103 protein-coding genes and 1 tRNA gene (2 of these 104 running past the window's edge) are annotated in these 115,343 nt (G+C 41.7%); 73 read left to right on the forward strand and 31 right to left on the reverse strand.

The features are described from left to right. The 3 genes in view from RYH73_RS05365 to RYH73_RS05375 are tightly spaced (at most 20 nt apart) and all read right to left on the reverse strand, a layout consistent with a single transcriptional unit that may run on beyond the window. On the reverse strand, window positions 1–1,568 hold the 5' portion of the coding sequence (locus RYH73_RS05365) for a helix-turn-helix domain-containing protein (RefSeq protein WP_335312370.1). The gene continues 697 nt to the left of window position 1, outside the view; only the first 1,568 of its 2,265 coding nucleotides appear in the window; it begins with the start codon at window positions 1,566–1,568; its stop codon lies beyond the left edge, outside the window. Between the two features lie 20 nt (window positions 1,569–1,588). Continuing rightward, window positions 1,589–2,953, reverse strand: coding sequence for a HAMP domain-containing sensor histidine kinase (locus RYH73_RS05370; protein WP_335312372.1), 1,365 nt, complete (start codon window positions 2,951–2,953; stop codon window positions 1,589–1,591). After that, on the reverse strand, window positions 2,950–3,636 hold the full coding sequence (locus RYH73_RS05375; RefSeq protein WP_335312374.1) for a response regulator transcription factor: 687 nt from the start codon (window positions 3,634–3,636) through the stop codon (window positions 2,950–2,952). Before RYH73_RS05375 ends, RYH73_RS05370 begins: the two co-directional genes overlap by 4 nt. Before the next feature lie 422 nt (window positions 3,637–4,058). Here RYH73_RS05375 and RYH73_RS05380 point away from each other — a divergent pair, with 422 nt between their 5' ends. The 8 genes from RYH73_RS05380 (at window position 4,059) to RYH73_RS05415 (ending at window position 15,339) form a co-directional block, all read left to right on the forward strand. Then, window positions 4,059–4,331 (forward strand): hypothetical protein, encoded by a 273-nt coding sequence (locus tag RYH73_RS05380; protein WP_335312376.1) that lies wholly within the window; start codon window positions 4,059–4,061, stop codon window positions 4,329–4,331. Window positions 4,332–4,623: 292 nt separating this feature from the next. Further along, the gene (locus RYH73_RS05385; RefSeq protein WP_335312377.1) at window positions 4,624–5,124 is read left to right on the forward strand and encodes a phosphoheptose isomerase; all 501 of its coding nucleotides are present in this window, start codon (window positions 4,624–4,626) and stop codon (window positions 5,122–5,124) included. A 117-nt stretch (window positions 5,125–5,241) separates the two neighbouring features. Continuing rightward, window positions 5,242–7,122, forward strand: coding sequence for a DNA topoisomerase IV subunit B (locus RYH73_RS05390; RefSeq protein WP_335312378.1), 1,881 nt, complete (start codon window positions 5,242–5,244; stop codon window positions 7,120–7,122). Between the two features lie 3 nt (window positions 7,123–7,125). Continuing rightward, entirely contained in the window at window positions 7,126–7,965 is an 840-nt protein-coding gene (gene purU, locus RYH73_RS05395) for a formyltetrahydrofolate deformylase (protein WP_335312379.1), read from the forward strand. A gap of 87 nt (window positions 7,966–8,052) precedes the next feature. Further along, window positions 8,053–8,718, forward strand: coding sequence for a GDSL-type esterase/lipase family protein (locus RYH73_RS05400; RefSeq protein ID WP_335312380.1), 666 nt, complete (start codon window positions 8,053–8,055; stop codon window positions 8,716–8,718). A 299-nt stretch (window positions 8,719–9,017) separates the two neighbouring features. Next, on the forward strand, window positions 9,018–12,278 hold the full coding sequence (locus RYH73_RS05405; protein WP_335312381.1) for a SusC/RagA family TonB-linked outer membrane protein: 3,261 nt from the start codon (window positions 9,018–9,020) through the stop codon (window positions 12,276–12,278). Between the two features lie 11 nt (window positions 12,279–12,289). Continuing rightward, on the forward strand, window positions 12,290–14,167 hold the full coding sequence (locus tag RYH73_RS05410; protein ID WP_335312382.1) for a RagB/SusD family nutrient uptake outer membrane protein: 1,878 nt from the start codon (window positions 12,290–12,292) through the stop codon (window positions 14,165–14,167). Window positions 14,168–14,349: 182 nt separating this feature from the next. Further along, a complete protein-coding gene (locus RYH73_RS05415; RefSeq protein WP_335312383.1) occupies window positions 14,350–15,339 on the forward strand; it encodes a potassium channel beta subunit family protein in 990 nt (329 codons plus the stop codon). 90 nt (window positions 15,340–15,429) lie between these two features. Here RYH73_RS05415 and RYH73_RS05420 read toward each other — a convergent pair whose 3' ends face one another. Next, window positions 15,430–17,073: a M28 family metallopeptidase gene (locus tag RYH73_RS05420; protein ID WP_335312384.1), complete on the reverse strand. Its 1,644-nt coding sequence runs from the start codon at window positions 17,071–17,073 to the stop codon at window positions 15,430–15,432. 384 nt (window positions 17,074–17,457) lie between these two features. Here RYH73_RS05420 and RYH73_RS05425 point away from each other — a divergent pair, with 384 nt between their 5' ends. The 3 genes from RYH73_RS05425 to msrA all read left to right on the forward strand — a co-directional run bounded on the left by RYH73_RS05425 (window position 17,458) and on the right by msrA (window position 21,659). Then, window positions 17,458–17,673, forward strand: coding sequence for a hypothetical protein (locus tag RYH73_RS05425; RefSeq protein WP_335312385.1), 216 nt, complete (start codon window positions 17,458–17,460; stop codon window positions 17,671–17,673). A 648-nt stretch (window positions 17,674–18,321) separates the two neighbouring features. Next, on the forward strand, window positions 18,322–21,036 hold the full coding sequence (locus tag RYH73_RS05430) for a DNA gyrase/topoisomerase IV subunit A (protein ID WP_335312386.1): 2,715 nt from the start codon (window positions 18,322–18,324) through the stop codon (window positions 21,034–21,036). Between the two features lie 104 nt (window positions 21,037–21,140). Continuing rightward, window positions 21,141–21,659: a peptide-methionine (S)-S-oxide reductase MsrA gene (msrA, locus tag RYH73_RS05435; protein WP_335312387.1), complete on the forward strand. Its 519-nt coding sequence runs from the start codon at window positions 21,141–21,143 to the stop codon at window positions 21,657–21,659. 481 nt (window positions 21,660–22,140) lie between these two features. On the opposite strand, the gene RYH73_RS05440 is transcribed toward msrA, so the two are convergent. The 12 genes from RYH73_RS05440 to RYH73_RS05495 form a co-directional block, all read right to left on the reverse strand. Continuing rightward, a complete protein-coding gene (locus RYH73_RS05440) occupies window positions 22,141–23,844 on the reverse strand; it encodes an FAD-dependent oxidoreductase (protein ID WP_335312388.1) in 1,704 nt (567 codons plus the stop codon). Between the two features lie 22 nt (window positions 23,845–23,866). Then, entirely contained in the window at window positions 23,867–25,579 is a 1,713-nt protein-coding gene (locus RYH73_RS05445; RefSeq protein WP_335312389.1) for a GMC family oxidoreductase, read from the reverse strand. Between the two features lie 77 nt (window positions 25,580–25,656). Continuing rightward, window positions 25,657–26,532, reverse strand: a complete 876-nt coding sequence (locus RYH73_RS05450) for a sugar phosphate isomerase/epimerase family protein (protein ID WP_335312390.1) — start codon at window positions 26,530–26,532, stop codon at window positions 25,657–25,659. Between the two features lie 91 nt (window positions 26,533–26,623). Further along, window positions 26,624–28,126, reverse strand: a complete 1,503-nt coding sequence (locus RYH73_RS05455; RefSeq protein WP_335312391.1) for a Gfo/Idh/MocA family protein — start codon at window positions 28,124–28,126, stop codon at window positions 26,624–26,626. Window position 28,127: 1 nt separating this feature from the next. Further along, on the reverse strand, window positions 28,128–29,795 hold the full coding sequence (locus RYH73_RS05460; RefSeq protein WP_335312392.1) for a RagB/SusD family nutrient uptake outer membrane protein: 1,668 nt from the start codon (window positions 29,793–29,795) through the stop codon (window positions 28,128–28,130). A 3-nt stretch (window positions 29,796–29,798) separates the two neighbouring features. Beyond that, window positions 29,799–33,230, reverse strand: a complete 3,432-nt coding sequence (locus RYH73_RS05465; protein ID WP_335312393.1) for a TonB-dependent receptor — start codon at window positions 33,228–33,230, stop codon at window positions 29,799–29,801. A gap of 169 nt (window positions 33,231–33,399) precedes the next feature. Next, window positions 33,400–34,395 carry a FecR family protein gene (locus RYH73_RS05470; protein ID WP_335312394.1) on the reverse strand — a complete coding sequence of 332 codons (996 nt, stop codon included), beginning with the start codon at window positions 34,393–34,395 and terminating at the stop codon, window positions 33,400–33,402. A 93-nt stretch (window positions 34,396–34,488) separates the two neighbouring features. Next, a complete protein-coding gene (locus RYH73_RS05475; RefSeq protein ID WP_335312395.1) occupies window positions 34,489–35,070 on the reverse strand; it encodes an RNA polymerase sigma factor in 582 nt (193 codons plus the stop codon). Window positions 35,071–35,553: 483 nt separating this feature from the next. Next, entirely contained in the window at window positions 35,554–36,201 is a 648-nt protein-coding gene (locus RYH73_RS05480) for a DUF6266 family protein (RefSeq protein WP_335312396.1), read from the reverse strand. 274 nt (window positions 36,202–36,475) lie between these two features. Continuing rightward, the gene (locus RYH73_RS05485) at window positions 36,476–37,369 is read right to left on the reverse strand and encodes a class I SAM-dependent methyltransferase (protein WP_335312397.1); all 894 of its coding nucleotides are present in this window, start codon (window positions 37,367–37,369) and stop codon (window positions 36,476–36,478) included. Between the two features lie 126 nt (window positions 37,370–37,495). Further along, the gene (locus RYH73_RS05490) at window positions 37,496–38,248 is read right to left on the reverse strand and encodes an ABC transporter ATP-binding protein (RefSeq protein WP_335312398.1); all 753 of its coding nucleotides are present in this window, start codon (window positions 38,246–38,248) and stop codon (window positions 37,496–37,498) included. A gap of 64 nt (window positions 38,249–38,312) precedes the next feature. Beyond that, window positions 38,313–39,047 (reverse strand): MlaE family ABC transporter permease, encoded by a 735-nt coding sequence (locus RYH73_RS05495; RefSeq protein WP_335312399.1) that lies wholly within the window; start codon window positions 39,045–39,047, stop codon window positions 38,313–38,315. A gap of 165 nt (window positions 39,048–39,212) precedes the next feature. Between RYH73_RS05495 and RYH73_RS05500 the strand changes: the two genes are divergently transcribed. From RYH73_RS05500 to RYH73_RS05545, 10 genes are all read left to right on the forward strand, one after another. Further along, window positions 39,213–39,920: an SDR family oxidoreductase gene (locus RYH73_RS05500; protein ID WP_335312400.1), complete on the forward strand. Its 708-nt coding sequence runs from the start codon at window positions 39,213–39,215 to the stop codon at window positions 39,918–39,920. A 67-nt stretch (window positions 39,921–39,987) separates the two neighbouring features. Continuing rightward, on the forward strand, window positions 39,988–40,545 hold the full coding sequence (locus RYH73_RS05505) for a PspC domain-containing protein (RefSeq protein WP_335312401.1): 558 nt from the start codon (window positions 39,988–39,990) through the stop codon (window positions 40,543–40,545). Between the two features lie 93 nt (window positions 40,546–40,638). Further along, window positions 40,639–41,592 carry a LiaF transmembrane domain-containing protein gene (locus tag RYH73_RS05510; RefSeq protein WP_335312402.1) on the forward strand — a complete coding sequence of 318 codons (954 nt, stop codon included), beginning with the start codon at window positions 40,639–40,641 and terminating at the stop codon, window positions 41,590–41,592. Between the two features lie 117 nt (window positions 41,593–41,709). Continuing rightward, on the forward strand, window positions 41,710–42,315 hold the full coding sequence (locus RYH73_RS05515) for an RDD family protein (RefSeq protein ID WP_335312403.1): 606 nt from the start codon (window positions 41,710–41,712) through the stop codon (window positions 42,313–42,315). Between the two features lie 298 nt (window positions 42,316–42,613). After that, the gene (locus tag RYH73_RS05520; RefSeq protein ID WP_335312404.1) at window positions 42,614–43,270 is read left to right on the forward strand and encodes a TetR/AcrR family transcriptional regulator; all 657 of its coding nucleotides are present in this window, start codon (window positions 42,614–42,616) and stop codon (window positions 43,268–43,270) included. Next, the gene (locus tag RYH73_RS05525) at window positions 43,263–44,603 is read left to right on the forward strand and encodes a TolC family protein (protein ID WP_335312405.1); all 1,341 of its coding nucleotides are present in this window, start codon (window positions 43,263–43,265) and stop codon (window positions 44,601–44,603) included. The genes RYH73_RS05520 and RYH73_RS05525 overlap by 8 nt, the downstream gene beginning before the upstream one ends. Before the next feature lie 39 nt (window positions 44,604–44,642). Further along, window positions 44,643–45,755 carry an HlyD family secretion protein gene (locus tag RYH73_RS05530; RefSeq protein ID WP_335312406.1) on the forward strand — a complete coding sequence of 371 codons (1,113 nt, stop codon included), beginning with the start codon at window positions 44,643–44,645 and terminating at the stop codon, window positions 45,753–45,755. A gap of 74 nt (window positions 45,756–45,829) precedes the next feature. Next, window positions 45,830–47,401 carry a DHA2 family efflux MFS transporter permease subunit gene (locus tag RYH73_RS05535; RefSeq protein ID WP_335312407.1) on the forward strand — a complete coding sequence of 524 codons (1,572 nt, stop codon included), beginning with the start codon at window positions 45,830–45,832 and terminating at the stop codon, window positions 47,399–47,401. A 369-nt stretch (window positions 47,402–47,770) separates the two neighbouring features. Beyond that, entirely contained in the window at window positions 47,771–48,379 is a 609-nt protein-coding gene (locus tag RYH73_RS05540; RefSeq protein WP_335312408.1) for an FKBP-type peptidyl-prolyl cis-trans isomerase, read from the forward strand. Window positions 48,380–48,414: 35 nt separating this feature from the next. Continuing rightward, window positions 48,415–49,350 carry an FKBP-type peptidyl-prolyl cis-trans isomerase gene (locus RYH73_RS05545; RefSeq protein ID WP_335312409.1) on the forward strand — a complete coding sequence of 312 codons (936 nt, stop codon included), beginning with the start codon at window positions 48,415–48,417 and terminating at the stop codon, window positions 49,348–49,350. On the opposite strand, the gene RYH73_RS05550 is transcribed toward RYH73_RS05545, so the two are convergent. The 3 genes from RYH73_RS05550 to RYH73_RS05560 are packed head-to-tail and all read right to left on the reverse strand — an operon-like array spanning window position 49,347 to window position 52,460. After that, window positions 49,347–50,660: a cryptochrome/photolyase family protein gene (locus tag RYH73_RS05550; protein WP_335312410.1), complete on the reverse strand. Its 1,314-nt coding sequence runs from the start codon at window positions 50,658–50,660 to the stop codon at window positions 49,347–49,349. The two genes, RYH73_RS05545 and RYH73_RS05550, sit on opposite strands and share 4 nt — an antisense overlap. Continuing rightward, window positions 50,653–51,576 carry a TIGR01777 family oxidoreductase gene (locus tag RYH73_RS05555; protein ID WP_335312411.1) on the reverse strand — a complete coding sequence of 308 codons (924 nt, stop codon included), beginning with the start codon at window positions 51,574–51,576 and terminating at the stop codon, window positions 50,653–50,655. The genes RYH73_RS05550 and RYH73_RS05555 overlap by 8 nt, the downstream gene beginning before the upstream one ends. A 17-nt stretch (window positions 51,577–51,593) precedes the next feature. Beyond that, window positions 51,594–52,460 carry a hypothetical protein gene (locus tag RYH73_RS05560; RefSeq protein WP_335312412.1) on the reverse strand — a complete coding sequence of 289 codons (867 nt, stop codon included), beginning with the start codon at window positions 52,458–52,460 and terminating at the stop codon, window positions 51,594–51,596. Between the two features lie 215 nt (window positions 52,461–52,675). Here RYH73_RS05560 and RYH73_RS05565 point away from each other — a divergent pair, with 215 nt between their 5' ends. The 4 genes from RYH73_RS05565 (at window position 52,676) to RYH73_RS05580 (ending at window position 59,685) form a co-directional block, all read left to right on the forward strand. Further along, window positions 52,676–53,977 carry a DASH family cryptochrome gene (locus tag RYH73_RS05565; protein ID WP_335312413.1) on the forward strand — a complete coding sequence of 434 codons (1,302 nt, stop codon included), beginning with the start codon at window positions 52,676–52,678 and terminating at the stop codon, window positions 53,975–53,977. A 154-nt stretch (window positions 53,978–54,131) separates the two neighbouring features. Continuing rightward, window positions 54,132–56,945, forward strand: a complete 2,814-nt coding sequence (locus tag RYH73_RS05570; RefSeq protein WP_335312414.1) for a 2-oxoglutarate dehydrogenase E1 component — start codon at window positions 54,132–54,134, stop codon at window positions 56,943–56,945. A gap of 11 nt (window positions 56,946–56,956) precedes the next feature. Beyond that, a complete protein-coding gene (odhB, locus tag RYH73_RS05575) occupies window positions 56,957–58,519 on the forward strand; it encodes a 2-oxoglutarate dehydrogenase complex dihydrolipoyllysine-residue succinyltransferase (protein ID WP_335312415.1) in 1,563 nt (520 codons plus the stop codon). Between the two features lie 170 nt (window positions 58,520–58,689). Beyond that, window positions 58,690–59,685: a hypothetical protein gene (locus RYH73_RS05580; RefSeq protein WP_335312416.1), complete on the forward strand. Its 996-nt coding sequence runs from the start codon at window positions 58,690–58,692 to the stop codon at window positions 59,683–59,685. A gap of 60 nt (window positions 59,686–59,745) precedes the next feature. Here RYH73_RS05580 and RYH73_RS05585 read toward each other — a convergent pair whose 3' ends face one another. Beyond that, a complete protein-coding gene (locus RYH73_RS05585; protein WP_335312417.1) occupies window positions 59,746–60,468 on the reverse strand; it encodes a head GIN domain-containing protein in 723 nt (240 codons plus the stop codon). A gap of 327 nt (window positions 60,469–60,795) precedes the next feature. Between RYH73_RS05585 and RYH73_RS05590 the strand changes: the two genes are divergently transcribed. From RYH73_RS05590 to RYH73_RS05610, 5 genes are all read left to right on the forward strand, one after another. Beyond that, window positions 60,796–61,965: a hypothetical protein gene (locus tag RYH73_RS05590; protein WP_335312418.1), complete on the forward strand. Its 1,170-nt coding sequence runs from the start codon at window positions 60,796–60,798 to the stop codon at window positions 61,963–61,965. A 153-nt stretch (window positions 61,966–62,118) separates the two neighbouring features. Next, a complete protein-coding gene (locus RYH73_RS05595; protein WP_335312419.1) occupies window positions 62,119–62,664 on the forward strand; it encodes a plastocyanin/azurin family copper-binding protein in 546 nt (181 codons plus the stop codon). A gap of 301 nt (window positions 62,665–62,965) precedes the next feature. Continuing rightward, window positions 62,966–64,369, forward strand: a complete 1,404-nt coding sequence (gene lpdA / locus RYH73_RS05600) for a dihydrolipoyl dehydrogenase (protein WP_335312420.1) — start codon at window positions 62,966–62,968, stop codon at window positions 64,367–64,369. Window positions 64,370–64,487: 118 nt separating this feature from the next. Further along, window positions 64,488–64,877 carry an acyl-CoA thioesterase gene (locus RYH73_RS05605; protein ID WP_335312421.1) on the forward strand — a complete coding sequence of 130 codons (390 nt, stop codon included), beginning with the start codon at window positions 64,488–64,490 and terminating at the stop codon, window positions 64,875–64,877. An 18-nt stretch (window positions 64,878–64,895) separates the two neighbouring features. Next, window positions 64,896–66,767 carry an LTA synthase family protein gene (locus RYH73_RS05610; RefSeq protein ID WP_335312422.1) on the forward strand — a complete coding sequence of 624 codons (1,872 nt, stop codon included), beginning with the start codon at window positions 64,896–64,898 and terminating at the stop codon, window positions 66,765–66,767. 27 nt (window positions 66,768–66,794) lie between these two features. On the opposite strand, the gene RYH73_RS05615 is transcribed toward RYH73_RS05610, so the two are convergent. The 7 genes from RYH73_RS05615 to RYH73_RS05645 form a co-directional block, all read right to left on the reverse strand. Next, the gene (locus RYH73_RS05615; protein WP_335312423.1) at window positions 66,795–68,729 is read right to left on the reverse strand and encodes an LTA synthase family protein; all 1,935 of its coding nucleotides are present in this window, start codon (window positions 68,727–68,729) and stop codon (window positions 66,795–66,797) included. A 19-nt stretch (window positions 68,730–68,748) separates the two neighbouring features. Next, entirely contained in the window at window positions 68,749–69,060 is a 312-nt protein-coding gene (locus RYH73_RS05620; RefSeq protein ID WP_335312424.1) for a DUF3817 domain-containing protein, read from the reverse strand. 167 nt (window positions 69,061–69,227) lie between these two features. Beyond that, the gene (locus RYH73_RS05625) at window positions 69,228–72,398 is read right to left on the reverse strand and encodes an efflux RND transporter permease subunit (protein WP_335312425.1); all 3,171 of its coding nucleotides are present in this window, start codon (window positions 72,396–72,398) and stop codon (window positions 69,228–69,230) included. Between the two features lie 171 nt (window positions 72,399–72,569). Continuing rightward, window positions 72,570–73,661, reverse strand: a complete 1,092-nt coding sequence (locus tag RYH73_RS05630) for an efflux RND transporter periplasmic adaptor subunit (protein WP_335312426.1) — start codon at window positions 73,659–73,661, stop codon at window positions 72,570–72,572. A 125-nt stretch (window positions 73,662–73,786) separates the two neighbouring features. Next, entirely contained in the window at window positions 73,787–75,139 is a 1,353-nt protein-coding gene (locus RYH73_RS05635; protein WP_335312427.1) for a TolC family protein, read from the reverse strand. Window positions 75,140–75,159: 20 nt separating this feature from the next. Continuing rightward, window positions 75,160–75,780 (reverse strand): TetR/AcrR family transcriptional regulator, encoded by a 621-nt coding sequence (locus RYH73_RS05640; RefSeq protein ID WP_335312428.1) that lies wholly within the window; start codon window positions 75,778–75,780, stop codon window positions 75,160–75,162. A 119-nt stretch (window positions 75,781–75,899) separates the two neighbouring features. Next, on the reverse strand, window positions 75,900–76,517 hold the full coding sequence (locus RYH73_RS05645; RefSeq protein WP_335312429.1) for a TetR/AcrR family transcriptional regulator: 618 nt from the start codon (window positions 76,515–76,517) through the stop codon (window positions 75,900–75,902). Window positions 76,518–76,736: 219 nt separating this feature from the next. On the opposite strand from RYH73_RS05645, the gene murB reads away from it, so the two are divergent. The 3 genes from murB to RYH73_RS05660 all read left to right on the forward strand — a co-directional run bounded on the left by murB (window position 76,737) and on the right by RYH73_RS05660 (window position 79,203). Next, window positions 76,737–77,756, forward strand: a complete 1,020-nt coding sequence (gene murB / locus RYH73_RS05650) for a UDP-N-acetylmuramate dehydrogenase (protein WP_335312430.1) — start codon at window positions 76,737–76,739, stop codon at window positions 77,754–77,756. 175 nt (window positions 77,757–77,931) lie between these two features. Then, on the forward strand, window positions 77,932–78,474 hold the full coding sequence (locus RYH73_RS05655; RefSeq protein ID WP_335312431.1) for an RNA polymerase sigma factor: 543 nt from the start codon (window positions 77,932–77,934) through the stop codon (window positions 78,472–78,474). A 498-nt stretch (window positions 78,475–78,972) separates the two neighbouring features. After that, window positions 78,973–79,203 (forward strand): cytochrome b5 domain-containing protein, encoded by a 231-nt coding sequence (locus RYH73_RS05660; protein ID WP_335312432.1) that lies wholly within the window; start codon window positions 78,973–78,975, stop codon window positions 79,201–79,203. Window positions 79,204–79,233: 30 nt separating this feature from the next. On the opposite strand, the gene RYH73_RS05665 is transcribed toward RYH73_RS05660, so the two are convergent. Both RYH73_RS05665 and RYH73_RS05670 read right to left on the reverse strand, forming a co-directional pair. Next, window positions 79,234–80,148 (reverse strand): PfkB family carbohydrate kinase, encoded by a 915-nt coding sequence (locus RYH73_RS05665; RefSeq protein WP_335312433.1) that lies wholly within the window; start codon window positions 80,146–80,148, stop codon window positions 79,234–79,236. 53 nt (window positions 80,149–80,201) lie between these two features. Continuing rightward, window positions 80,202–80,275, reverse strand: a tRNA-Asn gene (locus RYH73_RS05670). 531 nt (window positions 80,276–80,806) lie between these two features. Between RYH73_RS05670 and RYH73_RS05675 the strand changes: the two genes are divergently transcribed. Then, window positions 80,807–82,102: an NAD(P)/FAD-dependent oxidoreductase gene (locus RYH73_RS05675; RefSeq protein WP_335312434.1), complete on the forward strand. Its 1,296-nt coding sequence runs from the start codon at window positions 80,807–80,809 to the stop codon at window positions 82,100–82,102. A gap of 109 nt (window positions 82,103–82,211) precedes the next feature. On the opposite strand, the gene RYH73_RS05680 is transcribed toward RYH73_RS05675, so the two are convergent. Continuing rightward, on the reverse strand, window positions 82,212–83,678 hold the full coding sequence (locus RYH73_RS05680; protein WP_335312435.1) for a glycine--tRNA ligase: 1,467 nt from the start codon (window positions 83,676–83,678) through the stop codon (window positions 82,212–82,214). A gap of 757 nt (window positions 83,679–84,435) precedes the next feature. Here RYH73_RS05680 and RYH73_RS05685 point away from each other — a divergent pair. The 4 genes from RYH73_RS05685 (at window position 84,436) to gldG (ending at window position 89,286) form a co-directional block, all read left to right on the forward strand. Next, a complete protein-coding gene (locus RYH73_RS05685) occupies window positions 84,436–85,362 on the forward strand; it encodes a glycerophosphodiester phosphodiesterase family protein (protein WP_335312436.1) in 927 nt (308 codons plus the stop codon). 19 nt (window positions 85,363–85,381) lie between these two features. Then, on the forward strand, window positions 85,382–86,089 hold the full coding sequence (locus RYH73_RS05690; protein WP_335312437.1) for an ABC transporter ATP-binding protein: 708 nt from the start codon (window positions 85,382–85,384) through the stop codon (window positions 86,087–86,089). Between the two features lie 97 nt (window positions 86,090–86,186). Further along, window positions 86,187–86,774, forward strand: a complete 588-nt coding sequence (locus tag RYH73_RS05695) for a hypothetical protein (protein WP_335312438.1) — start codon at window positions 86,187–86,189, stop codon at window positions 86,772–86,774. Window positions 86,775–86,880: 106 nt separating this feature from the next. Next, the gene (gene gldG / locus RYH73_RS05700) at window positions 86,881–89,286 is read left to right on the forward strand and encodes a gliding motility-associated ABC transporter substrate-binding protein GldG (protein ID WP_335312439.1); all 2,406 of its coding nucleotides are present in this window, start codon (window positions 86,881–86,883) and stop codon (window positions 89,284–89,286) included. A gap of 23 nt (window positions 89,287–89,309) precedes the next feature. Here gldG and RYH73_RS05705 read toward each other — a convergent pair whose 3' ends face one another. Further along, window positions 89,310–90,806 (reverse strand): succinate CoA transferase, encoded by a 1,497-nt coding sequence (locus RYH73_RS05705; protein ID WP_335312440.1) that lies wholly within the window; start codon window positions 90,804–90,806, stop codon window positions 89,310–89,312. Between the two features lie 170 nt (window positions 90,807–90,976). Between RYH73_RS05705 and RYH73_RS05710 the strand changes: the two genes are divergently transcribed. The 35 genes from RYH73_RS05710 to RYH73_RS05880 form a co-directional block, all read left to right on the forward strand. Further along, window positions 90,977–91,792 (forward strand): helix-turn-helix transcriptional regulator, encoded by an 816-nt coding sequence (locus RYH73_RS05710; protein WP_335312441.1) that lies wholly within the window; start codon window positions 90,977–90,979, stop codon window positions 91,790–91,792. Between the two features lie 55 nt (window positions 91,793–91,847). Beyond that, the gene (dnaN, locus tag RYH73_RS05715) at window positions 91,848–92,972 is read left to right on the forward strand and encodes a DNA polymerase III subunit beta (protein WP_335312442.1); all 1,125 of its coding nucleotides are present in this window, start codon (window positions 91,848–91,850) and stop codon (window positions 92,970–92,972) included. 27 nt (window positions 92,973–92,999) lie between these two features. Next, window positions 93,000–93,662: a DedA family protein gene (locus RYH73_RS05720; protein WP_335312443.1), complete on the forward strand. Its 663-nt coding sequence runs from the start codon at window positions 93,000–93,002 to the stop codon at window positions 93,660–93,662. A gap of 194 nt (window positions 93,663–93,856) precedes the next feature. Beyond that, window positions 93,857–94,474, forward strand: coding sequence for a 50S ribosomal protein L3 (rplC, locus tag RYH73_RS05725; protein WP_335312444.1), 618 nt, complete (start codon window positions 93,857–93,859; stop codon window positions 94,472–94,474). Between the two features lie 4 nt (window positions 94,475–94,478). Then, window positions 94,479–95,108: a 50S ribosomal protein L4 gene (gene rplD, locus RYH73_RS05730; RefSeq protein ID WP_335312445.1), complete on the forward strand. Its 630-nt coding sequence runs from the start codon at window positions 94,479–94,481 to the stop codon at window positions 95,106–95,108. Window position 95,109: 1 nt separating this feature from the next. Continuing rightward, entirely contained in the window at window positions 95,110–95,400 is a 291-nt protein-coding gene (gene rplW, locus RYH73_RS05735; RefSeq protein WP_335312446.1) for a 50S ribosomal protein L23, read from the forward strand. A gap of 6 nt (window positions 95,401–95,406) precedes the next feature. Continuing rightward, window positions 95,407–96,231: a 50S ribosomal protein L2 gene (gene rplB, locus RYH73_RS05740; protein WP_335312447.1), complete on the forward strand. Its 825-nt coding sequence runs from the start codon at window positions 95,407–95,409 to the stop codon at window positions 96,229–96,231. Beyond that, a complete protein-coding gene (gene rpsS / locus RYH73_RS05745) occupies window positions 96,231–96,497 on the forward strand; it encodes a 30S ribosomal protein S19 (RefSeq protein ID WP_335312448.1) in 267 nt (88 codons plus the stop codon). Before rplB ends, rpsS begins: the two co-directional genes overlap by 1 nt. 6 nt (window positions 96,498–96,503) lie before the next feature. After that, window positions 96,504–96,938, forward strand: coding sequence for a 50S ribosomal protein L22 (gene rplV, locus RYH73_RS05750; protein ID WP_335312449.1), 435 nt, complete (start codon window positions 96,504–96,506; stop codon window positions 96,936–96,938). 9 nt (window positions 96,939–96,947) lie between these two features. After that, window positions 96,948–97,754 (forward strand): 30S ribosomal protein S3, encoded by an 807-nt coding sequence (gene rpsC / locus RYH73_RS05755; protein ID WP_335312450.1) that lies wholly within the window; start codon window positions 96,948–96,950, stop codon window positions 97,752–97,754. A gap of 53 nt (window positions 97,755–97,807) precedes the next feature. Further along, window positions 97,808–98,230: a 50S ribosomal protein L16 gene (gene rplP / locus RYH73_RS05760; RefSeq protein WP_335312451.1), complete on the forward strand. Its 423-nt coding sequence runs from the start codon at window positions 97,808–97,810 to the stop codon at window positions 98,228–98,230. Between the two features lie 161 nt (window positions 98,231–98,391). Continuing rightward, a complete protein-coding gene (gene rpmC / locus RYH73_RS05765) occupies window positions 98,392–98,622 on the forward strand; it encodes a 50S ribosomal protein L29 (protein ID WP_335312452.1) in 231 nt (76 codons plus the stop codon). A 12-nt stretch (window positions 98,623–98,634) separates the two neighbouring features. Beyond that, complete coding sequence (rpsQ, locus tag RYH73_RS05770) at window positions 98,635–98,889, forward strand: 30S ribosomal protein S17 (protein WP_013665010.1); 255 nt, start codon at window positions 98,635–98,637, stop codon at window positions 98,887–98,889. 1 nt (window position 98,890) lies between these two features. After that, window positions 98,891–99,259: a 50S ribosomal protein L14 gene (gene rplN, locus RYH73_RS05775; protein ID WP_093328119.1), complete on the forward strand. Its 369-nt coding sequence runs from the start codon at window positions 98,891–98,893 to the stop codon at window positions 99,257–99,259. Window position 99,260: 1 nt separating this feature from the next. Beyond that, a complete protein-coding gene (gene rplX, locus RYH73_RS05780) occupies window positions 99,261–99,587 on the forward strand; it encodes a 50S ribosomal protein L24 (protein WP_335312453.1) in 327 nt (108 codons plus the stop codon). Further along, window positions 99,587–100,153, forward strand: coding sequence for a 50S ribosomal protein L5 (gene rplE, locus RYH73_RS05785; protein ID WP_335312454.1), 567 nt, complete (start codon window positions 99,587–99,589; stop codon window positions 100,151–100,153). Before rplX ends, rplE begins: the two co-directional genes overlap by 1 nt. Next, entirely contained in the window at window positions 100,146–100,415 is a 270-nt protein-coding gene (gene rpsN / locus RYH73_RS05790; RefSeq protein ID WP_335312455.1) for a 30S ribosomal protein S14, read from the forward strand. The genes rplE and rpsN overlap by 8 nt, the downstream gene beginning before the upstream one ends. Before the next feature lie 136 nt (window positions 100,416–100,551). Further along, the gene (gene rpsH, locus RYH73_RS05795; protein WP_335312456.1) at window positions 100,552–100,950 is read left to right on the forward strand and encodes a 30S ribosomal protein S8; all 399 of its coding nucleotides are present in this window, start codon (window positions 100,552–100,554) and stop codon (window positions 100,948–100,950) included. 18 nt (window positions 100,951–100,968) lie between these two features. After that, the gene (gene rplF / locus RYH73_RS05800; protein ID WP_335312457.1) at window positions 100,969–101,523 is read left to right on the forward strand and encodes a 50S ribosomal protein L6; all 555 of its coding nucleotides are present in this window, start codon (window positions 100,969–100,971) and stop codon (window positions 101,521–101,523) included. A gap of 5 nt (window positions 101,524–101,528) precedes the next feature. Further along, entirely contained in the window at window positions 101,529–101,882 is a 354-nt protein-coding gene (gene rplR / locus RYH73_RS05805; protein WP_335312458.1) for a 50S ribosomal protein L18, read from the forward strand. Between the two features lie 13 nt (window positions 101,883–101,895). Next, window positions 101,896–102,414, forward strand: coding sequence for a 30S ribosomal protein S5 (rpsE, locus tag RYH73_RS05810; protein WP_134091316.1), 519 nt, complete (start codon window positions 101,896–101,898; stop codon window positions 102,412–102,414). A 4-nt stretch (window positions 102,415–102,418) separates the two neighbouring features. Then, entirely contained in the window at window positions 102,419–102,598 is a 180-nt protein-coding gene (rpmD, locus tag RYH73_RS05815; protein WP_335312599.1) for a 50S ribosomal protein L30, read from the forward strand. Window positions 102,599–102,735: 137 nt separating this feature from the next. After that, a complete protein-coding gene (rplO, locus tag RYH73_RS05820; protein ID WP_335312459.1) occupies window positions 102,736–103,182 on the forward strand; it encodes a 50S ribosomal protein L15 in 447 nt (148 codons plus the stop codon). A gap of 4 nt (window positions 103,183–103,186) precedes the next feature. After that, complete coding sequence (gene secY / locus RYH73_RS05825; protein WP_335312460.1) at window positions 103,187–104,518, forward strand: preprotein translocase subunit SecY; 1,332 nt, start codon at window positions 103,187–103,189, stop codon at window positions 104,516–104,518. Between the two features lie 8 nt (window positions 104,519–104,526). Further along, window positions 104,527–105,312, forward strand: a complete 786-nt coding sequence (gene map, locus RYH73_RS05830) for a type I methionyl aminopeptidase (protein WP_335312461.1) — start codon at window positions 104,527–104,529, stop codon at window positions 105,310–105,312. 74 nt (window positions 105,313–105,386) lie between these two features. After that, the gene (gene infA / locus RYH73_RS05835) at window positions 105,387–105,605 is read left to right on the forward strand and encodes a translation initiation factor IF-1 (RefSeq protein WP_013665023.1); all 219 of its coding nucleotides are present in this window, start codon (window positions 105,387–105,389) and stop codon (window positions 105,603–105,605) included. Between the two features lie 141 nt (window positions 105,606–105,746). Continuing rightward, window positions 105,747–105,863, forward strand: coding sequence for a type B 50S ribosomal protein L36 (gene ykgO, locus RYH73_RS05840; RefSeq protein WP_013665024.1), 117 nt, complete (start codon window positions 105,747–105,749; stop codon window positions 105,861–105,863). Between the two features lie 90 nt (window positions 105,864–105,953). Continuing rightward, window positions 105,954–106,331 carry a 30S ribosomal protein S13 gene (rpsM, locus tag RYH73_RS05845; protein WP_335312462.1) on the forward strand — a complete coding sequence of 126 codons (378 nt, stop codon included), beginning with the start codon at window positions 105,954–105,956 and terminating at the stop codon, window positions 106,329–106,331. Between the two features lie 16 nt (window positions 106,332–106,347). Next, window positions 106,348–106,737 (forward strand): 30S ribosomal protein S11, encoded by a 390-nt coding sequence (rpsK, locus tag RYH73_RS05850; RefSeq protein ID WP_093328087.1) that lies wholly within the window; start codon window positions 106,348–106,350, stop codon window positions 106,735–106,737. A gap of 66 nt (window positions 106,738–106,803) precedes the next feature. Next, a complete protein-coding gene (rpsD, locus tag RYH73_RS05855) occupies window positions 106,804–107,412 on the forward strand; it encodes a 30S ribosomal protein S4 (RefSeq protein WP_335312463.1) in 609 nt (202 codons plus the stop codon). Between the two features lie 83 nt (window positions 107,413–107,495). Further along, window positions 107,496–108,488: a DNA-directed RNA polymerase subunit alpha gene (locus RYH73_RS05860; RefSeq protein ID WP_335312464.1), complete on the forward strand. Its 993-nt coding sequence runs from the start codon at window positions 107,496–107,498 to the stop codon at window positions 108,486–108,488. Between the two features lie 187 nt (window positions 108,489–108,675). Then, window positions 108,676–109,494, forward strand: coding sequence for a 50S ribosomal protein L17 (rplQ, locus tag RYH73_RS26655; RefSeq protein WP_442946057.1), 819 nt, complete (start codon window positions 108,676–108,678; stop codon window positions 109,492–109,494). Between the two features lie 90 nt (window positions 109,495–109,584). After that, window positions 109,585–110,778, forward strand: a complete 1,194-nt coding sequence (locus RYH73_RS05870; RefSeq protein WP_335312465.1) for a class I SAM-dependent methyltransferase — start codon at window positions 109,585–109,587, stop codon at window positions 110,776–110,778. Window positions 110,779–110,904: 126 nt separating this feature from the next. Beyond that, window positions 110,905–112,821, forward strand: a complete 1,917-nt coding sequence (dnaK, locus tag RYH73_RS05875; RefSeq protein WP_335312466.1) for a molecular chaperone DnaK — start codon at window positions 110,905–110,907, stop codon at window positions 112,819–112,821. A gap of 602 nt (window positions 112,822–113,423) precedes the next feature. Further along, a protein-coding gene (locus RYH73_RS05880) for an alpha/beta hydrolase family protein (protein WP_335312467.1) crosses the window boundary here: on the forward strand, window positions 113,424–115,343 show its 5' portion. It continues 507 nt past the right edge of the window; the window shows 1,920 of its 2,427 coding nt (coding positions 1–1,920); it begins with the start codon at window positions 113,424–113,426; its stop codon lies beyond the right edge, outside the window.

Below are 115,343 nucleotides of genomic sequence, written 5' to 3' on the forward strand. Positions count from 1 at the left end.
CATGCATTGCAGATGAGATCGATTTTTTTATAGGCCAAAGACTTATCGGGAATGTTTTTGAGTAAAAGGTCATTTTTAAGGGTATTCGTTTCAATGGTTAAACCACCCCAAGCAAAGGCTTTGTTCAAATTATTTAGAAGGTAGGTTTTCTGTTCTTGCAATAATACCTCTGCAATCGCTTCTTCCGATAAAATGCGCTTGGAAAAGGCCACAACGTGTGGATCGGTATGAATACTGGTCAGTGAAATTTTTGATCGGAGTATCAAACCTTCTAAACGCGTTAAACGACTCAAGGCAACATATACTTGCCCCGCTGCAAAGCTGGATCCGGCATCGATGACGGCCTTGTCGAAAGTTAGGCCCTGACTTTTATGGATGGTTACGGCCCAGGCTAAGCGAATAGGGTATTGTTTAAAAGTTCCTAAGGTTTCTTCGCTGATTTTATCGCTCTGCTTGTCATAGTTATAACGCAGGTTCTTCCATTCCTCTTGTTCAACAGTAAATATTTCCTTTTCTCCCGGAAAGCGAACTTTTATTTCCCCGAGACGGGCGTCTATTTTCTCAACCACTCCGATCTTTCCATTAAAGTAGCGCCGTTCTTCTCCTTTGTCGTTTTTTATAAACATAATCTGTGCACCTTCTTTCAAGTATAACTGTCCTTCGGTAGGGAAAGAACTTGCTGAAAAATCACCTTTGATAGAAGCTTCAAAGCAGATCGGCTGTCCGGGCAATGCTTCCAACTCGCGTTGATTGATTTGCTCGGCGATATGATTATGTGAACTGAGCGTTATAAAAGGTTCAGTGGATGAAGGATTAAAATCAGGCTGATAATGGGTGTTTAATTGGGCTAGCTCTTCGCTTGTACAGCAATTGTTTCGAATGTTGTTAAGCAGGGAAATGAAATGGGTGTCTTTTTGCCGGTAAATTTTATTGAGTTCTAACAAAACCGGAGGGGCCTCTTGCATTACATGAGCATCAAAGAAGAAGGGGCTTTTATAGTATTGATATAATAGTGACTGCTCATGGTTTTTAACCACAGGAGGCAGCTGGTATAGGTCACCTATGAATAACATTTGTACCCCACCAAAGGGTGTGGCATTACGTCTGGCCCACCGTAAGATCGCATCAATAGCGTCTAAAGTGTCTGCGCGTAGCATGGATACTTCATCAATGATTAATAGATCAAGTTCCTGCAGAATAGCCCGTCGTTGTTTGGTTAGCTTTACTTTTCCAAAAAGCCGTTGTTTATTATAGATCAAATCGCTCGGATCATTCCAATCGAGTACGTAATCGGCTAAATACATACCGAATGGTAAGAAAAAAAGTGAATGAAGGGTTGTACCGCCCGCATTGATAGCTGCTACACCGGTGGGGGCTACCACCGCTAGTTTTTTATAAGTGTGTTCTTTTATATACCGAAGGAAGGTTGTTTTTCCCGTTCCTGCTTTCCCCGTTAAAAATACCGGTCGATTGGTATGATTGATAAACGAAACGGCCTGTGCGAAGGCGGTATTATGAACGTCAAAATTCGACATGCTTGGGTAAACGTTGATGAATGTGGCTTTCAAAATAAGGAAATTTTGCCAACTTACCTAAAAGTGGGAAATAATAAGGTGAATTCCGTGTAATCTCCGAGCACTGAACGCACTGAAATTTCGATATGATGTAGGTCGAGTATTTGCTTGCTTAAATGCAAGCCAATGCCGTGTCCAGGGATGCTCTGTTTTTTTGGACTGCGGTAAAATAAGGTAAAGATTTGCGTCAGTTCGCTTGGTTCTATTCCTGTTCCCTTATCTTTTATGATTAGCCGGAGCCGATTTTCATGCGCAGTCAGCAGGACAGAAACGGGTTGGTTGTCCGAAAATTTAAGTGCGTTGTCTATCAGATTGCCTAGCGAAATCATCAGCAAATCACGGTTACCTTTTGCTTCTAATAGATGGGGTTTTTGTTCGATTTGCTGTAGGTCGATTTGTATGAGCGCTTGCGGGTTGGTAATACTTGTTTTCTCGAGTAAATCCCATAAAAGTTCATCCACGCGGAGTGGGGCAAATGATATGTTGGAAGACGCTTCCAAACCCGATAAAGTCAGCAGGCCTTCCAAGATCGATTTGATATGAAGGGCGTCAATATGCAAAGAATGCATCTGTTCCTGATATTCCTTTTCTGTTCGCGGACGCGATAAGGTAATTTCTAAATTGCTGATAATTGCTGCCAACGGTGTTTTCAGCTCATGCGAAGCATGTTTTAAAAAATTACGTTGGCTATCGACCCCTTTTTCCAGTCGCACCAAGAAGAGATTAAAAGCTTCGGTCAGGGCCGTTAGCTCATCTTTTTCTTTGGTTGTCACAGCCAGTCGTGCATGCAGATTTTTAGCAGAAATAGAATTTACGTCACGAATCAGCTGGGAGAAGGGGCGAAAAGTTTGTTTTGCCAACAGTTGCGTGAGTAAGAAGCTCAAACAAACACCCAATAAGAGCGAGATTAGCAAATAGCGTTTTAATTTATCCAACTGAGCCAAACCAGCGGTATCTATGTCTGACGCAACCACCACATAATCACCCTCATTATCGCGATAGAAAATACCTGTAAATTGCCGTTCATGGTCTGTGAAATAGAGGACATTCCTTCGTCTTATTCGGTCGAGTACATCGCTCGGTACTTCATATCGGAGGGTATCATACTCGAATACCATGCGATTCTCTTTATTAAAAAATCGAATCGATTCCCGATGAATTTCACGATATCGCTGCTCAATTAATTCATATTTTTGCGCATTTAATTCATCCTTCTCCAAATGAAAAAAAGCGGCGGTAAATGCACGTGATTGTAGCTGTTGGAAAAAGGAGTGTCGGACATGCTGCTTAAATAGGAGAAAGGTACCCGTAAATGTGATTCCTAAAATAATAGTAACAATAAGGGTAGAGTTCCATGCCAATTTGAGCCTCAAAGTCATTCTTCTTTTTGTTTGAGCATGTAACCTCTCCCTTTTACGGTATGTATGAGCGCGGTGGCAAAGCCTTTGTCGATTTTGTTGCGCAGATAATTAATGTATACATCAACCACATTCGTATGCGTATTGAAATGTATATCCCATACCGCTTCCGCAATTTGTGTGCGGGAAACAACCCGTTCTCGGTTATTTAGTAAGAATAGCAACAATTTGTATTCGCGAGGTGATAATAAAATATTCTTCCCGGCACGTTTTGCCCCCTGCTCTGCAATATTTACTTCGAGATCCGCATACTTTTGTATATCAAGAATCCCTTTTTCAAAGGATTTTCGTCTTAATTGCGCATTGATCCGCGCCAAAAGTTCTTCGAAATGGAAGGGCTTCCCCAAATAGTCGTCCGCCCCCGCTTGCAGGCCTTTTACCTTTTCTTCCGGATTATCCAACGCACTTAAAATAATTAAAGGACTTGTGATCTTTCGCTCACGCAAAACGGTGCAGATCTGGAAGCCGGATATATCAGGAAGCATAATGTCAAGTATGATCAGGTCAAAGTCAATGTCTTGCGTCACAGCCAGGGCCTCATAACCATTCGAAACATTCGTTATGGAAAAAAGTTGTTCTTCCAATCCTTTGCGAATAAAACTAGCAAGACGATGATCGTCTTCTATCAGCAATATTTTTACCATGTACTCCCTTTTGTATTATGCAAAATAATCATATTGGGTGTTTAAATCAAATTAGATTATTCTAATGGGGATTAACTAGTTAAATGGTTAGGTGAAAATTCACTCTTTTAAACGATGAATGGTGAATTGGACGTGATGTGATAAAGTGAATAGCCTGTGAAGCTGATAGCCAATTGTACACCTGTCCAAAATAAATTTTGGGAACAAAAACGAGGAGGTTCACGGCTATAAGAAGCGCTATTTTTATTGGGAAAGCAAAAGTATCCCCAGGTGTTGGTATAAATTTAATAGGACTCTCGGCTTTCTGATCTAAAATAGGGGATCGATTTAACGCATAGATGAATTGTTTATATTGAAGGAAGGATTATTTTAGTCATATTTTTATTTTCTTTAATTTCATCTCACTTTACCTTCGATGCAAAGTGAAGCAACCGAGGAGTTTACGACGAGCTCATGAGCTCCTTCGAAAACAAACATTAGCGAATAAACATCAAGGCCGTGTAGGCTACCTTGCACCTGATGGCAAAGCATTCATGGCGCGTATCGGAGCCGTTTCACTTCCTCAATCCGCTTGCATATTGCCATATGAACAGACGTACAAATGCTTTACTGCTCGTTGCTTCAGTATTCTCCAAGGCCGTTTTGCCCACGCGCAGGGCTATATTAGGGCTGAAGATAATAATACGTCCGGTTAAAAGTAAAAACCCTACGTTCTGCTACAATGTCGCCTAGGAAATTTGCGGTTTGCACGTTGATGCATTACCGTTTAAAGCAAAGTTCCAAGCGACGAGTCTTTGGTTACTTTCTTCGGAAGAAAGTGACAAAATAATCGTTCTATTTTTTAAGTAAAACCGACCAACGGAGCTCCTATATTTCCTAATTATTATTTAACGTTTTGGACGTGATGTGATAAAGTGAATAGCCTGTGAAGCTGATAGCCAATTGCTATTCAAAAAAAACTCATTATCTTAGCAAAAAATAAAAACCATGACAGACATAGCTAAACAGGAAATTTTTGCCGAAATAGAAAAAACACTTAAAGAACAGGGCTTTAACATTGATAAACAAGATCAAACACGTCCATGGGGTGGGTTTTTCGTCATCGATGAAAGTCAAGCACAACAATTTGCCGATACATACTTTGACGGTCTGAATGTACAGGATTTAAAAATATCGGGGAAGTTAAGCCCAAAAATATTAGTAGTTGCACCGCAAAAACGTCTGTCGTGGCAATATCACCACCGTCGTGCAGAGATCTGGCAAGTAATTAAGGGCGATGTGGGCGTCGTCATTAGCGATACGGATGTTGAGAACGAGGTGAAAACCAAGCATCCCGGCGATGTTATTAAACTGGAAAAAGGTGAACGTCATCGCTTAGTTGGTTTAGATGGATGGGGCGTATTGGCGGAAATATGGCAGCATACCGATGTCGATAAGCCTTCAGATGAAGACGATATCGTGCGTGTGCAGGATGATTTTGGAAGATAGCATTTGGTTATCAGTTGTTCGTTTTCGTCATTGGTCTTTTAGAGAGCGAACAACTGAATCTATATACGGATAGTAAATAGGTGCGTTTGTCTATACAAATAACTAACAACGGAAAGAATGACAAATTACAACGAAGATAGTATACGGTCGCTCGACTGGAAAGAGCATATTCGGTTACGGCCGGGGATGTATATAGGGAAGCTGGGCGATGGTTCGGCGTACGACGATGGGATTTATGTGCTCTTGAAAGAAGTGGTCGATAACTCCATCGATGAGTTTGTAATGGGGGCGGGAAAAACCATTGATATCAGTGTCAGCGAGCTAAAAGTATCCGTACGTGATTACGGACGTGGTATTCCCATCGGAAGTGTTGTCGATGTGGTGTCCAAGATCAATACCGGCGGAAAATACGATAGCAAAGCCTTCCAAAAGTCGGTAGGACTGAACGGTGTGGGTACGAAGGCTGTCAATGCGCTTTCTTCTTCGTTTACGGTACAGTCTTATCGAGCAGGACGTACACGTATTGCTGAATTCAGTAAAGGGGAGCTTTTAAAAGACGAAGAGAAGGAAACTGCCCAACGAAATGGTACTGCCGTTACGTTTATTCCCGACGATAGTATTTTCAGAAATTATAAGTATAGACCCGAGTTCGTTGAAAATATGATTTGGAATTATGTATTCCTGAACACGGGGTTGACCGTCAATTTCAATGGGCAAAAGTTCGTTTCTGAGAATGGTTTGCGCGATTTATTGGAGCGCAACATCGATATAGAAGGGATGCGTTATCCTATTATTCACTTAAAAGGAGAAGATATCGAGATTGCCTTGACGCATGGACAACAATATGGAGAGGAATACTACTCCTTTGTCAATGGTCAGCATACAACACAGGGCGGGACACATCAGGCAGCCTTCCGAGAGGCAGTTGTAAAAACAGTACGCGAATTTTATAAGAAGGAATTTGATGCGTCCGATATACGCGCTTCTATTATTGGAGCAATTGCTATTAAAGTACAGGAACCTGTCTTCGAATCGCAAACAAAGACGAAACTAGGCTCACAAAGTATCGGACCTGATGGGCCGACGGTGCGTACTTTTATTAACGATTTTGTTAAGAAGTCTTTGGACGACTACCTGCATAAACATGGCGATACGGCTGATGCCTTATTGAAAAGGATTTTACAGTCAGAACGCGAACGCAAAGATATTGCCGGCATTAAAAAGTTGGCAAATGAACGGGCAAAGAAGGCTTCGCTGCACAATAGGAAGTTGCGCGACTGTAAAGTGCATTATGATGATAAAAACGAACGCAATCAAGAAACTACCTTGTTTATCACTGAAGGTGATTCGGCAAGCGGTTCAATCACTAAATCCAGGGATGTGCAAACACAAGCCGTATTTAGCTTAAAGGGCAAGCCTTTAAATGCGTTCGGTTTAACGAAAAAGGTAGTATACGAGAATGAAGAGTTCAATTTACTGCAACATGCACTCAATATCGAAGACGGATTAGACGGTCTTCGTTATAATAATATTGTGATTGCAACGGATGCAGATGTCGACGGCATGCACATACGACTCTTACTGATGACTTTCTTTTTGCAATTCTTTCCGGAACTGGTAAAGGCAGGGCACGTTTCTATTTTACAAACACCTTTATTCCGTGTTCGAAACAAGAAAGAAACGATTTATTGCTATAGTGATGAAGAGCGGCAGCGCGCAATTCTTAAATTAGGTGGAAAACCTGAAATTACGCGTTTTAAAGGTCTTGGTGAAATTTCACCGGATGAGTTTGGTCTGTTTATTGGCAAGGATATGCGTCTTGATCCTGTGATCTTATCCAAAGATCAGAAAATTCAACAATTACTCGAGTACTACATGGGTAAGAATACACCGGATAGACAAAAACATATCGTGAATAACCTCCGTGTTGAACAAGACGTCTTAGAAGAGGAAGCGGCCGCTGAAAGGGCTGCAGACGAATTGAAAGAGGCCGTTTAAGGAATGGAACAAACGCTGATACTTGTACATTGCGCAGATGCAGTCGGTTTGGTTTCTTCTATTGCACACGTTGTAGCGAAACAAGGTCTGAATATCATCACCATGCGCGAATATGTGGACGAGAGCACCAAACGTTTCTTTTCCCGTATCGTTTGTATGGGAAAATCTGTTGATCCCGAAAATTTAATGGAGGAGCTGCTCGTTATCCTTCCTAAAGGTGCTTCTGTAAAGGTAAATCCGCCGAAACAGAAACGTCTTGCCATATTGGTGACGAAAGAACCCCATTGCTTGGGCGATACCTTAGTTCGCTATTTTTTTAACACACTGGGTGCAGATGTATGTTGTGTCATTGGAAACTATGATCACTTAAGGTCTTTTACCGAGCGATTCAATGTACCTTATCATTATGTAAGTCATGAAGGGAAAACGAAAGATGAGTTTGAAAAGGAATTGCACAAATTGATCTATAGCTATAACCCCGATTATGTAGTGCTGGCTAAATTTATGCGTATTTTATCCCCGGTATTCATTGCCCATTATCACGGGAGGATCATCAACATTCATCATTCATTTCTACCAGCTTTTATTGGTGCGAACCCCTATCAGCAGGCATATACTCGAGGGGTGAAAATTATTGGTGCTACCGCGCACTTCGTAACAGATGATCTAGATGAGGGACCTATTATTGCACAAGATATTAAGCCGGTAAATCATACATATACAGCGGATGATATGCGGAAAGCTGGAAAAGAGATAGAAAAGGCCGTTTTAAGCAAAGCACTGTCGTTGATCATCGAAGATCGTGTCTTTGTAACAGGCAATAAAACCGTAGTTTTTGAATAGTCGTATTTTTGGTGAAGATATCAATAGGTACAGCTTATTTTTTGCCTGTTTAATCGCTACGATATTCAGTCTATAGCAAATAAAAAAATGAAAACCTTAAAATTTATAGCAAGTATTTTATTGATCGCATTTGCGATAAAAACACAGGCACAGGGAAAAGAAACCTATCCTTTTGAAAATGAAATCATTGCTTTTAAAAAGGCAGATTCGATACAGATGCCACCAAAGCATGGCATCCTGTTCATTGGGAGTTCCTCTATTCGCCTTTGGAGCGATTTAGAAGAGCGCTTCCCTGACAAGCCGATTATCAAAAGAGGAGTAGGGGGGTGTCAACTGGCACACTTTCCAGCCTATTATATGGATGCCATTGTCTATCCTTACGAAGCAGATAAAATCTTCATATATGCAGGTGAAAATGATATTGAACGTGGAAAAACGGCGGAAGAGGTTTTTACGAGTTTTAAAGAGCTCTGGAAACTGATCCGAGAAAAGCAACCGACTACACCCATTTATTTCCTATCCATTAAATATAGTAACAGTCGAACAAAGGGATTTTCTACGGTGAAAGCAGCTAATAAAAAAATAAAGAAATTTCTTAAGAAACAAAAGGAGGGTACCTATATAGATGTGGCCTCCACGGTATTAGGAGCAGATGGAAAACCGGACGATACCCTATTTAAAGAGGATCGGTTACACCTGAACGCAAAAGGATATGACCGTTGGCAGGAGGTATTAACGCCCTATCTAAACTAGAGATGACTTCCGTTAGAGAAAGCGATTCGTTTGGCGAATCGCTTTTTTTTTGCTCGATTTCGCTGCTGTTCACCCCCTGTAGGCAGAAGCACTTTTTTATTACTTATTGTAACTTATACACAATTTCTAATTTTTTCTTGCATCCTATAAGATCATTGTTTATGTTTACGGCAACCGAATTAGAACTTTATTAGAATTTACAAAAACCAAATAAACTACATATGATTCTATTAATTGCGCAAAATAATTGTGATTAATACAATTATAAACTTTTAACAATCATAAACAAACCAGCTATTATGAACTTAAGTCGAAGTGATTTTAAGCGTGTATTATGCGGGGCTCTCTTGGTGGCAGGATTTCATGCACCTGATGAAGCTTTTGCAAAAACCAATTGGCTAGCGAGGGAAGTGAAAGATAAGCTCTCGGCCGTTACACAACAATCAACAATCACCGGAAAGGTCAATTCCATGACAGGCAATGAGGGGATTCCGGGGGTAAGTGTCTTGGTGAAAGGCTCACAAAAGGGTACAACAACCGATGTTGATGGAAAATTTAGTCTAGATGGCGTTCCCGCCAATGCTACCTTAGTCTTCACGATGGTGGGGTATAAAACGCTAGAAGAACCTGTAAACAATCGCAAATCAGTTACGGTTACTTTACAAGATGATGTGGCCAACCTCGATGAGGTAGTTGTGGTAGGTTACGGAACGCAGAAAAAGGAAACTGTTACCGGTTCGGTGGTATCGGTGAAGAGCGAAGAATTGGTGAAGTCGCCTTCGCTCAATGTATCCAACTCATTGGCAGGTCGGATGCCGGGTGTAATTGCCACCCAAACTAGTGGCGAACCCGGGGGAGATGGCTCTAATATTAAAATTCGTGGAACCAATACCTTAGGAAATAGCAGCCCACTAATTGTTATTGATGGTATACCGGCCAGGCAGGGAGGGATCGAACGTCTGAATCCCGCTGATATTGACAATATTTCGGTATTGAAAGATGCGGCGGCGGCTATTTATGGAGCGCGCGCGGCCAACGGGGTTATCTTGGTCACGACCAAAAGAGGTAAGTCCGGTCGACCGTTATTATCCTATACCTACAACCAAGGTTTTGCGCAACCTACCGTTATTCCTGAATTGGCAGATGCAGCGCAATATGCGGAAATGCGGAATGAATTGGAGGTTTTTAAACTCCCTGTAAGTGAGTGGCAGGGGGCGAACACCGCCTTTAGGGAAACCGGTTCCTATACCCGAACGAATGGATCGGTTCTTACGGCCCCTTTTCTTCCGGCCGATTTTGAGAAATTTAGAGACGGATCTGACCCTTGGGGTCATCCAAATACTGATTGGTATGATGCTACTTTAAAAAATTGGTCACCTCAAGCACGGCATAATGTACAGTTGACGGGTGGATCCGAGAACTTCAAGTATTTAACATCAATCGGTTATCAAAATCAGGATGGCTATTATAAAAATTCAGCAACCGGATATAAGCAATACGATCTTCGGATCAATCTTGATGCAACGATCAGTAAATATGTAACAACGAAAATCGGCGTACTCGGACGTCAGGAAAACAGAAATTATCCGACCAAATCTGCGGGAACAATCTTTAGAATGCTTATGCGTGGTAACCCAACTATGCCTGCTTTTTGGCCCAATGGTATGCCTGGTCCGGATATTGAAAATGGAGAAAATCCAGTGGTCATCACAACTGATCAAACGGGTTACGACAATAATAAGCAGTACTTCTTTCAGACAAACGGCCAGGTTGATATTACTTTTCCCTGGGTTGAAGGGTTGAAATTCACCGGTACCGCCGCAATTGATAAATACATCAAGCAATCTAAAAAGTGGGAAACTCCTTGGGACCTCTACACTTGGCAAGGTGCTTATGAGCAAGATGGTGTAACACCACAACTCGTTCGCGGTAGACGGGGGCCGGCAGATCCTCGTCTCACACAGGGCAATGAAGATCAATTGAATATACTGCTTGGCGGAGTGTTAAATTACGATCGCTCTTTTGGTGATCATACCTTCAACGTAATGGCTGGGGTGAACCGAGAAACGATTGATAATGACAATTTCAATGCGTATAGACGCTATTTCATTTCCACCGCAATCGATCAGTTGATCGCGGGTGGCGAACGGGAGAAAAATAACAATGGTGGCGCTTGGAAACGAGCAAGACTTAATTATTTCGGACGGGTCGGTTATAACTATAAGGAAAAATATATTGCTGAATTTCTGTGGCGGTACGACGGTTCTTATATGTTCCCTGAAAACAGTCGCTTTGGCTTCTTCCCGGGCTTGCTTGCAGGTTGGCGGATTTCGGAAGAGAATTTCTGGAAAGAGAATGTCTCTTTTATCAATTATTTAAAGCTACGCGGATCATGGGGTCGGATGGGTAATGATAATATATACTTTAAAAACAATTACGCAGAAGGCCAATATTTAGAGGATGATGCTAAATTACAAGAGTATCAATATTACTCAACGTATGGCTATGGTACCTATATTGTAGATGGTTTATTGGTTAAATCACTTTATGAATCGCGGGTTCCGAACACCATGGTAACTTGGGAGGTTGCGGATAATTATAACTTAGGTTTGGATGGGCAACTCCTTGATGGAAAGATCAATTTTGAGTTCGATGTATTTATGAATAAACGTTCGAACATTTTGTGGCAACGAAACGCCTCCATACCACAAAGTACGGGTATGACTTTACCAGCAGAGAATATCGGAAAAGTGGATAACAAGGGTTGGGAATTCAACATTGGTTACAACGGTTCGGCAGGCGACTTTAAGTATAATATCAATGTGAATGGTGGCTATACCAAAAACAAAATCAAGTTTTGGGATGAAGCGCCAGGTGCGCCGGAATGGCAACGTACCACAGGAAGGGTGACGGATGCGCAGCTGTATTATATTTATGATGGTGTATTCCGGGATGAGGCCGATATTGCTGCCAATACCTTAGATTATAGCGCAATCACCAACAATTTACGTCCGGGAGATATGAAATACCAGGATTTTGATGGTGATGGGAAAATTACTCCGGATGATCGGGTTCGTCGTGATAAAAACAGACAGCCTACTTTCCAAGGCGGACTAAACATCGGCATGCAATATAAAAACTTTGATTTGACTATTCTGTTCCAAGGAGCGATGGGTGGTGAACTTCGTGTAGGTTCGGACGAATCGGGTGCCATTGGTAACTATTTATTGGAGTTTTACGAAAATAGATGGACGGTGGATAACCCAAGCAGTGAACACCCTCGTATTACGGATCGTAGTGATCAATACTATTCCTATAACAATACGTACTGGTTGCAAAGTACCAATTACATTCGTTTGAAGAATCTCGAGTTGGGGTATACACTTCCTACTACGATTGGTGAAAAAGTGGGTATCAGTAATTTAAGAATATATGTAAGCGGATTCAATTTACTGACCTTTAGTAAGATGAAAGCCTATGATCCCGAGTCGACCAATGTATTGGGACAGTATTATCCGCAATCACGCATTATTAATACAGGATTGGCGGTAACCTTTTAATGAAAGAAATTATGAAGAAGTCATATAGAATATTAGGTGTCATAGCCTTGTTTTTACTGGGAATAGTCTCCTGTAAAACCGATTTTTTGAATACCGATCCATTGACCGAAGTGCCGCAACAAGTGGTATGGAGTGATGCGGGTTTGGCCGAGGCTTTTATATTGGAAATGTATAATGGAATCGGGCAGGGTGGTTTTGAAGAAGAGATGCAATCATCCATGACAGATGAATCGATGTTTACCCACCCAGGTAGGGGAATCAATACCATTACGGAATCTCGCTCAAACCCTGCTGATCAGGGGATGATCAAGAAAACATATCTCTGGGACTCCTTGTATATGCGTATTCGGGCAACAAACATTGCCTTGAAAAATCTAGCAACGCCCCAATTTGAAAATACCAACAACTTAGTGGAACGTTTGAAAGGAGAGGCACACTTCTTAAGAGCCTACTATTATCAGCAAATGTTACGTTTTTATGGAGCGGTACCCCTCATTGATCGTCCTTACGAGCTAGGCGAGGCCGATTACACCCTTCCTCGTAATACTTATGAAGAATGCGTCAATTTTATTGTAGCCGATTGCGATACAGCGATTAATTTGTTAAATGGGCTTACAGCGAGCACTGGTAGAGCCACGAATGTGGCGGCGATGGCCCTGAAAGCGCGTGTGCTCGTCTATGCTGCCAGTGATTTGCACGATATACCAACAGCTTCCGGGAAGTCGCCCATTATCGCGGGTTATAGCAATAAGGAATACCTCGGGTACGTAAGCGGAAATCGAATGGAGCGCTGGCAGAAGGCGAAAGATGCTGCGAAGGCGGTCGTGGACCAGTCAGCTTTTGCCTATAAACTGGATTTAGCGGAACCTGCCAGTCCAGAAGAAGGAACAGAAAATTATACCATACTGTCTTTAGGTGGCGGTAGTAGAGCGGTTGCCAGTGATGGCGGGCGTGAAATATTGCTGGGACGATTTTTTGTCGATCTCAAAGATGAAGCAGGAAATTGGTTAGGTAGAAATAACGGTCCGAATGGCTACCATAACTGGGCAGGGAATACACCGATACAAAACTTGGTAGATGATTATGAGATGATTGATGGCTCACGATTCAGTTGGGATAATCCGGAACATAAGGCTGCGCCTTATCAGAATAGAGATCCGCGTATGTATGCAACTATTTTACACGATGGCTCTGATTGGAAACCACGTACAGACGATGTGAAAGGACGCGATCCAAACAATCAGATTCAAACAGGGCAATATCAGGTGGTCAATGCCTCTGGACAGGTTGTTACGCAGTATGGCTTAGATACACGGAACAGTCCTGTCGAGGATTGGAACGGAACCCATACCGGCTACTACTTTCATAAGTTTACTGACCCGGATCCAGCTGTGGTTGATCAGAATACGCGCCAGTTTGTTCCTTGGCCGGTGTTGAAATACACCGAGGCGGTGTTGAACTATGTAGAGGCTTGTATTGAGTTGGGAGAGGATGGTGAAGCGCGTAATTGGTTAAATAAAATCCGTTTCCGCGCGGGGATGCCGGCAGTCACGGAATCCGGTGACGCTTTAAGGCAGCGATACCGAAATGAAAGGCGAGTAGAACTGGCTTACGAAGAACATCGCTTCTTCGATACTAGAAGGTGGATGATTGCGCCTACGACATTGGGAAACAAAATTCGAATCATTCGCATCTTCGGAACCTTAAAAGAAGGCAAACAAGTACGCGTTTATAAGTACGATCCGGAAAATTACAATTATACCTATACACCGTCGGAACTCGATCCAGGCATCGAAAATCGTCAGTGGTTAGACAAAATGTATTTTATCAGCATCCATCGTGATGAAATGAATCGAAATGGAAAATTGGTGCAAAATCCGGGCTATTAACCTGAAATAATAACCGGTATTAAAAAAGGATCATCGGGTCACTAATTCGACCTGGTGATCCTTTTCTCTATTCAATGAATTGACTGATTTTCAGATTGGCGTATCCGCTAATTTCTTTCAATTTTCTTCAAACTTTCTTCATTGTTCGTTAGTTTTACATGAAATCAGTTAACAATTATCCTATGGAATATAGAAGAATGGGCCGTACTGGTCTACAGCTAAGCGCGCTATCCTTTGGCTCTTGGGTGACCTTTGCCCGACAGGTGGACGATGGTTCAAGTGATCGCCTGATGGGGATCGCTTATGAGGCGGGCATTAACTTTTTTGATAACGCAGAGGTTTATGCACGCGGCGAATCAGAAAAAATGATGGGACGGGTGTTAAAAGCAAAAAATTGGGAGCGCTCTTCGTATGTTGTTTCCAGTAAAGTTTTTTTCGGCTGGAAAGGTCCCGAAAAAAAGCCAAATCAATATGGGCTTAGTCGTAAACATATTGTCGAAGCGTGTCACGAAGCGCTGCAACGGTTGCAAGTTGAATACCTGGATTTATTTTATTGCCACCGCCCCGATAAAAATACCCCAATGGAAGAAGTGGTTCGTACAATGAATACCCTAATTCAACAGGGGAAGGTCCTTTATTGGGGAACCAGCGAATGGAGCGCAGCGGAAATCGTGGAAGCCCATGCCGTGGCAGCCAAATTGAATCTCGAACCGCCGGCCGTAGAGCAACCTGAGTACAATTTATTTCACCGACAAAAAGTGGAAGTTGATTACCTGCCTATTTTTCGTAACCTTGGTATGGGAACGACAATTTGGAGCCCCTTAGCTTCTGGTTTATTAACGGGAAAGTATAATGAGGGCATTCCGGAAGGATCTCGTTTGGCATTGGAAGGGTACGAATGGCTAAAAGATAAATCATATACCGATCAAAAACTTGAGACCGTTAAGAACCTGAAAAAAGTAGCCGATGAATTGAATGCAAGCTTAGCAACGCTTTCCATCGCCTGGACAATTGCCAATCCAAATGTGACAACCGCAATTCTAGGTGCTACAAAAGATACCCAGCTTCGGGAAAACCTAGAGGCCTTAGAAATCCTTCCGAAATTAACGCCGGAATTATTGATGCAAATAGATGATATCATGGGTACCGCGCCGTTATTACCCGAATATTAATAGGAAGTTGCCAGCTGTCGGTCACAAAATGCGACGTTTTTTAAATGATATTCAACACGCAATTGATAACCCACAACCGGCAACTCAAAACTATCGTTTCTCGCCGGCGGCTTTAAATTCCGACCCTTCTTTCCATTTCGGGAAGCTGCTTTCCTGACTTAATGTATAACCTACATCAAAGAACAAACGCAAGTCTTCTACCATGCCGTCCAGTTTCCACGAATCATCAAATTCATCAGCTGGTTGATGGTAACGTTTTTCATTGTAAGCATCTTTCTGGGCCAGGCCAACCTTCTCTCCTTGTCCCAGCACATCATCACCCGTACTTGGATATAAAGCAGGCACACCAACCTTCGCAAAATTGAAATGGTCTGAACGGAAAAAATGCCCGGCGGACGGATTGGAGTCGGGCTTGATCGTTCTTCCTTGTTTCTTCGCTGCGCGCGCTGCATAATCATCCATCTCCGATTGCCCCAACCCGGTTACGATCAGGTCTTTTGTACGACCAATGGGAGCTAAAGCATCCATATTGATGTTTGCTACCGTCTTCGCCAACGGATAAATCGGATGACTTGCATAAAATTCAGATCCTAACAGGCCTTCTTCCTCTCCCGTTAAAGCAATAAATAAAATCGAACGTTCAGGGGCCGTTTCGGCTGCCTTGAAGGCTTTGGCAATTTCAAATAAAGCAGCTACCCCTGTCGCATTATCAACTGCCCCATTATAGATGGAATCGCCTTCAATGGCTTCTCCAATACCTAAATGATCCCAATGCGCAGAATAAATAATGTATTCATCCGGACGTTTGCTTCCCGTTAATTTTGCTACCACATTGTTTGACATGGATTTTTTTGTTTCTTGCTTAATGGTGGTACCGGTACTTAGCTTTAGGTCAACTGCCTTGAATCCAGGTTTTTTAGCCTGTTCCAATACATCCAACGATACGCCGGCCAAATCAAAAAGCTTTTTGGTAGCATCGGCTGTTAACCAACCTTCAAAAGCGCATCTGGAAGCACCGTTGTCGGCTGTTTGCAAGTTGAGCTGTGGACCGCTCCAACCGCTTCTTACCACATTCCATCCATAGCTGGCTGCATCTGTATTATGAATAATCAGCACGCCCGTCGCCCCTTGTCGGGCTGCTTCTTCAAATTTATAGGTCCAACGACCATAGTAGGTCATGGTTTCCCCTTTGAAGAGCTCTTTATTATAGAATCCGGGATCATTGACCATCACCACCACTGTTTTCCCTTTTACATCCAGCCCTTCATAGTCATTCCAATTAAATTCAGGTGCTACAATACCAAACCCTGCAAATACCACATCCGAATTTTTAACGTCGATAAGAGGTTGAACCCTTCGGCTGCCTAACACAACATCGTCTAGTATTTTGAAGTCTACTTTTCCTTTAGTGCCTGCAAATGACAGCATTTCTTTCGGACTGGAGTTGATCTCTACCATCGGTACTTCTTGAAAAAAGCTATTGTTATTTCCAGGCTCAAGACCGATGTCTTCAAAGGCATGTTCAATGTATTGAATGGTTTTTTCTTCTCCTTTAGTAAAAGGTTTCCGGCCCTCAAGACTATCGCTTGATAGGTCCTTTACATATTGTGCCAGGCTTGTTTCCTCAATTTGCTTAAAGGCTGTTGAATCGCTTGCCACTGTTCCCTTTTCTCCGCTATTGCAGGCAAATAAATAAGGAATTGCGAGCGTTAATGCGTATACCGTTTTCTTCATGTTGTAAAAAATTAAGTTTAACCTGAATTCAGGTTTTAAATTTAGCCCATTCAGTTATAGGATACAAATAAAGGAATGCGATTGTTGGCTTTTTTCACTAAAACAGGCGTTTCGCTTTTAGCATCTACGATGGTGTTTGTATTAAAAACGTTTATTTTAGTCAATTTTATTTTACGTCACACCAAAATAAATTTTCTGGACAAAAAAGGAGGTTCTCGGCTATAAGAGGCTCTATTTTTATTGGGAAAGCAAAAGTATCCCTGGGTGTTGGTATAAATTTAATAGGACTATCGGCTTTCTGACCTAACAGGGATCAATTTAACACATAGATGAATTGTTTATATTAAAGGAACGATTATTTTATTCAACTTTTCTTGATAAAAGTTGAGCAAAATCAAGGCGTGTGTAGGCTACCTTGCATCTGATGGCAAAGCATTCATGGCGCGTATCGGAGCCGTTTCACTTCCTCAATCCGCTTGGGTAGTGCAACATGATCAGCGATGCAAATGCTTTGCTGCTCGTTGCTTCGGTATCCTCCAAGGCCGTTTTACCCACGCGCAGGGCTATATTAGGGCTAAAGATAATAATACGTCCGGTTAAAAGTAAAAGCCATACGTTCTAAAAAATGCCGCCTCCAAAATTTACAAATAGCACCGGGAGGCACGATCCGTTCCTGTAAATTTTAAAGCGGCGAGCTTTCTTTGCTTCTTTATTTCGCGGAGAAAGAAAGAAGTTAAAATAATCGTTCTATTTTTTAAGTAAAACCGACCAACGGAGCTCCCATATTTCCTAATTATTATTTAACGTTTTGGATTGTTATGACTTTATCAAATAAAATTTCAATTTTTTAAGGGGCCGGATGTGATGTTACGTCTGTCTGTAGCAAAGTTCCAAGCGATGAGTTTATTCACACATTGCTTATTTTCAAAGGTGTTCATGAGCTTCCTAAGGTCGGTTTTGGTTACTTTTTACGGACCTTGAAAAAGCTTGAGCTCCTTTAAAAAGAATTAATTAGCGAAAAAACCACGAAGTAGCATGAGTGCCTTTTAAAACAACCAATAACGAATAAAAGTAACTAAATAAAAGTTCCTTTTCAAATGCTAACCTGCTGCCCATAATTCCTATCCTAAAATACCAAAATGTTTAGTATTTTTACAGCGCTTAAGAATATAATGCGTTATTTTGAGAAGTTATACCTACTAAAAGATGCATTGAAAATAAAAAGCGAATACCTAAAGGCTGTAAAAAATGAGCGAAGAAATAGATAATAACGAACTTTCAGGAAATAATGACGAAGAATTGAGCCATAACCAAACCATTCCAATATCGGGCTTGTACGAAAGCTGGTTTTTGGACTATGCTTCTTATGTTATACTTGATCGTGCGGTGCCTCATATCAACGATGGCTTGAAGCCAGTGCAGCGCCGTATCCTCCATTCCTTAAAGGAGATGGATGATGGCCGTTTTAACAAGGCCGCCAATGTTATCGGTAACACTATGAAATACCATCCGCATGGCGATGCTTCCATCGGAGATGCGATGGTTCAGATCGGGCAGAAAAATCTGCTCATCGATTGTCAAGGTAACTGGGGCGATCCCATCACGGGAGATTCGGCGGCAGCACCGCGTTATATCGAAGGACGTTTAAGTAAATTTGCAAATGATGTCATCTTCAATCCGGATACAACAGAATGGCAATTGAGTTACGATGGCAGAAATCGCGAACCGGTTACCCTACCCGTCAAGTTTCCACTGCTATTGGCCCAAGGGGCGGAAGGTATTGCCGTTGGTCTGGCAACGAAAATAATGCCCCATAACTTTATAGAACTATTAGATGGGTCGATTGAAGTTCTCCGTGGCGGACGCCCCAACTTGGTGCCGGATTTTCCAACCGGTGGATTGGCTGATGTGTCCGCCTATAATGAAGGTTTACGAGGTGGAAAGGTGAAAGTAAGAGCGCGTATTGAAGAACGCGATAAAAAGACCTTAGCGATTACCGAAGTTCCTTTTGGAACCACAACGGGCGGCTTAATCGATAGTGTGATTGCCGCGAACGATAAGGGTAAAATTAAGATCAAAAAGATAGAAGATAATACGGCAGCAACGGTAGAAATTATTGTGCATTTAGCGCCGGGAATTTCACCGGATGTAACGATAGATGCACTCTATGCTTTTACGGATTGTGAAGTTTCCATCTCCCCTAATACCTGTGTTATACGCGATGATAAGCCGCACTTCATGAGTGTCAATGAGGTGCTGATCGAAAACACCAAGCAGACAAAAAGCTTACTGAAACAGGAACTGGAAATCCGCTTAAACGAGTTGCAAGAAAAGATATTCTTCAGTTCATTGCTTAAAATATTTATTCAGGAAGGGATGTATAAACATCCTGATTATGAGAACGCAGGCAATTTTGAGATTGTTGTAGATGTTTTAAATCGCTTGTTTACCCCATTCTTTGATCGTTTTTATCGTGAGATACTTCCGGAAGACTATAAAAGGTTGATCGATAAGCCGATGAGTAGCATCACTCGTTTTGATGTGAAAAAGGCAGATGAGCAGATGAAAACCTTAGAAGAAGAAATCAAAGAAGTTAAATATCACCTGAAGCATTTAACCGACTATGCAATTGCTTGGTTTCAAAAATTAAAGGATAAATACGCTAAAGGACGTGAACGGAAAACGGAGATTCGTATATTCGAGAAAGTCGAAGCGGCGCAGGTTGCGTTGGCCAATGTCAAATTATATGTAAATCGTAGCGACGGTTTTGTCGGAACGGGTTTAAAGAAAGATGAATATGTAGGTGATTGTTCCGATATCGATGATATTATTACGTTCTTGGAAAATGGTACTTGTCTGGTTACCAAAGTGCAGGATAAGGTATTTGTTGGTAAGGATATCATTCACGTCGGTGTCTTCAAAAAAGGAGATGAACGTACGGTGTATAATATGATCTATCGGGACGCAAAAACGGGTACATCCTATGTCAAACGTTTTTCAATATTGGGAGTAACGAGGGATAAAGAATATGATCTGACCAAAGGAAGTAAAGGATCAAAAGTACTTTACTTTACGGCGAATCCCAATGGTGAGGCCGAGATCGTTAACGTACAGCTGAAACCGCATTCAAAACTTAGAAAATTACAGTTTGACCTGGATTTTGCCGAAATAGCCATTAAAGGGAGGGGGTCTCAAGGTAATATCGTCAGTAAGTACCCCATCAAGAAGGTTCTCTTGAAATCAAAAGGTGTATCGACTTTGGCGGGACGTAAAATTTGGTTCGACGATGTGTTGAATCGCTTAAATGTAGATGGCAGAGGAAAATATTTAGGTGAGTTTGATGGAGAGGACCGTATTTTGATCGTTATGCCGGATGGTACCTATAGTTTAAGTAGTTTTGAATTGACTAACCATTTTGATCCGAAGATGTTGCGGATGGAAAAATATAATCCGGAGCAAATTTTTACGGCCATACATATTGATGGAAAAAGTGGTAATTACCTGGTTAAAAGGTTTGCATTTGAAAATACCCCCATTGGAAAAACAACCAGTATCATTAATGAGGACGCCGGTTCTAAATTATTGCTTCTTACCAATGGAAAGGAGCCTATGGTTCGATTGAATGTACTGAAGGGAAAAACACAGGTCCCTGAAACCATTGAGCAAGCACTAAACGAAATTGTTGATGTAAAAGGGATGAAGGCGCAAGGAAACCGTCTCAGTACACACGAGGTTAAGAAGGTAACCTTACTATCAGCGGAGGAGGAATATCGGGTCGAACAAAAAGAGGAGAAACCAGTAGTGGAAGACGCAACGAGTTCAATGGAGGAGACACAGGAAACGGTGTCGGAAACTGCCACTACATCTGCAGAAGCCGAAAAGCCAAAGCCAAAAATCGATTTGGAAATTACCAATCCGGAGGACATCGATTTAGATGACAGCGGACAACAATCGCTTTTTTAGTGTATATCTGTAAGTTTTAGGTCATAAGTTGTACCATGAAGCGTTCATCGCGTAGTTTGGTTTATAAATTGATATATAGATAGCAGGTTTAATTTTATGAGGATATGAAGGCAACATTTGGAGGAGGTTGCTTCTGGTGTACAGAAGTTATTTTTCAGCAGCTTGATGGTGTAAATTCGGTACTGCCGGGCTATATGGGTGGTCATAAAGACAATCCCACTTACAAAGAAGTTTGTACGGGTGAAACGGGCCATGCTGAAGTGGTACAGATTGATTATGATCCTGATAAGCTTTCGTATAAAAAACTATTAGGTATATTTTTTAAAACGCATGATCCAACCACGTTGAACCGACAGGGGAATGATATTGGAACACAGTATCGCTCGGCCGTATTTTATCACAGTCCGGAACAAAAATTCGATACAGAAACGCTGATCAATAAACTGACAGAGGAGAATGTTTATGATAAGCCGATTGTGACTGAAGTGACGGAGGCAACAACTTTTTATGAGGCAGAAGATTATCATCACGATTATTTTAATAACAACCCGGGTAATCCCTATTGCTCAGCAGTGATACAACCGAAATTGCAGAAATTCCTTAAAAGCTTGGAAAATGCTTAACTGACCGGTCAATCGGGTATTTACCATCGATATATATAAATTAATGCTGGTTTCAACTGTAGAAGTTGGAGTCAGCATTTTTTTTGGAGCTTGTTTAAAATTAGTTATGACCAGGCGTCTGCCCCATTTATTTTGAATGAATGCTATTGATAATGAAAAAGATACTAGATAAATCATTTTATTATTTGTACTTGTTCTAAATAAAGTTTATACTTGCATTATCAATAATCGTTCTAAATAAAAGGGTTGATCGTTTAAAGAAATAACATGGTTCATGTTAGGTTTGGTTGGTTAAAGTTTCCGGTTTCATCATACGATATAGAAACCGGATTCTTTTATTAAATAAAGTTTGCACCACTTAATATGATTGGTTTATTAAAGATATCTATATAGATTGTTTATATAGTTGTTTAGTTTAGTTAGTGTAAAGCGGCTGTCGTGAGATATCCGCTTTATTTTTACAGCAGTCGGCATCTATCTTTTAGTCGGGCCAGTCGGTTTCTATCCCGTTACTCCGAATAAAACCTTGAAAATCGGTTAATATTTTTTTGCTTTCTCTGACTTGATGAGGGGTTAATTTCTTTTGAATAGCATACGTGCTTAACAAACCAACGGCTTCTCCGATACTCCATTCCACGGGATGCAAACGATAACAACCATTCGTGATATGTGTCGTGCCAATGTTTTTATTGGCAGGGAGCAGGTTTTTCATGCGTACAGGCAGGAGTGCACCTAAAGGAATCTGAAAAGGCAATGAACCGAAATCGATGTAATTGTTGCCGCCGCTACTCGGATGGAGATCGATATGATAATAGCCTATACCCACGCTATCGAAAAAATCAGCGGCTTTTGTCGCGGTGGATTGCCCGGCAACCAAGCTTCTGTTTTCTTGACCTACATGTTCTTCTAAAACAGTAAAAACAGCTTTTATGCGTCTCGATTCCCGGATGTAAGGATATTTAGCCAAGCCATCATCACTTCCCAGCACATCACCGCGTAGACGCAACCCGGGCCATCCTTCACCCCCATCGGGCCTTGGGGCGGCAGTTTGTAGCCAGTAAAATAAAGATAAACTTAATTGCTTTGCAGCTTTCAGGTGTTGCGCGTATACAGTGGATGGCACATCGATCAAGTTGCCCAGAAAATAATCGTTTTGTGGCCAATTCATTATGCTGAGGTCACCGTCAAAAGTCCCGGGTAAAAAATTATGCCTGTTGATGATTTTTCGATAGTTCCAGAGGTTTAACGCTTTATTGGTCGCTTCACCTGTTGGATTAAAATCGAGTGTAGTGGCCTGCAATGTCCGAGGATTGGAATAGGAAAGACCTAGCAATTTGCCGGACCAAGAAGGGATCATCTTCGGTATGAAATCACGCCAAAAATCATATTGCTCCGGCTTATCAATCACGTGATGCTCTCCTTGTCGATAGTCCATAGCCAAACACATCGTAAAAGCCTGTTGGTTTTCAGGCTTGCCAACTTCCGGAGCATGCAGCTCTTTCGTTTCCTTTTTGGATTCTGTGCCTGTAACGTATTCCGTACCGGTTAATGGGAGCAGATCACCGAGCTCGGTAGCATCGATAAAATAATGACCATTTAAAGTAAGTTCATGGCCCTCATGCCGATGCCTGACAAGTACCGCTCTGACCTGATCTTGATGAACAGCGGCTTTTATAACTCGATAATCTGTAAGTAAGGTTAATTTACCAGAGCTTAAATAAGGCATTAACATCTCCAATAGAACGGCAACAGCCACTCTAGGCTCATGGCATAGGCGTGAAACGGAACCATCTCCCGGATTTAAATGAGTGCGCTGTTTTGCTTCGGGCGTTAATGGATAATTGCGTTTATAAAACGTTCGCACCCGGTCACGGAAAGCGCGGTATGAAGCGGGGGCACCATGGGTTTCAATCCATTGATGCTCGTCGGGAGGTACGCCTTGTTGACTGAGCTGACCTCCCAACCAATCGGTTTCTTCACTCAGTGTAACGCGGAATCCGTGGCGCAGCGCGGCTAAAGCTGCCGCGCATCCACCTAAGCCTCCGCCAATGACGACGATGTCGGACTCAAGCTCTTTCTGTTTGCGCCTTTCATGCGCATGAGCCGATGTCATTGATAGGTAAGGGATATTGGCTAAAAATGCGCTACCTATGGAAATACCCGCGATAAAATTTCTTCTATTCATAATTCGTTCTTCTTGCCGGTGGTCAAATAGTTCCGTTATTCTTTTGAAGTGCTTTCACCGCATAATCCACTGCCCTTGCTGTGAGTGCCATATAGGTAAGGGAGGGGTTCTGATTACCGGTTGAGGTCATACAGGCACCATCAGTAACAAATACATTTTTACATTGATGAAGTTGATTCCACTTATTCAACAGCGATGTTTTGGGGTCCTTTCCCATGCGTATCCCGCCCATTTCATGTATATCCAGTCCCGGTGCATCTTTACGGTCAATCCTTGCTGTTACCTTACAACCGGATTGTTCAAGCATAGAAGAGCCTTGTTCTAGAAAATCGTGCATAAGTTTTACGTCATTATCCGTATAGTCAACGGATGTTATCAATTGGGGAATGCCCCACGGATCTTTTTCGGTAGTACTTAAACGAACATGGTTTTCATATTGTGGTATAGTTTCTCCCTGCATCATCATAAAGACCTGCCAGGGGCCGGCATCGCTGAGCCGATCCTTATAGTCGCCACCAAGCCCTTCGGCCATCTGATTCCATCCTGCCCGCGTGGCACTGAAAGCAATCATATAGCCACGTAAAAAATCGGTCTCCTGTTTAAAGACATTTCTGAATGAAGGCATGAAAATGCTGGTTGGTCTTCGTCCGTAATAATAATACTCATTGAGGCCTTCAAAGGTGGCCGATAGATTGCCCCGATAATTATGAAAGGCAATGTAACGGCCAAGTAAGCCGTTGTCATTGCCCAGTCCTTGGGGGAAGCGGGCCGACTTCGAATTTAATAGGATAAGATTGGTGTTAAGAGCGGATGCGTTAACAAAGATAACGCGTGCATAAAACTCCTTTACAAGTTTTGTTTTGCTGTCTACAGTACGCACACCGATTGCCTTTCCTTTCTGCTCATCGTAAAGAATAGATTCCACCACCTGGTTTGTCGATAAAGTCAGATTACCGGTGGCCGCTGCCCAAGGTAAGGTGGTAGAATTACTGCTGAAGTAGGCACCGAAGGGGCATCCGCGATGACAAAGATGTCGAGCCATGCACTTTCCCCGTCCTTGTGCGACATGGATTTTTTGTGGCGAGGTAAGGTGGGCACAACGACCGATTATTACGTGTCGATCGGGATAAGTGGCTTTTATTCGCTCTTTAATATGTTTTTCCAAAACATTCATCTCAAAAGGAGGCAGAACTTCGGAGTCAGGTAGATTAGGAATTCGATCCTTCGTACCACTGATCCCTACGAACTTCTCTACATAGCTGTACCAAGGGGCAAGGTCCTTGTACCGTATTGGCCAATCTACCGCAAAACCATCGCGTGCCGGTGCTTCAAATTCATAGTCACTCCAGCGTTGCGTTTGTCGTGCCCAGAGCAGTGATTTTCCACCAACCTGATAACCTCGAATCCAGTCGAAAGGCTTCTCCTGTATATAAGGGTGTTCTTGGTCTTTTACAAAGAAGTGTTGTGTAGCCTCATCAAAAGCATAACAGCGGGAGACAATGGGATTATTGTTCGATATCGTTTTGCTTAATTCCCCCCGATGTGTAAATTGCCAAGGATCTTTCATCGCTGTTGGATAATCTTGCAGGTGCTGCACCATTCTTCCTCGTTCCAAAACCAATGTTTTTAATCCTTTTTCACAAAATTCTTTTGCCGCCCAACCGCCACTGATGCCTGAACCGATTACAATGACATCATAGGTATGCTGTGCTTTCGCTTTTCCCGATATATTCATACGTATCTTGGTCTTATAAATGATATGCGTAGCAATTTAGCTATTTTACTTTTACAACCGCTATAGGCTCGTAGCTTCTATGGATTGATTTCCTTTAGCGCTTGTTGATAATACGCCAGGTTTTTTTGTATATCCGGAACGGAATTATCCCAATTGTTTTCGTATTCTATTGCTAGCGTACCTTTGAAATGCTGTTTTTTTAAGGCGTACAACATGGCTTTTACATCAAGTATGCCCGTACCCCAAATGGTATCAGGCATCTCTTCGTGCTTCGAAGCCTTCGTAAGAGCGATGTCTTTAAAATGAAGTGATTGGATGCGCCCCTTCAGTTTTTCAAGACATTCCAACGAATTCAGACCTTCCCGCCTCCAGTGCCCTACATCCGCACAGGAGCCGATCCGTGGATCACGTTGTGCAATGGCGATCAATAAGTCCTTTGGATTCCAGTAAAGAGAAGGTTTGGGGTGATTATGTACAGCCAGTTTGATGTTGTATTTCTTCACAAGCTGTTCAATACGATCCCAGTCAGCTAAAGCAGGTTCCGCCGTTATGTATTCCATGCCCATTGCTTGGGCAAAAGAGAAATAGGACTCCCATTCGGAAGCGTCAGAAACGACTACAACACCCGTAGCGATGATTTTTATGCCCCGTTTGGCAGCTTCTTTATTTAATCTTTCTTGATTTTCTTTTGATAAACGTGGTAAAAAGGTGAGATCAGCAAATCCCGCTCCCAGGGGTTGCCCAGGATAAACCTCAAGGTAATGAATGCCCAAATTTTGTACTTTATCTAAGGTTTCCATCAAGGTAAACTTATGGAAGGTATATGACTGTATGGCGAGTTTCCAATCTGTCTTTACCGTTTCCAGGGATTGGGCTGCGGTATAGTAGAAATTGTATAGGATGAAGCAGATCGTAAAAAATGTGCTCATCAAGTTCTTTTCTAATCTTTTCATGATTAAATCTTCCTGTTTAAGGCCTGTACCGTCGACCGTATGATAGATCCACGGTACAGGCGATAACTTTTCAATAGGTTATTAAGCCCCCTTAGCCGACAGGCATGTCGGGCAGTTTGAATCCATTATGATAGGTATGTTTTATCCATTCCTCGGCAATTGACTTCGCACCGAACTCCGTAAAACGGCGATCGAACCGTGGGTCGCCATCTACCACTTTAAATTCATCTACTGAAACAATTTTGATTTTGTCTTGATCTCCTATATTGGTGAATGCCATGTTCTCACCATCCCACAGCAGGTCGCGGTGTAAACCCTGTAGCCGAACTGCCAGTACCCCCATGACCACCATCTCATTAAATGGTCCGGAGAACCCAAAATGCGAACCGGCTTCTGTGCGGTTTTCCGGTGATTCTTTGGCTGCGCGGATCCATTCTTGCTCATGAGCGTTCGTACTCCAGATGTCACCATTTCCACCTTTAACGCGTGGAATCCAAGGCTCAGGCTGGTCAAAATGTGCCATTTCACTTACTGGTAGAAGGGTTGGATTCATACCGTAGCATCCGGTCATGATCTTTCCTTTCTTGCCGATGAAGAGAATACCGCCATTCTCATCGCCGAGCATCATACCTGGACTGAGTTCGGCCGGTCTTTCAGGCATTAGCCCGCCATCATACCAGTAAACCTTTACTTCCGGCATTTTTACCTTTCTTTTTTTCGCTCGTTCCGGAAAAGTATACTGAACCATTTGTGCATGAGGTGGTGAATATAAGTTGCTTAGTGTTGAACTGCCATTGACTTTGATGGGATACTTTAAATCCAGAGCCCAATAAATGGGATCCATGATGTGACAGGCCATATCCCCCAAAGCCCCGGTGCCAAAATCCCACCAGCCTCTCCAATTCCAAGGCGTATAAACACTGTGATAGGGCCGTGTAGCAGCGGGTCCAAGGAAGAGATCCCAAGAAAGTGTTTCCGGAGCGGCCATCGTATCATGAGGTTGCATCAATCCTTGTGGCCAAATGGGACGATTGGTCCAACAGTGTACTTCTTCAACCTCCCCAATGGTATCGGATTGAATCCATTCGGCGATCTGACGGCACCAATCAAAGGAATTGCCTTGGTTACCCATCTGTGTGGCCACTTTATACTTTGCAGCAAGTTTGGTCAAAAGACGCGATTCATATACCGAATGGCTAAGGGGTTTTTGGGTATAGCAGTGTTTTCCCAAGGTGATGGCATGGGCAGTGATAACGGCATGGTTGTGATCGGGGGTTGCTACCATAACGGCGTCGATTGATTGCCCCATCTCGTCGAAGAGCTTCCGCCAATCTTTATATTGTTTCGCTTTGGGGTAATCTTGAAAGGTTTTTTGCGCATATTTCCAATCTACATCACAAAGGGCGACAATGTTTTCGGTGTTCATATTGGCCAAGTTGCGGCGCCCCATACCGCCAACACCTATACCGGCAATATTCAGTTTATCGCTAGGGGCAATGTGTCCCAAAGTTTTACCTAAAACATGACTGGATACAATGGTAAATCCTGCCAGGGCTGTACTCTCTTTTATAAATTTTCTTCTTGCTAAGTCCATATTAATAATTATTATTTTGTACCAATGCCCCATTAGAGCGATCAATTTCAATTTGAGGTATAGGGAAGGGCCAACTGTTTTCACTGGCATCACGACCTTTATCGGCAAAACCGTATTTTTCGTAAAAAGCCTTCATCGTGCTGGCATATTCTCCCCAACGTATCAGATCGTATAATCGGAATCCTTCTAAGGCTAATTCGAAACGGCGCTCCTGTTTAATGGCTCGTAAGATATCATCGGAAGCCTTTATCGCATAGTCACTTGTAAAGGTCTCTTCATCCATGGTTTTTAAACCCGCTGCGAAAAGACGATAAATAGCAGATTCATCCATTTTTGACGTTGTAACGTAAGCACGATGACGTACCTGATTCAGATAGTTTAAGGCATCTGTACGGCTGCCATTGGTCCGTATAATTGCTTCTGCATAAATGAGCAATACTTCTGAATATCGGATCCAATAGGGTTGCCAATTACTGCGCTGCAAATCGTTCTGCTGCCGATAGGCTTGCGGTACAAATGCCTTGCGATTCTGCTGTAAATTATAATCATTGAAATAGCCGCGGTAGTTATGCACTTCTTCGCCGCCACTGGTGGCTTTGAAAGTATCATTATGACTTATGATCGTAAACATCTTACGTGGATCGGCTGCATCAAATGCAGCGGCCAAATCGCGCGTGGGTGTATCGCCACCCCAGCCGCCGACATTATTCCTTCCTGCATTCATGATGGCAAAGGGATCACCCGTTAAATTAAAAGCAGGATCAAATTTTCGCAATACCCCAAAAATGCACTCCTTCGAGAATGGCCCTATTTGATAGTCGCCCCGAAAGAGATCTTGAAAGTCGGGTAGTAAACTGAGCTGCCCATGCTGAACGACCTCACCCGCCATTTCTTTTGCGATTAAATATTCTCCCTGGGCATCCCCTTCCATTTTACCTTGTTCCATTAATCCGGCAAAAAAGAGCGCGGCCCGGGCTTTAAGTGTATATGCCGCATCTTTGGTAGCTCGCCCGGTTTCACTTGTCGGGAGTTCGGAAGCTCTTGGGAAATTCGGTTCGGCAAGGGCCTCATCTAAATCGGTATACAACTGATTCCTGAGTTCCTCAATACGGGCTTTCCCTTTTCGCGTAGCTGGATCTTCAACGCTGGTAAGCAGGGGAACTTCCTTAAATACCGTGATCAAATCAAAATAATACCAAGCGCGTAGAAATTTTATCTCCGCAAAATAACGGGCGAGCGCTTCACTCGGAAGCGGTGCTCCGTTTTCGACTAAATTACCGCCTTCACGTTTGAGTGCGTCGAGTGCAATATTGCATTTTCCGATTCCGAGATAGCGATTACTCCAAGTTTCAAATAATAACGGATTGGAAGAGAGTGGACGACCGCGCCCTACTTCCGTTGTTTGCGGACGATCACCTGGGTCCGAACCACCGGCATCCGCATTATCAACACTTTCATCGCCAATCGCCACTTTATTGATGGTATAACCCCAGCCATCTAACATTGGCTGGTAGCAACCGGTCACCAACTTCAATCCGGCACCATCCGTCTTGAAATAATCCGTTTCATCTAGCACTCCATATGGGTCTCTTTCCAAAAAGTCGCGCTTACAGGCGGTAATAAAGCTTAAAACAGCTAGCATTACTAAATAAGTTATCGTTCTTGTCATTTTCTAGAAGTTTGCGTTGATTCCGAACATAAATGATTTTGCTTGTGGGTAGTAACCTTGATCTACCCCCATACTCAACGGAGAGCCGCTCCCGATCTCGGGATCGAGCCCCGAATAGGAAGTAAACGTGAAGAGATTATAGGCTCCTGCCCATACCCGGATCCGTTGAATCTTAGCTTTTGCGAGCCAGTCGGCCGGTAATGTATAGCCGAGTTGCACACTTTTTACCCGCAGATAGGATCCGTTTTCAACTAGCCAGTCAGATATTTGTAGGTTGTTCTGATTGGAGGCATTAATGGCAAATTGTGTATTGCTTGGGTTATTTGGCGACCAAGCTTCGGATAATAGCTCTTTTGGCGCATTATACCAACCAACCCCTGACTTCATGTCGATCTTGGCGATATTCATGATCTTATTGCCTAAGGTACCTTGCATGAGGAGTTGAAAATCGAAATGCTTATAATCTGCCCCCAAACGGAGGCCATAGGTCAGATCAGGAAAGGGATCGCCCAAGTTGGTGCGGTCTGCATTATTGATGATGCCATCACCGTTTACATCCACAAAGCGTAAATCTCCAGGACGGGCACCTTCTTGAATATAGTCGTCTGCTTCTTGTTGTGACTGGAAGATACCGTTTGTCTTGAAACCATAGAAATAACCAATCGGCATACCTTCTTCCGTTAGTGTGGTAGTGTAACTGATCCAACCCCCGCCTGTAATGGGTTCACCTCCGCCTAAACTGAGCACCTTGTTTTTAAACGTGGAGGCGTTTGCTGCAATGGAATAGCCGAAATCACCAATTTTATTATGGTAGGACAGATCGAGTTCTAAGCCACTATTTCGGACACCGCCTGCGTTGGACCAGGGACTATTCGGAAAGCCGAGGTAAGCTGGCAAAGGAACATTCAGTAACATACCATCGGTAGTTTTACGATAGGCATCTATTGTCAGGTTCAGCTTATTGTTCAAGAAAGCCAAATCCAAACCGATGTCCAGTTGTTCTGTTTGCTCCCATTTTATACCGGCATTTCCGATGTAATTACTCCCACCGATTAACTGTGGATTGCGTGGGCCGAATAGATAATAGCCCATATTGCCCGAAAAAGTGGTTAGATAAGCACCTCGACTGATGTTTTGGTTACCTATCTTTCCCCAACTTACCCGAAGCTTCCCTAAATTGAGCCACGACCATTGCTTGGCAAAATCCTCCTCCGCAAAGTTCCATCCCGCAGAAACAGAGGGAAAAGCACCCCACTTTTTGTCCTCTCCAAAATTGGAGGAACCATCGTAACGAAAATTCGCGGTGATCATATAACGATCTTTGTATGCGTAAAAGAGACGACTAAAGTATGAATTGAGTGCCATTTCCCATTTGGTACCGGATGCTTGCGGATTAATGGTGCCGGCATCAATGATCCACTGGCTGGGGTCATTCGATACCAATCCCTGTTTTGAAGCACTGGAAGATTCACTTTTCCATTGCTCGGCCGAGGTACCGACTAAGAAAGTTAAATGGTGATCGCCCAATTGTTTATCAAACGTGGCTGTGTTCTCCCATACATAGTAATCCGTTTTCGAATTGGATTTACTTACCGTCGCATCCACATTGAATTGATCACCATCTAAATAGTACTTCGGTGAAAAATAATCCGAACTTCCTCTGGTTAAGTCTACTCCGAAGTTGCTTCGGAGTTTCAGCCAACTAACAGGTTGTATGTCAATTGATCCACCTCCTTTGATGGCTGTTCCCTTCCATCGATTATTCTTGTATATTTCCGTCTGCACAACGGGATTCTCTTTGTTCGTCATTAAAATGGGACTGTAAAATGACCACGGATTGTTCTGATCAATACGATCAAGGAATAGGCCTGGTCGTAAAAAATCAGGAACATCCACTAGATTTGTACGGTATACGGGCGATATTGGATCAGCAACAAAAGCAATAAATGCCGTATTGAAGCCGGGACTGTTTTCAAGCACATTGCCCCTACCCTCATTGATAAGTCCAATGTTGCCTGAAAGCTTCAGCCAGCTGCGTAAATTATGATTAAAATTGGTTCGCCAAGACAAACGGTCATAGTCTGACCCATTGATAATACCCTCTTGATTCATGTAGCTTAAGCTGGTTCGATACGCTAAATCTTTAACACCACCGGATATAGCAATATCATGGTTTTGTACCAGGGCATTTTTATGATTGATCTCCTTCCACCAATTAGTGCCTTCTTCACTTCCGGTATTGGCGCGGAGAAACTGCAATACATCTGCTTTATTTTGTGCTGAAAAATAGGGGTCCAGGCCTGCATTGCTATTTGCCAGGTTTTTGTAATCCATAAACTCGGCAGCGTTCATCATATCGTACGTTTTTACCGGATTTTGTATACCGAGGTAACTATCCAATGAAATTTGACTGCTTAATTGATCACCTTCTTGATTACCCTTTGCGGTTGTAACCATGATAACACCATTGGCAGCTCTTGAGCCATAAATAGCCGTGGCGGAAGCATCTTTTAATACTTCAATGGAGACGATATCATTCGGATTAAGCCATCCAATATCGTTTTGTGGAAGGCCATCTACGACATAGAGCGGATTATTATCGTTTACTGTACCTATTCCACGAATACGTACAGCGGGAGGAGTACCTGGGCTGCCACCTGTGGAAGTGACTTGGACACCTGCCGTTTGACCTTGAATGGCCTCCGTTGCATTTCGAATCGGCATGCTACGAAGGTCGGTCCCACTTACCTGGCCAACAGCACCGGTTAAATCGCGCTTCCGCTGGGTACCATAGCCAACTACTACAACTTCGTCTAAGGCGGCTTCTGTTGATTGGAGCACAATGTGGAGGTCTTGCCCGGATTCGACCACCACCTCGCGTGATTCGTACCCGAGGTAGCTAATAGACAGAACAGCCTGAAGAGGCGCACCTATGCGAAAGGTTCCGTTTTCATCGGTACGTGTACTTATAGTCGTACCCTTCACTTTGATAGAGACACCGACTAAAGCTTGTTTTGCCTCATCAAGTACTTTTCCTTTGATTGGAATGCTTGGTTGATCATCGACCGACTTTGGTAAATTGTTTTGCCTTACTTTTAGTAGAATATAATCTCCCTGTTGCTGGTAGGATAGTTTAGTGCCTTTTAACAATAGATCCAAAATATCGGCAACTGAGCGTTTAGCGGGTGCTATCGATACCGACGAATAGGTTTTGACCTCTTTAGCTTTATAGGCAAATCGATAGTCGCTGAGCGATTCGATCTTTAGAAGAGCGCTTTCTAGGGAGCCTCGGTGTGAAAAGGAAATATAGTCCTTATAAATGGATTGGCCTTTCGTCTTTTCGGCGAGCAACAGGCCAAAAGAAAAAAGTATCAAAAAGGTTATAAGACTGGCTGTTCTCATAATAAAAATGAGATAGGTTGGTTTAAATTTCATAATTTCGCATCATTAAGCTTATCTCGTTAAGATTGGGTTTAATAAGGAAGGGATTGCTACAAGAATCCCTTTTATCAAGTGAAGTCATGTTGGTTGCCGCCAACGTGACTTCCGTTTTTTAGGGAGGGTATATTTTTTTCATCATTTTTTTCAATTTTGGTTATCCATTTTATTCACAACCATCGCCGTCGAAGTAAACGGTATCGTTTTTTATTTCATATTTAAAGTTGTTCAGGGCACTGATGACGTTTAACATTTCCCTCAGATTTTCTCCCTCATGGAAGGAGACGGTGAAATGACAGTCTCGGATTGCTTTATTACGGTAGATAAAAGTTTTATTGCTCCATCGTTCCAGTGTTTTTCCTGCATTTGCCATACTTACATTATCAAAACGTAATCGCTGATGAATCCAAGCGATGATTGCATGGGCTTTTACTTCATGTAGTTGCTTATCATTCGTGTGTATATTATATACCAATTGCTGGTTCTTCCTTAACAAAGAGATGGTTTCAGCTTGTTTTTGCACAGCTATTGATCCTTTTTGGACGGTAACGGCAATGTGCTCGGCATCGAAGGTGTTAATGTTGAAAGCTGTTCCCAATACTTTCGTAACAAGGGGACCGGTTTCTACCATGAATGGTTTTTGTTTGTCGGATTGAACGTCAAAATAAGCCTCACCGGTTAATAGCACGCGGCGATCACGCGCGTTATAGTCGCCCGCAATATGCAATTTGCTGCCGGCATTTAACCAAACGGATGTGCCGTCCGGCAATTCAATTTGTCGTTGTTCACCTAAAGGGGCAGTCCAGGTGGTCGCAAGCGTGCTTCTAAATGGTTTATGCTGCATAGACGGCCCGTAAAGGAGGAGGGTGCCGATTAACAACAGGGCAATGCAGGCTGCCGCCCAGCCTAAATAAGTCTTTTTTTGTTTACTTGATTCCTTAAATCGTTTATCTGAAGTAATCTTCTGATAACTTTTGTCTGCCTGCTCCTGGTCGTCGAGGTGTGGAGTGACCGGCAGCTCTTGAAATTGTTCCAGCATCGAATCCAATTCCTTGCCCCGCGCGTCAGTTCGAATGGCCTGCATGAGAATCGTTAGCTCCTCGGCTGTAATGCGATTATCTGCTAATTTTTCCAATAATTCCTGTAGGCGTGCTTGCTCCATAAATGGTGTTTTTAAAAGTCTTTCGAGGACTCTTTATAAATCAATACACCAAAATGGGAGCGAATAACTAGGTCTTGAAGAAATTTTTTTCGATTAATGGTGGAAAAGAATAAAAAAGTGGATCAAACCGTACCTTAACAAGTGTTTTCGAATTTTTTTGAGACTTTCGACCAAGTGATTATTGACGGTATTGGGGGAGATGTGTAACTGTTCGGCAATTTGGTCATGACTTAATCCTTCGTACCGACTGAGACAAAAGATGACTTTCTGTTGTGGGGAGAGATAGTTGAGGGCTTCTTTCGATTTTTCGTCAATTTCCTTTGCCACCATGATATCTTGGGAAAGCTGATCTAGTTCTTCTGTTTTTTTCGAAAGTTGCGCAATGGCTTTCTCTGATTTGGCAATTTTCCGCAATTCATTCAATACCAGTCGACGGGAAATCGTAAACAAAAGCGGTGCTGCAGTAAAGCTGTGATCCAATTTATCCCTTGCTTGCCAAAACCGGATGAAGGTTTCCTGCATGATTTCTTCCGCGTCTTCTTCATTTTTCAGAAATCGACAAGCAAAACTGACGATTTTTGTCCGATAGCGATCATAAATTTGTCGAAAAGCAATTTCATTTCCACCCTTAATAAGAAGAATTAAATCTTTTTCCTCTTCGTGTGAATGAATCATGGCATGCATTAGGTTTGTTCAAAACAATAGTAAGCATAAAAATGTAAAAACTAAAAAATACCTGGTTTTTCTATTGCTTGAGCACCCAATAGCCTAATATTAGCCAAATAATCCCTTTCAATAAGAAGAATAGAAAACCCCAGAAGCCGAGTCGCTTAAGCCAGATAATGAATTTGTTCTTTTTTGGGCTTTCGTTGTGTTCCATGATCATTAAGACGTATAAAAGGGAATCTTGTTACCATGAATAGTAACAAAAGAGAATCATCTGATCGAATAATGTTATCCGGTATCCTCCAAGGCCGTTCTTCCCACACACAGGGCTATAGCGCGAAGCTAATTAACACGTTCGGTTAAACGTAAAGACCCTCCGTTCTACCAAAAATGTTCTTTTTTAAAAGCGAAATCCCTCAATGGAAAGATTAAACCATGCTTACAGTAGACAGGGCTTTATCGCTATTGAAGAAAAAAATTAAACAGATGAAATTACGGAATTTCTATCACACCGGCATATACACTGTCTGAACTGTTGTTACTGCCGTCAGTAGCAAAAAATGATAAATAAAGATGAAATTTCGCACCGGCTCTAAGCTCAGAAGGTAGTTCGATCTCGTCATGCAGTTCAAACCTACAATTTCCAAATTGTTTTGCTTCTGTAGAAATGCGTATGTCTTCCGGATACAACAGCAGCATGGTCCGGTTCCGGTTAATTTTTGAATCTATCGATGTGTTCTTCCAGTTAATAGATAATTTTTTATCATTTACCTCTACCTGAACATTTTCAGGCGGAGGTAAAATGCCTTTGCTAAAGCAGAATCTTTCGTAATCCAGTTTATAACCATCCTCTGTTTCTAAAACAGCTTCTTTCAGGTTATATGACATAGCTGAGTTATGACCTGTCTTATTATTCGCATAGTTCATAAAACCGAGACGGACAAGCGGGACAATTGGCTTTAACCTTTCTTGCATGAAGCTGAATTTGCTGCGTTGTTTGGCTTGCGATTTGGTAGGCTTTCGATTTTTGTTGATGCGTGGCAATCCGCGGACATAGTCAATCCCCTTCCACTTGCAAAAAACCACACTACCTACTTTTCCTGAAATTGGACCATTGGCCCCATTGGTTACTCTCCCCATGGCAGGTCATAATTTAAAAGTTCATAAATGTGGTATCAATCGCTAGCGAATGCAGCTATACCATTTGTCTTTCTAAGATAGAGAATATTCTTTTAAAATTAGGAAAAAAATAGGATTTTGTTTTCTTTTATCCGAATAAAGTCCGAACAAGGTCCGAATAATCTCCTAATAAAACTCGAATGAATAGTATTATTAAGTATAAGTCAACGCCCTGACTAGTATAAGCCGCGTTAATTGTTAAAGAAAAAAGTTTATCAGGGGTCCACTTAGCTTATTAACTCCTGAATTTTCCGAATACGCCTAAGGGAAGCTTGTTCCCGGAGGTCGCTTGGAGAAATAGCTCCCCTGTTTCCAAATTTTTGACTGCGGGGAAAGCGCTTCTGATTAGGTTTTCTACAATAACGGAAGAAAAGCCTAAGGAGTAGGTATTTAGGATTAGAAAATGTTCTTTCGGGTCGAGTAGCTTGACCACATCCATCATCATCTCCGTAATATGGTCCTCCAGCTTCCATTTTTCTCCCTTCGGCCCATGACCATAAGCTGGTGGGTCTAAAATAACACCGTTGTATTTATTTCCTCTTTTCAATTCGCGCTTTACGAATTTTAGCGCGTCTTCTACTACCCAGCGAATATTATTTAATCCGGATAATTCCTGATTCTCATTTGCCCAAGTCACCACCTGTTTAATGGAATCGACATGCGTAGTATCTGCACCGGCTGCTTGCGCGATCAAAGAAGCACCGCCGGTATAGGCAAAGAGATTTAAAATTTTTGGTTTCGGTGTTTTGAAGGATTTGATTGTTGAAGAGATGTAGTCCCAATTCACAGCTTGTTCAGGAAATATGCCAACATGTTTGAAGGAAGTCAGTCCTAAACGGAATTTTATTTCCACATCTGGATTTTTATAAGAAATATGCCATCTGTCAGGCGTTTTAGGATTTTTTTTTAACCAGTCTCCCGTCGTTGCAGAGCGGCCTTTGAACCGAATGTGATGACGCCGGTTCCACTCATCTTCATTTAATGCTTTGGGCCAGACGGCCTGTGGTTCCGGACGAATCAAGATTAACTCGCCGAAACGTTCCAATTTTTCGAAATTTCCGGAATCGATCAATTCGTAATCTTTCCAATATTGGGGGGATAAAAGCTGAATGTTGGATGTTTTTGTCAAAGCGTCAAATTTTTGACAAAGATAGCGATTTTGTTAATTGCTTACGTGTTATTCGTTGTTCGTATTGGCTGTTGGCCGGCCGGGCTTATTCTACGGTTGGTTGATAACCGATAGGTGTCTTCTTTATTAAAACTTTTCTTTGGCTATTTTCATGAATGGACTGGCAAAAACAAAATCGTTCAGCTCCTCCACATCCGTGTGTGCGATTTCTTTATTAGATCCTTCCCATTTCTTTTCTCCTTGGTATAAGAAAAGAATATATTGGCCAATGCCCATGACGGAATTCATGTCATGTGTTACAACAACGGTTGTGGTATTGTATTCCTCGGTAATATCTTGAATCAACTCGTCAATCACAATAGAGGTACGTGGGTCCAGCCCTGAATTCGGCTCATCACAGAAAAGATATTTAGGTGTCATGGCAATGGCACGGGCAATACCAACTCTTTTTTTCATACCGCCGGAAAGTTCGGCCGGAAAGAGTTTGTTCCGTCCTTCCAGATTAACCCGTTCCAAACAGAAGTTGGCACGCTCGACTCGTTCTTTTCTACTCATATCGCTGAACATCTGCAAGGGGAAGGTGATGTTCTCTTCTACCGTCATGGAATCAAATAGGGCCGAATTCTGAAAAAGCATGCCGATTTCCTTACGGATCGGAATACGTTCTTCGAAATTCATCCGTGTAAAATCTTGATCCTGATAAAGCACTTTACCCTTATTTGGTTCGTGTAAACCAACCATGCATTTGAGTAAGGTGCTCTTTCCCGAACCGGAACCGCCGATGATTAAACTTATCTTACCAGGTTCAAAGTTGGCGGATATGCCCTTGAGCACATCGTTGCTACCAAATGACTTATATATATCTTGTACTTCGATCATGTCTTAGCTATTAACGATCAGTTTTTCGTTTACTGTTTTACGCCCAATATAAAGCCGATAGCCGTTAAAGCATCAATGCAGTAATTACATAATCGGTAACCAAGATCATGATACAACTGACAACCACACTTTTCGTACTTGCTTGCCCAACTTCCAATGCGCCTCCCTTTACGTAGAAACCGTGATAGGCGGCTACGGATGTAATAACAAAACCAAAAACAAATGCTTTCACAAGCGCTACGGTTACGGTATATCCATTAAAATCACCTGTAATACCCATAATATAATCCGCTGGTGTTACCGCACCGGATAGGGCTCCACCGATCAAGCCCCCGCTCAGGGCCAGAAAGATAGACAATATAACCAACATCGGCACCATCGTGATTCCTGCTAATATTTTGGGGAGAATGAGGTAACCGGGAGCGTTGATGCCCATAATTTCCAAGGCGTCTATCTGTTCGGTAACACGCATGGAACCGATTTGAGAAGAGATGGACGAGCCTACCTTCCCAGCTAACACAAGTGCTGAAATGGTGGGGCTTAACTCCAATATACTCGAGTCACGGTTAATTTGACCGATAATGGAATTCGGAATAAGATCGGACACCAATTGGAAGGCAATTTGCATGGTCATAACCGCTCCGATAAATGTAGAAATAATGGCGATGAGGCCCAGCGATCCTACACCGATGCTGTTCATCTCATGCATAATTTCTTTCCAGTAAATACTTGCTTTTTCAGGTTTTTTGAAAACTGATTTTAACAGTAAAAGATATTTGCCGAAGCTTGTAAAAAACATATATGCGTCTCAGAAATTATTATTATCACCAAACTTAGATAAAATTGCATTCATATGCAATTTAGCGATTCGGCTGGCTAAACAGAAATAGAAACAGCAATTTGATATATTTGTTTGGGCGAAATGCCTGTGGTTAACCATTAACATTAAAAATTCTTAACGATCATGAATAAATGCGCGCTTATCACCGGTGCTACTAAAGGAATCGGAAAGAGCATTGCTTATGCCTTGGCAAAGGAAGGTTATCATATGCTGCTAGCTGCTAGAACAGAAAGCGATCTGCTGAACCTGCAAGCAACGCTTCAATCCCAATATCCGAATCAAATGATTCATTACCGGGCGGCGGATTGCAAGGATCAAAAGCAAGTGCAAGCGCTGGCGCAACAGACGGATGCCCTTTTTCCTGATCTGGATGTATTGGTGAATAATGTCGGCTTATTTATCCCCGGAAGCTTTTTGGAGGAACCACCCGAAGCTTTAGCAGATCATTTGGCAGTGAATGTTTTATGCACCCATTATTTGTCCGTTTATTTTGGTAAGAAAATGTGTCAACGGAAGTCGGGACATCTTTTCAACCTGGGATCGGTGGCCGGTAAATCTCCATTCGTAAAAGCCGCTTCTTACAGTGTAACAAAATATGCCGTACATGGTCTAACAGCTATATTAAGGCAAGAGCTTGGAAGTTATGGAGTTAAGGTGACCGAAATTATTCCCGGCTCCACGTATACCGCATCCTGGGAGGGGGTAGATATCCCTCCTGAGAAGTTTGTAGCAGCTGAAGATATTGCGCAGGCCGTAATAAGCTGCTTAAGCATGAGCAAAGGAGCTAATGTGGATGAGATCTTCATTCGGCCGCTTGATTTGAATATTTAGTTGCTTGTTGAATAACGAATGTGATAATTAGTTAATGAAGGATAGCAACTAAAAACGCATTGCCGGAATGAAAGTAAAGCTTGTTACCATGGAAAAGGAACTTAGGAGAAATGAACAGGAGGGTATGCTTGGCGGTGTTTGTGCCGGCTTAGGGGAGTACTTGGGCATTGATAAAGCTTGGGTCCGGGTGATTTTCGTGCTTAGCCTATTGTTTAGTACCGCTGGAATTGGTTTGATAGGACCTATAGCCTATGTAATTATATGGATTGTTGTCCCTCGTAAACCCTATGTTTTTCCAGGATTTCAGGAACCCTATAATCGTCCGCATACCGAAAAAACTTATAACGTAGGTGGCGAAGATGTATTTCGACACATGGAACGGAGGAAACAACGGGAAAGGACATCGGTTGGCTTCGCATTGCTGCTTATTGGTTGCTTCTTTTTGCTGTTACAGCTGGATTTTATTACGTGGGAGGAACTGATTAAATACTGGCCGCTTATTCTTGTTGTGGGTGGACTTGTAACTATTTTTAGCTCGTTTAAGTTGAAAAAAGGGAATAGGTCAAGCGAAACACCTAATGAAGAAAGTGAGCCTGACGATACAGAGGCTGAAAAACCTTTGTAATTGTTTAATTATGGAGCAGGCCATGTGTGCATTTAATAATGAATCGGAGCAATGGGTCGTGCTCCTAGGTGTCGACCGTTAAGATATTTGAATATGAATAGAGAAAGATTAAATTGGGGATTGGTATTGCTGTTTGTCGGCGTCATGTGGCTTTTAAGCAATGCGGGAGTTATTTCATTTTATTGGTCGAGCTTGTGGCGTTTTTGGCCGGTTTTTTTGATCATCTTGGGCGTCAATCTTTTATTGCCGAAACATGGTGTTGGTAATGCCGTCTCAGTGGTCGCAACCATTGCCGTTTTGATTTTTATTGGTTTTCAGGTGTCCAAACCGAGTGAGACCTGGGGTGGGTACACCCGTTTTGAAGATCGGGGCGATTCGGAAGAGCATTTGGACGAAAAAGATCATAGCGGTGAAGTCAAAAATGCCGATTTCTCAAGCCCTTATAATGCAGGGATCCGACGTGCCCGTCTCGAAATTAAAGGTGGTGCGGTCGAATACAAAATGAATGGCGAGGCAGCGGAACTATTCAGCGCCCATGCGCGTGGCGTTTTTGCTGGCCATGTTCTTCAAACCACAACCAAGGACTCGGTGGCCGAACTTTTCTTTCGAATGAAAGATGTCAAAAAAAAGAACTGGAATATGGACGGCGACGGGGATAATGAGGTCAGCATGTCTCTTAATACTAACCCACTTTGGACAATTCGTGTCGACGTGGGAGCAGGAGCCGTCGATTTTGATTTAAGTCGTTATAAAATCGAACGTCTTACGCTAAAAGGAGGAGCTGCTTCCTTTGAGACAAAGCTGGGTATGCCGATTGGCGAGTCGATCATTGATGCGGAGTCAGGTGTAGCAAGCGTAGAAATAGAAATTCCCAAGGAAGCCGCTGCCCGGATTGATGTGAAGTCCGGATTATCTTCTAAGGAATTTCCCGGATTTATTAAACAGAACGATGGGTCTTATGTAACGGAAGGTTTTGAACAGGCAGGAAATAAATATTTGATTGATTTAAAGGGTGGACTTAGCTCATTTTCGGTAAAAAGATATTAGATTTAGTTGTTCGTTACTCGTTATTGGTTCTTCGTGTCAGTGGCTACTATTTTTACGCATTATGGATTATGATTACGTTGAGAAGGGTCTTTACGTTTTCAATTTTTACTTTTTACTTTGACGACATACTATATTATACAAAACGGTAAACCACTTGGTCCTTTTTCTTTAGCCGCATTAAAAGAGATGCACTTGGCAGGTACCGATTTTATCAAAGAAGAAGGCTGGGACGATTATAAGGAATTGCGCGAAATTCCAGACCTAAGTGCGACCTTAGGAGTCCGTTTTGAGCGAACACTACCGCAGTACTTCGCGACTCTTGACGTCCGCCTTTTAGCCGCCGCTATCGATTATTTTTTTTCTTTTCTGATTTACTGCTGCTTCGCTTTGGCGATTGTGATGAAAGCAGAGGATAAGCAGGAGCAGTGGACTTTTCTCCTCTTCGGATTACTGGTTGTTCCTCTATGCAAATTCATGATGTGCGTTGTGGGGGAGGGGTCTGCAAAAAATGCTTCACCGGGAAAACTCTTATTGCAAATTAAAGTGACTGATACCAAAGGCAACCCCATTGGCTTTGGAAGAGCATTGTGGAGAAACCTAGCGAAAATTACGGGCTTACTGACCTTAGGTCTGAGTTATTTATTCGGCTTTATGGATCGGAAGCAACAGTGTTTCCATGACAAATTAGCCCATACATTGGTCGTTAAAGGGCGATTGATCTAGGTCAGTGCAGATTGCCGATTGCGAGTTGCCGGTTGTGAGCCTTAGCTAATTATCGCATGAAGGAATCGTAACATGAATAAATCACTGCTCAACTATTTCAACACCTTAACAAGTTCTTTACTCAACACGTCCTCTACTCAATGGTTCAAAATCGTTTTACATAAAACAGACAATATGTAACGATCTGTTATTTAATCCATTATATTATTTTTTGATTAAATTTTTGTTATCATATGAGTTAAACGTTTGTTTGAATTAAACGTTTGTTTAACTTTGCGTCCGTTAATTCATTAATTGGATGATTGAATATAGTGAGAAGCAACTTTTGATCATGGATACGGCCCTTCAACTCTTTTCCGAGAAGGGATATGATAAAACCTCCATCCGTGATATTGCACATGCAGCGGAAGTAAATATAGCGATGGTATCCTATTACTTCGGATCGAAAGAAAAATTGCTGGAGGCCCTTTTTAAAAAACACTTTACGTTTATTACGGGCAAATTGGAGAGCATTCTTTATGAAAAAGATAGTACGGCTTTTGAAAAGGTAGAACAGATAATCGATGTGTTTATCAATACCCTATACAGTAGGCAACGATTCAATCGGCTAATGACCCGGGAGGCCAGCGTTCTACAGGAAGGACCGTTATTTGATATGATTTTTGAGATGAAAACCAAAAATAGAAAGCTAATGGAACGCGCGGTAAAAGCGGGACAACGGCTCGGGGTTTTCCGAAAAGATGTGAACGTATTCTTTTTATCCTCTGTACTCATAGGAAGTGTGAATCAAATGTTAGCTAATTGCCGCTATGAAGCACAAAATGCCAAGTTGGAAGGTGCCGAGGCGGAGAATTTTCAACAGAAAAAAATAGACATATTGAGAAGTCACCTCAAGCAAATGTTCATTGCTTACTTGACCCAACCGGAATTAATAGATAAGAGCAAAAATGGATAATATAATAAATAAAGTGAATAAACTTTTAGTAGGGTGTTGCTTGCTTGTTATAGGGAGCAATACGGTATTTGCACAGGAACAAAAAACACTCACTTTACAACAAGCAATTGATTTAAGCTTGGAAAATAGTAAAGAACTCAAAGTGAGCGATAGTAAGGTAAAACAAGCCTTGGCTTCCGTGCAAGAAGCAAAGGATAACCGTTTGCCTGATATTGATATTTCCGGGCAATACATGCGGGTCAATAAGCCGAATGTAGATTTCAAATTGCAGGGCGATTCGGAAGAGGGATCGGGTGGCAGTGAAATGCCGAACGTTAGTCAGGCCATGTTTGGGATGGCGACTGCCAGCTTACCGATTTTCGCGGGAGGAAAGGTTACCAACGGTATCGCTTCTGCGAAGTATTTGGAAAAAGCGACAGCGTTGGATGCTGAACGCAATAGGCAGGAGGTGATACAAAATACGATTGCTGCTTATTACAATTTATATAAAGCACAAGCAGCGGTTAAATTGGTGACCGAGAACCTGAACACTTCCAAACAGCGCGTAAAAGATTTTACCAATATGGAAGCAAATGGCTTGATCGCTCGGAACGATTTATTGAAAGTTCAATTACAGGAAAGCAATGTGGAATTGGCATTACTCAATGCGGAAAACAACGAGAAGATTACCAATTTTAATTTTGATTTGATGCTCGGTTTGGACGAAAGTACGAGGTTGGTGTTGGACACGACAGGCTTATCGGTTAAACCGGAAGTGAAGTCACTTGCCGACTGGGAAGGGTTGGCTTTGGATAGTCGTGCCGATTTTAAGGCACTTTCGAGCCGCCAAGATGCAGCGCATGCCAATGTTAAAGTTGCAAAAGGATCCTATTATCCTTCTTTCGCTGTGTCGGCTGGTTATGTAGGTGTGAATGTACCTCATGCCCTTACCATTACCAATGCCTTAAATGCCGGTGTCGGGTTAAGCTATAATTTGGCTTCGCTTTACAAAGCGGGAGCGAAAGTTAAACAGGCTAAAGCACAAGAAGAACAATTGGTGTGGAATCAGGAGCAATTGAAAGACGATATCCGGATTGAGATTCATAAAGCTTATCAGGATTATACACAAAGCCTGAAAAAAATTCAAGTATATGAAAAGGCCGTAGAGCAGGCGAACGAGAACTATCGCATTACAAAAAATAAATACGATAATAGTTTGGCAACTACCACCGATTTACTTGATGCTGATGTAGCTCGTTTGCAAGCAGGTATTGATTACGAATATGCAAAGGCCGATGCGGTTGTCGCTTATAACAAATTATATGAAAGCGCTGGTGTAAGCGTAGGAGAATAAACGAATAAAAGAGATTTTAAAAGGTATTAACAATAAAATATGGAAACCAATAATCAAACTACGGCAAAAGAACCCGAAAAAAAATCCGGGAATAAAGGTTTTGCAATTGTTTTTGTTCTTCTCATTCTTGTAGGAGGAACCTATGGTGTAATTAAGTATTTACACGGTCAAAAACATGAGGAAACGGACGACGCACAAATCGTGTCTACCATCAGTCCGGTTATTCCTCGGGTGTCCGGCTATATTAAAGAAGTTCGTGTAAGCGATAATCAAATTGTGCATAAAGGGGATACCTTAGTTATTCTGGACGACCGCGATTACCAAGTCAGTTTGGCCCAAGCAGAGGCGGCATTGACCAGTGCCCAAAGCAATGCACATGTAGCGGGTGCCGGCATTCAAGTAGCGCAAGCCAATATCAGTACTTCACAAGTAAACGTAAACACGGTGGAGGCACAGATTGAGTCGGCAAAAGTTAACCTTTGGCGAGCAGAGAACGATTTCAAACGTTACGAAAACCTGATTAAAGATCATAGCATCACGCAACAGCAGTATGAAGAAGCATTAGCTACCAAGCAGTTAGCGCAAAGACAACTGGATGTGTTGCAAACACAGAAGCAATCGGCTGCAAGGCAAGCCGCAGCGGTAGGTACACAGAAATCGGTCAGTGCAGGGCAAGCATCGGTTGCCGAAGCAACCATTAAACAACGGGAAGCGGAAGTAGAGGCCGCGCAGTTAAACGTTTCCTATACCGTAATTACCGCCGCAATTGATGGCCAAGTGGGGAAAGTGAATTTGCAGCCGGGACAATTCCTGGGAGCAGGACAATCGTTATTCAATGTTGTTCCAATAACCGAGAAGTGGGTAATCGCCAATTTTAAGGAAACACAACTTACTAAAATGAAGACAGGGCAGAAAGTATCTATAAAAGTAGATGCCTATCCTGATTCCACTTTAGAAGGAGTGATCGCTTCTTTTTCTCCTGCAACAGGTGCTGCACAATCATTGTTACCACCGGACAATGCCTCCGGTAACTTTGTGAAAGTGGTACAGCGCATTCCGGTAAGGATTGATTTTAATGAAGGGCAAAGTCCAGAGTTGATTCAAAAAATCCGTACGGGTATGAATGTGTTGGTAGACGTGCATCTGAATTAGGTAGTAGCTGTTCGTGGTTTTTAGCCATCAACGTACTAGTTACAAATACCTAACAGCTAAAAGCTTATAATTATATGGAACAAAATTCTTTAGTTGAATATGGTTGGCGACGGGCAATTATCACCATAACGGCCATTTTATGTGCGCTTTTGGAGATTGTGGATACAACAATCATCAACGTAGCGCTGAATGAAATGCGCGGTAATATGGGGGCTACCCTGAGTGAAATTGGTTGGGTGATCACGGCATATGCCATCGGTAATGTGATCGTGGTGCCTTTAACAAGTTTCTTTTCGCAACAATTCGGCCGGCGCAATTATTTTGCCGCCTCCGTGATTCTTTTTACCGTCTGTTCATTTCTCTGCGGAAATGCAACCGCCATGTGGGAACTTATTCTGTTTCGTTTTCTACAGGGTGTAGGTGGTGGTGCCTTGTTGGTAACCTCGCAGACCATTATTACGGAAGTTTATCCAATTGAAAAGAGAAGCATGGCGCAGGCTTTGTATGGTTTGGGAGTTATTGTAGGGCCTACCTTAGGGCCACCGCTTGGTGGGTATATTGTGGAGAACTACAGCTGGCCGTACATCTTTTATATTAACATCCCGATCGGTGTTATCGCTACCATGCTAACGCTCAAATTTGTAAAAAGTCCGAAGTATGGTGAAAAGCGATCAGCAAGTGAAATCGACTGGTGGGGTATCGTATTTCTGGCAGGGGCTGTCGGTTCATTGCAGTTTGTATTGGAGCGTGGGCAGGAAGAAGATTGGTTCAATAACAGCATGATACTGGCCTTCTCAGTACTTTGTGTAGCCTGTATTTATCTCTTTATCTGGCGTGAGCTGACGGCGAAAAACCCGATTGTCGAATTGCGGGTATTGAAAGACGCCAATTTACGGGTAGGTACCATCCTTTCCTTTATTATGGGATTTGGTTTATACGGATCAACGTTTATCATCCCCCTGTATACACAAAATAATTTGGGTTGGACAGCCTATCAAGCGGGTTTACTGATGGTGCCCTCTTCTTTGGTAACGGCCTTTATGATGCCTATTATCGGACAGGTTTTACAGCGTGGTGTCAAACAAAAATACCTGGCTGCAGCAGGTATGTTTCTTTTCTTCATGTTCTGCTTCTGGGGTTTCCGAATCCTAACACCGGATACAGGAGAAGGTAATTTCTTTTGGATGTTGATGCTACGCGGTTTGGCCATGAGTATGTTATTCATTCCGGTCAGTACCTTATCGCTTTCAACGCTGAAAGGTCCGCAAATTGGACAGGGTGCAGCCTTTACGGGTATGATGCGGCAGCTGGGCGGTTCTTTCGGTATTGCTTTGATTACGACGTTTATGACCCGACAGAATGCCTTGCACCGTAATAACTTGATTGAGCATATCAATCCGAACAATCCGCTGTTTCAACAGAAGTACCAGGGTATGGTGAATAATTTTCTGCACCATGGTATGGCGCCTAATCAAGCGAAGGCCGCCGCAATGAGCGCGATGGATGGCTCTTTGATGAACCAGGCCTCGGTACTTTCTTATATGGACGTATTCCTATATATTGGTATCATGTTCTTGATTTGTGTACCCTTTATCTTGATGTTGAAAAATGCAAAGGCTAAAATGGATATGTCGAATGTGCACTAAGAAATTAAAAAGTCAAAATTAAAAAATTAAAAGGCGGGTGTTGAATGGCGCTCGCCTTTTGCGGCAGGTGTTTCGCTTTTTAAAAAAAGAAACGTTTTTCTTAATCAACTTTTTTCATCATTAGTTAGTTTTAAAAGCATTCAAGCTTTCCCTAACGGGAAGGTCCGCGAAAGAAGAGAAGCAAAGAAAGAAGTTAAAATACATGTTCTTTCACTATAAACACCTTCATCTATAGGTTAAAAGTGAAGCCCTACCTGCTACCTAAAGCCGATCACCTAGAACTAATGCTTACATCAATGTTAAAAAATGTTAATACATGCATTTAACCAATTAATTCAATAACTTTGCAATTAGCATTGTATTGAATTTATGGGCAGACTCTACACCCTCATCTTCTTTATTCTAGTAGGGCTTATCACGGTTTCTTGTGATAAGGAAGATGTTTATGTGTACGATCAGCAACTGGTATTGGAGCGAGAAGCTCCTTTGATCGCCTCTTACATTACTGCTCATCATTTATCCGATTCTGCAAAACTTCATCAGGAGACGGGTATTTGGTATGTCCTCCGTGATTCGGGAAATACACAAGTTGATTACCTGGCCATTGATTCGGCAACGAATAAAGAACAGCTGAAAAACAAACTGATCCGGGTAAAATATACAGCACGTATGTTGGATAGTACTATTTTTGAAGAGAATACCAGTTTGGATTCAATTCCTTTTAGGCCGCTATTAACGTCGGAAACCGATACGGGGCGGATTCTGGCTTGGAAAATAGCCTTCTATCCGAAAAGTGTTGGCGGATTGTTGGAAGGTGGTTTACGTGTTGGTGCTAAAATCAGACTCATCACCCCTTCCGTTTATGCTTATCAAGACCGTCCCTATGGTATTGTCAAAGAGAATTCGCCACTGGATTATGAACTGGAGGTGTTGGATATCACCGATGCAGATAAGCCCAAAACAATGCAAAAGAATTGATTCACATATATTTAGATACAAGAGATAAAGCATAAATGAACCTTTCTATCAAAAGAATATCCCTTTTAAGTTTGTTGGGCATCAGCCTTTTTGCGGCCTGTAAGAAACAAGAGTATGAAAGTATTGAGGAACTGGATGCCGCTAGCATTGAAGCCTATATACAAGCGAATAACCTGTCTGTTCAGCCTTTGGGTAATACGGGTATGTATTATCAAATACTGGAAGAAGGAAAGGGAAATGATATTGACTATACCGGACAGTACGCCTTGGTATATACGGTACGTTCGTTGGATGGCGTTTACAGCGTAACGGATACTTTTGCTACTGCCAGCCGTTATTTTGATTATTTGGGATACTTCTTAGGAGCTTCACCCCAAGGATCTGCTATTGCCAGTAATCCAAATTACCAGGGACAGATAGAAAAAGAGGAGGGATTAAAGATGGCGATTCGAACCATGTTAAAGAAAACTGATGGTCAGATAAGGGTACTTATTCCTTCACGTTTACTGTCTTACGGACGTAACGGAAATACAGATTTAGGGATCCCACCCAATGCTTCCATGGATTATGTGATTCGAGTTATTGATAGTGCCAGCATGCCAGCTTACGAAGACTTGTCTATACGAAAGCAAATGGAAACAGCAGGATTAGACACCTCGGATTATGAGAGGACTGAAAGTGGCATATACTATAACATAAAGAAACAGGGAGAGGGCGACTCTATTTCGATTGATTCAATATCCACCTTTGTTTATTCGGCAAAACTTCTTAATGGTGCAACGGTAGACGAATCTGATTCGACAAATTATACATTGAAGAATTTAGTCAAGTCATGGCAGGAAATCATTCCTAAAATAAAAAAAGGTGGACAGGTTCATTTCTTCACACCTTCAAGTTCTGCATATGGACTTGCAGGAGGCTCGGTTCCATTTAGTTCCATGGAATTTGATGTTACTGTGAAGGATAACTAATCTCGTAAAGCATTTTTATATACTTCCAAAGCCCGCTCGCGGGCTTTTTTATGTTCTACGATGGGGCTCGGATACTTAAACGGATCATCCAATTCGGGTATCCAGCGTCTTGCATAAACGAGCTTGGGATCAAATTTTTTTAGCTGCAATTCGGGGTTAAATATCCGAAAATAGGGCGCTGCGTCGTTGCCCGACCCGGCGGCCCATTGCCAGTTGCCAATATTACTACTCTGCTCGTAATCCTGTAATTTCCGCGCAAAATAAGCCTCCCCCCAACGCCAGTCGATCAATAAATGTTTGCACAAAAAACTGGCCGCCACCATGCGAACCCGATTATGCATAAAGCCTGTTTCATTCAATTGCCGCATGCCGGCATCGACGAGCGGATAACCTGTTTTCCCTTGGCACCAAGCGTCAAATTCAGTTTCTTTATTTTGCCATTGAATCCGATCATAGGCCGGTTTAAAGGCCTTGCCCACCGTCTGTGGAAAGTGCCATAGGATCATCATGTAAAACTCACGCCAAATCAACTCATTCAACCACGTTTTTTCTTTTGCCTTGCGTGCTTCCTGTACGAGTGTACGGATGCTGACCGTGCCAAAGCGTAGATGCACGCTTAGGCGACTCGTACCTTGTTCATCCGAAGGGTTATCCCGTGTGTCGTGATAATCAGCGATTACTTTCTTATAACGCTTGCTCGGGAAAGGCTGTTTTGTAGCCGTAAAGCCCAGGTCTTGTAGACTAGGCATCGTTTGTTGGCATGTTGAAAGTGATTGTAAATGATCTTCGCTTGGGTAGTTTTTTAGAACGGATGATGCTAATTGCGCTAACCAACAATTTTTATAAGGGGTAAATACCGTATATGCTTCGTCATTATTTTTCAATATGTCTTCTTTTTCGAAGATGACCTGATCTTTGAAGCTATAAACCGCAACCTGACCTTGTTTAAGAAAATCACGGATTTCTTTGTCCCGCTTTCGTGCATAGGGTTCATAATCGTGATTGAAATAAACGGCTATCGGATTAAATGTTTTTACGATTTCCTTCCAAGCTTTGAGCGGCTCGTCATGATAAAAGGCAATAGCGGCCTGCTGTTGTCCCAGACGGAGATGGATACTTGACAATTCTTGATGAATAAAGGAAACACGGGCATCGTCCTTGTCTTCCAATTTCGATAAAATCGTGCGGTCAAAGATAAAGACAGGCTGAACGTGGTGACCGCTTCGCAGCGCCTCATAAAGCGCATGGTTATCCCGTAAACGTAGATCGCGTCTGAACCAGAAAATGCAGGTGCCTATTTGCTTATGCATCCTTTTGCTCTTTTTCAAAAATATTCGCTAAAGCTGTTTCGACTGTCGGATATGCAAAGTGAAAACCTGCATTGATGATCTTATCGGGCGAAACCTTGGTGCTGTCCAGTAATAGCTCACTCATTTTTCCCATGATGGACCGCAACACGAAAGCAGGAACAGGAGGCAGCCATAGTGGTTTACCCAATGTCTTTGCAAGCTGTCGATTTAATTGTTTATTGGTAACCGGCTCAGGCGCTACCATATTGTAAACCCCTTGTAAACCAGGGTGCTCCAATGCGTAAACATACATGTTGACGGCATCTTCGAGATGAATCCAGGGGATATACTGCTTTCCGTTTCCCAGGGTAGCACCCAATCCCAGTTTAATGGGTGCTGCCAATTTAGGTAAAGCACCACCTTCTTTGGCGAATATAACACCGCATCGTAAAGAGATGGTACGCAGCCCGAGTGACCGGCCTTTAGCAACAGCCATTTCCCATGCAAAACAAGTTTGACCCAAAAAATCGTCTGCAGGTACCCGGTCTTCATTCAATACTTCGTCTCGCTTGTTTCCGTAATATCCCGTTCCCGAGGCGGACACAACCTGTGTTATTTGATGATCGGCAGTTTGTAATAATTTATAAATAAGCGCGATACTGTCGGTTCGGCTCTTCAGAATTTTAGTTCGTATATGCTTGCTCCAAGGTTTTTTTCCTATATTTTCACCGGCAAGGTGAACAATAGCATCCACTTCTTCAATACAGGTTTTATCGATCGTACCCTTTTCTACATCCCAGGCAAAGTATTTTACTTGCTCGGTATCGGGGCGCAGCTTGCGGACAAGGGCGTTAACGGTATAACCCTTTTTTATAAGTGCTTCTGTTAAATGTTCACCGACCATCCCTGAGGCTCCGGTGATTAATATTCTCTTCATGTGTGTGGTGTTAAACGTTAAACAAGTGCTGATTTGAGCGCCTGTTCAAATGTTAGGCATTCATGAGGAAACAAATCATGGATGTGATTGTTTTCGCACAATAAATCTTCTGTAATATTCTCGCCAAAAGCACGTGCGGCAGAAACACTCACGCCTGTTGTAAGACTAATAAAAAAGGCTGATAAGCGATTATTAAAACCCGGTAAAGAGATAATGGGCTTATTGACATGTATCTGCTTCATGTAAACGCGTAACATATCTTTATAACTCAGAATATCAGGTCCGCCAATATCAAAGCTCTGATTAAAAGCGGCCGGATTTAGCACGATAAAGCTTAAGTAAGCCAATAAGTCCTGTAAGGCAATCGGCTGCGCTCGTAATTTAACCAAGCGTTTATTCGCAAAGATGACAAAACGCGAAGAAATTTTTTTCATCATCTCCATTAAAATGGATTCCTTGCCAATAATATTGCTGATTCTTACAATAGTGTAAGAAATATAGCTGTCCGTTAAAATCTGTTGTACTTCTTTGACAAAAGGTGTCCGCAAACGCGTAATATAAATCAATTGTTGACTGTTGCTTTTTCTTGCTTGCTTAATAAAATTGATCAAGGATAAGAGTTCCAGATTTTTATATTGTTCGCTCCATTCAGCAGAATCCTGACTAAGATAGATCGCTACATCTACTTGCTCAGCAATCGCCGGTGTATAACGTTCGCGTACCAAATCGCCGCGTATAACAGATAAATTCGGATGTCCTTCGGTCGTTTCCAGGAAATGTCTTTCATTCCGCACCAAGCAAGATGTGTTGTACCCCTCATCGGCAAGATGCCATGCCAGCCGCTTTCCCAAGTAATTGTTCAGTCCGGTAATTAGTGTATTCATTTCGCTAGGCCTATGTCACGTTTATAACTACAATTATATTGTTCTTTCTGTTTAGTTTAAAATGAAATAAGTATTTCATGAGGAAAGCATTAAAAAACACCGTGTTTAAACAAGGTTTGTTAACGGGGTGTAAAAGCTTGTGGAGAATTAGGCTATTTTTGTTTTATGAATTTAAAAACCAGTATATTTGAGATTAAAAGTTTCCTATATTAAGAATGAATAAAGATACAATCCTTGTTTGGTTTAGAAATGACTTACGCGTCCGCGATAATGAAATATTATGGCAAGCGCTTTCTAAGGCAGACAGGGTGGTGCCGGTTTACGTATTTGATCCCCGTCAGTATACTTCTTTAAAAAGCGGAATGTACAAAACGGGCGTTATCCGCGCAAAGTTTATTTTGGAAAGTGTACAGGACTTGCGACTTTCCCTACGTGCTTTAGGTGCCGATTTACTGGTTGTTTCCGGTTATCCTGAGGAAGTCCTGCCAACCTTGGCAGAACGCTATCAGGTAAAGGAGGTGTATCACCATCGGGAAGTCGCGAAAGAAGAAACTCACATTTCTACACTTGTGGAGGAGGCGCTGTGGAAGAAACGACTTAACCTTCGTCATTTCATCGGTCACACTTTATATCATAAAGAGGATCTCCCCTTTCCAATCAAGGATATTCCGGATGCCTTTGCAACGTTCAGGAAAAAAATAGAAAGAGAAACCACCATCCGACCTTCTGTAGAAACACCGGTGAAGGTGGAGGTTCCTACGGATTTAGAAACAAGTGAAATCCCTACGTTGGAATCATTCGGTTTTTCAGGAGACTTAGTTAGGCTAGCGGATCAATCTCCTTTTTTGGGTGGTGAAGCAGAAGGGTTAAGGCGCTTGGAGGCCTTGCTTGCCGGTGGCGATCGATCGTTAACTGAATCTTTCGGTTCGGAAGAAGGGACTATATTGTCACCATGGATAGCCCTGGGTTGCTTGTCGGTGCATACCGTTTACCATGCCGTTAAAAAGTACGAAGATAAAAGCTTACCGAAGAAGCAAGCGGCTTCGATTATTACCGGCTTACTATGGCGTGATTATTTTCGCTTTATGTTTAAAAAGCATGGCAATCGATTCTTCTTAAAGCAGGGGTTCTCTAATGAACCACCGAGATACGAACTGGTGGAGGAAGCGTTATTCGAAAGGTGGAAACAAGGAGAAACGGGCGATCCCTTTGTAGATGCCGCCATGCACCAACTGAATTCCATTGGGTTTATACCGCATACTGCCCGAATCCTGGTGGCGCATTATTTGACCAGTGATCTGAATATCAGTCACCTACAGGGGGCTGCCTATTTTGAAGATAAATTGATTGATTACAATCCGGCATCTAATTATGGCAACTGGGCGCACATTGCCGGTGTCGGCAGCAGCCTAAAGGATAATGGCGTTCGAGATATCCGGAAATTACAAAATTTATTGGATGCGCAGGGAGAATATGTGAAACGCTGGAACAGCTCCCAATTATCCTATTCAACTTAAACATTTCCGTGCTTAACCTGTTGAGAAAAAATGTACATCATGGCACGGTAACTATCGATGCAAATTTTTGTGCTAACGTTATAATTAAATTTGATTTAATGTGCATTCCGTCAGATATTTTATAACTTTGTCAGCACATCGTATTATAAAGTAAATGGACAGACTTTCATATCTTAGTAACGCAGACTCAAGTTACGTAGAATCGCTCTACAAAGCGTATAAGGAAGACCCCGATTCGGTCGATTTTGGATGGCAGAAATTTTTTGAAGGATTTGAATTTGGCGAGCAAGCAGGCGGCCATGGGCGGCCGGTGGAGGGCGGTGACGTTTCTGAGCATTCGTTGAAAGAAATAAGGGTATTAAATATGATTCACGGTTACCGAGACCGTGGACACTTGTTTACAAAAACAAACCCTGTTCGTGAACGCAGGCCCTATTATCCAGGAAAGGAACTGGAAACATTCGGTTTGTCGGAAGCGGATATGGATACCGTGTTCAATGCAGGGGTTGAGGTGGGTTTGGGCCCGGCTAAATTGCGCGACATCCGCCAACTCATCGAAGAAACCTATTGTGAATCAATCGGTGCAGAATTCACCTATATCCGACATCCTGAAAAGGTTAAATGGCTGACCGAATCGATGGAGAGCACCCGTAACCAGCCTAATTTCCCGCTAGAGAAGAAAAAAAGGATTCTTCAGAAGCTGAACGAGGCGGTTGTATTTGAGAATTTTCTGGGCACCAAGTTTTTGGGGCAAAAGCGTTTTTCCCTAGAAGGTGCTGAAACTGTAATTCCGGCCTTGGATTCGATCATCGAAAAAGGTGCTGATCTGGGTATCCAGGAATTCGTGATCGGTATGGCACACCGTGGACGACTGAATGTATTGGCCAATATCATGGGAAAAACCTATAAGGATATTTTCTCTGAGTTCGAGGGAAAAACCTATGCAATGCAAGGCGAAGATCCTGATTTCGGTGGAGATGTAAAATATCACCTGGGGTTCTCAACTGATATAAAAACGAATACCGGTAAAGATGTCCATTTGAGTTTATGTCCAAATCCGTCTCACTTAGAGACGGTTGATCCGGTAGTAGAAGGCTTGGTGCGTTCTAAAATCGATATGAAATACGATGGAGACAAGTTGAAGATTGCGCCTATATTAATTCATGGTGATGCGGCTATCGCGGGGCAGGGTATTGTATATGAAGTGGCGCAAATGTCCAAATTAGATGGCTATTCAACGGGAGGAACCATTCACCTGGTTATCAATAACCAGATTGGCTTTACAACCAACTTTAAAGATGCACGTTCATCAACCTATTGTACGGATTTGGCGAAGGTAACCCTTTCGCCCGTTTTTCATGTAAACGGAGACGATGTGGAGGCGTTGGTATTTGCCATTAATATGGCGGTAGAGTATCGCCAGCGATATCATACGGACGTTTATATAGATGTATTATGTTACCGTCGTTATGGGCATAACGAAGCAGATGAACCGAAATTCACGCAACCGAAATTATATAAAGCGATTGCTTCGCATCTGAATCCTCGTGAAATCTATAATAAAAAGCTAATGGAGCAGGGAAGTGTAGATGCGAACTTGGCGAAAGAGATGGAAAAAGATTTCAAGGCCTTGTTACAGCAACGCTTGGACGAATCGAAGGAAGAAGAAAACCTGAGCGAATCCAATCCTATGTTTTCCGGTGCCTGGAATGGGTTGAAGCCTGCAAAATATGAAGACATCTTTAAAACGGCGGATACAGCAGTCGATAAGAAAAAATTTATTGAGATTGCGAAATTGATTACACAGCTTCCAAAGGATAAGAAATTCTTCAGTAAAACGGCTCGATTGTTCGAAGCACGTTATAATATGATTGAAGAAGATTCGTACGACTGGGCTATGGGGGAACTGATGGCTTATGGAACGCTCTTGGCGGAGGGATCACGTGTTCGTATTTCCGGTCAGGATGTGGAACGCGGTACGTTCTCGCACCGACATGCAGTCATTACCTTAGAGGATTCGGAAGAAGAATACATCCCCCTAAAAGCGATTAATAATGGGGATGTGAAGTTCGATATTTACAACTCTTTACTTTCTGAGTATGGTGTGTTAGGTTTTGAGTATGGTTATGCTTTGGCGAACCCGCAGTGCCTGACGATCTGGGAAGCACAATTTGGCGATTTCTTTAATGGTGCTCAAATTATTGTTGACCAATATTTAGTGAGTGCCGAAACTAAATGGAAGCGCTCGAATGGCTTAGTGATGTTATTGCCTCATGGTTATGAAGGCCAGGGCCCCGAGCATTCTTCCGGACGTATTGAGCGTTTCTTGGAAGCTTGTGCCGAAAATAACATCCAAGTGGCGAATTGTACCACACCGGCAAACTTCTTCCACTTGCTGAGACGTCAGCTGCACCGTGACTTCAGAAAGCCGCTGATCGTATTTACACCGAAAAGTTTATTAAGACATCCGAAGGTGGTGAGTAAACTGAAAGACTTTACAAACGGACAGTTTCAGGAGATCATCGATGATAGCTATGTAAAAACTGCCGATGTAAAGCGGGTGCTTTTCTGTACCGGAAAGGTGTACTTCGATTTATTGCAGAAGCAGCAAGATGACAAGCGAAAGGATGTAGCTATCATACGGGTGGAGCAGTTATATCCAACACCTACCGATAAGATACGAGCGATTCGTCAGAAATATAAGAATGCAACCAAATTCTACTGGGTACAGGAAGAACCTGAAAACATGGGGGCTTGGCCACATATTTGCCGTAAATACCGAAAAACAAGTGTGGAACTTGATGTTATCTCGCGTAAGGAAAGCGGTAGTACAGCAACCGGGTATTCGAAACAACATAATGCACAACAACTGTCGCTGATCAGTCGCGCTTTTGCCGATGATAGCGCAGGTACGGAGGCAAAAAAGCAAGTAAAAAAGACAACTAAAGAAGCAGCAAAAGTAGACTAACATAAAAAATTATGGCAATAGAAATAAAAGTTCCAGCCGTAGGCGAGTCGATAACGGAAGTTACCTTATCTCAATGGCTGAAAAAAGATGGGGACTATGTAGAAATGGATGAGAATTTGGCCGAATTGGAGTCCGATAAAGCCACCTTTGAATTACCGGCTGAAAAGGCCGGGATACTCCATATTATTGCTAAAGAAGGGGATACCTTAGAGATTGGTGCAGTGGTATGTACAATTGAAGAGGCAGATAATAAAGGCGCAAGTACCACACAAAATAACAAGACAGCAACGGCTGTACCGGAAGCAAAGCCGACAGCTCAGGATAACGGTGCTGCCGGGGAACCGGTAGAAATTAAAGTGCCAACAGTAGGGGAATCGATCACCGAGGTTACGTTATCACAGTGGTTGAAGAAAGACGGTGATTTCGTAGCAATGGATGAAGATTTGGCGGAACTGGAGTCGGACAAGGCTACTTTTGAGCTTCCTGCGGAGGTTGCAGGAACCTTGCAGATTATCGCCCAAGAGGGAGATACCTTGGCTATCGGTGCGGTGGTTTGTAAAATTATTCCGTCAGGCAAGGTTGCTGCAACAGCTGCCGCAAGCAGTGTGGCTACGCCTTCTGCTGCTGCAAGTGATGAGGAAGCAGAAAAGGAGCAAAATTATGCTGCGGGAACACCCTCGCCGGCTGCGGCTAAGATTTTAAAGGAAAAGGGAATTGATCCAAGCACGATTAAGGGAACCGGTAAAGACGGGCGTATTACAAAAGAAGATGCATTAAAGGCGGAAAAGAAGGCGGTCGAGTCAAAACCGATAGCTGCTGCGCCTGCGCAGAAAGCAGAAGCACCGGCTACAACCCCTAAAGCGGTTGCGGGTTCACGAGATGAGCGCAGAGAGAAAATGTCTTCATTACGTAAGACGATCGCAAAACGATTGGTTTCGGTCAAAAACGAAACGGCGATGTTAACGACCTTTAATGAGGTGGACATGAAGCCAATCATGGATTTACGTGCAAAGTACAAAGATAAATTTAAAGATAAATATGGGGTAGGTTTAGGCTTTATGTCTTTCTTCACCAAGGCGGTTACCACAGCATTAGCGGAATGGCCTGCTGTGAATGCGCGCATTGATGATAACGAAATTGTCTATAGCAATTTCGCAGACATCTCGATCGCGGTTTCAGCTCCGAAAGGTTTAGTGGTGCCGGTGATCCGCAATGCAGAGTCAATGACGCTAGAGGAGATTGAAAAAGCAGTTCGCGACTTGGCGTTGAAAGCAAGAGATAATAAGTTGACAATTGATGAAATGACCGGTGGTACCTTTACGATTACGAACGGAGGGGTATTCGGTTCCATGATGTCAACGCCAATTATCAACGCGCCTCAATCGGCTATTTTGGGTATGCATAATATTGTAGAGCGTCCGGTGGCGATTAATGGGGAGGTTGTGATTCGTCCTATGATGTATGTAGCTCTGTCCTATGATCACCGTATCGTTGATGGACGGGAATCTGTCAGCTTCCTTGTTCGAGTGAAGGAGTTATTGGAGGATCCTGCTCGATTGTTATTAGGTATTTAAATAGAAGCTTATCTTCAAAAAAGCGGTTGGAATGTATTCAACCGCTTTTTTTCTAAGGTACCTATTCCGCAACATGCCGGGATTTACGAAGGATTTCAGGATAGCATATGATCTTACCAAGATCAATATAAATGTCATAATCTATTGGGTTAAGACATCGTTTAGAACTTATGAGAAAATTACTACTAATTACCGTATGCTGTCTCTCGTTTTTTGTTTCGAAGGGACAACAAGAATTTGAATGGCAAATAAAAGCGTTCGGCTTTGCCGATAACCGTGAATATTTAAATGCGAAGCTCCATTCGCAATCTATTTTGGGTATGCGCTTTGCTCCCGAAGTGGGGCTGCGTCTTGACAGCACACACCGCATACGTTTTGGCGTCAATTTTTTACAGGAATTCGGGGCGGAACCCTTTCGTGAAAAAGTGAACCCCATCGTCTATTATAATTATGAAAATCAAGGACTTTCCTTTTATATCGGGGCTTTCCCTCGTTTGGAATTGCTTGGTGATTATCCGCGGGCAGTGTTGAATGATACCCTCCAATATTACCGACCTAATGTAGAAGGTCTCTTTTTTCGCTATAAAAAAGAAGGGTTCCACCAACAGATATGGGTTGATTGGACCAGTCGACAAACCTCCGAAAAACGGGAACAATTTATGGTTGGCTTGTCAGGTAAAGTAACAACAGGTATATTTTTCTTCTCGCATTACCTCACTATGCTTCATACGGCGAATACGTCTACCGGTGAATTTCCCGTACGGGATAATATGGTGGCGCTTTTACAGGTAGGAGCTGATTTGAGTGATCGGTGGGTGTTGGACTCGCTGACCATTGCGGCAGGTGGACTTGGATCGTTGGATCGTATAAGGGGAGAGTATGATACGCGAACTCCAAAAGGGTTTATTGCAGATGTGCATGCCGGATATAAATCGTGGTTTATTCATAATACCTTTTATAAAGGGCAAGCACACGATATTCTTTTTGGCGACCGATTTTATACAAAAGACAGTTACGATCGTTTGGATCTCGGCTGGCGACCTTTTAGAAAAGGGAATATAGAAGGTTTCTTTATGTTGAGTCTGCATTTTACCCCGGGCGAGATAAGCAATCAACAGATGATCCAACTCCGCTATAACTTTGGAAAAGCTTTGAAGTTTAACTAGTTAAGTAGGAAATAGTTTAACTAGTTGGGTAGGGAAACGGTTGATCGTAGACCTCATCCCTTACAGCCTTCTTACTTTGCCTGATCCGGAAGTGCTGGCATTTACGCTTTTTACACTCCCCCCATAGTGGACAGAGCCGGAACCGCTGATTTTGGCGTTTAATTCCTGGTTTGTAAAAACGTAGGCATCGCCTGATCCACTGATGTTAACATTTGTACTGTTAGCTGTTAATTTTGCACCATTAAATTTTCCAGAACCGCTGATCCGAATATCATTGCTGTCGGTTGAACCTTCTATATCAATTTGTCCGGAACCACTTATATTAGCGGAAAAATCGTCTACTTTTGCCGTACAGGAAATATTCCCCGAACCGCTTACCTTCATGTCGAGTGAGGGCGAGTTAATGGGATTAGCAATTTCGATTTTACCTGATCCACTCTGTGATAAACCAACCAGCCGCTTGGCGGTGATATAGACGGATACATGACCTTTATTCATGGAAAACCAATTGAGGTTTTTCTTCATGCGAATTTTAAGTGTCCCCTGTTCAACGACCGTCTCCACGTTTTGCAAAATTTCCGGATCGCCTTCTAATTTGAGCGATTCGGTATTTCCCATTTTCACGAACACATGAAAACTACCGTTATTTTGGATGCTGTTAAAATCGCGAACGTCCCGACTTTCCTCATCGAGCTTATTTAATAGCGTTGCATGTGCAATACCCATGCACATGAAAGGCAGTAATACTGCCAACCATCCCAGTGATCCGAATAACCTCTTCATTTAGATAATTGTTTTATAGCTGTTGTTTTATTATTCTATAAGGGTTTGACCTCGTTGCAACGAGATTTTATAATAAGACGCATAAAGTCGGAAAACGTTGCATTTTTTTTATCTTTATTCGTTGAAAAACAAATTTCGAATCTTTTATGTATACGAAATGAAGTGTTTTACGTGATGTGTGTTTTTACCTCTGCGGTAGACAGGCAAGCGTGATTGCCTCCGAAAAAACAACTTATTCTAATGAAACCTGCATAAATTACCCTATACAGAAGACAATGAATAATTTATGCAAGCTTTATTGCCATTTAAAAAAAATAAATTATTTGAATGAAAATTAAAAAGGTAGATACTGCTGCACTCGCTAAAATTTTTCTAGAAATGCCCTTATCTGTATATGCTGCTGATAAAAACTATATACGACCGTTAAATAGCGATGTAGAAAATGTATTTAATCCGCAGAAGAATAGCTTGTTTACCATTGGTGATTGTTCTAGATGGCTTTTGTTTGACACAAAAGGAAAGGCCATTGGACGAATTGCTGCTTTTTTTGATACCCTGAGCGCCGGGAGTTATGCGCAACCCACCGGGGGCTGTGGTTTTTTTGAGTGTATTAATGATCAAGAGGCCGCTTTCATGTTGTTTGACACAGCAAAGGAATGGTTGAGGCAGCAGGGAATGGAGGCGATGGATGGACCGATCAATTTTGGAAGCAGGGAACGCTGGTGGGGTTTATTGGTGGATGGTTTTGTGGAACCCTGCTATTGCAGTAACTATAATCCACCCTACTACCAACGACTTTTCGAGGCTTACGGTTTTCAAACCTATTTTAAACAGTATACCTACAGGCGACTCATGGAGGGTAAAATAGAAGATCGATATGCTGCGAAGGCAAAACGTATTCTGGGGATGAAAGGCTATCATTTTGCGCATGTGAAGCGACATGAATTAGGTTGCGCTGCCCGACAGTTTCGGTTGATCTATAATAAAGCTTGGGTGAACCACAACGGTGTAGGAGAGATGACCGAAGAACAAGCCGGCAAGTTAATGAAGAATTTAAGGCCGATTGTTGATCCACTTGGGTTATGGTTTGCTTATTATGAGGGAGAGCCTATTGGTTTTTTTATCAGTATTCCTGATGTGAACCAACTTTTTGTGAAATATGTAAATGGGAAAATCGGATTGCGAGGTTTATTCGCCCTTTTATGGAATAAATGGTTTAAGCGCTGTAAAACCTTATTTGGTATTGTTTTTGGTATTGTACCGGAACATCAACGTAGAGGGGTTGAGGTGGGATTAGTGATGGAGTCGGCACGGGTATTCATCGACCGGAAATCTAAAACCGGCTACGAAGAATTACAAATGAACTGGATCGGCGATTTTAATCCGAAGATGATGAATTTAGCGCAACAAATAGGCGCTGGCATTTATAAAACGCATCATACGTACCGTTATTTATTTGACCGAACGAAACCCTTTGAGCGGCACCCTATTCTTTAGTTTTTGGTTATCGGTTGCTAGTTGTTAGTTATTGGATTGTTTAAGGGTAACGGATAACCAATAACGAGTACAATTTCAAGTGAAGCAAAAGGATTTTGATAAATTATTAATAAGTTTGTAATTAGCTAATAAGAAAAACAAAAAAGAAAAGAAATGAAGAAAGTATTTATCGTGCCGGCTCTAGCGGCGGCATTGTTTTTAGCAGCTTGTGGAGGAGGTGAAAATAAAGAGGCTACCCACGAACACGAAGAGACAGCTGCTCCAAGTACATCGGCAGAAACTCCTGCTGCTACTACCGTTCCCGGTATAGAAAATGTGCAGGTAACGAGTCATATCGAGCTTCAGGCTTCTGACGATATGCGATTCGATAAGGATTTATTCAAAGTAAAGGCAGGCGAGAAGGTAAAACTTACCTTGAAAAATGTCGGACAACAGCCGATCGAATCCATGGGACATAACGCCGTTGTACTAGATCAAGGAACAGATGTTGCGGCATTCGGTGGCGAGGCCTTCAAAGCAAAGGATGATGAGTATATCCCCTCTACATTTGCTTCTTCCATCATTGCGCACACGAAACTGTTGGGCCCCGGCCAATCGGATGAAATCGAGTTTACTTTGCCGAAAGCAGGTGTATACGAGTTTATCTGTAGCTTCCCGGGACACTGGGGAACTATGCAAGGAAAAATCGTAGCCGAATAAAAAAGCTCCATAAATAAGTTAAAATCCCTGCAAGTATCATACATGCAGGGATTTTCCTTTATAAAGCCGGCCGATTTATACAAATGAAAGCGAAATGGTTTAGCCTTATTTTTCCCCGCATGGCCGTATCCTTAAAAAGTCAACTTTAGCTAAGTTTATTATTCAATTCACGGTTTTATAAGGAATTAACTTGAAGAATTTATACCTTTGAGTGTCGATTTCGTCCACAAGCCTGAAGAGGGAGCCGATGTGGAAAATCGGAGATTATTTCTGTAAATTGATAAGAAAATAAATTATATCCATGCAATACGACGTCGTAGTAATAGGTAGTGGACCCGGAGGCTATGTAGCCGCTATCCGTTGTGGTCAACTCGGGTTAAAAACAGCCATCATTGAAAAATATAGTACCTTGGGAGGTACCTGCTTAAATGTAGGGTGTATCCCCTCCAAAGCCCTGCTCGATTCGAGCGAACACTACCACAATGCCAATAAACATTTTGCCGAACACGGGATCAATCTAACAAACCTGAAGGTTGACTTAAAGCAAATGATCAAGCGTAAGGATGGGGTAGTAGAACAAACAACAGGGGGAATTACGTTCCTCATGAAAAAGAATAAAATAACCACCTATCAAGGACTTGGCTCTTTTGTTGACAAGAATACCATTAAAATTACCAAAGAGGATCAATCTACCGAAGAAATAACCACTAAAAATGTGATTATTGCGACAGGGTCTAAACCGGCATCCTTGCCCTTTCTTACGATTGACAAAAAACGAATCATTACCTCAACAGAAGCGCTCAATTTAACGGAGGTACCAAAACACTTAGTATTGATCGGTGGCGGCGTTATCGGCTTAGAATTAGGTTCGGTATATGCCCGTTTGGGAGCAAAGGTTACAGTAATTGAATACCTGGACTCCATTATTCCTACCATGGATAAAGGATTAGGAAAAGAATTACAGAAATCGTTGAAAAATTTAGGTTTCGAATTTTTATTAAGTCATAAAGTAACCGGAGCTACGGTAAAAGGAAAAACCGTCACGGTTACTGCCGAAGATGCCAAAGGAAATCCGGTAAAAGTAGAAGGGGATTATTGCCTCGTTGCCGTGGGACGTACAGCTTATACAGAGGGTTTGAATTTGGAGGCTGTAGGGATCAAATTGGAAGAACGTGGAAAAAAAGTCCCGGTGAACGAACACATGGAAACACCGGTGGCAGGTATCTACGCAATCGGAGATGTAATTCGCGGTGCAATGCTGGCGCACAAGGCAGAGGAGGAAGGTGTTTATGTCGCTGAGTTCATTGCCGGACAAAAACCACATATTAATTATAACCTCATTCCGGGAGTCGTGTACACTTGGCCGGAAGTTGCAAGCGTAGGTGCAACAGAAGAGCAATTGAAGAATGATGGTGTAAAATATAAAGCCGGTTCGTTTCCTTTTAAAGCAAGTGGAAGAGCCCGTGCTAGCATGGATACCGAAGGTTTTGTCAAGGTGCTGGCAGATGCCGATACCGATGAGATATTAGGCGTACATATGATCGGGCCACGCGTGGCTGATATGATTGCTGAAGCAGTTGTTGGTATGGAGTACCGTGCTTCTGCCGAGGATATAGCGCGTATTTGTCATGCGCATCCAACCTTTACTGAATCATTTAAAGAAGCAGCTTTGGCGGCAACGGGAAATAGAGCAATCCATATTTAGTGTGGTTTAAGGCCTAGGGTGCAGGGCTTATGAAGATTAAGGTTATCTAGTTTAAGACCGTTGATCTCCTTGTACCTTACACTTTATGCCTTATACCTCTCCCTTATACCTTTAATACATGAATTTTCATACACGGAAATGGGTAAAACCCGAAGATTTAAATCCTAATGGAACCTTGTTCGGAGGAACGTTGTTACGTTGGATTGACGAAGAGGCTGTTATTTATGCCATTGTGCAGTTGGGAAACTCCAAAATTGTCACGAAATTTATTTCGGAAATTAACTTTGTAAGCTCTGCAAGAGCAGGGGATATTATTGAATTGGGTATTCAGGCTACCCACTTTGGTAATACCTCGATTACGCTCACTTGTGAAGTAAGAAACAAAATTACAAGGAAAAGCATCCTCACCATTGATAAGTTAGTATTTGTAAATCTTGATGAAGATGGAAATCCGGTTTCACACGGAAAGACCGAAATTACTTACGCTTTTGCCGGCGATAAACCTTAGGAAGATTTTATATTTTTCATGAATAAACTGTTTAACATCCTATGGCGATATTTCGCCTTCTGGATGTTTTTTGCTATACTCTGTCGGGCCCTTTTTTTAGCCTATTTTCATGAACAACTCCATCTATTATCTTGGGCGGAGATCCTGAAAATATTTGCCTATGGCATGCGTATGGATGCTTCCATGGCTGCTTATATCAGTGCTATACCCGCTGTCGTATTCATTGCGCGAATCTGGATCGGTCAGCTGCAAATCTCGTATCGGCTGTCCCGTTTATATATTTGGAGTGTTGTAATCGCTTGTTCACTGATCAGTATTATTAATGTTAACATTTATCGGGAATGGGACACCTTGATTTCTTATAAAGCAGTGGATTTATTTCTTGATTCACCTCGCTTGGCCATCGCCTCCGCAGCGTCATCTCCTATTTTTTTATCCCTATTCCTACTGTTAAGCTTAAGCTGCGTCGGAATCTATTTAGCTAAATGGATGAAGATATACCAATGTACCTTTGTTCCTGTGAGTAAGTGGTATAAAAAGGTCTTTACTTCCGTGGGGCTTTTGTCGGTTGTTTTTTTGCTGATACGGGGAGGCTGGGGTCTGACACCCTTAAACCCCTCCATGGTATACTTTGCAACAAACGCTTTTCCGAATCATGCCGCCACCAATGTTTCCTGGTATTTTGTTAATGATATGCTACACGCTGATGGATTGCGTCGGAACCCTTATATTAGTATGAAAAATACAGCGGCAAAGCAGGCAATCGCCCCCTTGTTTACATCAACAATGGATCAATCCGAAGCTATTCTGAATCAATCCAACCCCAATGTGGTCTTAATCATATTGGAAAGTTTTACCGCTGATCTGGTGCAATCCCTGGGTGGTGAAAAAGGCGTCGCACCTAATTTGGAAAAACTGATTGCAGGTGGATTGTTATTTGATCATCTATACGCCTCAGGCGATCGTACGGATAAGGGAATGATCGCTATCTTAAGTGCTTTTCCCACTCAATCTTCCAAAAGTATTATAAAGAATATCCGAAAACAATCCGAACTGCCATCCTTAATGAAGGATTTTAAAGAAAGGGGCTATCACACTTCTTTTTATTACGGCGGAGAAAGTGAGTTTTACAATTTTAAAGGTTATATGTTAAGCCATGGCTGTAAGAGAATCGTTGATCAGCTTTGCTTCGCTCGTCGCGAGGCTCGATCGAAATGGGGTGTATTCGATCAGGCAACCTTTCATAAGCAATTGCAGGACCTCGATCAAGAAAGACAACCGTTTTTCTCTACGTTGCTGACGCTGAATAATCACGAGCCTTTTGATTTACCGGGGGGGCACCGTTTTGGAACGGATAATCTGCCCAATCTCTTTAGAAGTACGGCTTTTTATACCGACTCAGTATTGTATGATTATTTGCAACAAGCAAAAACAAAAGCATGGTATAAAAATACCCTCTTTATTATCGTTGCTGATCATGGTCATCGCTTGCCGTTGGAGCAATGGGAAAGCAATTGCCCCAATCGTTATCACATTCCCTTATTATTTTATGGTGATGTACTGCGTCCCGCTTATCGTGGTAGATGTATTCGGAAGATCGGAAGTCAGGTCGATTTAGCAGCAACAATATGCCACCAATTGGGTTTCCCGAGCAATGCGTACACATGGAGTCGGGATCTTCTGAACCCAAGTACCATTCCGTTTGGATTTTTTAGCTGGTCAGACGGTTGGGGGGCTGTTAATGCACACGAACAGGTCGCTTTTGACAATGTCGGAAAAGTGGTGAGTTATCAAAAGAACCTAGATTCGTACCCACATGGTAAAGAAGATTTACTACATCAAGGAAAGGCCTATATGCAGGAGGTTTATAATCAATATTTGGCTTATTAAAATCAGTGGCGCAGGTGTTCTGAAAATTTATTTTGCAGGATGATAGGTTAAATCATCCTGAATCATCCGGTTGTTATATTGCTGAATGAAAGCTTTTAGGTAAGTTTCCATTTTTTCCAATATTTCAGGTTCCTCCCCCATGATGTTATGTTTCGTCAAGCGATCCTTTTTTAGGTTGTACAAAGCCGTGCTTAGCTGTCCATCACTAAGCAAGAGGTAGTCACCATAATAAAGGCTGAAAGTACCGTCGTTATTATTAATAACAAAATTATTTGTTTCAGGCGCAAAGGCATTGAATCCAAAGGCGAAATACGGTTTATCATAATGTAGATAACTTAATACACTCGGCATAATATCAATTTGTTGCACGAGTTTATCCGTTTTTCCTCTCAGGTTTCCTCCAGGATAATAAAACAATATCGGGATTGAGAAAGCGCCGGGAATGGTCTGATATTCCGGAAAATAGGAAACGGTTGCATGATCGGCGCAAAGCACAAAAAGTGTTTGCTTAAACCAAGGCATCTTTGAAGCAGTTTCAAAGAATTTTCTCAGGGCCATGTCTGTATAGCCCATAGGTTCCTGTACCTCGAGGGGCCCTTTGGGAAATTTTCCAACATATTGGGCAGGTACTTTAAACGGGTGATGGGACGACAAGGAAAAAAAGGCGGTAAAAAAAGGAGGATGAAATGTATTCATGGTCTTGGCCATAAATTGCAAAAAAGGCTCATCCCAAATACCCCAGATCCCATCAAAATCGGCATCATTATTATATTCTGTCTTGCCATAATAGTGTTGTATCCCTGCAAGTTTTGTATAAGCCGAAAAACCCATGGAGCCGTTGGGAGCGCCGTGAAAAAAAGCCGTTTCATAACCTTTGTCGGCCAGCAATTTTGCCATGCTGGTTGTTTTATTTCCTGAATAAGTAGAAAGCACAAAAGGTTCTTTAATCGAGGGGATTCCGGAAATGATCGAAGGAAGCGCGTCTATTGATTTTCTTCCGTTGGCGTAGGTATGGGTAAAAGTATAACCGTTTTCTACGAGTGAATCAATAAAGGGCGTATAGCCTTTGTAAGTTCCCTTGGCCAAATCTCGATTTAATGCCCCTATATGTTCTTTTCCTAGACTTTCAATAATTAAAAAAACAACATTTAGCGGTTTAAAAGCTGCTGTATCACTTGGTAAATGAATCGGATTATAGATGCTTTGAAGTGTTGCATCGTCATAATAGTGAACCGGTTTAAGGTTGACTGCCTTTAAGGTACGTATAATTGCAAAGGGGGTATTTAATACAATGCTCATTTGATTAGGCGATTGCACATAGTCACCTGCATTGCTCAGTGTTATCGGACGGGTACTGTGCCGCCATCCGCCACGCATGCCTACCACCGCCAACCAAGCAAAAGCGAAGCATAAAATAGTGTGACCAAGGTAGTAACGAATGCTCGGTTTCTTTGGATTCTTCAAGTCAATACCGTTATAAAGGCGCGCCATTAAATAGACCAGGAAAATCAACACGAAAAGAAGGTACCAATAGTCGAGCAGAAAATCGACGGTCAGCTTTAGTTTATTCTGTTCATTGATAAATTGGCTGAACACAGTACCTGTCGTACGTTTAAGGGTAAACTTATAATAAGCAATATCAATGATGTTGGCGGCAATTCCGATGCTATTGGTAAGAATAAACAGACCCTTGGCAATTTTTTGATAAAGTGCATGATGCCGGAAGGGAAAGGGTAGAATTTGGAGAAGGATATACAGGATGTTGATATAGAGTAGCGCCGATAGATCGAATTTAATGCCGCCCAGAAAAATACTAAAAAGTTGCTGAGGCGCCATGTTTGGAAATAATGCCCGATTCCCCAAGTAAAAGCCAAGTCGCAATAAACTATATAGTACTAATAGCAAGATAAACCTAGCTATCAACGCCCCGTAGATGGGCATTTTAACTGATCTGACCTTCATGTTTATTATAGGTATATAATTAGTTTGCTTCCGTCTTCAACCTTTTTTCTACAACAAAGGGTGCAAAAGGCAGGAGGGAGGCGAAGAAAAACAGAATAACCCGTCCAAACTTCCAACTATATTCTGTCCAGCACTGAATAAGAGAAAATACATAAGCAATAAAAAGCACACCATGTACCCAACCAACATATTTTACTGCCAGCGGAAAGTCTGCCCAATATTTGAGAGGCATCGCAATAAATACCAATAAGATAAAGGAAATCCCTTCCAACAAAGCGATCTTGCGAAATCGGCGGACGGTACTTTTATTGATTACTGTATTTGCTGACATTATATGCGGGTTAATTTTTTGTTAAGTTCAGCAAATGTAGGGATGTATCGATTGATTTTTAATTATTTAGTAAGGTTTGACTTATTTATGACGGCAATGGCGATTGTACGTTGCATAATTCTATTGATTAGTCCATTGGCTATTAGCCAATGGACTAATCAATAGAATTAGCCGTGGTGGCTTTCATATTCTTTGACCTCTTTGTGCTCATATTCTGCTACCATGAGCTCCTCGATTGGAGTGCCTTTTTTATCCCATCCGAAGCGATGTAAGATGTTGTCCACCACTTGATATACAACCGGTACGATGATCAGTGTTAAGAAGAGCGAGCTGATCAATCCTCCGATAATCACCCAAGCAAGACCATTTTTCCACTCAGAACCCGCACTCGACGCTAAGGCGATGGGCATCATCCCGATGACCATCGCAATGGTTGTCATAAGGATCGGGCGTAAACGTGCGTGGTTTGCATGAATGAGGGCTTGCCGTGTACTGTGTCCCTCCGCTTTCATTTGATTGGTAAAATCCACCAGAATGATCGCATTCTTTGCTACCAGTCCGATCAGCATGATCAAGCCCAGGATCGTAAAGATGTTCAACGAGTTATTCGTTAGTGCTAAGGCAAGCAGCGCCCCTATAACGGATAATGGGATGGAGAACATCACCACAAATGGGTAAACAAAGCTATCATATAAAGCGACCATAATGAGGTATACCAATACAATAGAAACCATTAAGGCAACACCCAAAGTTCCAAAACCTTCCGATTGATTCTCCATATCTCCACCCCAAACATAACCGACACCCGTTGGTTTTGGAATGCCGGCCAGTTTTTCCTCGAACTCTTGGATAACTGTACCCGATGGACGACCTACCGCTTGTGATTGCACTTTAACGGATGTACTTTTGTCGCGACGTTCGAGCTGACTGGGACCGGATCCTTCTTTTACATCCGCAAACTGCGATAATTTAATCAATTTACCATCTTTATTGGCGAAATAGAGATTTTTAACATCATCAATATTCTTACGATCATAGTCTTCAAAGCGGATATTGATATCATACTCGTATTCCCCCTGCCTGAATTTTCCGTCTGTATTGCCGTTAAAGGCAGTTTGCATGGTACCTCCCACCGTTTGTAGCGACAGGCCTAGTGCTGTCATCTTATCGCGGTCTACTTCTACCGTGATTTCAGGGTTTCCACTTTCCACTGAAAGCTTTGTTTCAGCAGCGCCGGGAACTTTCGCCAAAAGGCCTCTTGCTTTTTCCGCGTACGCCAATACGCTATCTAAATCAGGACCGGTAACGACCATTTCAATGGGTGCTTGTTGAGCTGCTCCTAAAATGTCAATCGGTACAGTTTTCACTTTCGCTCCTACCAATAACTTCTGAATTTCTCCCTTGAGTTTTGCCGCATAGATGTCGGACGACTCATCGCGCTCTTCCTTTGGGGTGAGCTTGACGGTAATTTCTGCTTTGTAGGCAGTCGACTGATCCGCGCCAAGATTGTCACTCGATTGACCAACCGTGGTGATCAACGAGACAATCTCCTTCTTTTTACTTAAGAAATCTTCCGCTTTCCGCGTGACCTGATTGGTTAGCTCGAGGGATGCATCTTTTGGTAATTCAATCTGAACTAAGAACTCTCCCCGATCACTCTGGGCAAAGAATTCTGCGCCTATAAAACCACCGAAAGTCAATCCACATGACGAAACCAATAGGAGGGACACCGTTACAAGTGTAATGGCTTTATGATCCAACGCCCAATTTAATATACCGGTAACCCAGTTGGTGAAGCGATGTAACTGTTGTTCAAACCAAAGTATAAATCTTCCGATGAAATTACTGTTTGACACGCGTTCAAGTTTTCCAAATCGCGAAGTGAGTAATGGTACAATGGAGAAGGACGCTAATAGACTCAAAAGCGTAGAGATCATGACCACCACACAAAACTCTCGCAGAATATCAGACACCAACCCCGTACTTACCGAAATGGGAAGGAATACCACTACAATTACCATGGTAATGGACACGACGGTAAAACCAATTTCCTTGGTTGCATCATAAGAAGCCCGCACTTTATTTTTCCCCATCTCCATATGTCGGTAAATATTTTCAATAACAACAATGGCATCGTCTACCAAAATACCAACCACGAGTGATAGACCAAGTAAGGACATCAGGTTTAACGTGAAACCGAAAAGATAAATTCCAATAAAGGTAGCAACAAGCGAGGCAGGTATAGCGACCATGACAATGACCGCATTTCGTAAGCTATGCAAGAAAAATAACATTACAACGGCAACGAGAATAACCGCTAAAAATAAATCGTGTACCACTGCGTCTGCGGATTCAAGCGTATAGTCAGAGGTATCATTTGCGATCACCACCTGAAGGTTTTCCTTTTGATAATCTGCCGTTAAACGCTCCACAATTGCTTTTACACCTTCGCTCACTTTTACCGCATTGGCATCGGAGGTCTTAATAATTTGTAATATGATAGAACCGCTTCGATTTAGTCGCGCTATTTTTTCAGCGTCTTCCTGCGTATCTTGCACGTCTGCTAAATCCATCAAACGTATTTGCGCACCGTCATCTGCCGTACTGACCACCAGATTCCGTAACTCAGTAACCGATTTATATTTACCGGCCAAGCGGATTAGGATATCCTGATTTTTCGTTTTTACGCTACCCGTTGGGAAATCCAAATTGGAATTAAGAATCACCTGTTGGACGTCCAGTGCGGATAGACCGTAGGCCTCCAATTTCGCCGCATTTAAATTTACCTGAATTTCGCGTTCCTGCCCCCCAATTAAATTCACTTGTGCGACTCCATTTACACGAGAAACAATTGGCTGAATACGTTTGTCAATTAGGTCAAAAAATTGTGCATCATCCATATTAGCGGTAGCCGATAAGGTAATGATGGGGAGATCATCAAGTGAAAATTTCGCCAGTGATGGTGTTTCGGCATCATCCGGTAAATCCGATAATACGGCGTTTACCTTACGTTGTGCATCATTGATCGCATAATCGACATCCGCTTCGCTTGTCAGGGTGATGGTAATCACCGAAAGCCCTTCGAAGGAAGTTGCTTCCAGTTTTTTAATATTCTCCATGGACGATACAGCGTCTTCTAACTTTTTTGTAACGGTATTCTCTACCTCATTTGGAGAAGCACCGGGGTAAATCGTTGAAATAGAAACGACTCCCGGGTTGAATTTTGGGAGCATCTCATAATTCAATGACAGGTAACTAATGATCCCCAATAAGGTTAGCGCAGTAAAGACAACGATAACGATGGATGGACGCTTTATGGATATTTCAGCAACTTTCATTCGAATATTTTATTTATTCATTTAGTGTCTAATTCTAAAGGCATTCATGCTGCCTTCGGCGGTTTAATGGCAATGAAGCTTGCATAAATTATTCATTGTCTTCAGTATATGGCAATTTATGCAGGTTTCATTAGGATAATTATTTTGTTTTAAGGCGATGAAACCTACCTTCTATTTAGTCGTATTGTTTTGTGCGTTTTCATTTGCCTGGGGCTTTACTTCCGTACCATCAACAAGATTGATCTGACCACTGGTTATTACGGTTTCGCCTTCCTTTAAGCCATCTATAATTTCGACTTGTTCACCTAAAATTCGCCCGGCGGTTACTTTCCGTAGGCGAGCCATATTGCCATTTTGCAATACAAATATTTCATTACTGCTGACGCTTCCCACAAAAGCACCCCGTGGTATTACAATCGTAGGTTGCTGTTCCGGTAAGTCGAAAATGGCCGTTGCGTACATACCTGCCTTTAATAATTGAGAGCTGGAGTTTTCTACTTGGATTTCTATCGGATAATTAAGCGTATTATCTGCTTTTGGAGCAATGAAGGAAATCCTACCATTAAATTTTTTATCTGGAAAGACCGTGGTTGTGATGCTAACTTGGTCTCCTGCTTTGACATTTACCACTTGTGATTCATTGGCATTAACGAGCAATTTGAGTCGCGAAACGTCAACGATATCAAATAGCTGGGTGCCCGGCGATACATAGGTACCTACCTCAATTTTTCGCTTATTGACAATACCTGATATAGGTGCTTTGATATACGCATCGGCCAGTCGACGTTTAGCCTGTTGTACCTTATTCTCCGCATTGCGCACATTGAGATTGATTTCATCAAGCTGCGCCTTCGTAACACCCCCTGTTTCAAAAGAGCTCTCGTATCGCTGTTGATCCGTCTTTAGCTTACTCAGCGCATCTTCTGCGGCTTCCAAATCCAAATTGAGATATTCATCATCTATCCGAGCTAAAATTTGTCCACGACTAACAGGCGATCCTTCGTCAACTAAAATCCGAGTGACCCGTCCACTATTCTCTGCTAATAGACTTAAATCTTGCCAAGCAGCAAAATTTCCGTTCGCTGCAAAATCAAGATTGATAGCCGACTTGCTAGCGGTAGTGGTACGAACAACAACGGCACCGGTGCCTTTTGCAACAATATCCGTTTTGGCTTGGTTCTCTTTCTTGTTGTTATTCAATATCCACGCGATGATCGCCAAAGCACCGAGCACAATAAGTAGGGTAAAAATGATTCTTTTCATCTGTATATATTTATGTTTTACTTGCCAAATGAAGTGTACCATAGCTATTTGTAAATTGAATGTTATGGTATAAATGCTTCATTTGAAATCTATCTATGGATTGGATATGAACAGTCGGTTCGTTTTTATTCAGTTAGTAGTGATTTGATGTTACCATTTGATTTAATCAGTTCAATTTGTGCAACCTTATAGTTAAGAAGCGCTTCATTATAACTGTTTTGGGCAGATACCAAATCCGTTTCAGCGGTCAATAGATCGGTCAAGCTAGCCAAGCCATTTCGGTAATTGTTTTGCGTACTATAGAATACTTCTTCCGCCAATTTTTTATTTTCCTCTTGTGTTTGGATGGTCATCAAGCTGTTTTTGAGTTGGTTGCTTGCATTTTCATAAGCCATTGTCAAGGAATTCGATGTATTTTTCAAGTCCTGATAGTTTTTTTGTATATCAACATCGGCCTGTCTAACGCGTGAACGCCTGGCAAAGCCATCAAACAAGGGAACCTTTAGGGTCAGTGTAATGGCGGACATATCAAAATTCAGCGCTTTGGACGAGTAGGGATTGAACCGATTACTCTGCGTATTGTAAATGTAATTTGCACCGAGCGACAAGCTGGGGTAATATTCTGCAATTCTTGCTTTTTTCTGGTAACTTAACAAGGACTCTTGGCTTTTCAATACCCTATATTGGGCCATGCGTTCCAAATTAAATGCATTACCATCCAAGGTAAAAGTTTCCTGTTTTAAATCTTGTAACTCACTTAAGGGGATCTGAATATTTTCGCTGATCGGCATTCCCATATAATATTTCAACAAGTTGTTTTGTTGTGTAATAGCCGTCAATAAGTCTTGCTTTTGTGACTCCAGGTTACTTAGGTTTACTTTTACGCGATCTAAGTCGATTTTCTTCGCTAAGCCGAGATCATATTGGCTGGAAGTCATGGTAAGCAATTTCTGTGTACGATCGATGTTGGCTTCAATGACTTTCATCTTTTCTTGATTGATAATCACTTGATAATAGGCTGAGGCAACTTGCTGTATTACATTTTCTTCGCTGACCTCGGCTGCTAACCTATAATATTCTTCAGAGCTTTTGGCGGCCTTCAGACCTGTAAAAACAGACTGGTTGAATAATTCCTGATTTAATTGAACCTGCGTAATACCCGTCCAATATTGGCCCGCTGCGATGGCTACGAATTCACCGGGTTGACCGCCCATGAATTCGGCAGGAACGACAAATTGTGGTAAAATTAAATTCCTTGTAATACTACTGGTTAGGTCGACCTGGGGAAGGGCTCCAGCCCTAACTTCTGCCACTTTATGTCGGCCATTCAAAATATCCAGTCTTGCTTTTTCAAGAACCTCGCTGTTTTCCATAGCATAATTGAGCGCCTGTTTAAGTGTTAAGGAGTCTTGCGCCTTTAGGGCGAAAGAAGAAATCAATATAAATGCGAAAACCAATAAGGGTTTTATAGATTTCATAGAAAATGTTTGTTATATGATCAATTTGTTATCATTTTATATCTTAATCCATTTACAAAAATGGCTGAAGCGATTTTTTGCTTTTCAAAGATTTCGCTGAAAATTGAAATTTCAGGAATGTCTTTGTTGGTAACTTTTGCTATGGAAACCATCGAAATACCTTTTAAAATGGTAAAGTATATTTGAGATGTTTTTTCAACATCAAATGTTACAAGCTCTCGGGTACCGATTGCTTTTGTAAAAGCGAGGTCGATAGCTGCTAACTCTTTTGTTTCAGCATGTCGCCCCAAAGCATTTAATTCATCAATATTCAAGTTACTATCTGCATAACCCATAGTGACATGTAGCAGGTAGTGCTTTTCAAAAAAATCTTTCTTGATCTTTAAAAAGCCGACCAACGTATCCATGATGTGAGCTGATTCTTCAATAATATGATGGTAGGCAGCCATTCCTTCTTCGATTAGGTGTTTGATAACCTCCACCACAAGCGATGATTTGTCCGGAAAATAGTAGTACAGATTGGCTTTTGATACAGATATGTCTTCCGCAATTTCATTCATGGTCGTTTTATTGATGCCGAAATGCGAGAATCTTCTTAGTGCTGCTTCGATAATGTGTTGCCTTTTTATTTCTATATCCACGTTGACCTATTTACTTTTTAACTATTTTACTTTTTGACTTTTTATACATGTTGGTCAAAAATAAAGCACAAAAAGTTAGGGGGCAAAAAAAACGCGTTAAATAAGGGAATATGACTTTTTTATGACTGTTTTTGAAAGCGTAAGCCATTCAGGAAAATGACGGCTAATTTCTTTTGCATTTTTGAGATTTCATCAAATTCCTCTTTTGTTGGAAGGAACATAACCTTCTTGTCTTTCAATACGCAGAATCGCATACCGATCATAGCGTTTAAGAAGATTTCTGCCGTTTGCGTTGGATCTTCAACGCGGAGTTCTTCCCGTTGATTGGCCTTTTTAAAAATTTCTGCCAGGATTTTGATTTCCAAATTACCTACTAATTGCATAACGCGCGCTAATTCGTCGGGCATTTCGGTTAAGGAGTTGAGGCCTTGGTCAAATAGGTTATAATACTTCATGGTAAAAGCCAAGCGCATATCGATGAGGTAAAGGATGGCGTCTTCGCTAATATCCATATCTTTTAATCCCTGCTGGATTTTCGTGAACATTTTTTTTGCAATGCTTTCTAATACAGCGGCGTATAGGCTTATTTTGTCAGGGAAATAATAATAAAGAAGTGCTTTGGAGAGGGATAAATCTTTTGCTATTTCGGTCATGGTGGTTTTGGCAATGCCGAAATGTGCAAAACGTTTAGTAGCTGCTTCTATAATGAGCGCCCGCTTTTTATCGTGGTTATCCATTCGTGTGTTGTTGTTCTGGAATACCGATGAATTAATTAGCTTATATTTGAGCGATGTATTAATAGGACATGCTGGGCGTTAAGCTAATTGATCGTATTCATCAAGTATCATATAAATATACGCAAAAATTGAAAATTTGAAAGAAAAAGTCAATAAACTAAAATTCCCTTCCGTGTCCAGGAAGTAGTATACCAAACGGTGGAGTGATAATAGTTAAGAATGAATATATTAAAAGAAGTTTCGTTAAAGGCGTATAATACCTTCGGTGTGGATGTGTACGCCGAGCAATTCGTGCATATTGAACAAGAAAAGGATTTGATCCAATTGTATGAAGGAGGATGGTTGGATCGTGATAAGCGCTTATTCCTAGGCGGGGGAAGTAATATGTTGTTTGTCCGAAATTACGATGGGTTGATTGTGCATATGGCCATTAAAGGGATCACGCATCGCATATTGGAAGAATCTATTGAAGTAAAGGCTGCCGGTGGTGAGGTTTGGCACGACTTGGTATGTTATTGTGTAGAGAGAGGATTTGGCGGAATTGAGAACTTAAGTCTGATTCCGGGTACCGTTGGAGCAGCTCCTGTTCAAAACATCGGCGCTTATGGTGTGGAGCTGCAAGATTTTTTTCTGAGCTGTCGCGCTTTTGAGCTAACAACCGGTACATTTAAGGTTTTTTATAAAGAAGATTGTCAATTTGGTTATCGGGACAGTATCTTTAAAGGTGCACAAAAAGGAAAATATATCATCACCGAAGTAAACCTTTTATTGCCGAAGAAGTCTATACTCAATACAACATATGGGGCAATTAATGAAGAACTGAATAATCGAGGACTTACACATCCTACGATTAAGGATGTTTCGGAAGTAGTTTCTTCTATTAGGCAGGGAAAGTTACCGGATCCGGGTACGATTGGAAATGCGGGATCCTTTTTTAAGAATCCTGTTGTATCAGAGGACACTTTTAGGACCTTGGTGTCTGATTTTGTAGACATTGTTTACTATCCTTTTGGCCCGAATCAATATAAGCTGGCGGCAGGTTGGCTTATTGAACAATGTGGATGGAAAGGAAAGACAGTGGGAAATGTTGGAACCTGGAAAAATCAAGCTTTAGTGCTTGTTAACCATGGAAAAGCCACTGGTTTAGAGATTTATGAATTTTCTGAAGCCATTATAGACAGTGTGAAAAAACGTTTTGGCGTTTGCTTAGAGCGAGAAGTAAACGTTATTGATCTTTAAGTAAAAATTAACTATTCATTAAAAATTATTTTCTTTTGAAACTTTGTCATCGTTTTGGCGAGATAGTTGTACTGATATAGTCGTTAATGTATTATAAATAATTTAAGCTATTTAAAATGCGATTGTATTAAACTCGGTAACAAGGAAAGCCTTGTTTCCACAAACCCTAAACAGTATGACAAAGCTAGAATTTAACACCATGGTAACCCAGCAGTCCGACTCGTTGAAAATGTATGCGCTACACTTTACACATGATGATGAGGACGCAAATGATTTAGTTCAGGATACTGTGCTCAAGGCAATTACTTATTATGAAAAGTTTAAAGAAGGAACCAATTTGAAAGGTTGGCTGTACACTATCATGAAGAATACCTTCATCAATAATTACCGCCGATTTGTAAAAATAAGCACCTTCGTTACGAAATCTGATGAGATCTCTTCCGCTAATTTAGCATATAGCGCAACCGGGAATAATGGAGAGAATAAGTTTGTTATGGATGATATCAAACATGCGATGACGAATCTTTCAGACGATTATTACGTTCCGTTTACGATGTACTTTGAAGGGTATAAATATCATGAGATAGCGGATCACCTGGATATTCCCATCGGCACGGTAAAAACCAGAATACATGTGGCCCGTAAAACATTGAAAAAGTCGTTAAAGCCTTATCAATCAAGAGATAAATCGCATGCTTATGCTGCTGCGATTATTTAGAAAAACATTTTTTAGTCGCATGCGCAAAGGGGAAGCCGAGTTTTTTTTAATCTGGCTTCCCCTTTGTTTTTGGAAGCGTGTTTCTTTCTAGTTAAAATTTCGCCCTTTATGCTGCCGCTTAATTGTTTTAGCTTTTGCGGCGTGGTTGGTTATTGATTGTTATTGGTTATGCCTGCTGGTAGGCAGGGGTTGCCGGTTACCGGATGTGTGTGATGAAATCACATGGGGCTTTCGAGCGGAGGAATTGTGGCCTTATGAAATTGAGCGTCAAAACGATTTAGGATAGCCGCGGGTAAAAAATCATGTGAAGAAGCGAAGGGTCGCCTAGTGTACGGGAGCGGCTCCACAGGATTGAGCATCGGGCCTAAATCTTTAGCGAAAGGATGTGTTGCCTTGACCGTTTGGTTCTTTATGGTCAAGCATAAAGAACATAATAAAATATCATGAGATGATACGAAGAAACATTATATGTATTTTTGATTTTGAGAAAATACTTTTATGCATACATACAGCAAAACGCAGCTTGCAAAGCGGAACGGACAAGATCGAGATGAAATCTGGATAGCCTTTGAAGGCAAAATATACGACGTAACAAATAGCCGTTTATGGCGTAAGGGTACGCATTATGAACATTGGGCAGGACAAGATTTAACAGAAGAGCTAGCCGAGGCCCCGCATACAGCAAAGGTGTTCGAACGTTTTGAAGTCATCGGGATGCTTGAGACTTAACATGCGGTAGGCCGACTGCTCGGTTTGGTGCTAAATAACGAACGACGTCAGGGTACTGAACGTTTGAATTCGTTGATCGATTTCTAGCGCGCTGAGTGTTTCAATCCGCTCCGTTCCAAATTTTTCTACGCAAAAAGAGGCAAGCGCAGAGCCGTAAATAACAGCAGCTTTCATGCTTTCAAAATTAATAACCCCTTTGTTTGCCAGGTAACCAATAAAGCCCCCGGCAAAGGTATCGCCGGCACCTGTCGGATCAAAAACTTCAGCAAGCGGGAGAGCAGGCGCAACGAATATGCTGTTTTCTCCGAATAAAAGCGCACCATGTTCACCTTTTTTAATAATAAGGTATTTTGGTCCCATCGTTAAGATAACTGCTGCGGCTTTAACTAATGAATATTGACCGGAAAGCTGTCGGGCCTCTTCATCGTTTATGGTGAGAACATCCACCTGTTTGAGCACTTCCTTTAAGTCATCGAGCGCAATATTCATCCAAAAATTCATGGTGTCCATGACCACTAACTTGGGTCGTTTAGTCAAGCGCTCAAGGGCGTTTAGCTGAACTTGCGGACTTAAATTGCCTAATAGGATATATTCGGCATCTTGATAACTAGTTGGAATGATCGGGTCAAAGTCACCGAGCACATTCAACTCTGTAACCAACGTATCACGTGTATTCATGTCGTTATGATATCTCCCGGACCAGAAAAAAGATTTTTCTCCGCTTTTTATCTGGATCCCCGAAATATCAATGTGTTTGCTTGTGAACTTTTCGAGGTTATCTTGGCCGAAATCTTCGCCAACAACACTGATGATCTTGACATGATCATAGAGATAAGATGCGGCAATGGCTGCATAACTGGCGGCACCGCCAACAATTTTATCTGTTTTTCCAAAAGGAGTTTCTAGGGCATCGAAAGCCACGGATCCGAGGATAATCAAGCTCATACTATGTTTGTGACGTATATAAACAAAAAAACCCCGTATGCTTACGGGGTTTGCTCCTGAAGCTGGGCTCGAACCAGCGACCCTCTGATTAACAGTCAGATGCTCTAACCAGCTGAGCTATTCAGGAGTGCTTTCTGGTTATTACTGTTCACAAATAGTATCCTTTTGTGAACTGCGATGCAAATATAGGGGAATGTTTTAAATTGTCAAACGATTTTTTGTTTTTTATGGTTCGAATATCCTGTTGATTGATTAGGAGGCTCATTTTCAGAAAGAAAAAATAGCAAAACGCATCGCTAATATAAGAGGACGTTCAATTTTCCGCTAATGAAAATCGGCTTCTTGTCGAACACTGCACCGATGGTTTGTGAACAGGTAGTTAGGATAAAGAATGGAACGTAATTGAGGAGGGTAGATGACCTTTCCCGAAACAATACAAAAAGCGGATTGTTAGCTTTAAACAATGGACTTTGAGCATTGGAAATTTACGCGGAATGCTGTTTTATTTTCTTAGTGTTTATTGTACACTATTGTTGAAATTTAATACTATATTTGTCCGTGTATTTTTGACGATAAAAAAGGTAGATAATTTTGCGTAGCATTTGAAAAATTGTCACTTTTGCGCATCGTTTAAGAATCGGCATTTAAAATTATTATTATGAATATTGTAATCGTTGGCGGTGGTTTTGCTGGGATGAATTTGGCCAAGCAATTGTCAAAGGACGGCAGCCTGAACATTACATTGATAGACAAAAATAACTATCACTTCTTTCCTCCTCTCATTTACCAGGTTGCGACTGCTTTTATTGAAACGTCGATTATTACTTATCCGTTTCGTAAAATGTTCAGTAGGGCACATAATTTCAGATTTCATTACGGAGGTTTGGAGTATATTGATACGCAGAATCGCATCGTAACCACCACCTCGGGTAAGGTATCTTATGATTACCTAGTATTGGCGATGGGGACTGAGACCAATTATTTTGGTATGGCTAATGTAGAAAAATATGCCGTTCCGATGAAAACGATTGACGATGCTATCAATCTCCGTAATCACATCTTGCGTAACGGCGAACGTGCGGCGCAAGAACATGATGATGCCGAACGCGAGAAGTTTTCGACGATTGTGATCTCGGGTGGTGGTCCTACGGGTGTTGAGCTTGCCGGTATGTTAGCTTATATGAACAAGAAAATTTTGGCGAAAGAGTACCCTGAATTTTCGCAGAATGGAAAGATGCGGATTGTATTAGTGGATATGGCCCCTACGCTGTTAGGACCTATGAGTAAGAAATCGCAACAAGAGGCTTTAGATGTGCTGCAGGATATGGGAGTAGAAGTGAAACTAAATACAGGTGTAAAAGATTATGTCGACGGCGAAGTATTATTTGCCGATGGAACAAGCATCGCCACCGATACCTTGATCTGGTCGTCCGGTGTTATTGCGAAAGAGGCTCCGGGCTTACCAAAAGAAGCGATTGGCCGTGGTAGAAGAATCTTGGTGGATGAATATAATAAGGTGCAAGGTTTAGATAATGTGTTTGCTATCGGCGATATCTGTCTACAAACAACAGATCCTGCATTTCCGAACGGACATCCACAATTGGCACAGGTAGCGATTCAACAGGGAACGCTCTTGGCGGCCAATCTCATTGATATTGTTGAAAAGAGGCCCTTGAAGGCTTTCAAATATAATGACAAAGGGAGCATGGCAATTATTACCAAAAATAAAGCGGTAGTAGATTTGCCTAAATTCACTTTTACAGGTTGGTTTGCTTGGTTGACCTGGTTGTTCATTCATATTATACCGATTGCTGGATTCCGTAATAAAATCAAATTGGTAACCGGCTGGTTTTGGTCATTCTTAACAAATAATCCAAGCTTACGCTTGATCATTCGACCGATGGATCGGCAAAAAAGGACGGAGGATACGTTCGTCGAAGAAGCTAGAAAGTAAAGTAATCTCCTTTATAAAAAACAGCGGCCGCTTCTATTGAGAAGCGGCCGCTGTTTTTTATTGGCAAGATCTTAAAATTCGAGATCGATTCTTCTTTATGATTTCAAGTTTATAATAAACTTTTTAACAAAGGCTTCCACCCAACAATACGGTCCAATAAGCTTTCAAGATCTTTAATGGCTACACGTTCTTGCTCCATACTGTCGCGATGCCTGATAGTAACCGTATCGTCTTGTAAACTTTGGTGATCCACCGTGATACAAATCGGTGTGCCAATTGCATCTTGCCGACGGTAACGCTTACCAATCGCATCCTTCTCCTCGTAAATAAGGTTATAGTCCATTTTAAGTAAATCCATTACCTGTCTTGCCTTTTCGGGCAAGCCATCTTTTTTAGTTAAAGGAAATACTGCTGCTTTAATAGGAGCAAGCGCTGGATGAAGATGTAGTACTGAGCGTGAGTCTTGTTTTTCCTCTGTGCTGAGATCTTCCTCTTCGTAAGCGTTACTAAGCACTGTTAAGAACATGCGGTCTAGACCAATAGAGGTTTCAATGACATAAGGAACGTAATTCTGGTTAATTTCAGGGTCGAAGTATTGCATTTTCTTTCCCGAAAACGTTTGATGCTGACTTAAATCAAAGTCTGTCCGCGAGTGAATGCCTTCTACCTCTTTAAAGCCAAAAGGAAATTCATATTCAATATCAACAGCTGCATTCGCATAATGTGCTAATTTTACGTGATCATGATAGCGGTATTTCGCAGGATTTGGTTTTAATGCAAGGTGCCATTTCAGGCGTGTTTCTTTCCATTTATTATACCAATCAAGCTCAGTGCCCGGCCTTACGAAGAATTGCATTTCCATCTGTTCGAACTCACGCATGCGCATGATGAATTGACGAGCAATCACCTCATTGCGAAATGCCTTACCGATTTGAGCGATGCCGAAGGGGACCTTCATTCTACCCGTTTTCTGAACGTTCAAGAAATTTACAAAAATGCCTTGCGCCGTTTCCGGGCGAAGGTAAACTTCTTCCGATCCATCCGCCATAGCACCCATTTGTGTGCTAAACATTAAATTAAATTGACGGACTTCTGTCCAGTTTTTCGTTCCCGAAACCGGGCAGGCAATCTCCTGCTCTTCAATAATCGATTTCAGTCGGGCTAAATCATCATTGTTTAAGGCCTCATCCAAATCAGCCTGCAGTTTTGCTGCTTTGTCCTTCTTTCCATCCCTTTCGTAACGAGTAATTTTATCTTCGATCAGTTGATCTGCACGGTAGCGTTTTTTTGAGTCCTTATTATCGATCATCGGATCGTTAAAACCATCTACATGGCCGGAGGCCTTCCATATTTTCGGATGCATGAAAATAGCAGAGTCGATCCCCACTATGTTCTCATTGAGCTGAACCATGGCTTTCCACCAGTAGGTTTTAATATTATTTTTTAACTCAGCACCTAATTGACCGTAATCGTAAACAGCGCTTAAACCATCGTAAATTTCACTTGAAGGGAATACAAAGCCATATTCCTTGGCATGCGATATCACATTTTTAAAAAGTTCGTCGTTTGTCTTCATCTTAACCTTTATATAAGCGTTGAAACCAGGCTGTTAAAGCGATAGCTCTTGTTTCCTTTGAAATAAATTTAAATGTATTTTTAACAGGTTGAGCTCTTGTTTCATTGCCATTTTCCATAGCAGAGACAAACCTATACAAAATTCTTTTATTTTTTGCTATAAATTCAATTCCTATCAGGAAAATCGCTTTAAAAAAAGAACTATTTTCTTAACCAACTTTTGCTTGATCAAAAGTTGAATAAAAATCAAGGCTTGTGTAGGCTACCTCGCACCTGATTGCAAAGCATCACTGGCGCGTATTGGAGCCGTTTCACTCCCTCAATCCGCTTGGATACTGCCGTATGAACAGACACGTAAATGCTTTGCTGCTCGTTGCTTCAGTATCCTCCAAGGCCATTCTTCTCACGCACAGGCCTAATTTAGGCCTGAAAATATAATACGTCCAGTTAAAAGTAAAAGCCCTACGTTCTGCTAAAATATCGCCTAGGAAATTTGCGGTTTGCACGTTGAGGCACTTGTTCGTTTTTAATGGCATTCAAGCTACTTCGTGGTCTGCGGAAGAAAGTGACAAAAAATAGTTCTTTTAATATAAACACCTTCATCTTTTAATTCTATTGAGCCCTTCAGATAGGGAACACTTTTTTTGTTTTGTAAGAATATGGCATTCGCATTATAAGAAAAGAAGGATTAAATCTTGTTTTACACTTTGTTTGTCAATAGCTTTGCAATATCAAATCGGGCATCATCACAAATTTTCATGAAGCGGTTATATTTAAGTTTATTCTGGTTGTTGAGCGTTGGTATAAGCGCTTGTTCATTGACCGAAGCCACCGGTAATGGTTTCAGTGAACCCTCTAAAATGGCGTTTTCCACAGTGGAGGATTTATATAAGTTTATGACTTATAGTGAGCGACGGGTACCACTTATCAGTGCACACCGTGGCGGTCCGGAACCTGGATATCCTGAAAATGCGATCGAAACCTTTCAGCATAGCGCAAATAAACAACCGTTGATTATCGAGTGTGATATTGCTTTAACGAAGGATTCCGTTTTGGTGATGATGCATGATGATGAGCTGGATCGTACGACCACCGGAAAAGGGCTGTTAAAAAACCATACCTTGGCCGAGCTCAAAACTTTGATGTTAAAAGATAATGAAGGAAAGGTCACCTCTTTTAAAATCCCTACGCTCGATGAGGTATTGAAGTGGGGAAAGGGAAAAGTAGTCTTTACCCTGGATGTAAAACGAGGTGTACCGATGGATTTAGTGGTTGACGCTGTGAAACGTCATCAAGCAGGGCCTTATTCGGTGATTATTACTTATAACGCAACACAAGCAGCACAGGTGCACCGATTGGCTCCGGATTTAATGATATCGGCAAGTATTCGAAAAATGGATGATCTGTTGCGATTAAACGATTATGGAATTCCGGATAATAGACTCCTCGCCTTTGTTGGCATCAGTGAGCCGGAGCTGTCCTTATACAAGGGCTTGCATGAACATGGGATCATGTGTATATTAGGAACTATGGGCAACTTAGATAAACGAGCCAAAAGCCGTGATGATACACTGTATTATGGACTTATAGATCGCGGTGCTGATATTTTATCGACCGATCGACATAACGAAGCAGGGGTACAATTGGCGAAATACCGTAAAGACCATCAGCTCCGTGCGTATTAATTACGGAAACTTATTTGCTATGTTGTTATCAGTAAAGAACCTCACCAAAACATTCGGAAATCAAGTAGCGGTCAATGATATTTCTTTTGCTATCCCAGAGGCGAAGGTTGTTGGATTTCTAGGACCCAATGGTGCCGGGAAATCGACCACAATGAAAATGATTGCCGGTTTTATGCGCCCGTCAATAGGGCATGTACGCATTCATGATATCGATGTACAAGAGAAGGAATATGCCGCAAAACAGTTGCTAGGTTATCTTCCGGAAAACAATCCGCTCTACGGAAGTATGTATATCCGAGAGAGCCTAGAATATACAGGTAGGTTATACCGCTTAGAAAACTTATCCAAGCGGATAGCAGAAGTGATCGATATGGTGGGTTTGGGGAATGAACGGCAAAAAAAAATTAAACAACTATCAAAAGGATATAAACAGCGTTTAGGTATTGCGCAGGCCCTGTTGCATAATCCACCTTTGTTAATTTTGGATGAGCCTACAGCAGGTTTGGATCCAAATCAATTGCATGAAATCAGAAACTTAATCCGTTTACTTGGGCAAGAGAAGGTTGTCGTGTTATCCACACATATTATGCAGGAAGTCGAAGCCATTTGCCAAGAGGTGATTTTTATTCACAAGGGAAGCCTAGTAGGAGACTTTTCCATCGAAAAAATGCCTGAAATCTTTGAAAATAAGAACTTAGAGCAAGTTTTTTACGAATTAACCAAATAAAATTTTTAAAACGTTGCAGGCTCAAAAAACATTATGGCATGCTTTATGTTAATTACCTAGTACAATTAACAAATTAGATAATTAACAATTGAAAACTATGAAGCGTGTATTTTTATTCTCTGCATTAGTATTAGGAAGTTTCCTAGGGTTAAAAGCCCAAAACGTGGACGTAAATAAGCCACAGATGTCTGAAAGTGTAGGAATGGTTCCTATACAGAAAGGTAACTGGATGGTAGGTGGAAGTTTAGGGTCTATGGGCTATAGCTTTGAAGGCAAGTCCTTTAACGTCAATATTAACCCAAGAGCGGGTTACTTTGTTTCTGACGGAATAGCTGTTGGCTTATCGCTAACCGGAGGGTATGCATCCGTTAAAAATGATAAGGATGATTGGACCTATGGGGTAGCACCTTTCGTGCGTTATTTCTTCCCTGAAGGTTCGTCTGCTACCGGACGTTTCTTTGGTCAGGGTGAAGTTGGTATCGCAGGTGCTAATAAAGGAAGTGACGTAACCTTTGCTGCGGGTGTAGGTTTGGGTTATGCGCATTTTATTACCAGAAGCGTTGCTTTAGAAGCTGTTGTAGGCTATAATTATTCAAAAGCAAATAATGCGAGTGCACAAGCACAGAATGGCTTAGGATTTAATTTAGGTTTCCAGATTTATCTTCCTGGACAAGGAAATAAATAACATCTGTTAACATTAATAAAAGAGGGGACTCACTTAGTTGAGGCCCCTCTTTTTGTTTTTTAGTGCTTTTTTGTACCTTCGAGACCTACAAATAAATCGTGAATCCGTGTTCAGCATTCTGAGAAAAGATGTTTCTACTTTCTTTCATTCACTCATTGGCTATTTGACCATTGGACTTTTCTTAATAATATCGGGACTCTTCCTTTGGGTTTTTCCCGAAACGAGCGTGCTCCAATATGGATATGCAAGCTTGGAGGGTTTTTTTGCCATCGCTCCTTACATCTTTATGTTTTTGATTCCCGCTATTACAATGCGAGCGGTTGCGGGTGAGCGTGAGGAAGGTACCTATGAGTGGTTGATGACAAAACCGATCACTTTTGCACAGTTTATTCTTGCCAAATATATGAGCTGTCTGCTTATTGTCAGCTTGGCTATTTTGCCAACGGCGATTTACTATGTGAGTATTTATTGTTTAGGTGCGCCGGTCGGAAATATCGATACAGGAGCTGTTATCGGATCTTATATCGGGCTTTTTTTGTTGGGAGCTGCTTTTTGTTCGGTTGGAATCTTCATTTCTGCCGTTTGCGACAATGCGGTGGTAGCCTTTTTATTAAGTGCTTTTCTTTGTTTCTCCCTTTTTATTGGATTTGATTATTTATCGTCCTTATTCGTCGATGGTTCCTTATCGGAGGCCTTGGCTTATTTGGGAATATTTGCCCATTATGAATCGGTAAGCCGTGGGGTGCTTGACCTACGTGACTTTTGTTTTTTTATCAGTCTCAGCACCCTATTTCTTGTATTGACCGACCTTTTTATAGAAAAAAACAGAAGGACAGTATGGGAGCGACTGAAACGGATTGGCCTTATGCTTTTGACTTTAATAGCGATCAATTTTCTTGCTAATTATAATTTTTTCCGTATGGATTTCACCAGCGAGAAAAGGTATACCTTGTCGAAGATCTCCAAGAAGGTGCTGCGGTCCTTAACGGAGGACCTGCGCGTTGTTGTTTTTTTAGATGGTGAATTACCTGCTGGGTTTCAGCGGCTCCGAAGTGCTACAAAAGATATGTTAGCCGACTTAAAGGCTTATGCAGGTGGACAGATCAAATACACCTTTATCAATCCACTGACTGAAAATGATGGCGGGCAACAAAATTATATAGAGGCTTTGGCTGCGCGTGGTATCGAACCGACCAATCTAAGTGTAAAGACAAACGAGGGGCTATCACAGAAAACAATTTTTCCGGTAGCGGTATTGATGTATGGCGACGAGGAACTGCCACTACCACTCTTACAGAATAATCGATTTGTCAATCCAGAAGATGTATTGAATAATTCTGTTCAGAATCTGGAATACACGTTCATAAACGGCATTAAGAAAATAACTTCGGGCGGAAAACCCATTGTTGCTTTCACCGAGGGACATGGCGAGTTGAATGATTTGGCGATTTACGACGCTATGCACAGTCTGGGCGTCACCTACCAGGTAGGTCGATTAAACTTGGATTCCATCTCGTTCGAAACGTTAAGACGAATCAACGTTATGGTGGTGGCTAAACCCCAAAAGGAATTTTCGGAGCTTCATAAATTTAAGATCGACTATTTTGTACAACATGGGGGTAAAATACTGTGGGCAATTAATCAGGTTCAAGCTGAGCTGGATAGCATGCGAAATTCGGGCGATGAGATGGCTATAGCGCGGTCGCTTAATCTGGATGATATGCTTTTTAAATATGGCGTAAGGTTAAATTATAATTTGATAGCAGACCTTAACTGTACGCAAATTCCACTTCGCGTGGGTGAACTTGGAGGGGCCAATCAATTTCAGCTAGTTCCCTGGTTGTTCTACCCCGTTTTTGTTCCACGAGGTACACATCCCATTGTCAAGAACATTGATGGGATTCGGAGCGAATTTCCAGGGACCTTGGATACCCTGCCCCTCGCCAGTCTTAAAAAAGAAATTATCCTCCAATCTTCCCCCTTTAGTAAGGTGCTTAATGTGCCGGTGCCTATTTCGCTCAATATGGTTTCCAACAATCCGAAACCGGAAGAATTTCGAGGAACCAGTCATCCGGTTGGGGTAGTACTAGAAGGTATATTTCCCTCGGTGTTTAAAAATAGACCTGTTCCCAAAGCACTTGTGGATACTTTTACTTATCGGCAGCAGCAGGCATCAATTTCAAATAAGATGATCGTGCTTGCAGATGGAAACATGTTGAAAAATGAGATCAACCCACAAGATCGTATGCCTTATAATTTGGGTTGGGATCGTGCTACGCAACAGCAATATGGCAACAAGACTCTCTTGTTAAATATGGTTGATTATTTAAATGATGAAACCGGGATCATCGCATTGCGTGAAAAAGAAGTGAAACTTCGTTTATTGGACAAGTTACTCATCAAAAAGAATAAATTTTTTTGGCAAACACTCAACGTAGGTGGACCATTGGTGCTGTTAGTTCTCTTTGGTTTATTGCAACAATGGATAAGGAGGAGGAAATATGCTCGTTAAATAGATTGTTAGGCTGCAAATGATTACAATACTTTCATAGAGCCGGTTTCCCTTAATCTTTTGTGCCATAAAAAAGCTTCATCCAAGAGGTGCGGTGTTTGTCCGCCCACTTCGGCAACCGCACGATCAAAATAAGACTGTAGTTCTTCTTTATAGTCCGGATGCACACAATTTCGGATAATCTTAAGTGCTCGTTCACGAGGAGCAAGCCCCCGTAAGTCGGCATACCCAATATCGGTTACAACAACATCAACATTATGTTCATTATGATCAACATGCGTTACCATTGGTAAGACATGCGAAATTCTATTCTCTTTAGAGGCTGCTTGCGTGACGAATATACTGATATGTGCATTGCGCGCAAAGTCGCCCGAACCGCCAATTCCATTCATCATCTGTGTGCCTGCAAGATGCGAGGAATTCACATTGCCATAAATATCAAATTCAATTGCCGTATTGATGCCGATAATACCCAACCGTCGGATGACTTCAGGGGCATTGCTAATGCTTTGCGGGCGCAATACAACTTTGTCCTTATACTTTTCAAGCTGATCAAAAACGCGCTGATAACAAGCCGCAGATACCGTGATCGAAGCAGCAGAGGCAAATGTCAATTTCCCGGCGTCAATTAAGTCAAAGGCGCTGTCTTGCAGCACTTCAGAAAACATCGTAAGTCCTTCGAAATCACTTTCAGCGAACCCCGTAAGCACGGCGTTGGCCACCTTTCCGATACCCGCTTGTAAAGGGCGGAGCGACTTCGTTAACCGTCCGTTTCTTACTTCACCCGTAAAGAAGTCGATTAAATGGCGAGCAATGGCAGACGTTTTATCGTCAATGACGGCAATATCAGCAGGACTATCCTGTTGATGGCTTAATACAATTGCGGCAATCTTTTCGGGATCAACTGCTAGAACGGTGGAGCCAATGCGATCGTTCGGTCGAAGAATTTCAATTGCTTTCCGATTGGGGTAGGCCTCCGGAAGGTAAATATCGTGTAAGCCATGCACATCAGTCTGTACGGCCATATTAATCTCAATAATGATTTTTTTTGCTTTATCGGCAAAAATGGGCGAGTTACCGACAGAAGTGGTGGGAACAATTCCACCCTCGGCCGTAATATAAGCCGCTTCAATGATGGCTATGTCTATTTCCGGCAGGTGGTGGTCCAACAACATTTCGCTGGTTTCACTTAAGTTTTGATCAACAAACAGCACTTCGCCTTTATTGATGGCCCTGCGTAATACTTTGTCTACTTGAAAGGGCATGCGTCGCGCGAGGACACCCGCTTCCGTTAATTTCGCATCGGTTTCGTGACCCAAGGAGGCACCCGTGATTAAGGTGATCTTAATAGGCCGTGCGGCATTATTAGCCGCTAATGCAGGAAGAACGACCTTGCTATCGCCCGCTTTTGTAAAACCGCTAGCGGCAATGACCATGCCATCTTCAAATAAGTCCAGTACTTCGCTCACGTCTTTCACCCGATCTAACAAAGCGGGTTTTCTTATCCTATCGGTATGCATAGGCGATTCGTTTATTAGGAAATAATAATTTAGCAGCTTCTGTTTTAAAATCTTACAATTATACTATTTTTATGATCGGCTTGTTTATTTCAGGTAGACATAGATTTATCAAGACCGGCCAAAAAAGATACGTATGTTATTTTTGTTCAGTATCTTCGTGATCAATTGTTATGACAGGCGAAAAATATTATATCACGGACGTAGATAGAAAGGAGGATAGTATATATTGCTACCACAATCAGATGGGTGAGAAACTGATACCCAGTCATCGTCACAAAAAAGGACAATTTTTGTACACAGAAGGCGGTATTGTATTTGTGAAAACACAAGAGAAGTCATATTTCCTTCCAGCACGGCACTATATGTGGATTGCCCCGGGTATCGAGCATAGCATTCATCCCAGTTCGCCCGAGGTGATTATGCGCAATCTTTATTTTCCGATTTATGCCACAGATAATGCCTTCTATTTTAATACCAGTATCCATCCGGTAAACGATTTGCTTTTGGAACTGATGCTGTTCACTCATCGATGGACGGGACATATCGAGCCGCAAGATAAAACTGCCTATACGATTGTTGATGCTTTCAAGATGTTATTACCGGAGATCAGCAATTTTTCCTTACCATTGTCATTGCCTCTGGCTAAAAATAAACGATTAAAAGAAGTGACGGTCTATTTGGAAGAAAATTTGAGTAAGGATTTTCTATTCAACGACCTGGCTATTGGCTTTGGGTTTAGTCCACGATCACTTTCCCGACTTTTTCAGAAAGATCTGGGCATGTCCTTTATCCAATATTTAACCGCGTTGCGCATGTTGAAAGCGCTTCAACTCCTGTTAGAGAAATCATTATCCATTAACGAAGTTGCTTCAAAAGTAGGCTATAGTAGCTTGCCTACATTCAGTAATACTTTTCAAAAAATAATTGGCGTTCGTCCAAGTGAGTATATCAAGATGAATGTGATGAGTACACGGCACAACTCATAACTTTTTTTAACTTTCTCCATTCTTTTTATTATCATTGCGGTTATATTTGACAGATATGAGATTCATCGTTTCAACTTCAACTTTACTTAAGCAATTACAAGCCGTCAATGGTGCATCAAGTAGTAGCACTGTATTACCTATATTAGAGAATTTTTTGTTTGAGATCAAGGATAATTCGCTAACAATATCAGCTACTGATCTGCAAACCAGCATGATAACTTCTCTGCAGGTCGAGTCAAAAGAAGAAGGTAAGGTTGCTGTTCCTGCTAAAATTTTGATCGAAACGTTAAAGACCTTGCCTGATCAGCCAATTGCATTTTCTGTAGATATACAGACTTTTGCTATCGAAATAAGCGCGGGTGATGGAAAGTATAAATTGAGTGGCGAAAACGCGGATGATTTTCCAAAAATCCCGGTTGTTGAGAATCCTTCTACCGTATCGATTCCGGCATCGGTCTTATCCGAGGCAATTAGTAAAACCATTTTTGCGGTAAGCAATGATGAACTGAGACCGGCGATGACAGGCGTACTTTGTCAATTAACTCCTCAGAATACCACTTTTGTATCTACGGATGCCCATAAGCTCGTACGTTATCGTCGAGCGGACGTTAAGTCAGAACAAGTAACGTCCATGATTCTTCCAAAAAAGGCTTTAACCTTATTAAAAAGTTCATTGCCTGCGGAAGATGTCGATGTTGCTGTTGAATATAACAACACCAGTGCTTTCTTTAGGTTTGGCAATATTCATTTAATCTGCCGACTGATCGATGAGCGTTATCCGGATTACGAAGCCGTTATCCCACAGGTAAACCCAAATAAATTAACCATCGACCGATTGCTGCTCTTGAATTCGCTTCGCCGGGTGGTCATTTTTGCTAATAAAACGACGCATCAAGTTCGTTTGAAAATTACAGGTAGTGAGCTGAACATCTCGTCCGAGGATTTAGATTTTGCAAATGAAGCACATGAACGGCTAAGTTGTCAATACGAGGGCGAGGATACAGAGATCGGCTTTAATGCTAAATTTCTAATCGAAATGTTGAGTAATTTGGAATGCGAAGAAGTTGTCCTTGAGATGAGTACACCGAACCGTGCCGGCTTGCTGTTGCCTGCGGTAGAAGAAGAGAATGAAAATATACTCATGCTTGTGATGCCGGTGATGTTGAACAACCAAGGATAATTTATTTCATTTCAAGAAACCCGATACGTGGAAGTACTAACATCAATCATCGATTTCATCCTACATATTGACAAACATCTTGTAGAGATTGTCAATGCGTACCAAACTTGGACGTATTTAATACTTTTCTTAATTATTTTTGCCGAAACCGGTTTAGTAGTAACCCCCTTCTTGCCGGGAGACTCCCTGCTTTTTGCGGCAGGTGCGATTGTAGCAAAACCGGATACGGATTTGAATATTTTCTTAATGTGTGTGTTGCTGATTATTGCAGCCGTATTGGGCGATTTGGTCAACTATCACATTGGTAAATACCTAGGACCCGTTGCCTTTAGTGGAAAATATAAACTTTTAAAAAGAGAATATTTAGAAAAGACCCAGCGCTTTTATATTAAGCATGGGGGTAAAACCATTATTTACGCACGCTTCATCCCGATCGTAAGGACCTTTGCGCCATTTGTTGCCGGTATAGGCACGATGAGTTATGGTAAATTTGCCTCGTATAATGTGGTTGGTGGTTGCCTTTGGGTAGCATCTTTTTTGTTTTTAGGGTACTATTTTGGCGGACTGCCCGTTATTAAGAATAACTTTACCTATGTTATATTCGCGATCATTCTATTGTCGCTATTACCGCCGCTCATTGAGGTGTTAAGAGGTAAAAGTAAGCAAAATGAGGCAAGTGAAGGCCTTTGATGATTACATGTATTTCAATATAAAAAATTTCTATTGCGAATAAGGTGCTCCCCGCATCGAGAAAATTAAAAAAATAATTCGCTAAGTATTTGATAGTTAAAGGAAGTTTTCTATCTTTGCCGTCCCTTTATGGGATTAGTGTGTCTTGAACGAAGCCCTACTGCTTCGATGGACAAAAATAGAAATTAAATAAAATGTCAGGAATTATTGGTAAAAAAGTAGGAATGACCAGCATTTTTGATACCGAGGGGAAAAATATTCCCTGTACGGTAATCCAAGCTGGCCCGTGCGTGGTAACGCAGATACGCACGGTAGAAAATGACGGTTACGCAGCAATCCAGCTGGCTTTCGACGAAAAGAAAGAAAAGAACACAACCGCATCATTGAAGGGGCACTTTGCGAAAGCAAATACAACGCCTAAGCGTAAGTTGGTAGAATTTGAGGTTTTCCCTGAAGAGAAAAACCTTGGAGACGTTGTTACAGTAGATATTTTTGTCGAAGGCGATTATATCGATGTAGTAGGTACTTCTAAAGGTAAAGGTTTCCAGGGCGTTGTGAAACGTCACGGTTTCGGTGGTGTAGGTGGCCAGACCCATGGTCAGCACAACCGTATGCGTGCACCGGGTTCATTAGGTGCTTCATCTTGGCCTTCTCGCGTATTCAAAGGTATGCGTATGGCAGGCCGCACAGGTGGCGACCGCGTTAAGATTCAAAACTTACAAGTGTTGAAAGTGTATCCAGAGCAGAACTTACTCGTAGTTAGTGGTTCGGTTCCAGGTGCAAAGGGTTCTTACGTAATCGTAGATAAATAAGAAGATGGAAGTACAAGTTTTAAACATTTCAGGTAAAGAAACAGGTGCCAAGGTGCAGCTTCCTGAAGCGGTATTCGGTGTAACCCCTAATGATCACGCTATCTATTTAGATGTTAAGCAGTATTTGGCTAATCAACGTCAAGGTACACACAAATCTAAGCAACGTAACGAGATTGCCGGTTCTACCCGCAAATTACACAAACAAAAAGGTACTGGTGGAGCCCGTGCCGGTAGTATTAAGTCTCCTTTGTTCAATGGTGGTGGCCGTGTCTTTGGTCCTCAACCTCGCGATTACAGCTTCAAATTGAACAAAAAGTTAAAAGTTTTAGCCCGTAAATCTGCTTTAAGTTATAAGGCACAGGAGAATAACATTGTTATTTTGGATGAAGTGAATTTCGATTCGATAAAAACCAAAAACTATGTAAAGCTTGTGAATGACTTAAACGTAGCGAACGAGAAAACCCTATTGGTTTTACCGGCTTTGAACACGAATGTTTATTTATCTAGCAGAAACTTGAAAAAAACAAAAGTGATTACTGCAGCTGATATTAATACCTACGACGTATTAAATGCAGGTAAACTTTTGTTGACTACCGAGACTGTTAAAACATTGGAGGAGGCATTTGCCAAGTAACATGGAGATTATAAAGAAACCCGTATTAACAGAAAAAGCGGCATTTTTAACGGAAAAGTTGAACCGCTATACATTTAAGGTGGACCATAGAGCCAATAAGATACAGATAAAAGCTGCGGTTGAACAAATGTTCGGTGTCAATGTTGCGTCGGTAAACACAATGGTTGTTTGCGGAAAGACCAAGAGCCGTTACACAAAAGCAGGAAATATCTCAGGCCGTGCTCCTAAATATAAGAAAGCCATCATTACATTGAAAGATGGTGAAACTATTGACTTTTACAGTACTATATAATTAGAAATGGCAGTTAAAAGATTCAAACCGGTTACTCCAGGTACTCGCTTTAGAGTAGGAGCTGACTATAGCGATGTGACAACAAATGTACCTGAAAAGTCATTAGTTGTTAAAATCAAAAAGTCAGGAGGTAGAAATAATACCGGTAAAATGACTATGCGTTATCTCGGTGGGGGACATAAGAAATCATACCGATTGATTGATTTTAAACGCGATAAAAAAGATATCCCCGCAAAAGTGGCCACGATCGAATACGATCCAAATCGTACGGCACGTATTGCTTTGTTGCATTATGTAGATGGCGAAAAACGTTACATTATTGCTCCGGAAGGGCTGCAAGTTGGTCAGACAATTGTTGCCGGCGAACAAGTTGCACCGGAAGTAGGAAATACATTACCCTTAAAGAATATTCCGTTAGGTTCGATTGTTCATAACATCGAGTTGAATCCAGGGCAAGGAGGTACAATTGCACGTAGTGCAGGAACCTATGCGCAGCTTTCTGCTCGTGATGGTAAATATGCGATCATTAAGTTACCTTCAGGCGAAACCAGAATGATTTTATCAAGCTGTGTTGCTACGATTGGTGCGGTTTCGAATGCCGAAAAAGCGAACCAAGTATTAGGTAAAGCAGGTAGAAAACGCTGGTTAGGCCGCCGTCCACGTGTACGTGGTGTTGCTATGAACCCGGTAGATCACCCTATGGGAGGTGGTGAAGGTAGAGCATCCGGAGGTCACCCACGCTCACGCAAAGGGTTGTTAGCTAAAGGCTTTAAAACCCGTTACAAGAAGAAAACATCGAATCGTTACATCATTGAGAGAAGGAAAAAATAATGGCTCGTTCAATTAAAAAAGGTCCTTATATCGATCATAACTTAGAGAGAAAAGTTCTTTCTATGAATGACACCAACAAGAAATCGGTAATTAAAACTTGGTCGCGTAGATCCATGATTTCTCCTGATTTCGTTGGCCATACCTTCGCAGTTCATAACGGAAATAAATTTATTCCGGTGTATGTAACCGAGAATATGGTTGGCCATAAGTTAGGAGAATTTGCTCCAACTAGAACATTTAGAGGTCACGCTGAAAAGAAAAAATAATAGGCAATGGAAGCAACAAATAACGTCAAGAAGAAAAAATCTGTACTGATAAGAGAAAGAAAAGAGCAGGCACAGAAGGGTGGTGCTTCTACTGCCAAATTATTGAACTGCCCAACGTCTCCACGTAAGATGCGTTTGGTGGTAGATCTTATCAGAGGTGAAAAAGTTGAGAAAGCATTGTATATTTTGAAATATACAAATAAAGAAGCTGCCACAAGAGTTGAGAAACTGTTATTATCAGCGATCAAAAATTGGGAAGCTAGCAACGAAGATAAGCGCGTTGAAGATAGTGAACTTTATGTAAAAGAAGTTACTGTTGGAGGCGGCCGTCAATTAAAAAGATTAAGACCTGCACCACAAGGTCGTGGTTATAGAATTCGCAAGCGTTCTAACCACGTAACCATTGTTGTTGACAGCAAAACTACTGAACCACAAAACTAATTAGGAGAAATGGGACAAAAAGCACATCCAATAGGTAACAGATTAGGAATCATCAAAGGTTGGGATTCTAACTGGTTCGGTGGCAACAACTACTCCGATAAATTAGTTGAAGACGAGAAGATCAGAAAATATCTTTCTGTTCGTATCGCTAAAGGTGGCGTAGCAAAAGTTGTTATCGAGCGTACATTGAAACGTCTTACAGTGACTATCCATACTGCTCGTCCAGGTATCGTTATCGGTAAAGGCGGTCAGGAAGTTGATAAGATTAAAGAAGAGCTTAAAAAGCTTACAAAGAAAGATGTTCAGATTAACATCTTTGAGATTAAACGTCCGGAATTAGATGCTCAACTGGTAGCAGATGGTGTAGCAAAACAGCTAGAAGCCCGTATCTCTTTCCGCCGTGCCATGAAAACCACCATCGCTTCTACAATGCGTATGGGGGCAGAAGGCATCAAAATCATGTGTTCCGGCCGTTTAGGCGGTGCAGAAATGGCGCGTACAGAGCAGTATAAAGAAGGAAGAATTCCTTTGCATACCTTCCGTGCTGATATTGACTATGCATTAGCAGAGGCACATACTACCTACGGAAAAATCGGGGTTAAAGTATGGATCTGTAAGGGAGAAGTATACGGCAAACGTGATTTATCTCCGAATGTAGGTCAAGGAAACGTGAAAGGTAGAGGCGAAGGTGCCGGCAACTTTAGCGGTGGAGATCGTAACAGAGGTGGTAATGACCGCAGAGGTGGTGGAAGAAACGATCGCCGTGGCGGACGTGGTGGAAACAACCGCGGTGGAGCTCCTAAGGGAAAAAACTAATTTAGGTATCATGAATGCTGTCTTTTGACAGCTTGTTTAATCATATTAAGACAATGTTACAGCCAAAAAGAACGAAGTTCAGAAAGATGCAGAAGGGCCGCATGAAGGGTAATGCCGGACGTGGTGCTGAGCTGGCTTTCGGATCTTTCGGTATAAAATCATTAGAACCGGCATGGATTACCAGCCGTCAGATTGAAGCGGCTCGTATTGCGGTAACCCGTTATATGAAACGTGAAGGTCAAGTTTGGATCCGTATCTTCCCAGACAAACCCGTTACAAAGAAGCCTGCAGAGGTTCGTATGGGTAAGGGTAAAGGTGCTCCTGAGTATTGGGTAGCAGTAGTTCGCCCAGGTCGCATGTTATTTGAGGCGGAGGGTGTTCCTTTAGAGATAGCAAAAGAAGCTTTACGCTTAGCTGCTCAGAAACTTCCGGTACAAACCAAGTTCGTTATACGTAGAGATTACGTAGAAGCATAAATCGTCTAGCCCGCCATTTGTTGGCGGGTCTGCCGTTACCGGACCCGTGCTAATTGGCTTGAAGGAGCCATAAACAAATTGGTAAATAGACACAACAACAAATAAGAAGATGGGTTTTTCTGTTGAAAGAATATCCATTACTTTAAAAACGAATTATTCAAATGAAAAATTCAGAAATCTTAGAATTGTCAAAGGAGGAATTAGTAGCCCGTATCGCAGAAGAGAAGGTTGCCCTCAACAAGTTGAAATTTGCTCATGCTGTTTCTGCAATAGAGAATCCATTGCGGATTAAAACGTCTAGAAAGTTAATTGCTCGTTTAAATACAGCACTTTCTGCTATCAAAAATGCAGAAGTTAAACAAGCGCAGGAAGCAGCCGCTGAAGCACAATAATTTGAGTCGAAAATGGAAAGAAATTTAAGAAAAACAAGAATCGGCTTGGTAGTAAGCAACAAAATGGATAAATCCATTGTAGTGGCTGTTGAACGTAAAGTAAAACACCCTATCTATGGTAAATTCGTAAAGAAAACTACCAAATTCAAAGCTCATGACGAACAAAACACCTGTGGTATCGGCGATACGGTGTTAATTATGGAAACTCGTCCGCTGAGTAAAACTAAAAATTGGAGATTAGTTGAAATTTTAGAAAGGGCTAAGTAAGATGGTACAACAGGAATCAAGACTAACAGTGGCCGACAACAGTGGAGCTAAAGAAGTTTTAGTGATCCGTGTGTTGGGCGGTACCGGTAAGCGTTATGCATCATTAGGCGACAAGATCGTTGTAACCGTTAAAAGTGCTATCCCTTCCGGAAACATAAAGAAAGGAACAGTCTCAAAAGCAGTAGTTGTTAGAACCAAGAAAGAAGTTCGTCGTAAGGACGGGTCTTATATTCGTTTTGATGATAATGCGGCTGTATTATTAAATAATCAGGATGAACCACGTGGTACACGTATCTTTGGCCCGGTTGCCAGAGAACTTCGTGAAAAGCAGTTCATGAAAATTGTATCATTAGCACCGGAGGTTTTATAAAATGGGAAAGATTAAATTAAAAATCCGTAAAGGCGATTTGGTACAAGTTATTGCCGGTGATTCTAAAGGAACACAAGGCAAGGTTTTGGAAGTGATCATTGATAAGAATCGTGCGGTTGTTGAAGGCGCTAATTTAGTGTCCAAGCATACAAAACCGAATGCAGCCAACCCTAACGGTGGTATTATTAAAAAGGAAGCACCAATTCACATTTCTAACTTGGCGTTGATTGACCCTAAGTCGGGCAAAACTACCCGTGTAGGTCGTCAGAAAAACAGCGATGGAAAGTTAGTTCGTGTGGCTAAAAAATCAGGGGAGGAGATTAAGTAATGACTTACGTACCAAGATTAAAAACAAAATATAGAGAAGAAATTCGCACGGCACTGAAAGAGAAGTTTCAGTACAAAAGCGTTATGCAGGTTCCGAAATTGGTGAAGATTTCGGTTAACCAGGGTGTAGGTGGCGCTACCACTGACAAAAAGTTAATTGAGACTGCTGTCAATGAGATGACCACGATTACAGGACAACAGGCTGTAGCTGCAAAATCGAAAAAGGATATTTCGAACTTTAAATTACGTAAAGGTATGCCGGTTGGTGTACACGTAACTTTACGCGATAGTAAGATGTATGAATTTTTAGATCGTTTGATCGCCGTTGCTTTACCTCGTATTCGTGACTTCAAGGGTATTAACGATAAAGGATTCGATGGCCGTGGTAATTATACCTTGGGTGTAACAGAACAGATTATTTTTCCCGAGATCAATATTGACAAGATCAGTAAGATCATGGGTATGGACATCACTTTTGTTACAACGGCGAATACAGACGTTGAAGCGCTGGAATTACTTAAACAGTTCGGTTTACCATTCAAAAATCAAAATACAACTAATGGCTAAAGAAGGAATTAAAGCACGTGAAGTTAAACGTGCCAGATTGGTCGCCAAGTTCGCTGAAAAGCGTGCTGCTTTAAAAGCAGAAGGCGATTACGCAGCATTAGATAAATTACCAAAAAATGCTTCACCGGTTCGTTTGCACAATCGTTGCAAATTAACAGGACGTCCTAAAGGATATATGCGTCAGTTTGGTATTTCGCGGGTTACTTTCCGCGAAATGGCTTTGGCGGGTAAGATCCCGGGGGTGAAAAAAGCTTCTTGGTAGTTTTTTAAGTTATAAGTTGTACGTAGTGGGGTTAAGTACCTTGCAACGGATAGCTTATAACTTGCTTACAACAGTATTAACCGATAGCAGGTCTGCGGCCATGAGGCGACGGAAACCACTATCAAATTTATAACAAATGAATACAGATTCAATAGCAGATTACCTTACACGAGTAAGGAATGCCATTAAGGCCAACCACAGGGTTGTTGAAATTCCTGCATCAAACCTAAAAAAGGAAATCACTAAAGTTCTTTTTGACAAAGGTTACATCGCGAACTACAAGTTTGAGGACAAAGACGTTCAAGGATCAATTAAAATTGCCTTGAAGTACCATCCCATTACTAAAGTTCCTGCTATTCGCACTTTGACACGTGTGAGTAAACCCGGTTTAAGAAAATATGCAGGTGTGGAAACGATGCCACGTGTATTAAATGGATTAGGAATTGCCATCATATCTACTTCGAGAGGAGTAATGACTGATAAAGAGGCAAGAAACCTAAACATTGGTGGTGAAGTTTTATGTTACGTTTATTAATCAGGAGGAAAACACACGATGTCAAGAATTGGAAAAGCACCTATTGCGATCCCTGCCGGTGTTACCGTTACGGTTTCTGAAAAGAATCTGGTAACCGTAAAAGGGCCAAAAGGTGAATTAACACAACAAGTAGATTCAGCGATCACTGTATCACAAGAAGACGGTAATATTGTAATCAAACGTCCTACGGATAGCAAAAATCACAAATCATTGCATGGTTTATACAGAGCCTTGATTAATAACATGGTGATAGGTGTTACCGAAGGATATAAAACTACGCAAGAATTGGTAGGTGTAGGTTACCGTGCTAGTCACCAAGGAAGTACCCTAGACTTAATCTTAGGCTATTCTCACCACATTGTTATGGTATTGCCTAAAGAAGTAAAGGTAACCACTACAGCAGAAAAAGGAAAGAATCCTACGATCACGTTAGAATCAATCGACAAGCAATTGATCGGTCAGGTAGCGGCGAAAATCCGTTCGTTACGTGCACCTGAACCGTACAAAGGTAAAGGTATCAAGTTTGCTGGTGAAGTATTAAGAAGAAAAGCAGGTAAATCAGCTAAAAAATAATCATCATGGCAGGAAGTAAATTATCTCGCAGAGAGCGAATTAAAAAAGGGATCAGAAAGCATTTATCCGGTTCTGCAGAGCGTCCTCGTCTTTCTGTATTTAGAAGCAATAAAGGCATCTATGCACAGGTTATCGATGATGTTACTGGTAAAACCATCGTTTCCGCATCCTCTTCATCAAAAGATTTCAGTGCAAGTGGTACGAAATCTGAGCAGTCTAAAGCTGTCGGTAAGTTACTTGCCGAGAAAGCGAAGGCAGCAGGAATTAACCAAGTAGTTTTTGATCGTAACGGGTATTTATACCACGGCCGCATTAAATCGTTGGCTGATGGAGCTCGTGAAGGCGGTTTAGACTTTTAATTAAAACAGAGAGATGTCAGTAAATAATATTAAACGAGTAAAATCAAGCGAAATCGAATTAAAGGACCGTTTGGTTAGTATTCAGCGTGTTGCTAAAGTTACTAAAGGCGGTCGTACTTTTAGTTTTTCTGCAATTGTTGTCGTAGGCGATGAAAATGGCGTTGTAGGTTATGGTCTTGGTAAAGCGAAGGAAGTTACCGAAGCGATTGCCAAAGGTGTTGATGACGCGAAGAAGAACTTGGTAAAAGTTCCGATCATTAAAGGAACTGTTCCACATGCCCAGTTGGGTAAGTATTCGGGTGGTTCTGTTTTGATTAAGCCAGCGGTTCATGGTACAGGTGTACTTGCAGGCGGTGCGATGCGTGCCGTTTTGGAAAGTGCCGGTATCACAGACGTACTAGCAAAATCGACAGGGTCTTCTAACCCTCATAACGTGGTAAAAGCGACGATCGATGCGTTGACGAAAATGCGTGATGCTTATACAGTGGCTCAAAACCGCGGTGTTGATCTGAATAAAGTATTTAATGGATAAGCAAATGGCGAAGATAAAAATCACACAGATTAAAAGCGTAATCGACAGAAGCGAGCGCCAGAAAAAGACCATGCAGGCTCTTGGTTTAACGAAAATCAATAAGTCTGTAGAGGTTGAGGCTACCCCAGCAATCATTGGGATGGTTAGAAAAGTTAACCATTTAGTTGCCGTTGAGAGTTTATAATTTAAAATTATTTTTATAGATTGTCGTCCTTTTCCCCTTTTCGGTGTTAAGGATGACAATTTTTAGGTAATTTTATCGTTTTAACCGTTCTCCCTGATTAGTGAAAGCGAAGGGGAACATAGAAGTTTGTATTAATCATGAACTTATCAAATTTAAAACCTGCAACAGGTTCAATCAAAAGTAAAAAACGTATTGGTCGTGGTACAGGTTCAGGCCGTGGTGGTACATCAACACGTGGACATAAAGGTGCCGGGTCACGTTCAGGTACCAGTAGAAAAATTGGTTTTGAAGGCGGTCAGATGCCGCTTCAGCGTAGGCTTCCTAAGGTTGGGTTTAAGAACCCTAACCGTGTGGAGTACGTAGGTGTCAACCTCGATGTATTACAAGATTTGGCAGAAAAGCATAATTTAACAAGTGTTGATTTTGAATCGTTGAGAACGCATGGTTTAGTATCGAAGAAGGACCTTGTTAAAATACTTGGTCGCGGGGAACTTAAAGCAAAATTAGAAGTTAAAGCACATGCATTCTCTGCTACTGCACAAAAACAAATTGAAGCAGCAGGCGGTTCGATCGTAAAACTTTAATTAAATGAAGAAGCTAATCACAACCTTAACCAATATATGGAAAATTGAAGATTTGAGAATGCGTATTTTAAATACGCTTCTATTTCTTTTGATTTACCGTGTAGGTTCTCATATCGTATTACCCGGTGTCAATCCGCAATCGCTTCATCAAGAAGCGAAGGATGGGATATTGGGTTTGCTTAATATGTTTGCCGGAGGGTCTTTTTCCCGTTCGGCAATATTTGCATTAGGGGTAATGCCTTATATTTCTGCATCTATTGTGGTGCAACTATTAGGTATCGCCGTTCCGTATTTTCAGAAACTGCAAAAAGAAGGAGAGAGTGGACGGAAAAAAATGACACAGATTACCCGTTACTTGACCCTAGCGATTACCCTTGTTCAAGCCGTAGCCTATTTAAGGTCGCAGATTAGCCCAGAAGCCAAAACAATGGATGAACCTTTCTTTACCATTGTAGGTACTTTCATTTTAACCGCAGGAACGATGTTTGTAATGTGGTTAGGGGAGAAGATTACTGATAAAGGTATCGGAAACGGTATTTCTTTGATCATCATGGTAGGTATCATTGCCCAATTACCCAGTGGTATGTTGAGTGAGTGGGCTTCCCGTATGGATGGTCATGGCGGTTTAATTCCCTTTATTGTTGAAATAGCTGCTTTGTTCTTTGTGGTTGTGTTTACGATTCTAATTGTACAAGGTGTTCGCAAGATTCCGGTACAATATGCAAAGAAAATCGTGGGTAATAAACAATATGGAGGAGTACGTCAGTATATACCATTAAAGGTCAACTCTGCCGGTGTAATGCCGATCATCTTTGCCCAAGCAATTATGTTTATCCCAACTACGTTGGCCCAGTTTTTCCCAAATCTTCAATCATCGTTTTTAACCTCTTTGAGTAACTTTACTTCCGTAGCCTATAATGTAACCTTTGCAATTTTAATCATTGCTTTTACGTTTTTCTATACGGCTATTATGGTAAATCCTCAACAGATGTCGGATGACATGAAGAAGAATGGAGGCTTTATTCCGGGCGTGAAACCTGGTTTGGCGACAAGTGGTTATATTGATAGTGTCATATCCAAAATCACATTGCCTGGCTCGATTTTTTTGGCCATTATAGCGATACTACCTGCAATTGCCAGTTTATTAGGCGTTAACAGTCAGTTTGCGCATTTCTACGGGGGTACTTCTTTGCTGATTTTAGTAGGAGTGGTGCTTGATACGCTTCAACAAATAGAAAGTCATTTACTCATGCGTCATTATGATGGTCTGATGAAAACCGGTCGTGTTAAAGGGCGTACTGCTGTAGCAAGTGGTGTAGCAGATCCAACAATATAGAGGCGAGCATGTCGAAATTGATTTATAAATCAGAAGAAGATATCGAACAGATCCGCAAAAGTGCCGAGGTACTTTCCAGAACACTGGCGGAAATAGCAAAAGAAATTAAACCGGGAGTAAAAACCATTGATTTGGATAAATTAGCATTTACGTTTATTCAAGACCATGGCGGAACTCCCGCTTTTCTCAACTATAACGGATTTCCTTTTTCACTTTGTATTTCTGTAAACGACCAGATCGTTCATGGTTTTCCCGGGAACTATGAATTGAAGGAAGGAGATATTATTAGTGTAGATGGTGGCGTTGTATTGAACGGTTATATAAGTGATTCTGCTTATACTTTTCAAGTTGGTGCCGTTTCGGACGAAGTGGAACAATTGCTACGCATAACGAAAGAAAGTTTAAACAAAGGCGTTGAACAAGCCGTGGTGGGAAAGCGGGTTGGCGACATTTCTTACGCGGTGCAGGAGCATGTACGGATCTATGGTTATGGAATTGTCAAGGAATTGGTAGGACATGGCGTGGGGATCCATTTGCATGAGAAGCCGGAAGTACCTAATTATGGCCAACGTGGTAAAGGTACCAAGTTAGAACGCGGTATGGTTATTGCCATCGAACCCATGATTAATTTAGGAAAAGCCGGTGTACGTTTTTGGGAAGATGGTTGGACAGTCAGTACGATTGACGAAAAACCGTCAGCGCATTTTGAGCATACGGTAGCAGTAAATAAGGGGCAGGCAGACGTTTTAACTACGTTTTCATACATTGAAGAAGTTTTAAACAAAAAAGGTTGATAATCAGCATTTTTATTTTTAACTTTGCATCCCTGTTTGTGCAGGGTTTATAAATACATAATAATCAATAACATATGGCTAAACAAGCCTCTATTGAACAAGACGGCGTCATTAAGGAAGCATTATCGAATGCTATGTTTCGTGTAGAATTGGAAAATGGACATGAAATTATTGCGCATATATCCGGCAAAATGCGCATGCATTATATTAAAATATTGCCTGGTGATCGGGTAAAATTGGAGATGTCTCCTTACGATTTAACAAAAGGTAGGATTACCTATCGCTATAAGTAAGGAAGGTGCGTATTTGATAAACCTTTTTGTTCGCTTTTGATCTATAGGTTTTTGAGCAATGGTCCTTTGTGAGCATAACAAAAGACGGCATGGAAGTTTGATACCGTCGAGAAAATGAATAACAACGAATAATTAAACGAGATGAAAGTTAGAGCATCTATCAAAAAACGTAGCGCTGATTGTAAGATCATTCGCCGTAAAGGTAAAGTATTTGTAATTAACAAAAAGAACCCGAAGTTTAAACAACGTCAGGGATAACATTTAAAGGTAAGTAGGTGTGAGGTGAAAGGCAAAAGGTTCTTCTTTGCTTAGACCTTAGACTTAGGCCTTTTAACCGTAATAATAAATATGGCAAGGATAGCAGGTATAGATTTACCAAGAAACAAAAGAGGAGTAATCGGACTTACTTATATCTATGGTATTGGTCTTTCCACCGCAAAGAGCATTTTGGCCGAAGCGGGTATTGACGAAGATACAAAGGTACAGGAGTGGACCGATGATCAATTAACAGCAATTCGTACAATCATCAACGATCGTGTAAAAGTAGAAGGTTCTTTGCGTTCGGAGGTTCAGCTAAACATTAAACGTTTGATGGACATTGGTTGTTACCGTGGTTTACGTCACCGTAAAGGTTTACCACTTCGTGGGCAACGTACAAAGAACAACTCACGTACCCGTAAAGGAAAACGTAAGACAGTTGCTAACAAGAAAAAAGCTACTAAATAATAATTGATACAATACAATGGCTAAAAGTAAAAAAGTAACCAAAAAGCGTATTGTGGTGATTGAACCTGTTGGTCAGGCTCATATCAATGCAACCTTTAATAATATCATTGTAACACTTACCAATAATCAAGGTCAAACGATTTCTTGGTCGTCTGCCGGTAAAATGGGTTTCAAAGGTTCAAAAAAGAACACCCCCTATGCTGCTTCACAAGCTGCTAACGATTGTGGTAAAGTTGCGCATGATTTAGGTTTGCGTAAAGTTGAAGTTTTTGTAAAAGGGCCAGGTGCCGGACGTGAGTCTGCCATTCGTACCTTGCAAACTCAAGGTATTGAGGTGACTTCAATCAAAGATATTACCCCACTTCCGCACAATGGTTGTCGTCCACCAAAAAGGAGAAGAGTTTAATCAACGGATTTTTAAAGCTAAGATTCTCTAGCCTCGGGTTAGAAGATACTTTAAAAGAGAAAAAAAATGGCAAGATATACCGGACCTAAGTCCAAAATAGCCCGTAAGTTCAGAGAACCGATTTTTGGTCCTGATAAAGCATTAGAGCGTAAAAATTACCCTCCGGGCATGCACGGGGTTTCAAAACGTCGTGGTAAACAGTCTGAATACGCTATTCAGCTGCAAGAAAAACAAAAAGCAAAATATACCTATGGTGTATTGGAGCGTCAGTTCGCAAACCTTTTCGATAAAGCTTCTTCTAAAGAAGGTATTACGGGGGAGAACTTGCTCAAATTCTTAGAGGCTCGTTTAGATAATACTGTATTTCGTTTGGGTATTGCACCTACACGTGCAGGAGCCCGTCAATTAGTAGGACACAAACATATCACCGTAAATGGTCACGTGGTTAATATTCCATCGTATAGCGTTCGTCCTGGCGATATCATCGCGGTTAGAGAACGTTCTAAAACCTTGGAAGCAGTTACCAATGCTGTTGCCGGTAGAAAACAAAATAAATATAGCTGGTTAGAGTGGGATGCCAACGGACTTACTGGTAAGTTCCTGAATTATCCTAATCGCGATGAGATTCCTGAGAATATCAAGGAACAGTTGATCGTCGAGTTGTATTCTAAATAGTTTATATAGCAGACAAGTATCCGGTACATACTGGGTACTTGTTTGTTTGCAATCATTTCAATCAAACAATTAATTAGAAATAAATGGCAATCTTAGCATTTCAGAAACCGGATAAAGTTATCATGCAAAAATCCACGGATTTTGACGGAACATTTGAATTTCGACCGTTAGAACCGGGTTTCGGTGTAACCATAGGTAATGCTCTACGCCGTATTTTGTTATCTTCATTAGAAGGTTATGCAATTACTTCTGTTCGTTTTTCCGGTGTGTCGCATGAATTTTCTACCATCACAGGGGTAGTAGAAGACGTGACTGAGATTATCCTGAATCTGAAACAAGTGCGTTTCAAGAAAACAGGCGAATCCGGAGATTCAGAAAAGATTTTTGTTGTAATCAACGGTCAAGATCAATTTAAAGCCGGAGATATTACCAGTCATTCAAACAACTTTACTGTACTCAATCCTGACTTGGTGGTTTGTAATATGGAAAGCTCTGTGACTTTGGAAGTAGAGTTAACCGTAAACAAAGGCCGGGGTTATGTCAATGCTGAAGAGAATAAAGTTGCCGATGCAGCAGTAGGGGTGATCGCAATTGACTCTATCTACACACCGATCAAGAATGTAAAGTATACTATCGAGAACTTCCGTGTAGAGCAGAAAACAGATTACGAGAAGCTTTTATTGGATATTTCTACTGATGGTTCTATCCATCCGGAAGATGCATTGAAAGAAGCTGCTAAAATCTTAATTCATCACTTTATGTTATTCTCGGATGAGAACATTCTATTAGAATCTCAAACCAAGGAAGAAACAAAAGAGGTGGATGAGGAGATTTTGCATATGCGTAAGATCTTGAAAACTGAATTAGTAGACTTAGATCTTTCTGTACGTGCATTAAACTGTTTGAAAGCTGCTGACATCCGTAGCTTAGCTGAACTAGTTTCTTACGATGTAGCAGATATGCTTAAGTTTAGAAACTTCGGTAAAAAATCTCTTACAGAGATTCAAGAACTTGTAAAATCTAAAGGTTTGTCCTTCGGTATGAATTTGTCGAAATACAAACTGGATGAAGAATAAATAGGAATAATTAAGCGACCTGTTGCATAATTCCTCTTGTAAAGTAAAAAGTAAAAGCTTGCCTCCCGTAGGGACGGTAAAAATTAAAAAGGTACGCTTTGTGCCGCATGAAAGATGAGCTGTAATGGTTTTTTAATTTTGGCTTTTGACTTTTGAATTAAGAACGGTATGCACAAAACAAAAAACAATGAGACACGGAAAAAAAATCAATCACTTAGGCCGCACAGATAGCCATCGTAAGGCCTTATTGTCTAACATGGCTGTATCGCTTATCAAGCATAAGCGAATTGTTACCACTTTGGCGAAAGCAAAGGCGCTTCGCTCTTATGTAGAGCCTTTGATTACGAAATCAAAGAACGATACTACACATTCTCGTCGTACGGTATTTAGCTATGTCAAAGACAAGGAAGCGGTAACTATTTTGTTCCGCGAAATTTCTGAGAAAGTAGCTAGTCGCCCGGGAGGTTACACACGCATCATTAAAATGGAAAATCGTCCAGGTGATAATGCAGAGGTAGCCTTAATCGAATTAGTAGATTACAATGAGGTATACAGCAAAGGCGAAGCAAAGGTAGAGAAAAAATCTACGCGTCGTCGTGGTGGTGCTAAAAAGAAAGCTACTACAAAAGCTGATGAGGAGCAAGAAGTGGTAGCTGTTGCTGAGGAAGCCGACAAAGAGGCGACTGAAGCTGAAGCAAAACCTGCGAAGTCAACCAAAAAAGCAGCGAAGGCGGATGATTTAACGATTATTGAAGGTATTGGACCTAAAATTGCCGAAGTTTTCGTGAAAGCAGGAGTCGCTGGATTTAGCGCCCTCGCAGCGAAGACAGCTGACGAGTTAAAAGCAATTCTTACCGAAGCAGGCGATCAGTTCAACACGGCAGTTACGGATACATGGCCTGAGCAAGCAAAATTAGCTGCTGATGGCAAATTCGATGAGCTGAAGAAGTGGCAAGATGAACTTGATGGCGGCAAAGAGGCGAATGAAGAGACAAAGGAAGACTAAATTTCTTTTCTTCTAAAACAAGAATCCCCTACTGATCAGTGGGGGATTTTTTATTTACCTTTATTCCATCCATGATTAAATAATGTTGTCATGTTAAGATCCACTGAAGATTTCGAGTTATTGTTTACGGAGAGTCTCAAGCAGCTTCGTTTTGTTAAATTAACATTGGGCCATTACCAAGGAAAGGAAGATCAGCTTAAACAGATCCATGTGCGGGAAATTCATCTTAAAGGTGGAATTAAATTGACCTTTACCTACCGATATCAAACAAGAGATATCGTTAAAAACCTTACCAGGGAGGCCGGTATAGAATTGATTAAATCCTATTTAAGGGATGGCTTTAAGGCGGCCACCTTGTTTACTTTGGACCATAACATCGTATGGACACAAAGGAAAAATGGCACGATTACCCTGCGTAAAGAGAAAGCTACGATCAAAGAGGTCCCAAACTTGTCGCACGATAAACAAAAGAATAGGCTTATACAAGCCCATGTAGAAAAGCATTATTTACAGGCACTAGGTATACTGGATCGTTCAGGTGTTGTTTACAAAAGTGCACAAGATAAATTCAAACAGATCAATCATTATATAGGATTACTACGACCCTTAATTCAGGAAATAGACGCTAAGAACCTGCATAAGGTGGTAGATATGGGATCCGGGAAAGGCTATTTGACCTTTGCGCTTTACGATTACCTCTATCATGTGTTAGGACTGGAAGGCGTAGAAGTTACCGGGGTCGAATTTCGGGAGGACCTGGTCAGTTTGTGCAATCAAATTGCACTTCAATCGGGATTTACACAATTAAAGTTCCGGCAGGGAACCATCGTTGACTATCAAGAAGAGTCCATTGATCTATTGGTTGCCTTGCATGCGTGCGATACGGCTACAGATGATGCTATTTATCGAGGTATCAGCGCAGCGGCTAAACTTATTGTAGTCGCACCCTGCTGCCATAAACAAATCAGACGCCAGCTGGAAGGTGGAAAAATTGCACCTGAAATACAACCTATAACACGATTTGGCATCTTTTTAGAACGACAAGCTGAAATGTTGACAGATACGCTAAGGGCATTGATTATGGAGTATTATGGATATAAAATCAAAGTCCTTGAGTTTATATCCGATGCACATACACCGAAAAATATATTGATTGTTGCGAGCAAATTAACATCAATCTCAGTAGAGCGTCGAGAACAGATTCTACAGCAGATTAAACAAACAAAAACTTTTTTTGGTGTGAAAAAACATCATTTGGAACATTTGCTGCAATTGGATGTTTAGTCAATATCTACCAGGGAGCCTCGTAGAGATGAGATTAGACTGACATTATGTCTTAATCATGAACTTGGCACAGGCATTGATGATTTGTATGTGAAATAGCAAATTGTAAATATAAACAAATAAGATATGTCTAAAATTATTGGAATTGACTTAGGTACTACCAACTCTTGCGTCGCCGTAATGGAAGGTAACGAGCCGGTAGTTATAGCAAACAACGAAGGTAAACGTACCACCCCTTCTATTATAGGTTTTGTAGATAATGGCGAGCGCAAAGTGGGAGATCCTGCTAAACGTCAGGCGATTACAAATCCTCAAAAAACTGTTTATTCGATCAAACGTTTTATGGGTAGAACGTTTGATGAAGTGACGAAGGAAGCCGCGCGCGTACCTTACAAAGTTGTAAAAGGTGATAACAACACGCCTCGCGTGGAAATTGGCGATCGTAAATACACGCCTCAAGAACTGTCTGCCATGATTTTGCAGAAAATGAAAAAGACGGCAGAAGATTTTTTGGGTCAAGAGGTAACGGAAGCAGTTATTACGGTTCCCGCCTACTTTAATGACGCTGAACGTCAAGCAACAAAGGAAGCAGGCGAAATTGCCGGTTTAAGTGTTAAGCGTATTATTAACGAACCTACTGCTGCTGCTTTAGCTTATGGTTTAGATAAGGCGCATAAAGACATGAAGATTGTCGTGTTCGACTGCGGTGGTGGTACGCATGATGTTTCTGTTCTTGAGTTAGGAGACGGTGTATTTGAAGTAAAATCTACAGACGGTGACACACACTTGGGAGGAGATGATTTCGATCAGGTGATTATCGATTGGTTGGTTGAAGAGTTTAAGAACGACAACGGCGGATTGGATTTAAGTAAAGATGCGATGGCTTTGCAACGTTTGAAAGAAGCCGCAGAGAAGGCAAAAATTGAGCTTTCCAGCACATCTTCTACTGAAATCAATTTACCTTATATTACTGCAGATGCCACCGGACCTAAGCACTTAGTACGCAACTTAAGCCGTGCTAAATTCGAGTCTTTGGCGTCTGACTTGATCAAACGTACGATTGATCCTTGTAAATCGGCCTTGAAGAATGCAGGACTTTCTACCAGTGATATTGATGAAATTATTCTGGTAGGTGGATCTACTCGTATCCCCGCGATTCAAGAAGCGGTGAAGAACTTCTTTGGCAAAGAACCTTCTAAAGGTGTTAATCCGGACGAAGTAGTTGCTTTAGGAGCGGCTATTCAAGGAGGTGTATTAACCGGTGAGGTGAAAGATGTATTGCTGTTAGATGTTACGCCATTGTCCCTAGGTATTGAAACGATGGGTGGTGTGATGACGAAGCTGATCGAAGCGAATACAACGATTCCGACGAAGAAGTCAGAAGTATTTTCCACTGCATCCGATAATCAACCTTCGGTAGAGATTCATATTTTACAAGGCGAGCGCCCTATGGCTGCGCAGAATCGTACCATCGGACGTTTCCACTTAGATGGAATTCCTTCGGCACCTCGTGGAGTGCCTCAAATCGAAGTTACTTTCGACATTGACGCAAACGGTATTTTGCACGTATCTGCGAAAGATAAAGCAACAGGTAAAGAACAAAAAATCCGTATTGAAGCTTCTTCCGGGTTAAGTGATGAAGAGATCAAAAAGATGAAAGCCGATGCCGAAGCGAATGCTGATGCTGATAAAAAAGCAAAAGAAGAGGTTGAAAAATTAAATGCGGCTGATGCACTTATTTTCTCTACAGAGAAACAGTTGAAAGAATATGGCGATAAAATCGGTGCTGATAAAAAGGCGCCTATTGAAAGCGGTCTTGCTAAATTAAAAGAAGCTTATGCTGCAAAAGACTTCGCTGCTATAGAAACGGCACAGACTGAATTACAAGCATCTTGGAATGCTGCCTCTGAGGAGATGTATAAAGCTTCACAGGAAGCTGGTGCACAAGCTGCCCCTCAAGAAGACGCACAACAAGCTGGTAATCCGGCAGACGAGGTGACAGATGTCGACTTCGAAGAAGTAAAAGATGATGATAAAAAATAGGAATTGTTTTTTAATTTCATAGCAAAAGCCGCAATGTATATTGCGGCTTTTTTTATGTGTTGTAAAAGTTGAGTTATTAGTTGTGAGTTGCCAGATTGGTATCGGTTGGTAGTTATTGGTTATTCGTTGTGAAGGGTACACAAGCGTTCATAGAAAAAAGTGCTACCTAACGTCTCAACTATTTAACTGCTTAACGATGTCGGTTATTGGTCGTGAGTTGCCGGTTGCGCGTGATGAAATCACACGGCGCTGTAGCGCGGAGGGAACAACGGCCTTATGAAATTGAGCGTCAAAAAGATTTAGAATAGCTCTGGGTAAAAATCATGTGAAGAAGGGGTGGCCTAGCGTGCGGAAGCGGCTCCGCAGGATTGAGCTTTGGGCCTAAATCTTTAGCGAAAGTACATGGAGCCTTGACTGTTTGGTTCTTTATGGTGAAGCATAAAGAACATAAAAAGAACTTAAAATATTTGCGTCAAGACAAAGCTCAGTTTTTTATATTCGATGTTAGGTATTTCGATCAATTATTGGCATATTGCAGCTATTTTTAGCCACCTAACGTTATTGACCTCGCAAAAGACGGTCTTTCTATTAAAAGAATATATATGAAAAAAACATTACTTCACTTTTTACTCTTTACCGCCGTTATTCATGTGCAAGCTCAGGAAGAAAAGGGCTATCAAAGCCCACCTCCTAGTATACAAGAACTGTTGAATGCACCCAATACACCGGTTGTTCAGTTTAACAAGAGTGGTACAAAGCTTTTGTTACTGCGTGTACCTGGCTATCCTTCCATTGAAGACGTCTCACAACCCATTCTTGGGCTAGCTGGTTTACGGATCAACCCGTTGAATAACGCTTCAGCGGTATCGACTACCTATACTTCGATGGCTATTCAAGAGGTAAATTCAACCAATGAAAAGCTGGTAGAAGGCTTGCCGAAGTCGGCGAAAATTGCTAATATAACCTGGAGTCCGAATGAGCAATATATTGCTTTTACGAACGCTACAAAAGAAGGTGTTGAATTGTGGCTGGCAGATGTAGAAAAATTGCAAGCAAAAAAAATATGCGATAAATACCTAAATGATGCTTATGGGCGAACTTTGCAGTGGACGCCGGATGGTAACCAATTATTAGTACAACTACTTGTTGACGCTCGTGGAGCACAGCCGCAGGAGAGCCTGGTTCCCAGCGGACCGATTATCCAGGAGAATATCGGTCAGGCTGCACCATCAAGAACCTATCAGAATCTACTGAAGAATCCTTATGATGCGTCGCTTATGGACTATTTCCTAACTTCTCAACCTGCCACCGTACGCTTAAACGGTGAAGTGGAGAAAATATTAGCACCAGGCATTTATCAAGATCTAAGTTATTCACCCAACGGCAAATACCTGTTCGCTCAAAAAATAATACGTCCCTACTCTTATTTGGTTCCTATTGAATCCTTTCCTTTTGAAAATATTATTTACAGTGCCTGGGGCAAAGAGGTAAAAAAGTTGGCGACATCACCTTTAGCAGAAAATCTTCCCACGGGCTTTGATGCTGTTATCAGTGGAGCACGGGAATATAAATGGCGGGCCGATGCGCCAGCTACCTTATACTGGGTAGAAGCACAAGACGGAGGTGATCCTAACAAAGAGCAAGCAATTCGTGATGTGATTTTTGCGTTGAAAGCACCCTTTACTAAAGAAGCGGTTAAACTGGCTTCTACCAACTTACGCTATCAAAAAATCGAATGGGCGAATAAGCAATATGCCTTGTTAAGGGAAGTGTGGCGGAAAGATCGAAAAGAAAAGATGACCCTGATCCAACCGGAAACCGGGAAAATCCTAAAAGTTATTGCTGAACGTTCTTCGGAAGACAGTTATACCGATCCGGGTCAGTTTGTTCACGTTGACGGTCCCTACGACAAACCGGTTCTTTTGTTCGAAAAGGAAACCGAACCCATCGTTTTCAGCATTGGTGTTGGATCTTCCCCCGAAGGCGATCGTCCCTTTTTAATGAAATGGGGATTATTAAGTAATCGAAAAGACACCTTATTTAAATCGAAAGCACCTTATTACGAAGAGCCACTGTATTTTAATAATAAAGGCGTTGTCTATATTTCACGCGAATCTGTTGAGCAAGCACCTAATATTTATCGGATTGATTTAAAAAACGGCAATGGGATGTCATTGACGACCTTTCCCGATCCTTATCCTAGTCTCAAAGGCATTAGCAAGCAGCAATTAATCTATCCCCGTAAAGATGGTGTTAAATTGACGGCTACCTTATATTTACCCAAGGGCTATACAAAAGAACAAGGACCGCTACCGGTTTTGATGTGGGCCTATCCCAAAGAGTTTAAAAGTTTAGAAGCTGCAGGGCAAGTAAAAGGTTCGCCTTATCGTTTTACAAGACTTGCCTTTCGGTCGCCCGTCTATTGGGTAACACGTGGTTATGCCATTTTAGATCAAACCGATATGCCGATCGTAGGCGAGGGAGCCGAAGAACCCAATGACACTTTTATCCAACAAATTCAG

The sequence above is a fragment of the Olivibacter sp. CPCC 100613 genome, assembly GCF_036959255.1.
Lineage (GTDB): Bacteria > Bacteroidota > Bacteroidia > Sphingobacteriales > Sphingobacteriaceae > Olivibacter.

Bases quoted from the DNA above. Each gene is read 5' to 3' on its own strand.
- RYH73_RS05860 (WP_335312464.1), top strand. From the start codon at position 107,496: ATGGCAATCTTAGCATTTCAGAAACCGGATAAAGTTATCATGCAAAAA.
- RYH73_RS05510 (WP_335312402.1), top strand. From the start codon at position 40,639: ATGAATAGAGAAAGATTAAATTGGGGATTGGTATTGCTGTTTGTCGGC.
- msrA (WP_335312387.1), top strand. From the start codon at position 21,141: ATGAAGGCAACATTTGGAGGAGGTTGCTTCTGGTGTACAGAAGTTATT.
- rpsH (WP_335312456.1), top strand. From the start codon at position 100,552: ATGAATACAGATTCAATAGCAGATTACCTTACACGAGTAAGGAATGCC.
- RYH73_RS05550 (WP_335312410.1), bottom strand. From the start codon at position 50,660: ATGCATAAGCAAATAGGCACCTGCATTTTCTGGTTCAGACGCGATCTA.
- RYH73_RS05560 (WP_335312412.1), bottom strand. From the start codon at position 52,460: ATGAATACACTAATTACCGGACTGAACAATTACTTGGGAAAGCGGCTG.
- RYH73_RS05660 (WP_335312432.1), top strand. From the start codon at position 78,973: ATGCATACATACAGCAAAACGCAGCTTGCAAAGCGGAACGGACAAGAT.
- rplW (WP_335312446.1), top strand. From the start codon at position 95,110: ATGGAGATTATAAAGAAACCCGTATTAACAGAAAAAGCGGCATTTTTA.
- RYH73_RS05445 (WP_335312389.1), bottom strand. From the start codon at position 25,579: ATGAATATATCGGGAAAAGCGAAAGCACAGCATACCTATGATGTCATT.
- RYH73_RS05505 (WP_335312401.1), top strand. From the start codon at position 39,988: ATGAAAGTAAAGCTTGTTACCATGGAAAAGGAACTTAGGAGAAATGAA.
- RYH73_RS05520 (WP_335312404.1), top strand. From the start codon at position 42,614: ATGATTGAATATAGTGAGAAGCAACTTTTGATCATGGATACGGCCCTT.
- RYH73_RS05690 (WP_335312437.1), top strand. From the start codon at position 85,382: ATGTTGTTATCAGTAAAGAACCTCACCAAAACATTCGGAAATCAAGTA.
- RYH73_RS05530 (WP_335312406.1), top strand. From the start codon at position 44,643: ATGGAAACCAATAATCAAACTACGGCAAAAGAACCCGAAAAAAAATCC.
- RYH73_RS05480 (WP_335312396.1), bottom strand. From the start codon at position 36,201: ATGGGGAGAGTAACCAATGGGGCCAATGGTCCAATTTCAGGAAAAGTA.
- rpsN (WP_335312455.1), top strand. From the start codon at position 100,146: ATGGCTAAAGAAGGAATTAAAGCACGTGAAGTTAAACGTGCCAGATTG.
- secY (WP_335312460.1), top strand. From the start codon at position 103,187: ATGAAGAAGCTAATCACAACCTTAACCAATATATGGAAAATTGAAGAT.
- RYH73_RS05590 (WP_335312418.1), top strand. From the start codon at position 60,796: ATGAAAATTAAAAAGGTAGATACTGCTGCACTCGCTAAAATTTTTCTA.
- ykgO (WP_013665024.1), top strand. From the start codon at position 105,747: ATGAAAGTTAGAGCATCTATCAAAAAACGTAGCGCTGATTGTAAGATC.
- RYH73_RS05630 (WP_335312426.1), bottom strand. From the start codon at position 73,661: ATGAAAAGAATCATTTTTACCCTACTTATTGTGCTCGGTGCTTTGGCG.
- rplO (WP_335312459.1), top strand. From the start codon at position 102,736: ATGAACTTATCAAATTTAAAACCTGCAACAGGTTCAATCAAAAGTAAA.
- RYH73_RS05585 (WP_335312417.1), bottom strand. From the start codon at position 60,468: ATGAAGAGGTTATTCGGATCACTGGGATGGTTGGCAGTATTACTGCCT.
- RYH73_RS05545 (WP_335312409.1), top strand. From the start codon at position 48,415: ATGAACCTTTCTATCAAAAGAATATCCCTTTTAAGTTTGTTGGGCATC.
- RYH73_RS05695 (WP_335312438.1), top strand. From the start codon at position 86,187: ATGAAGCGTGTATTTTTATTCTCTGCATTAGTATTAGGAAGTTTCCTA.
- rpmC (WP_335312452.1), top strand. From the start codon at position 98,392: ATGAAAAATTCAGAAATCTTAGAATTGTCAAAGGAGGAATTAGTAGCC.
- RYH73_RS05450 (WP_335312390.1), bottom strand. From the start codon at position 26,532: ATGAAAAGATTAGAAAAGAACTTGATGAGCACATTTTTTACGATCTGC.
- RYH73_RS05535 (WP_335312407.1), top strand. From the start codon at position 45,830: ATGGAACAAAATTCTTTAGTTGAATATGGTTGGCGACGGGCAATTATC.
- RYH73_RS05460 (WP_335312392.1), bottom strand. From the start codon at position 29,795: ATGACAAGAACGATAACTTATTTAGTAATGCTAGCTGTTTTAAGCTTT.
- RYH73_RS05595 (WP_335312419.1), top strand. From the start codon at position 62,119: ATGAAGAAAGTATTTATCGTGCCGGCTCTAGCGGCGGCATTGTTTTTA.
- RYH73_RS05385 (WP_335312377.1), top strand. From the start codon at position 4,624: ATGACAGACATAGCTAAACAGGAAATTTTTGCCGAAATAGAAAAAACA.
- rpsD (WP_335312463.1), top strand. From the start codon at position 106,804: ATGGCAAGATATACCGGACCTAAGTCCAAAATAGCCCGTAAGTTCAGA.
- RYH73_RS05635 (WP_335312427.1), bottom strand. From the start codon at position 75,139: ATGAAATCTATAAAACCCTTATTGGTTTTCGCATTTATATTGATTTCT.
- rpsE (WP_134091316.1), top strand. From the start codon at position 101,896: ATGTCAGTAAATAATATTAAACGAGTAAAATCAAGCGAAATCGAATTA.
- RYH73_RS05580 (WP_335312416.1), top strand. From the start codon at position 58,690: ATGAGAAAATTACTACTAATTACCGTATGCTGTCTCTCGTTTTTTGTT.
- RYH73_RS05440 (WP_335312388.1), bottom strand. From the start codon at position 23,844: ATGAATAGAAGAAATTTTATCGCGGGTATTTCCATAGGTAGCGCATTT.
- rplD (WP_335312445.1), top strand. From the start codon at position 94,479: ATGGAAGTACAAGTTTTAAACATTTCAGGTAAAGAAACAGGTGCCAAG.
- RYH73_RS05625 (WP_335312425.1), bottom strand. From the start codon at position 72,398: ATGAAAGTTGCTGAAATATCCATAAAGCGTCCATCCATCGTTATCGTT.
- rpsK (WP_093328087.1), top strand. From the start codon at position 106,348: ATGGCTAAAAGTAAAAAAGTAACCAAAAAGCGTATTGTGGTGATTGAA.
- RYH73_RS05680 (WP_335312435.1), bottom strand. From the start codon at position 83,678: ATGAAGACAAACGACGAACTTTTTAAAAATGTGATATCGCATGCCAAG.
- RYH73_RS05490 (WP_335312398.1), bottom strand. From the start codon at position 38,248: ATGATCGAAGTACAAGATATATATAAGTCATTTGGTAGCAACGATGTG.
- RYH73_RS05870 (WP_335312465.1), top strand. From the start codon at position 109,585: ATGTTAAGATCCACTGAAGATTTCGAGTTATTGTTTACGGAGAGTCTC.
- RYH73_RS05605 (WP_335312421.1), top strand. From the start codon at position 64,488: ATGAATTTTCATACACGGAAATGGGTAAAACCCGAAGATTTAAATCCT.
- rplV (WP_335312449.1), top strand. From the start codon at position 96,504: ATGGAAGCAACAAATAACGTCAAGAAGAAAAAATCTGTACTGATAAGA.
- RYH73_RS05615 (WP_335312423.1), bottom strand. From the start codon at position 68,729: ATGAAGGTCAGATCAGTTAAAATGCCCATCTACGGGGCGTTGATAGCT.
- RYH73_RS05410 (WP_335312382.1), top strand. From the start codon at position 12,290: ATGAAGAAGTCATATAGAATATTAGGTGTCATAGCCTTGTTTTTACTG.
- RYH73_RS05465 (WP_335312393.1), bottom strand. From the start codon at position 33,230: ATGAAATTTAAACCAACCTATCTCATTTTTATTATGAGAACAGCCAGT.
- rplN (WP_093328119.1), top strand. From the start codon at position 98,891: ATGGTACAACAGGAATCAAGACTAACAGTGGCCGACAACAGTGGAGCT.
- RYH73_RS05455 (WP_335312391.1), bottom strand. From the start codon at position 28,126: ATGGACTTAGCAAGAAGAAAATTTATAAAAGAGAGTACAGCCCTGGCA.
- rplR (WP_335312458.1), top strand. From the start codon at position 101,529: ATGGCAGGAAGTAAATTATCTCGCAGAGAGCGAATTAAAAAAGGGATC.
- murB (WP_335312430.1), top strand. From the start codon at position 76,737: ATGAATATATTAAAAGAAGTTTCGTTAAAGGCGTATAATACCTTCGGT.
- RYH73_RS05430 (WP_335312386.1), top strand. From the start codon at position 18,322: ATGAGCGAAGAAATAGATAATAACGAACTTTCAGGAAATAATGACGAA.
- rplE (WP_335312454.1), top strand. From the start codon at position 99,587: ATGACTTACGTACCAAGATTAAAAACAAAATATAGAGAAGAAATTCGC.
- RYH73_RS05620 (WP_335312424.1), bottom strand. From the start codon at position 69,060: ATGTCAGCAAATACAGTAATCAATAAAAGTACCGTCCGCCGATTTCGC.
- infA (WP_013665023.1), top strand. From the start codon at position 105,387: ATGGCTAAACAAGCCTCTATTGAACAAGACGGCGTCATTAAGGAAGCA.
- rplP (WP_335312451.1), top strand. From the start codon at position 97,808: ATGTTACAGCCAAAAAGAACGAAGTTCAGAAAGATGCAGAAGGGCCGC.
- dnaK (WP_335312466.1), top strand. From the start codon at position 110,905: ATGTCTAAAATTATTGGAATTGACTTAGGTACTACCAACTCTTGCGTC.
- RYH73_RS05420 (WP_335312384.1), bottom strand. From the start codon at position 17,073: ATGAAGAAAACGGTATACGCATTAACGCTCGCAATTCCTTATTTATTT.
- lpdA (WP_335312420.1), top strand. From the start codon at position 62,966: ATGCAATACGACGTCGTAGTAATAGGTAGTGGACCCGGAGGCTATGTA.
- map (WP_335312461.1), top strand. From the start codon at position 104,527: ATGTCGAAATTGATTTATAAATCAGAAGAAGATATCGAACAGATCCGC.
- RYH73_RS05570 (WP_335312414.1), top strand. From the start codon at position 54,132: ATGGACAGACTTTCATATCTTAGTAACGCAGACTCAAGTTACGTAGAA.
- RYH73_RS05475 (WP_335312395.1), bottom strand. From the start codon at position 35,070: ATGATTCATTCACACGAAGAGGAAAAAGATTTAATTCTTCTTATTAAG.
- RYH73_RS05525 (WP_335312405.1), top strand. From the start codon at position 43,263: ATGGATAATATAATAAATAAAGTGAATAAACTTTTAGTAGGGTGTTGC.
- rpsC (WP_335312450.1), top strand. From the start codon at position 96,948: ATGGGACAAAAAGCACATCCAATAGGTAACAGATTAGGAATCATCAAA.
- odhB (WP_335312415.1), top strand. From the start codon at position 56,957: ATGGCAATAGAAATAAAAGTTCCAGCCGTAGGCGAGTCGATAACGGAA.
- rplC (WP_335312444.1), top strand. From the start codon at position 93,857: ATGTCAGGAATTATTGGTAAAAAAGTAGGAATGACCAGCATTTTTGAT.
- rplF (WP_335312457.1), top strand. From the start codon at position 100,969: ATGTCAAGAATTGGAAAAGCACCTATTGCGATCCCTGCCGGTGTTACC.
- rplQ (WP_442946057.1), top strand. From the start codon at position 108,676: ATGAGACACGGAAAAAAAATCAATCACTTAGGCCGCACAGATAGCCAT.
- RYH73_RS05710 (WP_335312441.1), top strand. From the start codon at position 90,977: ATGACAGGCGAAAAATATTATATCACGGACGTAGATAGAAAGGAGGAT.
- RYH73_RS05470 (WP_335312394.1), bottom strand. From the start codon at position 34,395: ATGGAGCAAGCACGCCTACAGGAATTATTGGAAAAATTAGCAGATAAT.
- RYH73_RS05495 (WP_335312399.1), bottom strand. From the start codon at position 39,047: ATGTTTTTTACAAGCTTCGGCAAATATCTTTTACTGTTAAAATCAGTT.
- RYH73_RS05665 (WP_335312433.1), bottom strand. From the start codon at position 80,148: ATGAGCTTGATTATCCTCGGATCCGTGGCTTTCGATGCCCTAGAAACT.
- rpsM (WP_335312462.1), top strand. From the start codon at position 105,954: ATGGCAAGGATAGCAGGTATAGATTTACCAAGAAACAAAAGAGGAGTA.
- RYH73_RS05415 (WP_335312383.1), top strand. From the start codon at position 14,350: ATGGAATATAGAAGAATGGGCCGTACTGGTCTACAGCTAAGCGCGCTA.
- RYH73_RS05500 (WP_335312400.1), top strand. From the start codon at position 39,213: ATGAATAAATGCGCGCTTATCACCGGTGCTACTAAAGGAATCGGAAAG.
- rpsQ (WP_013665010.1), top strand. From the start codon at position 98,635: ATGGAAAGAAATTTAAGAAAAACAAGAATCGGCTTGGTAGTAAGCAAC.
- RYH73_RS05655 (WP_335312431.1), top strand. From the start codon at position 77,932: ATGACAAAGCTAGAATTTAACACCATGGTAACCCAGCAGTCCGACTCG.
- RYH73_RS05400 (WP_335312380.1), top strand. From the start codon at position 8,053: ATGAAAACCTTAAAATTTATAGCAAGTATTTTATTGATCGCATTTGCG.
- rplB (WP_335312447.1), top strand. From the start codon at position 95,407: ATGGCAGTTAAAAGATTCAAACCGGTTACTCCAGGTACTCGCTTTAGA.
- RYH73_RS05610 (WP_335312422.1), top strand. From the start codon at position 64,896: ATGAATAAACTGTTTAACATCCTATGGCGATATTTCGCCTTCTGGATG.
- RYH73_RS05390 (WP_335312378.1), top strand. From the start codon at position 5,242: ATGACAAATTACAACGAAGATAGTATACGGTCGCTCGACTGGAAAGAG.
- RYH73_RS05375 (WP_335312374.1), bottom strand. From the start codon at position 3,636: ATGGTAAAAATATTGCTGATAGAAGACGATCATCGTCTTGCTAGTTTT.
- rpsS (WP_335312448.1), top strand. From the start codon at position 96,231: ATGGCTCGTTCAATTAAAAAAGGTCCTTATATCGATCATAACTTAGAG.
- rplX (WP_335312453.1), top strand. From the start codon at position 99,261: ATGGGAAAGATTAAATTAAAAATCCGTAAAGGCGATTTGGTACAAGTT.
- RYH73_RS05675 (WP_335312434.1), top strand. From the start codon at position 80,807: ATGAATATTGTAATCGTTGGCGGTGGTTTTGCTGGGATGAATTTGGCC.
- RYH73_RS05645 (WP_335312429.1), bottom strand. From the start codon at position 76,517: ATGGATAACCACGATAAAAAGCGGGCGCTCATTATAGAAGCAGCTACT.
- RYH73_RS05370 (WP_335312372.1), bottom strand. From the start codon at position 2,953: ATGACTTTGAGGCTCAAATTGGCATGGAACTCTACCCTTATTGTTACT.
- purU (WP_335312379.1), top strand. From the start codon at position 7,126: ATGGAACAAACGCTGATACTTGTACATTGCGCAGATGCAGTCGGTTTG.
- RYH73_RS05685 (WP_335312436.1), top strand. From the start codon at position 84,436: ATGAAGCGGTTATATTTAAGTTTATTCTGGTTGTTGAGCGTTGGTATA.
- dnaN (WP_335312442.1), top strand. From the start codon at position 91,848: ATGAGATTCATCGTTTCAACTTCAACTTTACTTAAGCAATTACAAGCC.
- RYH73_RS05405 (WP_335312381.1), top strand. From the start codon at position 9,018: ATGAACTTAAGTCGAAGTGATTTTAAGCGTGTATTATGCGGGGCTCTC.
- RYH73_RS05705 (WP_335312440.1), bottom strand. From the start codon at position 90,806: ATGCATACCGATAGGATAAGAAAACCCGCTTTGTTAGATCGGGTGAAA.
- RYH73_RS05565 (WP_335312413.1), top strand. From the start codon at position 52,676: ATGAATAAAGATACAATCCTTGTTTGGTTTAGAAATGACTTACGCGTC.
- RYH73_RS05555 (WP_335312411.1), bottom strand. From the start codon at position 51,576: ATGAAGAGAATATTAATCACCGGAGCCTCAGGGATGGTCGGTGAACAT.
- rpmD (WP_335312599.1), top strand. From the start codon at position 102,419: ATGGCGAAGATAAAAATCACACAGATTAAAAGCGTAATCGACAGAAGC.
- RYH73_RS05540 (WP_335312408.1), top strand. From the start codon at position 47,771: ATGGGCAGACTCTACACCCTCATCTTCTTTATTCTAGTAGGGCTTATC.